The sequence below is a fragment of the Ruminococcus sp. genome, from assembly GCF_016283395.1.
This window is the reverse complement of sequence record NZ_JAEEMU010000032.1, coordinates 1-115343: the sequence shown is the minus strand read 5'-3', so window position 1 is coordinate 115343 and position 115343 is coordinate 1. Positions and strand designations below refer to the sequence as shown.

110 protein-coding genes (1 of these 110 running past the window's edge) are annotated in these 115343 nt (G+C 43.4%); 67 read left to right on the top strand and 43 right to left on the bottom strand.

All coding sequences use genetic code 11. From position 1 onward, the window contains the following. From thrS to QZZ41_RS01125, 3 genes are all read right to left on the bottom strand, one after another. On the bottom strand, positions 1–1400 hold the 5' portion of the coding sequence (gene thrS / locus QZZ41_RS01135) for a threonine--tRNA ligase (protein WP_295066936.1). 547 nt of this gene lie to the left of the window's left edge; 1400 of the gene's 1947 nt are visible here — the first part of the coding sequence; its start codon is at positions 1398–1400; its stop codon lies beyond the left edge, outside the window. A 73-nt stretch (positions 1401–1473) separates the two neighbouring features. Then, the gene (locus QZZ41_RS01130; protein ID WP_295066934.1) at positions 1474–2028 is read right to left on the bottom strand and encodes a transposase; all 555 of its coding nucleotides are present in this window, start codon (positions 2026–2028) and stop codon (positions 1474–1476) included. Position 2029: 1 nt separating this feature from the next. After that, positions 2030–2410, bottom strand: coding sequence for a hypothetical protein (locus QZZ41_RS01125; RefSeq protein WP_295066932.1), 381 nt, complete (start codon positions 2408–2410; stop codon positions 2030–2032). 538 nt (positions 2411–2948) lie between these two features. Here QZZ41_RS01125 and QZZ41_RS01120 point away from each other — a divergent pair. The 9 genes from QZZ41_RS01120 (at position 2949) to QZZ41_RS01080 (ending at position 12933) form a co-directional block, all read left to right on the top strand. Next, positions 2949–3869 (top strand): adenylyl-sulfate kinase, encoded by a 921-nt coding sequence (locus tag QZZ41_RS01120; protein ID WP_295066930.1) that lies wholly within the window; start codon positions 2949–2951, stop codon positions 3867–3869. A 92-nt stretch (positions 3870–3961) separates the two neighbouring features. Beyond that, on the top strand, positions 3962–6151 hold the full coding sequence (gene ppk1 / locus QZZ41_RS01115) for a polyphosphate kinase 1 (protein ID WP_295066928.1): 2190 nt from the start codon (positions 3962–3964) through the stop codon (positions 6149–6151). 251 nt (positions 6152–6402) lie between these two features. Then, positions 6403–7047: a CDP-alcohol phosphatidyltransferase family protein gene (locus QZZ41_RS01110; RefSeq protein ID WP_295066926.1), complete on the top strand. Its 645-nt coding sequence runs from the start codon at positions 6403–6405 to the stop codon at positions 7045–7047. Positions 7048–7160: 113 nt separating this feature from the next. Next, the gene (locus tag QZZ41_RS01105; protein ID WP_295066924.1) at positions 7161–7616 is read left to right on the top strand and encodes a hypothetical protein; all 456 of its coding nucleotides are present in this window, start codon (positions 7161–7163) and stop codon (positions 7614–7616) included. Positions 7617–7629: 13 nt separating this feature from the next. Further along, a complete protein-coding gene (locus QZZ41_RS01100) occupies positions 7630–8112 on the top strand; it encodes a hypothetical protein (protein ID WP_295066922.1) in 483 nt (160 codons plus the stop codon). A 12-nt stretch (positions 8113–8124) separates the two neighbouring features. Continuing rightward, positions 8125–9036 carry a hypothetical protein gene (locus QZZ41_RS01095; protein WP_295066920.1) on the top strand — a complete coding sequence of 304 codons (912 nt, stop codon included), beginning with the start codon at positions 8125–8127 and terminating at the stop codon, positions 9034–9036. A gap of 253 nt (positions 9037–9289) precedes the next feature. Next, positions 9290–11056, top strand: a complete 1767-nt coding sequence (locus tag QZZ41_RS01090) for a PLAT/LH2 domain-containing protein (protein WP_295066918.1) — start codon at positions 9290–9292, stop codon at positions 11054–11056. Positions 11057–11294: 238 nt separating this feature from the next. Then, positions 11295–12377, top strand: coding sequence for a hypothetical protein (locus QZZ41_RS01085; protein WP_295066916.1), 1083 nt, complete (start codon positions 11295–11297; stop codon positions 12375–12377). An 85-nt stretch (positions 12378–12462) separates the two neighbouring features. Next, complete coding sequence (locus QZZ41_RS01080) at positions 12463–12933, top strand: DUF2726 domain-containing protein (protein ID WP_295066914.1); 471 nt, start codon at positions 12463–12465, stop codon at positions 12931–12933. 287 nt (positions 12934–13220) lie between these two features. Here QZZ41_RS01080 and QZZ41_RS01075 read toward each other — a convergent pair whose 3' ends face one another. The 3 genes from QZZ41_RS01075 to QZZ41_RS01065 all read right to left on the bottom strand — a co-directional run bounded on the left by QZZ41_RS01075 (position 13221) and on the right by QZZ41_RS01065 (position 17444). Beyond that, positions 13221–14549 (bottom strand): hypothetical protein, encoded by a 1329-nt coding sequence (locus tag QZZ41_RS01075; RefSeq protein ID WP_295066912.1) that lies wholly within the window; start codon positions 14547–14549, stop codon positions 13221–13223. A 92-nt stretch (positions 14550–14641) separates the two neighbouring features. Then, on the bottom strand, positions 14642–15943 hold the full coding sequence (locus tag QZZ41_RS01070) for a hypothetical protein (RefSeq protein WP_295066910.1): 1302 nt from the start codon (positions 15941–15943) through the stop codon (positions 14642–14644). After that, complete coding sequence (locus QZZ41_RS01065) at positions 15936–17444, bottom strand: hypothetical protein (RefSeq protein WP_295066908.1); 1509 nt, start codon at positions 17442–17444, stop codon at positions 15936–15938. Before QZZ41_RS01065 ends, QZZ41_RS01070 begins: the two co-directional genes overlap by 8 nt. A 345-nt stretch (positions 17445–17789) precedes the next feature. On the opposite strand from QZZ41_RS01065, the gene QZZ41_RS01060 reads away from it, so the two are divergent. From QZZ41_RS01060 to QZZ41_RS01025, 8 genes are all read left to right on the top strand, one after another. Then, the gene (locus QZZ41_RS01060) at positions 17790–20135 is read left to right on the top strand and encodes a glycogen/starch/alpha-glucan phosphorylase (RefSeq protein WP_295066906.1); all 2346 of its coding nucleotides are present in this window, start codon (positions 17790–17792) and stop codon (positions 20133–20135) included. Positions 20136–20171: 36 nt separating this feature from the next. Further along, the gene (locus QZZ41_RS01055; protein ID WP_295066904.1) at positions 20172–21233 is read left to right on the top strand and encodes a histidine kinase; all 1062 of its coding nucleotides are present in this window, start codon (positions 20172–20174) and stop codon (positions 21231–21233) included. Between the two features lie 54 nt (positions 21234–21287). Next, entirely contained in the window at positions 21288–23609 is a 2322-nt protein-coding gene (locus tag QZZ41_RS01050) for a glycoside hydrolase family 95 protein (RefSeq protein ID WP_295066902.1), read from the top strand. 18 nt (positions 23610–23627) lie between these two features. Next, complete coding sequence (locus QZZ41_RS01045; RefSeq protein WP_295066900.1) at positions 23628–25298, top strand: glycosyl hydrolase; 1671 nt, start codon at positions 23628–23630, stop codon at positions 25296–25298. Between the two features lie 13 nt (positions 25299–25311). Continuing rightward, entirely contained in the window at positions 25312–26622 is a 1311-nt protein-coding gene (locus QZZ41_RS01040; protein WP_295066898.1) for a hypothetical protein, read from the top strand. A 189-nt stretch (positions 26623–26811) separates the two neighbouring features. Continuing rightward, positions 26812–27567: a sporulation transcription factor Spo0A gene (gene spo0A / locus QZZ41_RS01035; protein ID WP_295066895.1), complete on the top strand. Its 756-nt coding sequence runs from the start codon at positions 26812–26814 to the stop codon at positions 27565–27567. A gap of 57 nt (positions 27568–27624) precedes the next feature. Next, positions 27625–28134, top strand: a complete 510-nt coding sequence (locus QZZ41_RS01030; RefSeq protein ID WP_295066892.1) for a flavin reductase — start codon at positions 27625–27627, stop codon at positions 28132–28134. Between the two features lie 72 nt (positions 28135–28206). After that, a complete protein-coding gene (locus QZZ41_RS01025; RefSeq protein ID WP_295066890.1) occupies positions 28207–28410 on the top strand; it encodes a hypothetical protein in 204 nt (67 codons plus the stop codon). A gap of 138 nt (positions 28411–28548) precedes the next feature. Here the strand turns inward: QZZ41_RS01025 and rpsT are convergent, their stop codons facing one another. Beyond that, complete coding sequence (gene rpsT, locus QZZ41_RS01020) at positions 28549–28809, bottom strand: 30S ribosomal protein S20 (protein ID WP_072947633.1); 261 nt, start codon at positions 28807–28809, stop codon at positions 28549–28551. On the opposite strand from rpsT, the gene QZZ41_RS01015 reads away from it, so the two are divergent. Continuing rightward, a complete protein-coding gene (locus QZZ41_RS01015) occupies positions 28803–28925 on the top strand; it encodes a hypothetical protein (protein WP_278244606.1) in 123 nt (40 codons plus the stop codon). The two genes, rpsT and QZZ41_RS01015, sit on opposite strands and share 7 nt — an antisense overlap. Positions 28926–29035: 110 nt before the next feature. After that, a complete protein-coding gene (gpr, locus tag QZZ41_RS01010) occupies positions 29036–29884 on the top strand; it encodes a GPR endopeptidase (protein WP_295066886.1) in 849 nt (282 codons plus the stop codon). Positions 29885–30037: 153 nt separating this feature from the next. Here the strand turns inward: gpr and QZZ41_RS01005 are convergent, their stop codons facing one another. Next, on the bottom strand, positions 30038–30790 hold the full coding sequence (locus QZZ41_RS01005; RefSeq protein WP_295066884.1) for a DUF2461 family protein: 753 nt from the start codon (positions 30788–30790) through the stop codon (positions 30038–30040). Positions 30791–31128: 338 nt separating this feature from the next. Between QZZ41_RS01005 and QZZ41_RS01000 the strand changes: the two genes are divergently transcribed. Further along, a complete protein-coding gene (locus QZZ41_RS01000) occupies positions 31129–31494 on the top strand; it encodes a hypothetical protein (protein ID WP_295066882.1) in 366 nt (121 codons plus the stop codon). A 190-nt stretch (positions 31495–31684) separates the two neighbouring features. On the opposite strand, the gene QZZ41_RS00995 is transcribed toward QZZ41_RS01000, so the two are convergent. The 3 genes from QZZ41_RS00995 to QZZ41_RS00985 all read right to left on the bottom strand — a co-directional run bounded on the left by QZZ41_RS00995 (position 31685) and on the right by QZZ41_RS00985 (position 35133). Further along, positions 31685–32980, bottom strand: a complete 1296-nt coding sequence (locus QZZ41_RS00995) for a Sapep family Mn(2+)-dependent dipeptidase (RefSeq protein ID WP_295066880.1) — start codon at positions 32978–32980, stop codon at positions 31685–31687. A gap of 124 nt (positions 32981–33104) precedes the next feature. Beyond that, positions 33105–34235, bottom strand: coding sequence for an ABC transporter ATP-binding protein (locus QZZ41_RS00990; RefSeq protein WP_295066878.1), 1131 nt, complete (start codon positions 34233–34235; stop codon positions 33105–33107). A 112-nt stretch (positions 34236–34347) separates the two neighbouring features. After that, entirely contained in the window at positions 34348–35133 is a 786-nt protein-coding gene (locus tag QZZ41_RS00985; RefSeq protein WP_295066876.1) for a 16S rRNA pseudouridine(516) synthase, read from the bottom strand. A gap of 89 nt (positions 35134–35222) precedes the next feature. Between QZZ41_RS00985 and QZZ41_RS00980 the strand changes: the two genes are divergently transcribed. Then, on the top strand, positions 35223–35630 hold the full coding sequence (locus QZZ41_RS00980) for a DUF4830 domain-containing protein (RefSeq protein WP_295066874.1): 408 nt from the start codon (positions 35223–35225) through the stop codon (positions 35628–35630). Between the two features lies 1 nt (position 35631). Here the strand turns inward: QZZ41_RS00980 and QZZ41_RS00975 are convergent, their stop codons facing one another. The 3 genes from QZZ41_RS00975 to QZZ41_RS00965 are packed head-to-tail and all read right to left on the bottom strand — an operon-like array spanning position 35632 to position 37311. Next, positions 35632–36015, bottom strand: coding sequence for a DUF4870 domain-containing protein (locus QZZ41_RS00975; protein WP_295066872.1), 384 nt, complete (start codon positions 36013–36015; stop codon positions 35632–35634). Positions 36016–36034: 19 nt separating this feature from the next. Then, positions 36035–36511: a transcriptional regulator NrdR gene (gene nrdR, locus QZZ41_RS00970; RefSeq protein ID WP_295066870.1), complete on the bottom strand. Its 477-nt coding sequence runs from the start codon at positions 36509–36511 to the stop codon at positions 36035–36037. Further along, positions 36508–37311, bottom strand: a complete 804-nt coding sequence (locus QZZ41_RS00965; protein ID WP_295066868.1) for a sugar phosphate isomerase/epimerase — start codon at positions 37309–37311, stop codon at positions 36508–36510. The genes nrdR and QZZ41_RS00965 overlap by 4 nt, the downstream gene beginning before the upstream one ends. A gap of 161 nt (positions 37312–37472) precedes the next feature. On the opposite strand from QZZ41_RS00965, the gene QZZ41_RS00960 reads away from it, so the two are divergent. Continuing rightward, positions 37473–38087 (top strand): manganese efflux pump, encoded by a 615-nt coding sequence (locus QZZ41_RS00960; protein WP_295066866.1) that lies wholly within the window; start codon positions 37473–37475, stop codon positions 38085–38087. Between the two features lie 2 nt (positions 38088–38089). Here the strand turns inward: QZZ41_RS00960 and QZZ41_RS00955 are convergent, their stop codons facing one another. The 11 genes from QZZ41_RS00955 to dnaA all read right to left on the bottom strand — a co-directional run bounded on the left by QZZ41_RS00955 (position 38090) and on the right by dnaA (position 49778). After that, complete coding sequence (locus QZZ41_RS00955) at positions 38090–38896, bottom strand: metallophosphoesterase (protein ID WP_295066864.1); 807 nt, start codon at positions 38894–38896, stop codon at positions 38090–38092. After that, entirely contained in the window at positions 38893–39357 is a 465-nt protein-coding gene (locus QZZ41_RS00950; protein ID WP_295066862.1) for a hypothetical protein, read from the bottom strand. The genes QZZ41_RS00955 and QZZ41_RS00950 overlap by 4 nt, the downstream gene beginning before the upstream one ends. Then, on the bottom strand, positions 39347–41977 hold the full coding sequence (gyrA, locus tag QZZ41_RS00945) for a DNA gyrase subunit A (protein WP_295066860.1): 2631 nt from the start codon (positions 41975–41977) through the stop codon (positions 39347–39349). Before gyrA ends, QZZ41_RS00950 begins: the two co-directional genes overlap by 11 nt. Positions 41978–42016: 39 nt before the next feature. Then, a complete protein-coding gene (locus tag QZZ41_RS00940; protein WP_295066858.1) occupies positions 42017–42589 on the bottom strand; it encodes a YcxB family protein in 573 nt (190 codons plus the stop codon). Positions 42590–42600: 11 nt separating this feature from the next. Then, a complete protein-coding gene (gyrB, locus tag QZZ41_RS00935; protein WP_295066856.1) occupies positions 42601–44532 on the bottom strand; it encodes a DNA topoisomerase (ATP-hydrolyzing) subunit B in 1932 nt (643 codons plus the stop codon). A gap of 3 nt (positions 44533–44535) precedes the next feature. Further along, complete coding sequence (locus QZZ41_RS00930; protein WP_295066853.1) at positions 44536–45105, bottom strand: transposase; 570 nt, start codon at positions 45103–45105, stop codon at positions 44536–44538. 1 nt (position 45106) lies between these two features. Further along, positions 45107–45367: an extracellular matrix regulator RemB gene (remB, locus tag QZZ41_RS00925; RefSeq protein ID WP_295066851.1), complete on the bottom strand. Its 261-nt coding sequence runs from the start codon at positions 45365–45367 to the stop codon at positions 45107–45109. Continuing rightward, positions 45345–46493 carry a DNA replication/repair protein RecF gene (locus tag QZZ41_RS00920; RefSeq protein ID WP_295066849.1) on the bottom strand — a complete coding sequence of 383 codons (1149 nt, stop codon included), beginning with the start codon at positions 46491–46493 and terminating at the stop codon, positions 45345–45347. The genes remB and QZZ41_RS00920 overlap by 23 nt, the downstream gene beginning before the upstream one ends. Further along, positions 46490–46702 carry a S4 domain-containing protein YaaA gene (gene yaaA / locus QZZ41_RS00915; protein ID WP_074715216.1) on the bottom strand — a complete coding sequence of 71 codons (213 nt, stop codon included), beginning with the start codon at positions 46700–46702 and terminating at the stop codon, positions 46490–46492. Before yaaA ends, QZZ41_RS00920 begins: the two co-directional genes overlap by 4 nt. Positions 46703–46810: 108 nt before the next feature. Further along, complete coding sequence (gene dnaN / locus QZZ41_RS00910) at positions 46811–47917, bottom strand: DNA polymerase III subunit beta (protein ID WP_295066846.1); 1107 nt, start codon at positions 47915–47917, stop codon at positions 46811–46813. A 490-nt stretch (positions 47918–48407) separates the two neighbouring features. After that, positions 48408–49778: a chromosomal replication initiator protein DnaA gene (dnaA, locus tag QZZ41_RS00905; RefSeq protein WP_295066843.1), complete on the bottom strand. Its 1371-nt coding sequence runs from the start codon at positions 49776–49778 to the stop codon at positions 48408–48410. Between the two features lie 555 nt (positions 49779–50333). Between dnaA and rpmH the strand changes: the two genes are divergently transcribed. The 12 genes from rpmH (at position 50334) to serS (ending at position 61606) form a co-directional block, all read left to right on the top strand. Further along, the gene (gene rpmH, locus QZZ41_RS00900) at positions 50334–50468 is read left to right on the top strand and encodes a 50S ribosomal protein L34 (RefSeq protein WP_028517572.1); all 135 of its coding nucleotides are present in this window, start codon (positions 50334–50336) and stop codon (positions 50466–50468) included. Between the two features lie 68 nt (positions 50469–50536). Next, entirely contained in the window at positions 50537–50905 is a 369-nt protein-coding gene (gene rnpA / locus QZZ41_RS00895; RefSeq protein ID WP_074715207.1) for a ribonuclease P protein component, read from the top strand. Next, complete coding sequence (gene yidD, locus QZZ41_RS00890) at positions 50902–51183, top strand: membrane protein insertion efficiency factor YidD (protein ID WP_028517570.1); 282 nt, start codon at positions 50902–50904, stop codon at positions 51181–51183. The genes rnpA and yidD overlap by 4 nt, the downstream gene beginning before the upstream one ends. Positions 51184–51195: 12 nt before the next feature. Next, positions 51196–52308 (top strand): YidC/Oxa1 family membrane protein insertase, encoded by a 1113-nt coding sequence (locus QZZ41_RS00885; protein ID WP_295066837.1) that lies wholly within the window; start codon positions 51196–51198, stop codon positions 52306–52308. Between the two features lie 19 nt (positions 52309–52327). Beyond that, on the top strand, positions 52328–53410 hold the full coding sequence (jag, locus tag QZZ41_RS00880) for an RNA-binding cell elongation regulator Jag/EloR (protein WP_295066835.1): 1083 nt from the start codon (positions 52328–52330) through the stop codon (positions 53408–53410). A 53-nt stretch (positions 53411–53463) separates the two neighbouring features. Next, positions 53464–54825 carry a tRNA uridine-5-carboxymethylaminomethyl(34) synthesis GTPase MnmE gene (mnmE, locus tag QZZ41_RS00875; RefSeq protein WP_295066833.1) on the top strand — a complete coding sequence of 454 codons (1362 nt, stop codon included), beginning with the start codon at positions 53464–53466 and terminating at the stop codon, positions 54823–54825. Between the two features lie 34 nt (positions 54826–54859). Further along, complete coding sequence (gene mnmG / locus QZZ41_RS00870; RefSeq protein ID WP_295066831.1) at positions 54860–56737, top strand: tRNA uridine-5-carboxymethylaminomethyl(34) synthesis enzyme MnmG; 1878 nt, start codon at positions 54860–54862, stop codon at positions 56735–56737. Between the two features lies 1 nt (position 56738). After that, a complete protein-coding gene (rsmG, locus tag QZZ41_RS00865) occupies positions 56739–57443 on the top strand; it encodes a 16S rRNA (guanine(527)-N(7))-methyltransferase RsmG (RefSeq protein ID WP_295066829.1) in 705 nt (234 codons plus the stop codon). A gap of 115 nt (positions 57444–57558) precedes the next feature. Then, positions 57559–58374, top strand: a complete 816-nt coding sequence (locus QZZ41_RS00860; protein ID WP_295066827.1) for a ParB/RepB/Spo0J family partition protein — start codon at positions 57559–57561, stop codon at positions 58372–58374. Between the two features lie 203 nt (positions 58375–58577). Continuing rightward, on the top strand, positions 58578–59402 hold the full coding sequence (locus QZZ41_RS00855; RefSeq protein ID WP_295066825.1) for a ParA family protein: 825 nt from the start codon (positions 58578–58580) through the stop codon (positions 59400–59402). A gap of 45 nt (positions 59403–59447) precedes the next feature. Continuing rightward, a complete protein-coding gene (locus tag QZZ41_RS00850; RefSeq protein WP_295066823.1) occupies positions 59448–60302 on the top strand; it encodes a ParB/RepB/Spo0J family partition protein in 855 nt (284 codons plus the stop codon). Positions 60303–60313: 11 nt separating this feature from the next. Next, entirely contained in the window at positions 60314–61606 is a 1293-nt protein-coding gene (serS, locus tag QZZ41_RS00845) for a serine--tRNA ligase (RefSeq protein WP_295066820.1), read from the top strand. 138 nt (positions 61607–61744) lie between these two features. Here serS and QZZ41_RS00840 read toward each other — a convergent pair whose 3' ends face one another. Continuing rightward, a complete protein-coding gene (locus tag QZZ41_RS00840; RefSeq protein ID WP_295066818.1) occupies positions 61745–61846 on the bottom strand; it encodes a DUF3789 domain-containing protein in 102 nt (33 codons plus the stop codon). Positions 61847–62065: 219 nt separating this feature from the next. Between QZZ41_RS00840 and QZZ41_RS00835 the strand changes: the two genes are divergently transcribed. From QZZ41_RS00835 to QZZ41_RS00800, 8 genes are all read left to right on the top strand, one after another. Continuing rightward, entirely contained in the window at positions 62066–63223 is a 1158-nt protein-coding gene (locus tag QZZ41_RS00835; protein WP_295066816.1) for an FprA family A-type flavoprotein, read from the top strand. Between the two features lie 22 nt (positions 63224–63245). Further along, on the top strand, positions 63246–63449 hold the full coding sequence (locus QZZ41_RS00830) for a ferredoxin-thioredoxin reductase catalytic domain-containing protein (RefSeq protein ID WP_074715175.1): 204 nt from the start codon (positions 63246–63248) through the stop codon (positions 63447–63449). 3 nt (positions 63450–63452) lie between these two features. After that, positions 63453–63902 (top strand): GNAT family N-acetyltransferase, encoded by a 450-nt coding sequence (locus QZZ41_RS00825; protein WP_295066813.1) that lies wholly within the window; start codon positions 63453–63455, stop codon positions 63900–63902. Between the two features lie 19 nt (positions 63903–63921). Beyond that, complete coding sequence (trxA, locus tag QZZ41_RS00820; RefSeq protein WP_295066810.1) at positions 63922–64242, top strand: thioredoxin; 321 nt, start codon at positions 63922–63924, stop codon at positions 64240–64242. A gap of 135 nt (positions 64243–64377) precedes the next feature. Then, positions 64378–64872 carry an RNA polymerase sigma factor gene (locus tag QZZ41_RS00815; RefSeq protein WP_295066808.1) on the top strand — a complete coding sequence of 165 codons (495 nt, stop codon included), beginning with the start codon at positions 64378–64380 and terminating at the stop codon, positions 64870–64872. Next, positions 64862–67345 carry a hypothetical protein gene (locus QZZ41_RS00810; protein ID WP_295066806.1) on the top strand — a complete coding sequence of 828 codons (2484 nt, stop codon included), beginning with the start codon at positions 64862–64864 and terminating at the stop codon, positions 67343–67345. Before QZZ41_RS00815 ends, QZZ41_RS00810 begins: the two co-directional genes overlap by 11 nt. Before the next feature lie 152 nt (positions 67346–67497). Then, positions 67498–68244, top strand: a complete 747-nt coding sequence (locus QZZ41_RS00805) for an exodeoxyribonuclease III (RefSeq protein ID WP_295066804.1) — start codon at positions 67498–67500, stop codon at positions 68242–68244. Positions 68245–68343: 99 nt separating this feature from the next. Beyond that, positions 68344–69123 (top strand): dockerin type I domain-containing protein, encoded by a 780-nt coding sequence (locus QZZ41_RS00800; protein ID WP_295066802.1) that lies wholly within the window; start codon positions 68344–68346, stop codon positions 69121–69123. Positions 69124–69423: 300 nt separating this feature from the next. Here QZZ41_RS00800 and QZZ41_RS00795 read toward each other — a convergent pair whose 3' ends face one another. Genes QZZ41_RS00795 through QZZ41_RS00785 form a run of 3 tightly spaced genes read right to left on the bottom strand, consistent with a single transcriptional unit; the run spans position 69424 to position 72410 of the window. Continuing rightward, complete coding sequence (locus QZZ41_RS00795; RefSeq protein ID WP_295066800.1) at positions 69424–70218, bottom strand: TIGR02452 family protein; 795 nt, start codon at positions 70216–70218, stop codon at positions 69424–69426. 12 nt (positions 70219–70230) lie between these two features. After that, on the bottom strand, positions 70231–71331 hold the full coding sequence (locus QZZ41_RS00790; protein ID WP_295066797.1) for a metallophosphoesterase: 1101 nt from the start codon (positions 71329–71331) through the stop codon (positions 70231–70233). Continuing rightward, entirely contained in the window at positions 71319–72410 is a 1092-nt protein-coding gene (locus QZZ41_RS00785; protein WP_295066795.1) for an iron-containing alcohol dehydrogenase family protein, read from the bottom strand. The genes QZZ41_RS00790 and QZZ41_RS00785 overlap by 13 nt, the downstream gene beginning before the upstream one ends. Positions 72411–72652: 242 nt before the next feature. Here QZZ41_RS00785 and QZZ41_RS00780 point away from each other — a divergent pair, with 242 nt between their 5' ends. Further along, the gene (locus QZZ41_RS00780) at positions 72653–73840 is read left to right on the top strand and encodes a glycoside hydrolase family 5 protein (RefSeq protein WP_295066792.1); all 1188 of its coding nucleotides are present in this window, start codon (positions 72653–72655) and stop codon (positions 73838–73840) included. Between the two features lie 38 nt (positions 73841–73878). Here the strand turns inward: QZZ41_RS00780 and QZZ41_RS00775 are convergent, their stop codons facing one another. Then, positions 73879–75171, bottom strand: a complete 1293-nt coding sequence (locus QZZ41_RS00775) for a hypothetical protein (protein ID WP_295066790.1) — start codon at positions 75169–75171, stop codon at positions 73879–73881. Positions 75172–75194: 23 nt separating this feature from the next. After that, positions 75195–75773, bottom strand: a complete 579-nt coding sequence (locus QZZ41_RS00770; protein WP_295066788.1) for a sigma-70 family RNA polymerase sigma factor — start codon at positions 75771–75773, stop codon at positions 75195–75197. A 223-nt stretch (positions 75774–75996) separates the two neighbouring features. On the opposite strand from QZZ41_RS00770, the gene QZZ41_RS00765 reads away from it, so the two are divergent. The 7 genes from QZZ41_RS00765 (at position 75997) to QZZ41_RS00735 (ending at position 79811) form a co-directional block, all read left to right on the top strand. Further along, positions 75997–76464, top strand: coding sequence for a DUF2975 domain-containing protein (locus QZZ41_RS00765; RefSeq protein ID WP_074715141.1), 468 nt, complete (start codon positions 75997–75999; stop codon positions 76462–76464). A 13-nt stretch (positions 76465–76477) separates the two neighbouring features. Beyond that, positions 76478–76684: a helix-turn-helix transcriptional regulator gene (locus QZZ41_RS00760; protein WP_295066784.1), complete on the top strand. Its 207-nt coding sequence runs from the start codon at positions 76478–76480 to the stop codon at positions 76682–76684. 10 nt (positions 76685–76694) lie between these two features. Continuing rightward, positions 76695–77069 carry a hypothetical protein gene (locus tag QZZ41_RS00755; protein ID WP_295066782.1) on the top strand — a complete coding sequence of 125 codons (375 nt, stop codon included), beginning with the start codon at positions 76695–76697 and terminating at the stop codon, positions 77067–77069. Positions 77070–77166: 97 nt separating this feature from the next. Then, positions 77167–77466: a hypothetical protein gene (locus QZZ41_RS00750; protein ID WP_295066780.1), complete on the top strand. Its 300-nt coding sequence runs from the start codon at positions 77167–77169 to the stop codon at positions 77464–77466. Between the two features lies 1 nt (position 77467). Then, positions 77468–77794: a hypothetical protein gene (locus QZZ41_RS00745; RefSeq protein ID WP_295066777.1), complete on the top strand. Its 327-nt coding sequence runs from the start codon at positions 77468–77470 to the stop codon at positions 77792–77794. A gap of 129 nt (positions 77795–77923) precedes the next feature. After that, positions 77924–78319 (top strand): hypothetical protein, encoded by a 396-nt coding sequence (locus QZZ41_RS00740; protein ID WP_295066775.1) that lies wholly within the window; start codon positions 77924–77926, stop codon positions 78317–78319. Further along, positions 78309–79811, top strand: coding sequence for a DUF4153 domain-containing protein (locus QZZ41_RS00735; protein WP_295066773.1), 1503 nt, complete (start codon positions 78309–78311; stop codon positions 79809–79811). The genes QZZ41_RS00740 and QZZ41_RS00735 overlap by 11 nt, the downstream gene beginning before the upstream one ends. Before the next feature lie 403 nt (positions 79812–80214). On the opposite strand, the gene QZZ41_RS00730 is transcribed toward QZZ41_RS00735, so the two are convergent. Both QZZ41_RS00730 and QZZ41_RS00725 read right to left on the bottom strand, forming a co-directional pair. Continuing rightward, positions 80215–81489, bottom strand: coding sequence for a sensor histidine kinase (locus QZZ41_RS00730; RefSeq protein WP_295066771.1), 1275 nt, complete (start codon positions 81487–81489; stop codon positions 80215–80217). Position 81490: 1 nt separating this feature from the next. Next, a complete protein-coding gene (locus QZZ41_RS00725) occupies positions 81491–82204 on the bottom strand; it encodes a LytTR family DNA-binding domain-containing protein (protein ID WP_074715121.1) in 714 nt (237 codons plus the stop codon). Between the two features lie 347 nt (positions 82205–82551). On the opposite strand from QZZ41_RS00725, the gene QZZ41_RS00720 reads away from it, so the two are divergent. Further along, positions 82552–83511: a glycosyltransferase gene (locus QZZ41_RS00720; protein WP_295066768.1), complete on the top strand. Its 960-nt coding sequence runs from the start codon at positions 82552–82554 to the stop codon at positions 83509–83511. A 233-nt stretch (positions 83512–83744) separates the two neighbouring features. On the opposite strand, the gene QZZ41_RS00715 is transcribed toward QZZ41_RS00720, so the two are convergent. Together QZZ41_RS00715 and QZZ41_RS00710 are read right to left on the bottom strand one after the other, a co-directional pair. Then, positions 83745–85022, bottom strand: coding sequence for a cell wall metabolism sensor histidine kinase WalK (locus QZZ41_RS00715; RefSeq protein WP_295066766.1), 1278 nt, complete (start codon positions 85020–85022; stop codon positions 83745–83747). 2 nt (positions 85023–85024) lie between these two features. Next, on the bottom strand, positions 85025–85702 hold the full coding sequence (locus tag QZZ41_RS00710; protein WP_295066764.1) for a response regulator transcription factor: 678 nt from the start codon (positions 85700–85702) through the stop codon (positions 85025–85027). Between the two features lie 292 nt (positions 85703–85994). Here QZZ41_RS00710 and QZZ41_RS00705 point away from each other — a divergent pair, with 292 nt between their 5' ends. Genes QZZ41_RS00705 through QZZ41_RS00690 form a run of 4 tightly spaced genes read left to right on the top strand, consistent with a single transcriptional unit; the run spans position 85995 to position 91296 of the window. After that, positions 85995–88187, top strand: coding sequence for an extracellular solute-binding protein (locus QZZ41_RS00705; protein ID WP_295066762.1), 2193 nt, complete (start codon positions 85995–85997; stop codon positions 88185–88187). A gap of 2 nt (positions 88188–88189) precedes the next feature. Continuing rightward, entirely contained in the window at positions 88190–89047 is an 858-nt protein-coding gene (locus QZZ41_RS00700) for a carbohydrate ABC transporter permease (RefSeq protein WP_295066759.1), read from the top strand. After that, positions 89044–89895, top strand: coding sequence for a carbohydrate ABC transporter permease (locus QZZ41_RS00695; RefSeq protein ID WP_295066757.1), 852 nt, complete (start codon positions 89044–89046; stop codon positions 89893–89895). Before QZZ41_RS00700 ends, QZZ41_RS00695 begins: the two co-directional genes overlap by 4 nt. A gap of 3 nt (positions 89896–89898) precedes the next feature. Continuing rightward, entirely contained in the window at positions 89899–91296 is a 1398-nt protein-coding gene (locus tag QZZ41_RS00690) for a biotin/lipoyl-binding protein (protein WP_295066754.1), read from the top strand. A gap of 153 nt (positions 91297–91449) precedes the next feature. Here QZZ41_RS00690 and QZZ41_RS00685 read toward each other — a convergent pair whose 3' ends face one another. The 6 genes from QZZ41_RS00685 to QZZ41_RS00660 form a co-directional block, all read right to left on the bottom strand. Beyond that, positions 91450–91980 carry a hypothetical protein gene (locus QZZ41_RS00685; RefSeq protein ID WP_074715099.1) on the bottom strand — a complete coding sequence of 177 codons (531 nt, stop codon included), beginning with the start codon at positions 91978–91980 and terminating at the stop codon, positions 91450–91452. Positions 91981–92193: 213 nt separating this feature from the next. Beyond that, positions 92194–93348, bottom strand: coding sequence for a hypothetical protein (locus QZZ41_RS00680; protein WP_295066751.1), 1155 nt, complete (start codon positions 93346–93348; stop codon positions 92194–92196). A gap of 60 nt (positions 93349–93408) precedes the next feature. Further along, positions 93409–94314 carry a PP2C family serine/threonine-protein phosphatase gene (locus tag QZZ41_RS00675; RefSeq protein ID WP_295066748.1) on the bottom strand — a complete coding sequence of 302 codons (906 nt, stop codon included), beginning with the start codon at positions 94312–94314 and terminating at the stop codon, positions 93409–93411. Between the two features lie 35 nt (positions 94315–94349). Next, entirely contained in the window at positions 94350–95231 is an 882-nt protein-coding gene (locus tag QZZ41_RS00670) for a VWA domain-containing protein (RefSeq protein ID WP_295066746.1), read from the bottom strand. A gap of 44 nt (positions 95232–95275) precedes the next feature. Further along, entirely contained in the window at positions 95276–96619 is a 1344-nt protein-coding gene (locus QZZ41_RS00665; protein ID WP_074715092.1) for a protein kinase, read from the bottom strand. 20 nt (positions 96620–96639) lie between these two features. Next, positions 96640–97683, bottom strand: coding sequence for a leucine-rich repeat domain-containing protein (locus QZZ41_RS00660; protein WP_295066742.1), 1044 nt, complete (start codon positions 97681–97683; stop codon positions 96640–96642). A 514-nt stretch (positions 97684–98197) separates the two neighbouring features. Between QZZ41_RS00660 and QZZ41_RS00655 the strand changes: the two genes are divergently transcribed. The 8 genes from QZZ41_RS00655 to QZZ41_RS00620 all read left to right on the top strand — a co-directional run bounded on the left by QZZ41_RS00655 (position 98198) and on the right by QZZ41_RS00620 (position 110361). Further along, entirely contained in the window at positions 98198–99325 is a 1128-nt protein-coding gene (locus tag QZZ41_RS00655; RefSeq protein ID WP_295066739.1) for a substrate-binding domain-containing protein, read from the top strand. A gap of 15 nt (positions 99326–99340) precedes the next feature. Beyond that, on the top strand, positions 99341–100546 hold the full coding sequence (locus QZZ41_RS00650) for a GGDEF domain-containing protein (protein ID WP_295066737.1): 1206 nt from the start codon (positions 99341–99343) through the stop codon (positions 100544–100546). A gap of 182 nt (positions 100547–100728) precedes the next feature. Continuing rightward, on the top strand, positions 100729–101286 hold the full coding sequence (locus QZZ41_RS00645; protein ID WP_295066734.1) for a hypothetical protein: 558 nt from the start codon (positions 100729–100731) through the stop codon (positions 101284–101286). A 198-nt stretch (positions 101287–101484) separates the two neighbouring features. Continuing rightward, positions 101485–102576: a plectin gene (locus QZZ41_RS00640; RefSeq protein WP_295066732.1), complete on the top strand. Its 1092-nt coding sequence runs from the start codon at positions 101485–101487 to the stop codon at positions 102574–102576. Positions 102577–102612: 36 nt separating this feature from the next. After that, complete coding sequence (locus QZZ41_RS00635; RefSeq protein WP_295066730.1) at positions 102613–104325, top strand: [Fe-Fe] hydrogenase large subunit C-terminal domain-containing protein; 1713 nt, start codon at positions 102613–102615, stop codon at positions 104323–104325. A 498-nt stretch (positions 104326–104823) separates the two neighbouring features. Further along, entirely contained in the window at positions 104824–106545 is a 1722-nt protein-coding gene (locus QZZ41_RS00630; RefSeq protein ID WP_295066728.1) for a DNA mismatch repair protein, read from the top strand. 178 nt (positions 106546–106723) lie between these two features. Beyond that, the gene (gene metG, locus QZZ41_RS00625; protein ID WP_295067383.1) at positions 106724–108757 is read left to right on the top strand and encodes a methionine--tRNA ligase; all 2034 of its coding nucleotides are present in this window, start codon (positions 106724–106726) and stop codon (positions 108755–108757) included. Between the two features lie 311 nt (positions 108758–109068). After that, positions 109069–110361: an EAL domain-containing protein gene (locus QZZ41_RS00620; RefSeq protein ID WP_295066726.1), complete on the top strand. Its 1293-nt coding sequence runs from the start codon at positions 109069–109071 to the stop codon at positions 110359–110361. A gap of 153 nt (positions 110362–110514) precedes the next feature. On the opposite strand, the gene QZZ41_RS00615 is transcribed toward QZZ41_RS00620, so the two are convergent. After that, the gene (locus QZZ41_RS00615) at positions 110515–110649 is read right to left on the bottom strand and encodes a hypothetical protein (RefSeq protein ID WP_295066724.1); all 135 of its coding nucleotides are present in this window, start codon (positions 110647–110649) and stop codon (positions 110515–110517) included. Between the two features lie 456 nt (positions 110650–111105). Here QZZ41_RS00615 and QZZ41_RS00610 point away from each other — a divergent pair, with 456 nt between their 5' ends. The 4 genes from QZZ41_RS00610 (at position 111106) to QZZ41_RS00595 (ending at position 113293) form a co-directional block, all read left to right on the top strand. Further along, a complete protein-coding gene (locus QZZ41_RS00610; RefSeq protein ID WP_028517493.1) occupies positions 111106–111414 on the top strand; it encodes a helix-turn-helix transcriptional regulator in 309 nt (102 codons plus the stop codon). Between the two features lie 74 nt (positions 111415–111488). After that, complete coding sequence (locus QZZ41_RS00605) at positions 111489–111932, top strand: C-GCAxxG-C-C family protein (RefSeq protein ID WP_295066721.1); 444 nt, start codon at positions 111489–111491, stop codon at positions 111930–111932. Positions 111933–111967: 35 nt separating this feature from the next. Further along, positions 111968–112930, top strand: coding sequence for a permease (locus QZZ41_RS00600; RefSeq protein ID WP_295067380.1), 963 nt, complete (start codon positions 111968–111970; stop codon positions 112928–112930). A gap of 12 nt (positions 112931–112942) precedes the next feature. Beyond that, entirely contained in the window at positions 112943–113293 is a 351-nt protein-coding gene (locus QZZ41_RS00595; protein ID WP_295066719.1) for a thioredoxin family protein, read from the top strand. Between the two features lie 125 nt (positions 113294–113418). Here the strand turns inward: QZZ41_RS00595 and QZZ41_RS00590 are convergent. Further along, positions 113419–115343 (bottom strand): dockerin type I repeat-containing protein (locus tag QZZ41_RS00590; RefSeq protein WP_295066716.1); only part of this gene is annotated, 1925 nt, incomplete at its 5' end.

The window sequence follows — 115343 nt, the reverse complement described above, 5'->3', positions numbered from 1 at the left end:
ATACCGATAGTGTACTTTACTCCGAGGTGGTCGAGTATCTTGCCCATTACTTCCTGAGCTTCGTCCCACTGCTCCTTTGTACCCTCATACTTGTTCTTCGGGTTTGCAGGATCCCACTGTGAGAAACGGAATGTACAGTCCTCAAGGATACCTACTGTGTCAAGCATATACTTAGCAAGCTCAAGACAGCCCTTGAATTCTTCTTCGAGCTGCTCTGGACGAAGTACAAGATGTCCCTCTGAGATAGTGAACTGACGAACACGGATAAGACCGTGCATCTCGCCTGAGTCCTCCTTACGGAACAGAGTCGAAGTCTCGCCCAGACGCATAGGAAGATCACGGTAAGAACGCTGTCTGTTGAGGAATACCTGATACTGGAAAGGACAAGTCATAGGACGGAGAGCAAAACACTCCTTCTCCTCGTCGTATGGATCGCCCATGATGAACATACCGTCAAGGTAGTGATCCCAGTGACCTGATATCTTGAAGAATTCTCTCTTAGCGAAAAGCGGAGTCTTTGTAAGGAGATATCCGCGCTTCTGCTCAACATCTTCTACCCAACGCTGGAGAAGCTGAACTACTCTTGCACCCTTTGGAAGAAGTACAGGAAGTCCCTGACCGATAACGTCAACTGTTGTGAAGTATTCAAGTTCACGTCCAAGCTTGTTGTGGTCGCGGAGCTTAGCCTCTTCACGCTGTTTGAGATCAGCTTCAAGGTCAGCAGCCTTAGGATAAGCTGTAGCGTATACACGGCTGAGCATCTTGTTCTTCTCGCTGCCGCGCCAGTAAGCACCTGTACACGAGATAAGCTTGAATGCCTTTACAGGAGCTGTAGTCATAAGGTGAGGACCTGCACAGAGGTCGATGAATTCGCCCTGCTTGTAGAATGAGATAGGCTCGCCCTTGTCAACGTGTTCCTCGCAGAGCTCAACCTTGTAAGGCTCGTCCATTTCCTTGAGCTTAGCGATAGCGTCAGCAGGTGAGAGCTCAAACTTTTCAAGCTCAATGCCTTCCTTAACGATAGCCTTCATCTCAGCCTCGATCTTTTCAAGCTCCTCGGGAGTGAAAGGCTTTTCGAGGTCGAAATCGTAGTAGAAACCGTTATCGATAGCAGGACCGATAGCAAGCTTTGCAGCAGGGTAAAGTCTCTTTACAGCCTGTGCAAGGATATGTGAAGCTGTGTGCCAGAATGTCTTTTTACCGTCAATGCTGTCAAATGTGCATACCTCGAACTGACAGTCGCTGTCGATAACTGTGCGTAGGTCGCATACCTCGCCGTTTACCTTTACGCAGCAGGCAGCCTTGTAAAGTCCCATGCCGATGCCCTTGATGATTTCTGCGGCTGACTGTGCAGACTCGATCTCGCGAACGCTGCCGTCAGGTAATGATAATTTGATCATGGTGATCTCTCCTTTTTATTGATTCATAATTCATAATGCTTGATGCATAATTATTCGTTTGTGCGATGATCTGTTATTCCATGCAGAATAATTCATCGTTTTCCCAATTTTCGGGATTATTTTCGATGTATTGCCACGCATTTCGGTATTCCCAATCGTTCCGCAATACGCGGTCGTAAAATCTGCCCTGCCAAACATGAAATCCTGATTTTTTTGAAACATAACCCTTGAATTGATTTATTACTGTCGAAATTGTAGGGACGGCCATTGGCCGTCCGCTTAATTCAAAATCAAGCGGTTTATCTACCCTAAAAATAACATGAATGTGATTTGGCATTATAACATATTTATCGACAAAAACCATCGAATGTTTTTTATTTACTAAATTCAACGCCTCTTTTACATATCGACCGTATTTGGATAAATGAATTTTTTTATCATCTTGCGGACGGCCAATGGCCGTCCCTACACCAAGATTTCCGTTTTCAGGTGGAATTGGTTTATATTTATCATTGTTATCCCAGAAAATGCACATTTTATTACGTGTACATATCGTCACAAAATACGCACCGTTACGGGAATAATCGTAATTATGGAGGCGTATATCCTTCCGCTGCGGAATATCCATTTCATGTGACCCAGCCTGTTATCTCGAACAGCTCGCCGAAGAGCTCCACATGGACAAAGCCTTTCATGAAAACGTCGTCAGTACCTGTATCGAAGCAAACGACGATATCCTCGTCGTCGATATCGACGTAAACGTCCTTTATCTTCAGTATTTTTGCAAGAGCGTCCGCAGCACTGCCCTCATAGTAGCCTTCGTCGATAAGCATACCTGCTATGGTACTCTTGCCGCTGTCAAGCTGAGCCAGCTTTTTTGCGATATCCTTGAGGTTGCTGATTATAGTCTCCTCGCTCTCGGTATAAAAGCGGACGGTCATCATCTCGCCCCATATCTTATACGGCAGCTCGTATGCTTCCTCGTGCTCGTTGTACTTGATATTGCTCACATTCTCACCTCCGACCGCGTCAAGATAACAAAAAAGCCCCTTACGCCTATAATTAGGCACAAGGGACGATAATAACCGTGGTTCCACCCTGATTCACACGGAGCTTTCTCCGTATCTCAAGTGCTCTGTAACGGGAGCTCCCGACGCTTATTAGGCGCACTCAGAGGCGGTGTGCTGTGATATCCTGCCCGTGCAGCCTCGCACCAAACGGCTGCTCTCTGAAACGGTCGCGGAAAAGCCTTCCTCATCTACGTTTTACGGAATATTGTAAGTTTATATTAACACAGTTTTTACGGTTTGTCAAGGGGGTAAACATACAAAAAGTTATGTATCACACGCAAAAATAAACAGCCCGTTGAATATAACGTTAAAAATACCAAAATGACGGGTTGAAATAATACAAAAAATGTGATATAATATTATAAATGTACTGATGTGAGTATCACTCAGGACAATAATTTTGACCTTCAAGTGTATCTGACAAAATATTTCCGGCACATTGCTGCCGATGAAAAAAAGTAATAAAGGAGATCCCTTAATGAATATTGAAGTTGCAAGAATAAATCAGGGAATAGAAAAAGACCCTAAAGAATATGTAAGGGCAATAAACGAGGATTACCTCTACAAATTAAAGAAAATAGCGGACGATATCGCCGATAATCATAACGAAAAGCCTGTAATACTCCTTTCGGGACCCTCAGGCTCGGGCAAGACAACTACGGCTATGATGATAGAAAAGCTCCTTGACGATATGGGGCACGAAACACATACACTTTCTATGGACAACTGGTTCTGTCCGCTGACAGAAGCTGAAAAAACACTTGCTGCCGAGGGAAAAATGGATCTTGAGTCACCTCTCCGCGTAGACAGTCAGCTCCTCAATCAGCAGATAGAGGCAATAAGTGCCTGCAAGGAGATAGAGCTGCCGAAGTACAATTTCAAGACATCTACACGCTGCGGCTCGGGAAAGAAATTCAAGAGAAACAAGGGCGAGATAGTTATTTTCGAGGGCATACACGCTCTCAACCCCTCCGTTATCACTGTTCCCGACAGCATGATAAGCAAGATATATGTCAGCGTCCGCACACGTATCTCAGATGACGGCATACTTCTTCACCCGTCAAGGATACGTCTTATGCGCCGAATGATACGCGACAAGAACTTCCGCAAACGCTCTCTCCGTGAAACAATGAATATGTTCCACAACGTTGAGGCAGGCGAGAACAAGTACATAATGCCATATAAATATCGCTCGGACTATGATGTTGATACATTCATGGCTTATGAGCTTTCAGCTTACCGCAACGACCTTCTCGGTCAGCTCGAGGAGCTCATGGACGTTCCCGAAGTCAGGGAGTCAGTGAAAGTCCTCGAAGCTCTTACGCCTATCGACAAAAAGGATATTACTCCCGATTCGCTCATCTGCGAATTCATAGGCAACGGACAGTTCAAATATTGAGCCGTTAGCCTTTAGCCCTTAGCCGTCAGCCATTGACTTATAGGGCTCAAACCGTAATTTATTGCAAACCTCAAAAAAGATTGGAGATAAATATGGATTATCTTGAAAACAGGGAGCTTTCATGGCTCAAATTCAATAAAAGAGTCCTTGAAGAAGCCGTCGATCCCGACACGCCTCTGCTTGAAAGGCTATCTTTTTCAGCGATATATCAGAGCAACCTTGACGAATTCTTCATGGTAAGAGTGGGTTCTCTGACAGAAAAGGCAAACGATAAAAAAGCAAAGCCCGACAAATTCTCAGGTATGACTCCTGCTCAGCAGCTTGACGCTGTATTCACGGCTGTACGCAGACTTCAGCCCTCCGTTGAAGGAGCTCTGCTCACGACTATAAATGAGCTTGCGGAATACGGCTATGAACACGTTTCCTTTGACAAAATGACAAAGGAAGAAATGTCTTTCCTCGAACTTTACTTCAAGCGCGAACTGAAGCCTTTCATCTCGAGCATCGTTATAAATGACGCTCTCCCGTTCCCGTTTTTGCAGAACAAGGAGATATACGCCATAGTGCAGCTCGGTACGAAAAAAGGCATATCTATCGGTCTGATACCTGCAACTATCAACCGTTCCGAGCGTATAATCAACCTCGGAAGAGACGGCAAGCGTTTCATACTCGCCGAGGAAGTTATACTCAAATTCGCTCACCTCATGTTCAAGAATTACAAGGTCATCGACCGCGCACTCATAAGAGTTACCCGAAGCGCAGCTATTACTGCCTCGGGAAGAGGTCCTGAGTTCCGCAGACGCATGGAAGAGCTTGTAGACAAGCGCAAAAAGCTTGCTCCTATGCGCCTTGAGCTTTCGGGAGTTTTCAGCCGTGATGCACTGGATTATCTCTGCAAGAAGCTGAAAATTAAAAATGCCCGTGTTTTCACATCGCGCATACCGCTTGACCTTTCCTACCTGTTCACGTTGCAGGAATACGACAACGACCCGAGACTGCACTATACAGTCCGCACACCACGCAAACCTGCGGCTATTTCCGATACAAGACCTGTATTTGCGCAGGTAAAGGCAAAGGACATACTTCTCAGCTATCCATTTGAGTCCATGAACCTGTCCTTTATACGCCTTTTGCAGGAAAGTGCCAACGATCCGAAGGTAACTTCCATAAAGATAACCCTTTACCGCCTTGCACGAAACAGCAAGGTCATAGACGCACTCTGCACAGCTGCCGAAAACGGCAAGGAAGTCCTTGTAATGATAGAGCTCCGCGCCCGTTTTGACGAGGAAAACAACATCGAATGGTCAAAGCAGCTGCAGGAAGCAGGCGTAAACGTAATATACGGTCCTAAGGAATACAAGGCACATTCAAAGCTTCTGCTCATTACAAGAAAGGCTCAGGGCGGCAACTTCGACTATGTTACACAGATAGGCACAGGCAACTACAACGAAAAGACTGCCGCACTGTATACCGACCTGATGCTTCTCACAGCTGACAGGGACATCGCAGCAGACGCAGAAGCTGTATTCGCAGGGCTTATCAACGGTACTTTCGTGGAAAATACCAAAAAGCTCCTTGTGTCTCCTCTTGCGCTCAGACCTCAGATAATCGAAATGATAGACGAACAGATTGCTGTTGCAAAAAGCGGCGGAAACGGCTATATAGCTGCAAAAGTGAACTCCCTCAACGACTTTGTCATAATAAACAAGCTTGTTGAAGCTTCACAGGCAGGCGTAAAGATAGAGCTTGTTGTCCGCGGACTCTGCTGCCTTATCGCTGGTGTACAGGGCTATACCGAGAATATCACAGTCCGCAGCATAGTGGGAAGATTTCTCGAACACAGCCGTATATTCATATTCGGCAAGGATTCTCCCGAGCAGAAGATATATATCGGTTCTGCTGACTATATGAGCAGGAACACTGTCCGTCGTGTGGAAGTTGCTGCACCTGTGGAAGATGAACGCCTGAGAAGGCGTATCCGCGAGATGTTCCGCATATTTATGAAGGACAACGTAAAGGCTCGCATCATGCTCAGCGACGGTACTTATATACACGAACGCAGAAATCCCGATACTCCTTTCAACTCTCAGGAATATCTTTACGAGGAAGCATACAAGCGTCTTGAAGATAAGTCTGCCCGTCAGGAGCAGATGAAAGTGAACCGTGAAAACGGTGCAAAAAAGAAAGCGACCGCGCAGAAAACAGCCTCAAAAAAACCGACACAGAAAAAGACTGAGAAAAAAACTCCTGCTAAAAGAGGCAGGAAGAAAAACACTCCATAAAATACCTGTATGAGAAAATAAGAAAATATACTTGAAACTTTGTAGATTTTATGTTATAATGTTCGTATTGCGAACATTATAATTTATTCTAATGTCCTTGCAGATACGCAAATCAGAGATTTGCTCCCTGCAATCGGACAATTATATCATAACGCTTCGCTTATATGATATAATGTATGTTTCATTCTTATATATGACATACTCTTACAGAGTTACTTTAATTGCAATTTTTCATTTCTGAGGTTTGGATAATGATTGGATATTATAACTATACGGTTATTCTTACATACATGAGTCTCATATCGTCGGTAGTAGGTATGTTCTTCGCAGCAGGCTACAGTGGTATGAGACCTCACCCCGAATACGCTATAATTTGCCTTATGGTATCGGGACTCTGTGATATGTTTGATGGTAAGGTCGCCCGTACAAAAAAAGACCGTACCGAAAGCGAGAAAAAGTTCGGTATACAGATAGATTCACTTTGTGACGCTATCTGCTTCGGAGTACTTCCCGCAGTTATCGGCTATTCCATAGGCATGAGGGACTGGTGCGACCTGCCCATTCTCGTAATGTTCCCCCTTTGTGCAGTCATAAGACTTGCATACTTCAACGTAGCCGAAGAGGAAAGGCAGAAAAAAACCACTGAAAACCGCAAGGTGTATGAGGGACTTCCCGTTACAAGCGTAGCACTTATACTCCCCTTGCTTTACAGCTTCCACAGAGATATCGGCAGAGACTGGTTCCCTGAGGTATACGGCGGTGCGCTCTTTGTTATCGCACTTGCGTTCATCACACGATTCAAAGTCAAGAAGCCAAGCATGAAAACCATGCTGTGCTTCATCGGTATAGGCGTTCTGGAGCTTATCTGGATGCTTTATAAGACAAAAACGAGATGATCAAAAGGCTTCTATGTAAGTTCGATGCTTATATAGAAGCCTTTTTTTGCAAAAAGTCTTTACATATAACATTTTATAAGGTATAATATCATTATACCGAAGGGAGAAATGATATGAAGAAGATTTTCTGCGGTATCTCTGCCGCAGCCCTGATATTATGCTGTTTTGCTTCGTGCGGAAGCCATACAGTGCCAAACGACGGAGTAAAAGTCTCCGCTGTGTCCGTAAACAACAGGTCCGCTGTTGATATCGCAAAGGAAATAACAGGAAGATGGGAGACTACCTTAGAGCTTCTCGATGAAGAAGAAGTCAAGCCCACTTACAAACGCTATGAATTCCTTGAGGACGGCAGCGGTACTTATTACGAACCTGACGGAAATGCGCAACAGATAAGCTGGTCGGTAACCGCAGACGGCGGAATGAAGCTCATATACGATGATAACGGAGAGATCTCAGAATTATACGAATTTATCGGCTGTGACATGGTAACATCAAAGGATACTCCCGAGAGCAAACGCGAGATACATATCGCAAAAGTCCCCGTATTCACTGTAGATGAAAAGAAATAAAGGAGGATCAGCAATGAAAAAGATCATATTCTTTACCCTGTCGGCATTGATGCTGCTCATATGCGCAGTCAGCTGCGGAGAAAAGTACGATCCGAAATACTGCGGCAAATGGGAAGCCGATTATATGTATTTAGACGGCGAGAAAACGACCACTATGCTTGGTATGCCGCTTTCCGCACTGTTCAGATATGAGATAAAGGACGGCGGCAAGGCAAACTGGGTATCGGCTGTAGACTCTAATGTAATACAGTACGGAGCTAATACCGACATAACATGGCGAGAAAAAGAGACTAACATTATCGAACTCAAAGTTGTAGACCTTGACGGAAAAAATGAAACACAGACCACAGACCTGCATTACCGTGACGGTATGCTGGCTATCGAAGATGACGGCTTTGCTGTTTACCTGAAAAAAGTTGACGAATTCACACCAATCGACACTGACGCACTCAACGCTGCCGCAGGTGCTATACAGAACTTCGGCGTAAATGAGTAATAAGGAGCAGATATGAAAAAGATCATTTGTTTTTGTCTTGCAGCCGCTATGTTTTCAGGCTGTATATGTGGCTGTAGCAATAAAAAGAAGAAAAATACTTCAAACAACGGAACTACAGAAAGCACCACTTCACCCGAAGCTACTACCATTCCGGATAATTCCGCAAAACCGTTCATCGGTAAATGGGAGTCTTACAAAGCAACAGTATTCGGCGAGACCTATGAGACCGAATATGCAGGCTATCCCCTCAGTGCCGTAGCTCAGCTCACTGTATACGACGATCTTACGGCTGATATGGATATATCCCTTAATCCCCGCGGCAAAGCAAGAACTTATAAATACAACTGGGAAGTTACCGAAGACAGCGAACTCTGGCTGAAAAGTCCCGATGACGGCTACTACTGCCGCATAGAACAGGGACAGATGATAATGAGATATGCCGATGACGACGGTACTGAAATATTCCTCATGCCTGTAAGCGAATTCACAAATAATGAAACTCCTACAGAAGCAGGTCTAAGTAATGCCGATTACAAGGACTTCATGGGCAAATGGGAAGCTATAGAGGTAAAGTCGGACGGTGAGACTTACACCGAAAAACTTGGCGCATACCCCATAAACGCAGCCTTCCGCCTTGAGCTTTTCGATGACAATACTTCCGCAATGTCTATCATCGGTGAGCCTATGTCCTACGAATGGTCTCCCGATAAAAAGGGACAGATGTATATGTGGGGCGATTATGAGGGCTTCAGCATAAAAATGGAAGGCGACACCCTTATAGTCGATGACGAGTCAAACCTTAAAGTAAAATTCAAAAAGGTGGATAAATTTGAGGATTTCGACTTCTCATCAGTGGCTGAACAGGTACCCGAAGAGGATATTATCCTCAATCCCGAAGAGGAAGAAGAAACTACAACTGAATAATCCCAAAGACGATGCTCATTACAGCATCGTCTTTTTTTGTATCAATATAGATAAGTTTTATAAAACTATTCAACTTTGTTATATCTAACAAGTGACATTTGTCACTTTCAAAATGACAAATGACATCTTTTCAAGCTCCTGTGAACGTGATATAATCACATCATAACACACACGGAAAACAGTTCAGCGCGCGGAACTAAGACATAACATCGTATTTATTTATTATTTTTTGTTTATTAAGGAGGAATATATTATGGAAAACTATGGACTGGCAATCGTTAATGTATCTGACAAAAAGGAAAACAGCTCATTTAATAACGGCGACAAAACATTTGTCTCATATATTTTCAAAGGCAGAAAGATCACAACCTATGAATTGATAAATCCAACTGAATCCGAGTTTATAAATAAGATAAATACTATCAAATCCAAAACAACTTCCAATAACATAACATATATATATATTTCCTGTCATGGATCGACAACCGATTTATCCATATTAAAATACAAAGATTCTATGTCATTCAGTAAACTCAAAAGCTATCTTGATACTATCAACGGAAAAAAGGTATTGATAATAGACAGTTGTCATTCAGGATCATGCATTACAGACGTAGAAGAAACAGCTGTTATAAATTCTCAATTTTTCAATAAATCAATAAATGAGGGTTATGCTTCCAATATTTCCAGCGTTTTCCGGGATAATAATTATTTTGTACTGACAGCTTGTGCTGCAAATCAAACTACACCCTTCAACTCTGACGGCAGTTATTTTACAACTAAAATGTGTCAGGCTATAAACAACTGTCCAACTCACAGATATGCTACATTAAGCGGAATGGCTAAATACGTAAGAGATAGTGGTATAAACGCCTGCTGTTATCCCGAAGAATCGTATTTCCCTATATTCAGTGATTATCCTCTCAATGCCAACAGTAAATATTACTTAGTTGAAGCAAAAGTCGCAAATGTAAAAGGTGCAGGAACAGATGCTAATATACGTATACGCTTTATCGGACACAGAGGAAGCTCAAGAGGCAGTTATCTGCTCGATCACAATAATGTTAATGATTTTGAGCAAAATAAAGTATACCAGTATATCGTAGAATGTAATGATAGTATCGGTTCTCTGCAAAGTATCGAAATATCAAGTGATAACGCAGGAAAAGACCCGTCATTGATCTTTGAATATATAAAAGTCATAAATACATCAACTAATACAGAGTATAAAACAACAAACGCAAGCTCCTATGTTATAAATGAAAAAAATCCATCACGAACCTTCAACTTGAGAATTACCCATTATAATACATATAATGTAACTATTACTATCGGTAAAGAAGACGGCGCAGGAACAGATGCAAATGTATCCATTCAGTTCGTTGGTACAAACGGAAGCACAATACCTTATCTGCTGGATTCTCCTGTTGATGATTTTGAAAGAGCCTCCTCCAATACATATAAAGTCAAGATCGCCGGTAATATAGGCGAATTGCTCCGTGTCATTATCAGCAGTGATAAAAAAGGAAAGTCTCCTGATTTTCATATTACCCATGTGGCGATCGAAGATATGACAACTCATGTCCGTTATTCAGCATCAAAGTCTGTATATTTCAATTCAAAAGGCCGCACTCATGATTTTACGCTGTGGAAGAACACTAATGTTGAGTATTTTGTAAATATTCAGATCGCAAACACTAACAATGCAGGAACAGATGCTAATATTTATATAAGACTTAGAGGTACTAACAGAGCAACAGATTTCATATTGCTCGATCATCCCGAAAAAGATGATTTTGAGCGCAATACATATAACCTGTTCAAAGTAAATGCCGAAAATTTAGGTACTCTGCAAGATGTAACCATAAGAAATGGTTACGAAGGAAAAGGCGCAGATATGAAGATAAACTATATAGAGATAACAGACAAGAGCATAAACAAAAAATATCGTTTAAAAGGTGACTGTTGGCTGGATTCAAACCACGGTAAAGATAAAGTATTCACAATTCCTAAAAATTAATTCAATATATTTTTATACAGGCAGGTACAAAAATTGTATCTGCCTGCTTTGTTATTTTAGTACATTCGGAGTTTTTCACCGTATAAGTGCATTTTATTCACATATGATATTTGACATTGGATTTACAAAATGTTATAATGATGAAGTGTGTTGATCAAGTGACTGACGGTCACTTACAGGGCGCATAATTTTATGGGTAATGAAGCGACGCCCATGTACGGAATGAGAGATTTGATATATGAAATACCGATTTTTTGCAGCTTTTATGGGCACGCTCGTCATAGCTTCCACGCTTTCAGCCTGCTCAAACAACAATACCTCAGATAATACCCAAAGCTCCTCAGCAAGAGGTATATCTGCTGAAATAACCGATACGAATGCAGAAGAAACAACTGCTCCCGAAGCACAATATGATACAAATGCACCTTCAAGAGAGTGTGCGGCAAATCGTCATCAGATGCTTTTTGTTATGGATAACGGAGACTATATCTACTCCGCGAACAAAGACGGAGATAATGTTCCTGTAGAGGTATATATCCGCGACGACCGCAAGGGCAGGACAGAAGAGCTTGACCTGCCGGAATACAGCGAGCTGCTGTACTCCGCTGAGGATAAGCTGTATTACTATTCGCCTGATGACGGTCTTTGCGTATACGATGACGGAAAATCAACTCCTCTGAACAGTGAAACAAAGTATACTGACGTTATACCCCCCCGCGACACCTTCTTTTTCACAGATGATGCCATATATTTTGCAGTTTCGGGCGATAACGGCACTGAGATAAAGTCTATGGACTATTCGGGAAAACTCTCGGACAAGGTTTATACCTCGGATTTCAGAAATGTCCGCATAGTGGGCTTTTATAAAAACGACCTTATATGCTCATATAACATAGGTACAAACGGTTATATCTGCATATTCAGCAGCGAAAACAGCTCCACAGAGCTTAAAACAGGCGACTCTCCGTATATTATCGGGGATAAGGTCTACTTTATCGACTTCAACAGCCTTTGCTGTATCCCACTTGAGGGCGGCGAAAAGGAAAAGGTCAGCGATGAAAGATGCACCGATTTCTGCTTCTATGAGGATAAGCTGGTATTTACGGACAGTATTTCCGTATTTTCCGCAGAGCCTGACGGCAAAAGCAATGTTCTTCTCGAAGCAAATGACCTTACAAACTGCAACTATATCTCAGGTTTGGGCATAACCGACGGCAAGCTCTATATCTGCGGCGGCTCGGGTTCATTCTGGAAAAGTATTGCCGAAACAGACGAAAACGGCAAGATAGTTGAAGAGATAAGCGCAGGCGTTGACAGATAAGTCCTTTCATAAGTAGTCAGAAAAAACCACTTTTTCAATGGAAAACCATTGAATATACAAATATATTTTTATTTTTTAACTAACGATGAAATTAGATGAAATTCTCGCGCTTATATTTTTACTGCTTATTATTGCCGCGGCAATATGGCTGTACAAAAAGCTTCATAAGCCCGATATCACCAAGCTTTACAACGCAAAGACCATTCTCACAGACAGAGAATACGAGTTCTACAAAAGGCTGAAGCCCCTTGCCGATGAATACGGTCTCAGCGTATACAGCAAGGTAAGGCTTGCAGACCTTATCGAACCCAAACCCAAAGCCGAAAATCCTTACTGGATGGAGTGCTTCAACAAAATAAAAGCTAAGCACATAGACTTCGCTCTTGCAGACGAGGATACTGCTATCGTCGCTCTTATCGAGCTTGACGATACCTCTCACTCACGTCCCGACCGTGTGGAGCGTGATGATTTCGTCAACGCAGTCCTCGAAAATACAGGCTATACCCTGCTACGTACATACGGCGACCTTGACGTTATCGAAGAATACCTACGTTGATCAGTGAGTAGTGAGTAGAAATAAAAAGGACTGCATATGCAGTCCTTTTCCTTATTGTGATAGTATGTAATGACAAATCCTATTTGCACAAATATAGGGAATACCGCGGACTGCCAAATAAGCAGTGCTCCAAATCTTTGATCTGGTCAGCAATGCTATATGCAGAGCTATCCGCCCCTACAGTTTTTATTGCGTAAAGCACGGATGACCAATGGTCGTCCCTACAATGAGGTTATTTAATGTTATTTCGGATATTTGCGGGCGAGCGGAACTTGCCCCTACAATGGTTATTTTACAGTTACGGTGTATGCCTTTTCCATTTTAACCGATCCATAGAATAAACCTCCGCTTTCAAGCTCCTTATCTTCTGTCTCGATCTTCATATTATTGAATAAGACTTTACCGCCATATGATGATATATCAGTACATTCAGATACATCCGCTATGGGATATACGATGCCCATATCAGGTTTTATGCAGTAAACAGGTGATTCATAATCTCTGTATATACTGCAAAGGAACACAAATCCTCCGCTGTATACCGCCTTATCGCCCATGTCCTCTATGTCAAGTATGTAATGCTCCATTTTTTCCAGATCATACATATGAAGAAGGGTAAAATTCTTGACAATAAACATCTTATCGTCACCATAAACGATATCTCCGCCTATATAGGACAGTGACACGCGGTAATAATCACTTACCATATCAAGCTTTTGCGTATCCTCGGGAGCTACAAGATAAAATGGTACTCCATTGAAAACATCATTTGAAAATACCTCGCCGCCAAGATCGCCGGTTTTATTACTGATAAAGCGTTCGGAGTCCGCTTCATAATGCAGTGTCCCAGTAACTTTAAAGTCCATATCATACATGATTATCATAGGATAGCCATTGTCGTCATGTCTTACCATTATGGGGCTGTCAAAACTGCCGATCTCGTAAACGCTTTTTATATCGCCTGAATTAAGATCATAGGAATATATCTTTGAAGTCATATCATTGGTATTATATATCGAATAGAACATTTTTCCGTTCGCAAAAAAAGGTATATCCATTAAAACCTCGTCTATATTCTTTGATGACCAGCTGTATATCTCTTCGTTTTTGCCGCTGCTTTCGTCATATTGGAAAAGAGAAAAATCGAAACTTCTGGCAAAAGCAGCCCGATACTCAACGACTATATAGCATTTGCTGCCATATGTATAGCAGTTCCTTGCAGCACCTTTCTCTGCCCTATCCTTACATAAGGACCAATCGTATTCTAAATCGTCTGGAATACCGTTATCGTTGCTGTAATAGCTCTCAACATTCTCCGCTTTATTGCATATTGGGACTTTACTGCCGAAATCAAGTCCGCTTAGATCCACATAGCTGACCTCTACAGGCGGCTCTCTGTCGGGATATGAAAGGGATACTTCAATAGTCTTGAAATCATCTTCGCTCAATATACGATAAACTGTTGTGTTATCGCTGTTTATCGGTGTATCACCTGTATCTTCATTGACTGCCGTATCCGTTGGCTTGGGCTCTTCCTTTTTCTTTTTATCATCACTGCACGAAAAACAGCTTAATGCAAGCGCGGCAGCTGCAATTATACTTATCATCTTATTCATGCATTACCTCCTTGGTGTTTGTACTAATAGTGTATTTCAAAATCTGAAAAGATGATGTTTTTTTCGGGCGGCGGAACGCCGTCCCTACAATGCTATTTCGCTGTGACAGTATATACTCTTGTCATCTTATCCATATTATATGATATACTGCCGCTCGTTTCGTCTTTATATTCTTTCTTGTAATTACTGCACGAATTGAATGTAACAGTATCGCCAACGGTCTTTAGTCCGCAGTATAAATCATTATCAGTTATGACATATGCAATGCCTAACTCGGGAATAATGCAATATACAGGCATTTTATACTTTTCGTACCAGTTGCCTGTGAACACCATTCCGTTGCAGTATGTACACTCGCTTCCCATGCCTGTTACGTCAAGTATGTAGTGCTCCATTTTTTCAAGGTCGTACATATGGATACTGCCCTCATTTTTTATCAGGAATTTCTTATCATCGGCATAGATTATCGTTCCGCCTGTGTATGACAGCGATACATGGTAATATTGACATATCATGTCAAGCTTGCGCTTATCATGAGGCTTTACAAGATAATAGGGTACTCCGTTGAAGATATTATTTGTGTATACCTTGCCGCTCAGATCTTCATTCTTATCACTGATAAAGCGTTCGGAGTCCACCTCATAATGCAGTGTCTCAGTAACACTGTCTTTTATATTGTACACGACTATTGAAGGATATCCTTTGTCGTCATGACACATAATTGGACTGTTGTTCTCGTAAACGCTTTTTATATCGCCTGAAATAAGATCATAGGCATATACCTTTGAGCTATTATCATTGACATTATATACCGAATAGAACATCTTTCCGTTAGACAAAACAGGTGTTCCTTTGTAACTCTCGTTTATATCCTTTGATGACCAGCTGTATACCTCTTCATTCCTGCCGCTTTTTTCGTCGTAGCAAAACAGTGAGAAATCAAAGTCGCTCGTCAGAAAGCTCTTATATTCCACAACTATATAACACTTTCCGTCATACATACAGCAGCTGCTTGCAATGCCTTCCGCTTCTTCATTTATAAGTTTTTCCCAGTTGTATTCGATTTGACTTAAACTGAACATATCTTCATAATATGTCTTGGCATTTTCTTCGGTATTGCATACGGGCAGCTTTTTGCCGAAATCAAGTCCGCTTATATCCACACAGCTTACCTCTACAGGCAGTTCTCTGTCGGGATATAAAACGGATACATCAATGGTCTTGAACTCATCTTCGCTGTACTCACGGCAAACAGGCTCGGTAACGAGGGTATCTCCCGTATCTTCATTTACAGCGGTATCCTCTGGCTTGGGCTTTTCCTTGTCATCACAGGCTGTCAGCACTGACGATAGTGCAAATACTGCCGCAGCAAAGAGATATATGCGCTTATTCATTATTTTCCTCCTGTGTGAACCAGACTTTCACCTGATCGTAATCGTATTCTATATGTGTAACTCCCGGCTCTTCCATGACTTCATGCTCGCCCTTTTTTATGTTCATATTGAACCAAAGGCTGTTATCATAGCTGTCATAAAGGGACAGCCACATATACGCTTCATATTCCTGACTTGTTGAGCCAAATGAAGCAAGGTCAAAGGTAAGTCCTAATTCGGGCATGATATAATATATCTTGCCTGAACTGCCTGTGGGATATGCAACTATACCGTCCTTTGCATACTTGCAGTTGTCCGCGCCGAGACAGCTGTAGTCGATTATATAATGTGTGGAGCTTTCAAGGTCGAACACATGGACGAATGTAGTTTCTGCACCTGCTACCTGACTGCCCTGTCTTAAAGCAAGCTTTTTATCGCTTGCATAGAGTATATCACAGCCCGTAAGCCCTGTGGAGACCTTGTATTTTTCCGTGTATACGTTGTATTTACGAGAGTTTTCGGGCTTTTCCTTCCACGCGAAAAGCTCACCGTAGATAAACGGACAATCCTTGCTGGCTGAAATTGAACCATATACATTCGGATCATAATCCTCAAATGCGGAATATAGCTCGGTCCATGTCTTGCTCTTGAAATCGTATTCCTTTACTTTGACATCACAGCCTGTTATTATATAATAATTCTCGCCGTCATCTAAATAGGCATACTGCCCGCTGTCGGATTTATAGTCTTTTGGAACGTCCTCTGTATGGTTTATTGTCTCTCTTACCAACAGCCTGCCTGCGGAATTCCCCATAATTTGCGCATTGTACTTCTGGCTTTCCTCAGCCTCAAGAATATTCACAAGCTCTTTCTTTTCCTCGTCAAGATAGTAAAGACCTTTCTCTTTAGTGAGAACGTAAAGTACGCCGTTTATCCTGTAAAGCTGCCAGATAATAAGACTGTTTTCGGGGTCTGAATGGCGGAATATCTCCTCCTTTTCACCTGTAAGTCCGTCAACGCGGAATATGGCAGACTCATGATGACCGAGACAATTATTGTCGTATTCTACATCAATATAAAACGTATTATCGTCAATAAAGCAGTCATGTATAACGCCTTTCTGCGGCTCTGTACAGCTCTTTTCCCATTTCTCTCTGATAAATTTTTGGTATTCCTCATCTTCATAATCGGAATTATCTGTCCTGTACCTGTCACGGTACTTCTCATCTTTGCATGGCGGTATAAGGCTTCCGAAATCTATCTGTGAAAGATTAAGCATATGCGAAGTAAGCGGCGGCTCTTTGTTGGTAATATTAAGGTTTACCTCCACGGTTTTGAAACTGTCCTCCGAAAACTCCTTGTATTCGGTCTTTACAGGCTCGTCAAGGGCAGGCTCGTTTACGCCGTCCTCAATATTTACAGGCTTTTCCTCGGTCTTTTCCTTTTTCTTTTTATCCTCGCTGCACGAAAAACAGCTTAATATCAGCGCGGCTGCGGCAATTATACTGATGATCTTTTTCATATTTATCCCCCCTTAGTGGTTTATATAAATAAGTGTATCCTGTAGTAAGAAAAGGCGATGATTTTTATGTTAAAATAAAAAAATTTATATTCGCTGACAAAAATCTTCCATTTCTATTTTACAGGCAATATCACGCGATGTCAACACTTATTGGTATGTCAAGGTTATTTTTGTCGAACTGTGTCGAGACTTCATCAATTATCCCAAATCACCGCCATTTCACGAGGTCTTATTTATGATTTATCTGGAAATTTACCATTATTTGCTCTTGGATTTGCAATATCGCGTTATTTGTGTTATAATAAAACGATAATATATTTTTGTACATTGAAAGGGGTTTTAAAAATGGATCGAAATGTGTTTATTGAAAAGTTCAGCGGGAAGCTCCCTAAAAATATAAAGTCTGCTTCTCCTCAGCAGCTCCACGACGCTCTCGGCAAGACCGTTATGGAAATGTTCTCGGAACGCTGGAACGAAAGCCGTCAGCAGCACCTCTCAAAACGCCGTGCTGCGTATCTCTCAATGGAATTTCTCGTAGGACGCGCTGTATTCAATAATCTCCTTGTACTCGGCATCTATGACGATGTGGAAAAGGCTTTCGCAGAGCTTGGTCTTGACCTTTCTGCTCTCGAAGATATCGAGGACGCTGCCCTCGGCAACGGCGGTCTCGGCAGACTTGCTGCCTGCTTCCTCGACAGTGCCGCTTCACTCGCTCTTCCCCTTGACGGATACGGTATCCGCTATAAATACGGTCTCTTCAAGCAGTCTATCGTGGACGGCTATCAGAAAGAGGATATCGACGACTGGACTAAGTACGGCGACCCCTGGTCTGTACGCTGCGACGAGGACACTGTCCTTATCGAGTATAACGGTCAGACCGTAAAGGCTGTGCCTTATGATATGCCTGTTTTCGGCTTCGGTACTGAGAATGTGGGGACTCTCAGACTCTGGCAGGCTGAACCTGTAAAGGAATTCGATTTCGAGGTTTTCAATAATCAGGACTATCTTGAAGCTTCAAAGGAAAAGATATACGCTGAGGATATCTCCCGTGTACTCTATCCTAACGATGACACCGACGAAGGCAAGAAGCTCCGCCTTAAACAGCAGTATTTCTTCAGCTGTGCTTCTCTTACAGATATAATCAGGAAGCACAAGGCTCGCTTCGGTACTCTTGATAATCTTGCTGACTATATCTCAGTACAGCTCAATGACACCCACCCTGTTATATCTATCCCCGAGCTTATCCGCCAGCTGGTGGACAACGAGGGCTACACCTTTGAAACTGCCCTTGATATGGCTAAGAGGATATTCAATTATACTAACCATACCGTTATGCAGGAGGCTCTGGAAAAGTGGCGCACCGACCTCGTTGAAGAGCTTCTGCCCCGCATCTACGCTATAATCATTCAGATAAATGAGGCTCTCATTGCGGATATGTACGCCGCAGATGTGCCTAAGGACAAGATAAACCGCATAAAGATTATAAAGGGCAGCCTTATCCATATGGCTGACATGGCTTGCTATGCTTCAAGCCATATAAACGGAGTTGCTGAGATACACACTCAGATACTCAAAGACTCTGTGCTTGCGGATTGGTTCAGCCTTTATCCCGAGCGTTTCCGCAACGAGACAAACGGCATAACTCAGCGTCGCTGGATAGCTCTCTGCAATAAGGAGCTCTCCGCGCTCATTACCGAGCTTATAGGCGATAACAGCTGGATAAACGACCTTGACAAGCTCAAGGAGCTTGCTAAGTACGCTGATGACGAGAATGTGCTCCGCCGCTTCATCGACATTAAGCAGGGCAAGAAAAAACAGCTTGCCGACTTCATAAAGGCTCACGATGATATCGACACTGACCCGAATTTCGTATTCGATATACAGATAAAGCGTCTCCACGAGTATAAGAGACAGCTCCTCAATGCTTTCTCTATCCTGTGGATATACTACGGCATAAAGGACGGCAGCATCACAGACTTTACTCCTACTGCTTTCATATTCGGAGCTAAGTCTGCTCCGGGATACCGCCGTGCAAAGGCTATTATCAAGTTCATCAACGAGGTGGGCAGGATAGTTTCCTCCGATCCAGATACACGCGACCTTATAAAGGTCATCTTCGTACAGAACTACAATGTTTCCTACGCTGAAAAGCTTGTTGCAGGTGCTGATATCTCAGAGCAGATATCCACAGCAGGTACTGAAGCAAGCGGCACGGGCAATATGAAGCTCATGCTCAACGGTGCTGTGACTCTCGGTACTTACGATGGTGCTAACATCGAGATAGTACAGGAGGCAGGCGAGGACAACAACTATATCTTCGGCGCAAGAGTCGAGGATCTGGAAAAGATAGTGCCCGAATACGACAGCAGAAAGATATTCGCTGACGATGCTATGATAAGAAAGGTAGTATCCTCACTAATCGACGGAAGCGTTTCCGACGGCGGCAGCGGCGATTTCCGCGAGCTTTATACCGCACTCCTTGACGGTGCGAGCTGGCACGCTCCCGACCATTACTACCTCCTCGGCGATATGAGGAGCTATGTTGAGACAAAGCTACGCTGCATAAGCGATTACCGCTCTGATCGCCTTGCCTTTGCAAGAAAGCAGTGGCTCAATATGTGCAATGCGGGCAAATTCAGCTCTGACAGAACTATCGCAGATTACGCAGAAAATATCTGGAACATCAAATAATACTTTTATTTCGCTTTCCCGAAGGGCGGTGAACCTTTGAACCGACTTATTGACAAGCTGGCTATAGTCCTTATATGCCTTATGAGCATTGTTATGTCCGACAGCTTTACAGCTCCTGTCATCGTTACACTTGCAACGCTTACCGTATCAGCTGCTGTACAGCTGATGACAGGTTCTGTCCTTGCGGCTGTCCTCATAGCTTCATGCTCGCTGCTGTGCGGAGTTTTTCCGCTTATGCTGTGTTCGCTCCCTTTGCTGCTATATGACGCGCTGTGGGAGAAGAAATGGTGGCTCACAGTTCCTGCCTTGACTGTACTGACAAAGCTTAATATGCTCAGTGCAGAACAGCTCATACTCACAGGTGCTGCCTTTGCGGTAACTATCATAATCTACAAAAGAGTTTCAAATCTTGAAGAAACTGTATCTGTCCTGACGTCTCTCCGCGATGAAGTCGCAGGAAAGAACAGACAGCTTGCGGAACAAAATCTGCGCCTTGCTGCCGCTCAGGACAACGAGATACACCTCGCCACCATGAAAGAGCGAAACCGCATCGCCCGTGAGATACACGACAACGTGGGACATATGCTCACACGTTCACTTCTGCAATCGGGTGCTCTCATAGTAATAAACAAGGACGAACAGCTGAAAGAACCGCTGGAAAGCCTTAAAACTACTCTTGACAGTGCCATGACCAGCATACGCGAAAGCGTTCACGACCTTCACGACGACTCTATAGACCTGAAAAAAGTCTTAGAGGACAGTATAAGCACAGTTGACAGCAGGTTCAAGGTCACACTGGACTGCGATGTAAGCGAAAATATCGCAGGAAATATCAAGCTGTGCATCATCGGCGTGGTAAAGGAAGGACTTTCCAACGCCGTTAAACATTCAAAAGGGGATAGAATAAACATCATTATACGTGAGCACCCTGCCTTCTATCAGCTCATGCTGGAGGACAACGGCTGCTGCACCGAAATAAAAGAAAGCGGCATAGGTCTGAAAAATATGTCCGACCGCGCTGCCGCTCTTAAAGGCACGATATCCTTTACGCCCTCGCAGGAAGGCTTTAAGATATTCATGTCTCTGCCTAAATCCTAATAAACATAATAAACGTCATACCCAGCGATTCATTATCCCATAGGAGATCTTAAAATGAGTACTGAAACTTTAATGAAATACAATTCACCTGCAGAGAGCTTCTCTGAGGCTCTCCCTATCGGAAACGGACGTATAGGCGCAATGATATACGGAACACCTGCCGATGAGAGTATCGTTATCAACGAGGACTCTGTATGGTCAGGCGGTCTGCGTCACAGAATAAACCCTGTGGCAAAGGAAGGCTTCGCAGAAGTGCGTCAGCTCCTTAAAGAGGGCAGGCTCTCCGAAGCAGAAGATACTGCTTTCAGTAAAATGCAGGGCGTTACTCCGAATATGCGCCGCTATATGCCGCTCGGCGAACTGGAGCTGGAGCTCCATCTCGACGGAAAAGCCCGTGAATACTCCCGCAGTCTCGATATCGGAAGCGCAGTCGCTGATGCTTCCTTTACCGTGAACGGCGTAACATATACAAAAGAATACTTTGTATCCGCTCCCGACGAAGTTATGGTAATGCGCATATCCGCGTCAGAGCCTGCTTCTGTCTCTCTTTCGTGCTGCATAGGCGGCCGTGACGACTATTATGACGACAACCGCCCATGCGGTGAGAACATGATACTCTTCAACGGCGGCAGCGGCAGCAAAAACGGCATATTCTTCGCTGCCTGTCTCGGTGCTTCTTCAAAGGGCGGCGAGCTTACAACAGTGGGAAACAGGATATGCGTGAATAATGCCGACGAGGTAATGATAGTTCTCTCGGTAAGAACAAGCTTTTACAGCGAAATGTATGAGGAATCCGCTCAGGTGGATACGGAAATGGCTTTGCAGTGCGAATATGACGAGCTCTACTACCGCCATGTAAACGACTACAGAGAGATATTCGACCGCGTTGAGCTCTCTCTCAACGATAACAGCGAGGAAGAGGACCTTGCTCTCATGAATACAGACGAGCGTATCGACCGACTTAAAGGCGATGAGCTTGACAATACCGAATGTGAAAGACTTATCCATGACAATAAGCTCATCGAGCTTTACTTCAATTTCGGAAGATACCTCATGATATCATGCAGCCGCCCGGGCACTCAGCCTGCCAATTTACACGGCTTGTGGAATGACCAGATGTCATCGCCCTCAGGCAGCCGCTATGAGCTCAATATCAATACGGAAATGAGCTACTGGATAGCCGAAAGCTGCAACCTCTCCGAGTGCCACCTGCCTCTCTTTGACCTTATGGAGCGCATCTGCGGCAACGGAAGAGTCACTGCAAAGGAAATGTACGGCATACACAAGGGCTTCGTATGCCATAATTCTACTGATATATGGGGAGATACCGTGCCTCAGGACGAGTGCAGGACTTCCAGCATATGGCCTATGGGCGGTGCATGGCTGGCTCTCCATATCTACGAACACTATGAATACACCCTCGACAAGGAATTCCTTGAGGAGAAATACCATATTTTAAAGGAAGCTGCCGAGTTCTTTACAGAATATCTCACAGATGACGGAAAGGGCAAGCTGGTAACAGGTCCGTCCGTATCTCCCGAAAACGAATATATCGATGAAAACGGCGTGAAAGCAAGCCTTTGTATGGGACCTGCTATTGATATGCAGATAATCACCGTACTTTTTGCCGATGTCATCAATGCTGCCCATATTCTCGGAAAGGACAGCGAATTTGCGGAAAAACTCAGCAATATGATGCAGAAGCTCCCCCTTCCGCAGGTGGGCAAGTACGGACAGATTATGGAATGGGCAGAGGACTATGACGAGTCTGATATCGGTCACAAGCATATCTCTCAGCTCTTCGCTCTCCACCCTGCCGACCTTATCAATCCCTACAGAACTCCAAAGCTTGCGGACGCTGCAAGAGCTACACTTGTCCGCAGACTTATCAACGGCGGCGGCAAAAAGGGCTGGAGCTGCGCTTGGATAACCAATATGTGGGCAAGACTCTATGACAGCCGTATGGTATACGAAAACCTCAAACGCCTGCTCTCACACTCTACTAACCCTAATATGACAAATTCAGAGCATAATTTCCAGATAGATGCCAATTTCGGCGGTACTGCCGCTATCGCTGAGGCTCTTTTACAGAGCTGCGGCGGCGAGATAGACCTGCTCCCTGCAATTCCCGATGAATGGAAGAGCGGTTACGTTAAGGGTCTCAAAGCAAAGGGCGGATATACCTTTGACATCTACTGGATAGAGAACAAGCTCACTACAGCCGATATATATTCCGAGGCTGACGGAGAGATGCATCTCCGCGCAAACTGCGTTGCAAGCATTACCTGTGACGGTATATCTGTAAATTCACGTATCGAGGACGGCGTTATCATCTTCAATACAGAAAAGGGCAAGAAATATACTGTCAAAGCCTGATACCCTTAGGAGGAATAAATGGATATTCGCAAGATAGCTGCTGTTGCCGTTGCTATAGGAGCAGGTGCTTCTATTTTTGCGGCTTGCAGCAACAGCAAAAAACCTATTACATCCTCTGTGCCTATCATAGAGGAAACTACTGCAAAAAGTACTGCGGAAGCCACTACGACAGAGCCTGTTGAGACATTCCCCGATTATCCCGTTACTTTCCCTGAAATAGAGAAAAAACAGTCGGGCAACCTCTACGAAGCCGAAAAAGCCGAGCTCAAGGGCGGTGCTGCTGTAGATACAAACAAGCCCGAATTCAGCGGTGACGGTTATGTTACCAAATTCGGAAACGAAGGCAAGGCTTCTGTGGCTTTTGAGATAGATGTCCCAAGTAACCAGCACTATGACCTTTCATTCAATATACTGTCCGAAAAGGCTGTAAACTGCCGCTTAAAGCTTGGCGACGAACAGCTTACAGTATTCAAAACTACCGACAATAATCAGTTTACATATATCACCGTATACGGAGTTTTCCTCACAAAAGGCAAGCAGAAGCTTGAAATTACTCCCGAAAACGGCGAAATGTGTCTCGATTATCTGAAAATAGAAAATAATACCTCCCTCAGCGACATAAGCTATGACGCTAAAGGGGAGCTGGTAAACAAAAATGCAGCAAAGTCGGCAAAGGAGCTTATGAGCTTCCTTTCCGAAAACTACGGAAAATACATGATAACAGGTCAGTACGCTTACGGCGGAGATAATTCCGAGCTTGACCTTATCTACCGTACTACAGGTAAATACCCTGTTATACGCTGCTCAAACTTTGAAGTCTCTCACGGTGATCTTGACGAGAGCTTCAGGGAAGTGGATGCTGCTGCCGAGTGGTACTTGAACGGCGGCATCTCCTGCGTAAGCTGGTACTGGAAGTCACCTTCCGACAAGAAAAGTGCTATGACCGCAGATGATACTGACTTTGACCTTTCAAAAGCCGTTACCGAGGAAAAAATCGCAGAGCTCACCGAGGAAGAGCTTCGTGAGCTTTACAGCAAGGGAAATATTTCCAAGGAATGTTACGGGCTCATACTGGATATAGATAATATGGCAGGTCAGCTCACTTCACTGAAAAACAGGGGAGTTCCTGTACTGTGGAGACCGCTGCCAGAGGGCTACGGTGACTGGTACTGGTGGGGCGCAAAAGGTCCTGACGCTTACAAGTGGCTGTGGAACCTGCTCTACGAACGCCTGACCAAGTATTTCGAGCTGGACAACCTTATCTGGATATGGAACGGTCAGAGCGATACTACCCTCGTTGACAGACGTACTTTCGATATCGCTGCCGTTGACCTTTACGTCAAGAACGAAAAGGACTATGGAAACAGATTTTATGAGGAATTCGCCGCTGTTCAGAAATTCGTGGGCAGCGACAAGCTCATCGCTATAAGCGAGTGCGGAAGTATCCCCGATATAGACGCAGCTTTCCGTGATAATGCCGTATGGTCGTTCTTCAGCGTATGGTACGGAAAGTACATACAGAACGAAAAAGGCGAATACAGTGAGGAATTCACTAGCAAGGACGCTATGATAAGAGCGTATAACTCCGATGGTGCTATGACTCTTGATGAATACCGCAAGCTCAGAGGTATTGAGCCTCCCGAAGCTGATAATGATACCGAAGAAGAAACTGCTTCTGCAACCGACTAAAAGGAGGTTTTAAATGGACGGAGAGTTTCATCCAAAAAGACCGCTCTCTGCGGCACAGGACGAGATACTTGTAAAAACGCTCCATGAGGTCGAAAGAAACGACCACAGAGCCATAAGCTTCAAGCTATGGGATACTCTCGTCATTACTCCCTTTTCCAGACCTGAGGATATGTTTCTCTTCATGGAGGAGGATTTCGCGCTGCTGACTACCTCAGACAAGTCCTTTACTCAGCTTCGTATGGAAGCTCAGAAGGCGGCTGAGAAGAAATACGGTGCAAAGGGCAACGTTACTCTTGAAAAGATATACAATATCTTTACTAAAATGAGCGGCATCACTCCCACGGGCAGGGAAAGGCTTATGACAAGGGAGTGTGACCTTATAGAGCATTTCGCTTTTCCGCGAAAAATAGGAAAGCTTCTCTTCGATAAAGCTAAGGACTGCAAAAACAAGATAATCGTTACTTCTGCATCTTATTATCCCCGCGATGTTGTGGTCAAGGTACTCTGCAACTGCGGCTACGGCGGATATGACTCGGTAATAATCCCGTCGGAACAGAATATACCCGATTCGGCAGAAACAGGTTATCTTGATGTTGTTATAAAAAAATCAGGCGTTGAAGCAAGCAATATCCTCCATATCGGCGGAGACTTCTCAAAAGATGTTGAAGCCGCTATAGTCAGAGGTATGAAGGCTGTTATGCTGCAATCAGTTCAGCCCCTTATGATAAAATCGGGACGACTCCGCGGATTTATCGAGGAAAAGCTCATATTCGATATCGACAGCGAAAAATGCATGGCTTTAAGGTCCGCTTTCGCACTTTATGCGGCTTACGGCTTCGATGTTCCGCAGAATAAAAAGCCTACCAGCGACTTCTGCCTCGATGAATACATGATAGGCTTTATGATACTCGGTCCGCTTTCACTCATCGAGGATTTTGAACCAGAGACCGAGATGCAGAAGTCTCTAATAGAGGCAATGGAAAAAAATCAGAAGATAACCGACGGAAGAGACGATTTCAAGGATATGCTGTACTTCCATTTCGGGGATTTTATCGGGAAATACGGCAGCGAAGGCTGTCGGCTGCCGCTGGAATTCCTCGAAAATCACAGCTATATCGGCGACAGGAATATTATTTTCCCGCTTCTTTCGGATAAAGAAAAGAAAAATTGGGGCAAGGCTGCAAGTGAACCGAAACTTGCCACTGTCCGCATGGAAAAAGTCAAGAAAACCCCTCTTCAGAAGCTTGCCGACAAGCTTTTCCCCGAGGGTACTAACGTAAGAGAAATGTCAGAAGCAGTTCTGCACAGAAAAAAGCGGAAGTAATACATCTTTTCACCTTCTTTCCGTCTTTTGTGACAACCTTTTCCGACGGTGTTTTTTACCGTCTCGCTGTTGATACATTTTCCGAACAAATGCTACCAGATCCCTTAAAATAAACCGTTGCAGCTCCTTTTGTGATATGATATCATTAATAAGCGGTCGAAAACCGCTGAACAAGAGGAGGTATAAATCATGAATAACAAGGTAAAAGTACTTATCGGTGACGATTCTGCCGAGACAGGCGTGAGCATAGCAAATAAGCTCCGCGAAAAGGGAATGTATGCGTATACAAGACGTAATGACTGCGGCATCATACTGGAGTCTATCAAAAAAGATCCACCCGATGTTGCTGTAATGGACATATCCTCTCAGAACGGCGATGTTATTACCGTTATGAGAGCTGTTAAGGAAATGGGCATTAAACCCCCTGTATTCATCATAACGTCTGCTTACGACAACGAGTTCATCGAAAGACAGGTGACAGAAAACGGTGCTTCTAAATTTCTGCTGCGTCCGTGCAGTGCAGATGATCTTTGCAGTGCTATAAACTCTTCACTGGGTGACAGAGTCAACAGCTTCAGCGATGACATGGAAGTAGTAGTTACGGACATGATACATCAGCTTGGAGTTCCTGCACATATCAAAGGCTATCACTACCTCAGGACTGCTATACTCTATTCTATCAAGGACAAAACTCTCCTTGACAGCGTTACAAAGCTCCTGTATCCCACTGTGGCAGGTATCTACGATACCACCTCATCACGAGTTGAACGTGCTATCCGCCACGCTATCGAGATTGCATGGGACAGAGGAAATGTTGACACTCTAAACTCTTTTTTCGGCTACACCGTTGATACGGGCAAAGGTAAACCTACTAATTCGGAATTTATCGCGCTTATTACGGATAAGCTGCGTCTGCGATATAAAAGTACGCTGAAAGCTTTCTAATATATCATAAGCCGCGGTGATACCGAATAAAATATATTACAGTAAAGGAGAATCACCATGGCTTTTAAAAAAATCGACATAAGCGAGCTTTCTTTCAATCCTTTTGACAAGATCGGCAAGCAGTGGATGCTTCTGACAGGCGGAAACAAGGAAAGCTTCAACACGATGACTGCTTCATGGGGACAAATAGGCGTTCTCTGGAACAAAAATGTCCTCACCTGCTACATCAGACCTACACGTTATACCTATGGATTTGTTGAGAAAAACGAATGTTATACCGCTTCATTCTTAGGTGAGGAGTTCAGAAAGGCACTTTCCTTCTGCGGCTCTCATTCGGGCAGAGACTGCGATAAGGCTAAGGAAGCAGGTCTTACTCCTGCTGAGATAGACGGCTGTATGACTTTCGAGGAAGCCGAGCTCGTACTCGTCTGCCGTAAGCTTTACAGCTATGACTTACAGGAAAGCGGTTTCCTCACAGATGACGGTATCCCTGAAAAATTCTTTAACGGTGACGCTTATCACCGTGCATATATCTCCGAGATCGTAGGAGTATATGTAAAGGAATGATCACTCTTGATTAGCTATTGCTTTTATCGGTAAGCAATCTAATATTATTATTAAAGAAAAGGGGGATATGCAATGAACGATGATATCCTCAAAAACGTTGCATTAAAACACAGAGTTTCTAAAGATGAAGTAATTGAAGAGATAAACAGATCTATTCTTGAAGCCTGCAAAAATCCCGATGCTCCTATCAATAAAATAGGCGCAGGTGACGTTCCGACAGCCGATGAGGTCATTGCGTACGCCCTTAAAATGCTTTCAGCTTCTAATATGAACTGAAAAAATCCCCTTACAAATACTGTAAGGGGGTTATTTTTTAGATAACTACTCACTATTCACTACTGATAAAAACAGCCCCTTGCAGACCGTGAGTTGTCCGCAAGGGGTTCGATTTCTTATATGATCAAAAAAGACCTATTATTCAGCAGCATTGAGCTTCTTAGCGAGCTGAGACTTCTTTCTTGCAGCCTTATTCTTGTGCATAAGACCCTTTGCGCAAGCCTGATCAACTCTCTTGATAGCAACCTTGATTGCCTCTGCCTTGTCAGCAGCACCTGTTGCTACAGCTGCGTCAGCCTTCTTGAGAACTGTCTTGAGATTTGACTTTCTTGCCTTGTTAGCAGCAGCCTTTGTTGCGTTAACCTTTACTCTCTTCTTAGCAGACTTAATGTTTGGCATTTTGTTACACCTCCTTGAATTATGCAGGCGGAATAATCGTCCGCATTTTACAGATAATAGGAGCAAACACGGGTTCGTTCACTCCCGACAGCTGCAACGCACAGCTGCCATACTGAGACAAATATAATTATAACATTTTTCCACATTGTTTTCAATATCTAAAAGTGAAATAATAGTGATAAATTTTTTCCACAATTAAAGCAAAATGCACAATATGGAGGAATATATGGTTTTTCGCACCGATCTTGCACTGGAAAGCATCTCCTGTGACCAACTACCTGACAGCGTTCACATCTCAACAAGAGGAAAGTCTTTCAGCATTACCGAGATAATCATTGACGATGACAGCTGCCTTTCCACTATCGGCAAGGGCAAGGGACGCTATATCACCCTTGAGGGCGGCAGTCTCAGCCGATTTTCCGACGATTACAAGCTCATGGCTCAGGAGCTTGCTGACGAGCTGTCGAGGCTTCTCCCTGATGGTGATGTGCTCGTTGCCGGGCTTGGAAATAACGATATAACTCCTGATGCTATAGGTCCGCAGACAGCCGCAAAAGTACTTGCTACGCGGCATCTCGGCGGTGAGCTTGATGCAGATGAGGAGATGTTCCTGACCTCGCTGCGCAATGTCAGTACATTCTCTGGCGGTGTCATGGGACAGACAGGCATAGAGACAGCAGAGATAGTACGCGCTGTAGCTGCCGAAATAAAGCCAAAAGCAATAATTGCCGTGGACGCCCTCGCCTGCAATGACATCAGCCGTCTGGGGACTACCATACAGCTTACGGATACGGGGATATCCCCCGGGAGCGGCGTTTCAAATCAGCGTATGGAGCTTTCGGAAAAGCTTTTCGGCATACCCGTTATCGCCGTGGGAGTCCCCACAGTCGTGGATATGCACACTATCGTCCGAAGTCTCACAGGGAAAAGCATAAACAGGGATCTGCCAAATATAATGGTAACTCCCCGTGACATCGACCGCCTTACCGAACGTGCTTCACAACTCCTTGCTTTCGGTATAAACCTCGCTTTGCATCCAACTCTTACCTTTGAGGACGTAAGAGGGCTGTTTTAGATTAGCCTTTAGCCTTTAGCCATTAGCCGTTAGCTTGTAGGGGCTGCCAGCCCTTAAAATGAAAAGTGCCGTAAGCGATGTACGACTGTCGGTCTTAATTGGAGTGAGCGAGCTTGCAAGCGTCAACGTTGTTAGCCAGCGCGGGCTCCGCGCCTACCACATGAATTCTATGTCGGGGGCTTTTACCATGTTTATCTCTGGCTCAGGCTGGGAGAGCTGCTGCTCTTTTTCCTCTTTTAGTATTGCTTTGGCAAGCTCCTCTATTTCAACAATTTCATGGAAGTAATCGTTAAGCGGCTGGACTGCTTTGAACACCTCGGCGGTATGCTCCGCTATTTTACGGCTGAAAAGCTCCTCGGGATCGCTTACCTTCGTGTACACGCTGAGTCCCTTTTTTACAAAATATTCCTCAAGCTCGGGATTAGGACAGGGCTTTTTGCGCTTGTATTCGTCACCGCCTACCGTGAGTCCGTAGTTTTCAACAAGTTCTGATATCATGTTGAGAAATGGCTCTGAGTCCTCTGCAAGCTGACTGCGGAAACGCTCCATAACTGCGGCTTCGGGTTTGGATATGCGGAAGCCGAACTCCGCACCCTCTGGGGAGAGTTCAAAATACAGCGTGGGAGTCTTGTTCCAGTACCACGCATCGTAGCGGACATATATCCACATAGTATCGCGGTAATGTAGATAGGGCGCGAAATTCTCGTCGCGGTATATCCTGCCCACCTTGTACATCATGCCGTCAATATAGGCAAATGGCGCAAAAAGCTCCTCGCCCAGAGCCTTCATGGGCTCGAATATCTTCTCGGTATATATCTTCTTGCGCGGCTCGAACCAGTCCTTATTGTTGTTATGCCTTATGCCAAGGAGGAACTCCAACGCCTCCTGTGAAAATCCTTCAAACATTGTATCACCTTTCAATTTCAGAACTGTTTTTATTTTATCACAAGCTGTGACATAATTCAAGCAGAAACAACTTTTAACCAAAAAATTACAGCAATATAGTCCTAATTATATTTCACACACGGGTGGAAAAGTTTTCAACATGGTGTTGAATTGAGTGTGGAGTCATATGTTCGATTGTTGATAACTCTGTTGAAAAGGTGGAAAACAACGTAAAATACACTTTCTGGAAGTGCGGAAAAGTTGAAAACCCTGTGGATAATCAGGGAAAAAGAGTAAACAATAAAAATAAGTTGTGGAAAACGTCTCCACAACAATACTCTGTAAAGGATATGATTTGTATGAAAAAGCTTTTAGCAATATGCTCCATATTTTTTACCGTTTGTGCAACTCTTACAGGCTGCGGCGATAACAACGACGGCCATTATACAGATGACGGAAACGGCACTGTAATTACTGACGGCACGACTGATAAAACCTATGAAAGCACTACCGACAGGAAAGATGACGACAGTATCCGTGACCGCGTTGACGATGCCGCAGACGGTGTCGGTGACGCAGGCAAGGACATCGTTGACGGCGTGGGAGATGCCGGCAAAGATGTGATAGACGGAGCTCAGAACGCTGTTGATGACGTTATCGACGGTCTCGACGGCGACAAGGAACATGACGAAAAAACTACCACAACTGACAAAAAAGACAGATAAACAAAGGCGGACAATAAGTCCGCCTTTTTAATTCATAATTCATAATGCGTAATTGTAGGAGCGCGCATTGCGTGTCCGCAAATATATAACATAAATTAAGGAACGGACGACCAATGGTCGTCCCTACAATTCGTTTCATGTTATTTGTATCGTAAGGCAAAACGAGCGCACAGTGTGCGCCCGTACATTTTCAACAGCAAAGCTCTGCAATAGATTCTGCCATTATTTCTGCATTCTTCAGCAGGTTAGCCACCGTAATAAACTCATCGGGACTGTGCATATGACCGTCCTCGTTGGGGAACTCCGCACCGAAAGCAACTCCGCCCTCTATCTCGTGGACGTAAGTACCGCCGCCGATAGCGATACAGCGTCCCTTATCACCTGTGACTCTCTCGTAAGTTTTCAACAATGTCTGTACAAATGTTGAATTCTCATCAGTGCAGTGGGGCTCAACTCCCTCGCAGGAGTCAACAGTAAAGCCTGCACTTTCAAGTGCATCGCAGATAATACCGCCTATCTCAGCCTTTTTGCGGTCAAGTGGGAAACGAATGTCGATACCGCCGTAGATCCTGCCGTTTTCAGTGTTCAGCATGGACAGTACACAGGTCATATCACCCGATATTTCGTCACGGAAGCCAAGTCCGCAGTTTTTGCCGTTGAACTCGCCGTGTGGGAAAAGCTCAGCCAGTCCGCAGAGTAGCATATTCTCGCCGCTGTAGCTGTCAAGGAACTGAGTTATAGCGTTCTCGCCCTTTTCGGGAGTGGAAGCATGAGCCGAAACGCCCTCATAAACGGCTTCAACAGGCTCGCCCTCGTCACTGTCCATTGTTACCGTGCAGAACTGCGGAACTGCATTTATGACCGTTCCTGCCTGTATTTCCAGTATTTCCTCATCATCGAAATCCGATGAGAAATACACTCTCAGCATACCCTTTTCCGCGTTGATAAGTGGGTAATCGCCGTCTGGAGTGAACACCATTGGCGGCAATTCGCGCTTTTGGCGGTAGTAAGCAAGGTCCGCAGAACCGTTCTCCTCGTTAGTTCCGAAAATAAGACGTATGCCCTTTTTCAGCGGCAGTCCTAACTCTTTTACAGCTCTTGCAGCGAAAAATGCGGCTACAGCAGGTCCTTTATCGTCAATAGCTCCGCGTCCCACAAGCTTATCCGTATCGGGCTCATAGCGCAGCACGAAGGGATCTGTTGTCCAGCCCGAACCTACGGGAACTACGTCAAGATGTGCAAGTACTGCAAGCTCAGCAGGAAGATCGTTTATATCCGCCGAGCCTGCGTAGTTTTCAACATTATCAACTTTAAAACCTGCCTCCTCACACTTTTTCAGCATGACTTCAAGTGCACGGGCAGGCTCTCTGCCGAAAGGAGCTCCCTCCTCGGCTTTTCCCTGTATACTGGGTATAGCAACGAGCTCTGCCAGCAGGTCTATCATTTCCTGTTTATGGGCTTCAAGGTATTTTCTTATTTCAGTCATTTTTGCCTCCGTAAAACTAAATAATACAAAAAACCGCAGTAAAAATACTGCGGTAATTTGCCTGTACACAACATCTCCCGACGGTGTGTACCAAGAAAGAAAGGATAAATATGAAAAGAATTAATCAGTTAACAATAGCCTTTTCAGTTTCCTTATCGAAGATATGGATTCTGTTAGGATCAATAGCAACCTTGATATCGTCACCAGGTCTTGCTGTTGATCTTGGGCTAACTCGTGCTGTGAGCGGAATACCCTCGCAAAGGAGATAGAGGTATGTCTCAGCACCCATCATTTCTGTAATTTCAACGTTTGCGTCGATAACGCCTGTTGAAGCATTTGAGAGATACATCTCTTCGTCGTGAATAGACTCAGGACGAACACCGAGAGTGATCTCCTTACCTACATAGTTGTTAAGCTCTTCGTTAACCTTTGACTCAGGAACAATGATCTGATATCTGTTTCCTCTGCCGTTTGAAGCACCGAATTCAACGATATACTGACCATACTCTTCCTTGAGCTCTGCGTCGATGAAGTTCATCTGAGGTGAGCCGAGGAAGCCTGCAACGAACTTGTTTACAGGATTCTCATAGAGGTTCTGAGGTGTATCGATCTGCTGAACGAAACCGTCCTTCATACATACGATTCTGTCACCCATTGTCATAGCCTCTGTCTGGTCATGAGTTACGTAGATGAATGTTGTACCGAGCTTCTTGTGGATCTTAGCGATCTCGGTTCTCATCTGAGCACGGAGCTTAGCATCGAGGTTTGAAAGAGGCTCGTCGAGAAGGAATACCTTAGGTGAACGAACGATAGCACGACCGAGAGCAACTCTCTGTCTCTGACCACCTGACATAGCCTTTGGCTTTCTGTCGAGAAGGTGTGTAAGGTCGAGTATCTTAGCAGCTTCATTAACCTTTCTCTCAATCTCAGGTCTTGGAACCTTACGGAGCTTAAGGCCGAATGCCATGTTATCAAATACTGTCATATGTGGATAGAGAGCGTAGTTCTGGAAAACCATTGCAATATCTCTGTCCTTAGGTGCGATATCGTTTACGAGACGATCGCCTATATAAAGTTCACCCTCTGAGATCTCTTCAAGACCAGCGATCATACGAAGAGTTGTTGACTTACCGCAGCCTGACGGTCCAACAAGAACGATGAACTCCTTATCTCTTATCTCTAAATTAACATCTGAAACAGCAACAACGCCGCCCGGATATTTCTTATAAATGCCTTTAAGTGTTAAGCCTGCCATTTAATCCAGTCCTCCAGTTCAAAATATAATGCCGATTATTTTATTCCATTATCAGCTATGATAATATAATATCACATTTTTCATAACATTTCAAGTTGCTAAATCGCCAAACTTACAAAAGGTTGTTTATTAGATTTGCCGAAAAAACAGGCGAATATCGGGCACAAAAAGCCTCAAAATCCTGCTCTCTGAACAAGTTTTCAACATCTTTGTGCAATAATTCCATACACTCTCCTATTGCCAGTTTTTCGGGCAGAACCAATGCTCCGAGAGAAACTCTCATAAGCAGCTCTACATGATTACCCACAGCGGCGAACATTCTTTTGACCTGATGATATTTTCCCTCGTTTAATTCAACAAAAGCCAGTCTATCGGTATTTTCGGCTTTTTTTACCCTTGCGGGGAGACAAGTCTCACCGTCCGCTAAAACTATGCCGTTTTCAAATTTGTTAATATAATTATTCTCAAATGGTCTGGCAAGTTTCACAATATAAATTTTGGGTATATGGTGTTTCGGAGATAACAAATTGTGCGCCAGTTCGCCGTCATCGGTTATGAGCAGAGCACCTATAGAATCCTTGTCGAGCCTTCCTGCAGGGAACATACCCTTTGTGCGAATTTCAGGGGGGAGCAGCTTCAGTACCGTATCGCCGTCCTTGTCGTCAGTCGAGCATACATAGCCCTGGGGCTTGTTGAGGAGTATATACTTATAGCGCGAGCTTCCTATCTTCTGTCCGCATACCGTTACCTCTGCCGACTCGGTATCTATCTTGGTATCAGACTTTTTCACAACGACACCGCCGAGACATATCTTACCCTTAGAGGCAAGCTCCTTTATCTGACTTCTTGTGTATTCAGTTCTTTCGGAAATGAATTTGTCCAGCCTTATCTGTGCCATTGTTCCTCCTGTGGGCATATATGCCTTTATTTATGAATAAGATGTACTGATGCGCCTTACATTCCATAACAGAAACGGAGTTGTCTCACATGAAAAAATTCACTATCATGGTATTTGCCGCAGCCGCTTTTGCTCTTGCATCATGCGGAAAAAAAGAAGATATCCCCACACAGCTTCCTAAAGCCGCAGACGTTTCTCAACGCATAGATTATTTTGCTTCTCACGGCTGGGAAGTGGAAGAGATATCCGAAAAAGATATTCTTATCCCTATTGAGTTTTCGGATATTTACGAGGAATATGCCGAAATGCAGGACAAACAGGGTCTGCCTCTGCGGAAATACTCGGGCAGGAGCGCAAAGCTTTATACCTATGAGGTAAAGAATTACAGCCCTCAGAATATGAAAATGCTTGCAGAATTACTGGTCTGCGATGATACTGCTGTTGCCTCAATGGTCTACAGTGAGGACGGCGGCAGTATAAAAATGCCTGTCAGCTGACTCAGAATACGTTGAAAAGACTTCCAACGAATGGGAGTCTGTATGCCTTGCCCTTTAAGCTTCCGAGAATGAATGCAAAGTCTATGGCAAGTATAGCTATGGGGAAGATTATTCTCCATACGATAAAACCGATCACAGGTATTATTCCGATTATACCGCAGATGATCGAAAGTGCAATAAGAGTTATGAGCCATATAAAGCTCTGATTTGCATGAAATTTGCAGTATGCGGAATTGTTGTCGCTGACATAGGGCATGAAGAAAAGGAAAGGAAGAAGATACGCAAAAATAGCAAATACGCTGTTCTTGTTTATATCCTTGTCATCAAAAGTCCTTTCAGTATCAAGATCATTGAACTGTTCGAGTATGTTTTCAAGCTGGTCCATACACATATACCTCCATTATTTATTTTTCGGGATCGTTTCCCGATCTTTCACCATTATCATTGAATTCACTGATAGCGGCAACAAAGCTGTCGATATCGGTGAAGTCTTTATATACCGATGCAAATCTTATGTAGGATATGGGATCTATATCCCTGAGCCTGTCAAGTACAAGCTCGCCTATCTCGGACGACTTTGCCACCGTCCTCAGTGCGTTTGCGTAATAATTCTCAACATAATTCGCTATCTCAGTGACCTTCTCAGCAGAGACAGGTCTCTTTTTTATTGCGGAAACTATACCGTTTATGAGCTTTGCCTTATCAAACAGCTGTACGCTTCCGTCGCGCTTTTCCACCATTAAAAGCGGAACTTCAACTGCTTCATAGGTAGTAAATCTTTCTCCGCATCTTGTACATTCGCGCCTGCGCCTTGTCTTATCCTCAGCAGGACGTGAATCTATTACTTTAAGGTCTTCAAATCCACAGTAAGGACATTTCATTTTTTCTGCTCCCCGCCGTAAGGCTCGGTCATTTTAGTGAGTATATTGTAACTGGAAATGAGATCGCTTATGCCTGAAAAACCGCTTCTGTAAAGCTCAAGAACTACGCTGCAATCGGGATTATAGCCTGCAAGCTTTTCAAAAAACTGTTTGAAATTAAATCTTCCTCTGCCTATGAGCAGACAGTCGCCCATTTCTCCCGAGTCGCTGATATGCACATGGGATATCTTGTCGCCGACTATATCAAGGAATTTAACGGGACTTTCATTTGAACGTATCGCCTGCTTTGTATCAAGCACAAAGGCAAACTCATTGCCCAGCATATTCTTTATCTCTTTTACAAAGGCTGACGAACCGCTCCTGCACCTTGAGACATTCTCCACAGCTACCGTAACACCGAATTCCTTACCGAGACGATAAAGCTTTGAATACCTTTCACAGTAAAGCTCGGGAGTACATACCGATGAGGGTTTACCGCCGTGAAAAACGAAAATATCTGCTCCCACGATGTTCATAAAGCGGAAGTACAGCTTGTAATATTCAAGTATATCATTCATTCTGCGCTCATATTCCGAAAAGAACATCAGCGGCTCTATCTCACAGGTAAATGGGTGTACTGAAGGACACTTTACATCAAATCTTTTGAGAAGATTTGCCATACCGTGAGCATAGCCTTTTTTCAGCTCGGAATGAGTATTAAGAAATATCTCCACACATGAAACACCGTTGACCGCAAGGTCATAAAGTGCTTCCTCAAGGGGCTTCGGATACAGGCAAGCTGTTGAAACACCTGCTATCAATTCAACCCCTCCCTGCGAAAATTTTATAATTTAATTATACTTGTATTTCCTCTGAAAGTCAATAGACTACAAAAAAATAATATCCTGAAAATAAAAAAAATAACCGCTTTTATTGTCATATTATGACGGTTATGCATATGATAATGCGGAGGTGTAATATTTTGCTAAAAGAATTTTTTCTCGCTTTTATTGTCAGCATTGACATATACCTTGCGGCAGCTGCCTGCTGCAACAGCGGAGTAAAGATACCTTTGAGCTCCGCACTGGTAATAGATATGTTTTCGGCTTCTGTTTTATTTATTTCCATTATGCTTTCCGGTATTATCTCGGGATTTATTACCTCGCATACTATCCACATCATCGGTACGGCAGTGCTTATAACCATAGGCTCGCTGAATATAGCCAAAAGCATACTGCGAAGCGTCATAAGGCATATCTCAGAAAAAGACGGTATTTCCGTAAAAATGGGAGAGCTTTCCGTATTTGTCAAGCTATGTCTCGATGATTCTGCTGTGGATATGGACAGCTCAAAGGTACTGTCCATAGGCGAAGCCGCTGTGCTTGCTCTTGCAGGCTCTTTTGACGCTGCTGCAACGGGACTGAGCTGCGGCGGTAAAGATATATCCGCGCTTGGTGCAGCCGCAGCCGTATTCATCTGCGGAGCTTCCGCGCTTATCCTCGGTTCGCTTACGGGCAGAAAATTATCCTCCCTGAACCGTGATTTCTCATGGACGGGAGGACTGTTTCTCATTTTATTTGCCGTTTTTTCGGCTTAGTATCATATCTCATACACAACTATCTCGGGAGGGTCAAAAAGTCTCAGTTTTCCCAGACCTGCCGATACCAGAAGCTTCATATTGCCATAGGTATAGACTCCCTTTGAGTTTTTAGGGAAGAATTTTCTCTCGGGCGACAGCATTGCGATACCGAAAATACGTACTGCTCCGCCGTGAACATGACCGCTGAAGGTATATTTCGCGCCCCATTCCGCATAGGCTTCTGCAAAAAACGGATTATGCGCCATAAGCAGCACCTCGCCCTCGGGACACTTTCCGAGAAGCTTTTCAAGGTCGGCTGTTTTTATTACATCAAGGTCACGGTAGCCGCCGTTTTTCTTGTAAACTCCGTAATTTTCAAGGAGTCCGTATATTTTCAGGTGTCTGCCGTTGATATTTATCTCGGAGCTTTCATTTCTCAGCAGTATGACCTTTGATCTTTCAAACATTGCTTCCAGCTCTGGACGCATAGTCTCTGAAAAGCTCTGCTCGTGATTGCCGTATATCATATACACAGGAGCTATCTTGCAAAGCATTTTCAGCGTCATTTCCGCACATGAAAGGTCCTGTTCATAGCGTGTTATAAGGTCGCCGCTGAATATTATCAGGTCGGGAGACAGCTCCTTGACCTTTTCGCAGAGTCTTATGTTGTTTCTTCCGAAACGCTTTCTGTGAAGGTCTGAAAGATGTACTATCCTTATGCCATTTCCAAGCTTTTCACGCCTTACCATAAGTAGGAAGAAATTCTCGATAAGGGCATATATCACGAACAGAACAATAACAATAACGATAAGTATAATGTATTTCACTGTGTTTTCCTTTTTTCATCAAGACTTTTCAGTATAAAATGGTCTGCGGATGCAAATATAAGCAGATACAGCGACGTGAAAACAAATCTTCCCGCATATGTGGCTATTGCTTCGCGGACAGTTCCTTTGTACTCGGCTTCGGGCGAAAATACGCTTATCTCAGGTGCTGCAAGCAGCATTATCACTGTCAGTAAAATACCAACAAGAAGCGGTATAATTACAGAAAATATGAAAAAGAACCTCCGTGAAAAGCTGCCCTCACGTCCGCCGTCAAGCTGTACGAAATGATACATTGCACATAGTACGAGGGGCGTCACTAATGTGATGCCCCATGCGTAACCTATTTTTTCGTATGCAAACCAGTTTATGAACTGACAGAAAAGGCTCAGCACCGTTATTATCAGTGCTGTAAAGGCACTTTCTCCGAATCTGAGAAAGCTCCTCTCAGTCTTATTCTTCATTCTCCTCGTCCTCAGGGTCTGCTTCGATTATAACTTCGTTCTGCTCTTCAAGTGCAGCCTCAGCTTCAGCAGCCTTAGCCTGCTCTTCTGTGAGCTGCTCCACCTTTTCGGTCTCGGCATTGTCGTCATGCTCTGCACGGGTGAATGCAACTACATTTGCGCCCTCGCTGACTCTCATTACACGAACGCCCTTTGCGATACGTCCCATTACACGGATATCGCTTGCAAGTATTCTGATAATGATACCGTCGCTTGATACGAGGATTATATCGTCCTCTTCGTCAACTATCTTGATGCCGCAGACGTGTCCGCGGATATCGTCTACCTTGTAGTTTGTAAGTCCGTAGCCGCCGCGGTTCTGTATACGATAGCTGTCGATCTCTGTACGCTTGCCGTAGCCGTTTTCGGTAACTGTAAGGAGAGTTGCTCCCTCGCGGACTCTTGCCATGCTTACTACATAATCACCGTCACGGAGCTTGATAGCTCTTACACCGTGAGCTGAACGTGAAAGTGCTCTCATCTTGCTTTCTTCAAGACGGATTACCATACCGTTATGAGTTGCCACAAAGAGCTGAGCATTGCCGTCAGTCATGCGAACGCCCTCTATCTCGTCGCCTTCGTCAAGTCCTATGGCGATAAGACCGTTCTTGCGGACATTCTTGTAAAGTGAGAGGTTAGTCCTCTTTATCTTGCCGTTCTTTGTGACCATAGTGATGAACTTGTCATCACCGAAGTCAGTAGTCTTTATCATTGCAGCTATCTTCTCATTTTCTGTGAGAGGAAGCAGATTTATGAGGTTAAAGCCTCTTGAAGCCTTTGAACCGTCAGGTATCTCGTAGCATTTCAGCTTGTACATGATACCCTTGTTGGATATGAACAGGATATTGTCATGTGAGCCGCAGATGAACATTTCCTCAACGAAGTCCTCTTCACGCTGCTTCATACCTGTGATGCCGCGTCCGCCGCGATGCTGTGTCTTGTACTCTGTAAGCGGCATACGCTTGATATAGCCGTTGTTTGTGAGAGTTACAACGCAGTCCTCCTCGGGGATAAGGTCCTCGATATCAACCTCTCCGCTGACATTTTCGATGTCTGTACGGCGTTTGTCGCTGAACTTTTTGCGGATAGTATTGAGATCGTCAAGGATTATAGCGTAAACACGGTTAACATCTGCAAGGATATCCTCATAATCGGATATCTTTGTGAGAAGTCCGTAGAGTTCATCGGTTATCTTCTGTCTTTCGAGACCTGTGAGCTGTCCTAAACGCATCTGTACAATAGCCTCAGCCTGTTCCTCGGAAAGACCTGTCTGTGCTTCAACGTGAAGTCCTGTAAGGTCATACTGAGCACGGTCAAGGAGTGCAGCCATGTCAACATCGCTGAAACGCTCCATCATGCGTGTCTTTGCTTCCTGTACAGTTGCACTTGAACGGATTATTGCGATAACTTCGTCGATATAATCAGCAGCAAGCACGAAGCCCTGCAAGATATGAGCTCTTTCGAGAGCCTTTCTCAGGTCGAAGCGAGTTCTTCTCTGGATAACGTCTACCTGGAAGTCGAGGTAGTGCTGGAGCATCTGCTTCAGTGTGAGTATCTTAGGCTCGTTGTTTACGAGAGCAAGCATGATTATGCCCACTGTGTCCTGAAGCTGTGTAAGTGCAAAGAGCTTGTTGAGAACGATATTCGGGATAGCGTCTTTTTTCAGCTCGATAACTACTCTCATACCGTCCTTGTCGGACTCGTCACGGAGGTCGTAAAGTCCCTCTATACGCTTGTCTCTTGCAAGCTGATTGATGCTCTTGAGGAGTCTTTCCTTACGGAGCATATAAGGTATCTCGTCAATGATGATGCAGTTTCTGCCCTTTATCTCCTCGAAGTGAGTACGGCTGCGGAGAGTTATCTTGCCCTTACCTGTAGCATAGGCAGCACGTATGCCTGCTCTGCCCATGATTATGCCGCCTGTCGGGAAATCAGGTCCCTGAATGTGCTCCATGAGTTGTTCAAGAGTACAGTCGGGATCGTCTATAAGGAGCTGTAAAGCGTCTATTACCTCGCCAAGATTGTGGGGAGGTATATTGGTAGCCATACCAACAGCGATACCAACAGAACCGTTTACAAGAAGGTTCGGGAAACGGGAAGGAAGTACGGTAGGCTCTTTAAGACGGTCATCGTAGTTTGATGTGAAATCAACAGTCTCCTTGTTGATATCCGTGAGCATATCAAGTGTGAGCTTAGCCATTTTAGCCTCGGTATAACGGTAAGCCGCAGGGCCGTCACCGTCGATAGAACCGAAGTTTCCGTGACCGTCAACAAGGGGATAGCGCATTGAGAAATCCTGCGCAAGTCTTACAAGTGCGTCATATACCGACGCATCGCCGTGTGGATGATAACGTCCCAGAACCGCACCGACTGTATCGGCGCACTTACGATATGGCTTCTCGGGAGTAAGTCCGTTTTCATGGAGCGTATACAGTATTCTTCTGTGTACGGGCTTCAGACCGTCTCTTACATCGGGAAGTGCTCTGGAAACAATTACCGACATGGCGTAATTGAGCATGGAATTTTCCATTTCGTCAACTATCTCGGTATTTATTACCTTTGAGTTGTCATTGTAAAGCATTTTTTCCTCCTGAGAGAATGTATTTTAATTTATGGTCTTTCAATTCTTTATATCTCTTACGATCTTCAGTTCAGACTCGGAAAAGCCTTCCTTAGGAAGTATGTAGAATGACTCTTTTCCTGAAAGAATCAGGAAAAACTTGTCATACTCCATGAGCTGAAAGCCTTCATCGACTTTAAGTCTTGTCTTTTCCGGCAGAGGATCTTCATTCTGAACGCTTTCCCTGTCTTCCTCCGAAATATCGCTGAGGTCCTCGGCAACTGTTGATATATCAACAAATTTATCGCCTATGCCTATCTTATATACAGGCTCGCCCAGTGCTCTTACGGATTCGGTAAGATTGCGGCGCATTTTTTCGGGAGTATACCACTCCTTGAAAGCAAATGCTGCTGCCATCATAAAAGCGATGTAGGTTACATATTTCTGCTTCTTTGAAGCATCACTCATTACAATTACGCCGAAAATCAGTATGCCCAGTGCCAATGCTGCGAAAATTGCCATATATGCCCTGCTTTTGGGATATATGAACTTTTTCTGGAAAGCACGGTAGGCTTCGCGGAAAGTATCCACGGATAATTTGTATTCTTTTTCAAGTTTGTAATTTTCTTCCATAGATGCTCCGATCATATATCAAGATCCTGTGCGAATTTAGCGTTCTTTTCAATGAAATTACGTCTTGGTTCTACCTTGTCGCCCATGAGTATGCTGAATGTCTCGTCAGCCTTTAAAGCGTCCTCCATGCCTATCTTAACGATAGTACGGTGCTCGGGATCCATAGTAGTTTCCCAGAGCTGTTCGGGGTCCATTTCACCAAGACCTTTGTAACGCTGAACTTCTACGTCCTTGTACTTTCCGTCCTCGGAAAGTTCTGAGATATACTTGTCGCGCTCCTCATCGGAGAATGCATAGTATACCTTTTTCTTGCGTTCAACTCTGAAAAGAGGAGGCTGTGCTATATAAACGTTTCCGTTGGTAATGAGAGGTCTCATATAACGGAAGAAGAATGTGAGCAGAAGTGTTCTGATGTGCATACCGTCAACATCGGCATCGGCCATGATGATAACTTTGCCGTAACGGAGCTTTTCTATATCGAAATCCTCGCCTATGCCTGTACCCAGTGCAGTAACAACAGGCTCAAGCTTGTCGTTGCCGTATATCTTGTCGATACGAGCCTTTTCAACGTTGAGCATCTTGCCCCAGAGTGCAAGGATAGCCTGGAAGCGTCTGTCACGTCCCTGCTTTGCAGAACCGCCCGCAGAATCTCCCTCGACGATGTATATCTCGGTGTAGCGAGCATCTCTCTCGGAGCAGTCCGCAAGCTTTTCTGGCATTGAAGCGTTTCCGAAAGCGTTCTTCTTACGCTCTGCTTCTCTTGCTCGCTTTGCAGCCTCACGGGCTTTAAGTGCGGACAGGCTCTTCTCGAAGATAAGGTTTGCAGTCTCGGGATTTTCCTCAAGGAAATTCATGAGCTTTTCCTGCACCATTTTCTCGATGAACGGACGTACTTCGGGATTTCCGAGACGTCCCTTTGTCTGTCCTTCAAATTCGCACTCGGTAAGCTTTACAGAGATTATGGCTGTAAGACCTTCGCGGACATCTTCGCCTTTCAGCTTGTCCTTAGGGTCTTTTATCTTGCCCATTTTCATTCCGTAATCGTTTATTACCTTGGTAAGTGCGTTCTTGAAGCCTGTTTCGTGAGAACCGCCGTCCTTGGTATGGATATTGTTTGCAAATGAAAGTATAACTTCGTTGTAGCTGTCGTTGTACTGGAGAGCTATCTCGGCGAATGAGTCGCCCTGAGTGCCCGAAATGTAAATAACATCACCGCTGATAGCTTCAAGCTCGCGGGTCTTATGGATATGCTCTACGAACTGACGGATACCACCCTCATAGTGGAGAGTCTCACCGAGGATATTCTCCTTGTCACGCTTATCCGAGAAGATTATCTTTATGCCTGCGTTAAGGAAAGCCTGTTCACGAAGTCTTCTGAGAAGTACCTCATAGCTGTAGACGGTAGTCTCGAATATCTCGTCATCAGCCTTGAACATTACGGAAGTACCTGTTTCTGTGGTATCACCGATAATTTTAAGCTGTTCGTCATAGTGACCGCGCTCGAAACGCTGGAAGTAAACGTGCTCGCCGTCCTTTACGGTAAGCTCCAGCCATGATGAAAGAGCGTTAACTACGGAAGCTCCGACACCGTGGAGACCGCCTGATACCTTATATCCGCCGCCGCCGAACTTACCGCCTGCGTGGAGAATGGTATAAACAACGGTTGCTGCGGAGATGCCCTCCTTCGGGTGGATACCTACAGGTATACCACGTCCGTTATCGGAAACGCGGATAATATCTCCTTCAAGTATCTCGACAGATATCTCTGTACAGTAGCCTGCAAGAGCTTCGTCGATGGAGTTGTCCACTATCTCGTAAACGAGGTGGTGGAGTCCCCCGGGACCTGTCGAGCCGATGTACATACCCGGTCTTTTGCGGACCGCTTCAAGTCCTTCAAGGACTTGTATGTCGTTTTCATCGTAGTTGTTGTTCTGCTGACTCATGATTTACCTCCAATAATTTTGGTTGTATATGTCATTTACCCAGTTTGTGGGGTTATTGTCAATGTAATCGCAAATTTCAAGGAATTCCTTTTCATTGCGGATAATGTGGTCGTGATATGAACGCTGCCAGATATTGAAACCTATCTTTTTATTTACAAACCTTTTCAATGTTGATATCAATGACGGAATGACCGCGTTTGTAGGGGACGGCGTCCTCGACGTCCCGCCAAAAACATTGTCATCATCAAACAAATAAATTATCATGTGCAGATGATCAGGCATTATCACATATTTTATGATCTTTAATTTCTTATAAACTGAATTTATCTCGATTATCTGGTCATTCAGAATTCTGCCATATTCCGTTAATTTAAATTCAGGGACGTCGAGGACGCCGTCCCCTACACCCACATTTTTCAATATCGTCGGAATATCGCCCACGGCGTTCCCTACAGAGGTAACCTTCGACAAATACGGTACCCTGTCTTTGGTGCATATGGTTATGAAATACAGACCGTTACGTGAATAATCATAATTTTCAAGTCTGTTCAATTTTCTGTCAGGTCTGTCCATTTCAGAAGCCGCCGCCATCTTTGAGGCGTTTCCTCAGAGTTGCTGCGGAGAGCTGCGATATATAGACCTTTTCCACGCCGTTTTTTACCGTAACTATAAAGCTTTTCGGCATTTCGTAGGTGGTATAGATACAGTGCTTTTCCTTTTCTGCCCGTTCAAGCAGCTTCTTGGTACACTTTTCAACAGTTGTATTCTCAATGTCGAAAACTCCCACTATATCTCTTACATCAACAGAGTAGTTATTCCCTATGTGCAGATACATTTTCTTCCTCCATAACAGCACTTCCGCCGCTTATATGCAATACTTTTCCCTTTATTTCGGGAAGAAGAGCACTTTCATTCGGAGTCGTGATAAATACCTGCATATCCTTGATTATCTCAAAAACGAACCTCTGACGGCTTTCATCAAGCTCGCCCATAACATCGTCAAGGAATATAACAGGTGCGTCCTTTGACTTCTGCATGAATATCTCTGCCTGTGCAAGCTTCATAACAAGAGCCGCACTCTTTATCTGTCCCTGTGAGCCGTAATCCTTTGCGCTCACACCGTTTATTTTTATTATTATCTCATCGCGGTTAACACCTGCATGAGTGCTTCCCGTTCTGATGTCGTAATCTGCTGTTTCGGCAAGCTTTCTGTAATACTGCTCGTATGCTTCCTCGCCGCAGGGCTTTTCAAAGTCCTCGGGTCTGAAAACGTTTGACTTGTATTCCAGTTCAAGCTCCTCGCTGCCGCCCGAAATAGTGCGGTAAAGTCTGCCGCATATCTCATTGATCTTCTTTATATACTCGCTTCGCATATAGGATATGACAGCTCCCTCACGAGAAGCCTGTCTGTCCCATATCTCGAGGATACTTCGGTCAGTATTTCCCTGCATTATGCCTTTTAGAAGAGCATTTCGCTGATTCATTATGGCATTGTTCTTGTTTATGTGCATGACAAACACGGGATTCAACTGTGAAGCAGCCATATCCACGAAATTACGCCTTTTTTCAGGTGAACCCTTTACAATATCAGTATCATCGGGAATGAAAGCGATACACTTGAAAACATCGAAAAGTGCTCTCGTACCCTTCTGTTTTACGCCGTTTAGTGTGATATTCTTGGGATTTGCCGTGCTTCTGGTCATCTCAAAGGAAATTTTCTGTTCGCGGACACTGTCGAGAATTTTTATCCTTGACTGCATACGCTCTCCGCCGAGGCAGATATAGTCCTTTTCCTTTGAGCCGCGAAAGCTCTTACAGCCCGAAAGTATCCACATCGCTTCAAGAAGATTTGTCTTTCCCTGTGCATTTGATCCTACGATGATATTATACTTTGGATCCGGTGCAAAGGAGATACCTTTCAGATTTTTGAAACCGTCGATGTCAGCATATGTGACTATCACTCTACGATTACCTCTTGACCGTCAAGCTCGACTTTATCGCCCGGACGTATCTTCTTGCCGCGCATGGTGCATACTTCGCCGTTCACAAGGACTTCGCCGTCCTGTATGAGCTGCTTTGCTTCTCCGCCCGAACCCACAAGTGAAGCAAATTTCAGAAGAGCGTCAAGCTTTATGAACTCGGTAGTTATTTTTATTCTGTTTTCAGGCATTTTCTTCACCTCTTATGTTACAGCCTTTAGCCTTTAGGCGTTAGCTGTTAGCAAATGTGTCGCCTTCGGCTAATGGCTCATGGCTAAAGGCTAAAGGCTTAATTGATATCAGCTCTTGAGCTGTATAGGCATTACAAGGAATATGAAGCTTTCGCCCTCCAGCGGAAGTATCTCTATTACCTTCATTGCGCCGTTGAAGCGTAAGCGTACCTTATCTCCCTCTGCGGCTTTGAGAGCTTCGAGGATAAGCTTGTTATTGAAGCCGATAGTAACAGTTTCTCCCGAAATATCGGCGGATATAGCGTCATTTATCTTACCTATTCCTGTTTTGCAGTTTATCTTTATCACGCCGTTTCCGACTTCGCAGCGTATAGGTGACTTGTTCTTATCATCGATAAGGAGAGAACATCTTTCAAGACAGGTGGTGAAATCTCTCTTGCTTACAATAACTTCTGTCTTGCAGCCGCTTGGTATGCTGAGCTTATAGTTATGGAAAACTCCTTCGAGGAGTCGTGATATTACGAAAACATTGCCGATCTCAAAAATGATGTGGCGGTCGTTGGTGCAAATAGTACACATCTTCTCGTCGTCATCGTCTCTGATAAGTGTGGAAACTTCAAGGAGAGCCTTTTTCGGTACTACGAAATGATATTTCTCTGTGCAATCGGTAAGCTCGTTTCTGATAGCCAGTCTGAAGCCGTCTATTGCTACCATATTGAAGCTGCCCTCCTCAATATCAAAGAGTTCGCCTGTGAGAACAGGTTTGCTTTCATTGAGTGAAGCAGCATAGCTTGTCATATTTATCATTGATTTGAGTATGCTCTGCTTTACAGAGAAGCTTCTTGCAGAGTCTACCTTCGGAAGCTCTGGATATTCGTTAGCTGACATTGCAGGGAAGCTGCACTCTGTAGCACTGCATGAAATAGTGATAACGAGGTTTTCATCAATATCGAATTTTATCTCGTCACCTGACATACGTCTTGTAAATTCGCTGAAAAGTCTTGCACTTACTACAAATTCGCCTTCGCCTTCAGTTTCTGCGTTTATAGAAGTGCGGATACCCATTTCAAGATTATAGGCAGTAAGCTCAACGCTTCCTGCCGATATTCTTACTTTTATTCCCTCAAGTGCCGGAATAGTTGATTTCTGTGAAACTGCTCTTGATACATTGCTGATAGCTTCACTGATCTCTGTTTTATTGCAAATGAACTTCATTATATTTTTCCTCCGTGGAAATTCTTAGCCGAAGGATAAGATAAGCTAAGATAAGATAAGTATAATATTATTGTTGTTGTTATTGTGTCGGTGGAAAAGTTAGGATCGGCAGAATTTGAAGATATACGCCGCAAAGCTCGTCCACACAGGGGTGTTGTGAAATTCTTGAAATTGAGGAAAACTTTTCGGGGAGTAATTTTTTATGTTTAATCAGTCGAATATTGTGGAGTTGAAAAGGAAAAAAAGTTGAGAAAAAAGTGGAAAGACGAAATTGGTAATATTTTTTGTCAGAGAATTTCACAGTGATGTTAAGTGTTGAATGTTTCCTGTGTTGAAATGATATCCGACAGTAAAAATATGAATAGACTGAAATGCATTTTTATGTCGGGGAAAATCAGCACTGAAAGTTTTAAAGATAGTTTTAAACACAGTGTTGAAAACTGTGTGGAATAAACTCCATTCAACACTTTAAACGTTCACTTTATGTTTATCAGACCTTGCTCTTGTCTTTGATATTTTTGATGATATCGTTTACAAGGTTCTTGAGATTTGAGTCTTTTTCCATAGACTCTGTAACGCTTGTAACAGAGTAAACTATAGTAGAATGGTCTCTTCCGCCGAATTCGGTACCGATAGATGCAAGAGGCATCTGTGTGATCTCGCGGACTACGTATATAGCTACCTTACGTGCTGTGGAGATCTGTGCGGAACGCTTGCTTGAACGGAGATCATCGGGAGATACGCCGTAAACTGTGGATACCTCAGAAATGATCTTTTCAACAGTTATCGGTATAGGCTGTTCATCTGTGAGCACGTCGCGGATAACGCTCTGAGCCATAGATATAGTGATGGGGCTTCCTGCGAAGTGGTTGAGAGCCTTGAGACGTACAACTGCACCTTCAAGCTGTCTGATGTTTGATTTAAGGCGGTTAGCCATGAATTCAGCAACTTCGCTTGGCATTTTGAGCTCTAAAAGCTCTGACTTTCTGTTGATGATAGCAAGTCTTGTCTCATAGTCAGGAGCTGAGATATCAGCGATAAGACCGCCCTCGAAACGTGTGCGGAGACGCTCTTCAAGTGTGAGCAGCTCCTTTGGAGGCTTATCAGATGTGATAACGATCTGCTTGCCTTCCTGATGCAGCTTGTAGAATGTATGGAAGAATTCTTCCTGCATACGCTCTCTTCCCGAGAAGAACTGGATATCGTCGATGAGGAGTATATCCGCATTTCTGTACTTGTCGTGGAAATCGGATATAGAGCTCTTGTTGAGTGCGCTTACAAGGTCGCTTCCGAAGGTCTCACTTGTAACATAAACGATATTGAAATCAGGATGATTTTTTCTTACCTCATTTGCGATAGCTGTGATAAGGTGAGTTTTTCCCATTCCCGAAGGACCGTAGATAAACAGCGGATTATAGTCCGGAACAGCCTTTGAACCGCAGTTCTTGGCTACTGATTTACTGCAGGCAAGTGCAAATTCGTTTGAACGTCCTTCAATGAATGTATCGAAAGTATAGTCATAGTTTGCAAATTTGTATGACTGTTCAAGCTCTGCGTGTTTCTGTTCAAGCTCTGCATCTGTAGGGACTTTTATAGTCTCGGGCTCGTCTGATTCAACATTGATGACTATATTTACGGGAAGTCCTGCAACGTTGAGAAAAGCTTCCGTCAGAACAGATACGTATGTTTGCATTACAATATTCTTCTGGAAGTCTGTCTGTACGCTGAAAATAGCATCAGTTCCCTCGATCTTTACGGGAACAAGCGGATCTATCCAAGTTTTCATACCGATATCTGGTATTTTACCGTTTTCAAGGCAGTAGCTCTTTACTTTCTCAAAAACCTCGTCAAATGAATTCATAAAAACCTCCGAATATATGTAAGTTTGATTGGGAGAAAAAATAACGATACTCTCCTATATTAATATATAAGACCATTATACCATAAACAATGTTGAAATGCAAGTAAAATTCATGTTAAACAGTTAGAAAATGACTCGTCTTTCCACACACAAATTGACACATTGTTGAAAACTGTGTTGAAATACCTTTAATTCAACACAAAAACACCTGTAAAAACTCTGTTTTTCGCGTGTGAAAATGTTGAAAGAGGTCAGTGAATAAGTTTTTTACCCATTATTTTCAAAAAATTCAACATAATCCCGTCATATGGGCTTATGATGTGAAATTGGACAAAGTATTGAAAATTAAAGGCTTTTAGTTTAAGAGATATTGTTAAAAAAACAGAAAATGCTGATGCGTATAAAAAAATTTCATGATTTGCTTGACATGACAAGCTTTTTAATATATAATGATTTAGTGTAATGCAGGGGAAAGTGTCCCTGCGCCCAAAAATAAAGTTATTCAGAGCTGTTTTTGGCTCTTGTTTACAATCGGAAGAGAGGAGGACACTGAATATGAAGAGAACATATCAGCCTAAGAAGCTCCACAGAAAGAAGGAGCACGGCTTCATGAAGAGAATGTCTACTAAGAACGGCAGAAAGGTTTTAGCTCGTAGAAGATCTAAGGGCAGAGCAAGATTAACTCACTGACGAGGCTGACCACAAAATCTTTATTTTGTGGTCTTTTTTGTTAGGACGGCTATGTGCAAGGTGCAATTATGCTTTATACGGAAATACTGAACGATAACAAGGACTTCCTGACTCTTTATAAAAAGGGCAGGTACGCCGCTTCAAAATATTCGGTCATCTATGTCAGACCAAATGGCAGGCCTTTTAACCGCCTCGGAATTACAGCAGGCAAAAAGGTCGGCAATGCCGTCTGCCGAAACAGAGCAAAAAGACTTATCCGTCTTGCCTACCGCAATGCTGAGGTAGAGCTGCCTGTAGGCATGGATATAGTCATAGTTGCAAGAGCTGCTATATGCAGCATAAAATCACAGGAATACTGCGGCTATATGGACAAGTACGGAGTAAATGACATCAAAAAGATGTTCAAAAGCTTCGATAACAAGAATAAGCGTGTATGAAATATCTGGTTCTGGGTCTTATAAAATTCTACAGGAAATTTATATCCCCGCTTTTTCCCCCTAAATGCAAGTATTACCCTACCTGCAGCACTTACGCCTTGAAAGCAGTTGAGCGTTTCGGCGCAATAAGGGGCTCAGCTCTTGCCGTGTGGAGGATACTCCGCTGCAACCCGTGGTCAATGGGCGGTATAGACTATGTCCCCGAAAAATTCACGTTCAGGGTCAAAAAGTATGATTACATTGATCCTGATTACGATGAAAATGATAAAAAGATCTAAGAGGGATGAATATTGAACGCACTTTATGATATTATCGGTGTGCCTTTTGGCTATCTGATGAGACTTATTTACTCGTTATGCAATAACTATGCCGTAGCTATCATCTTGTTTACGGTAATTACAAAAGTACTGCTGTTCCCTGTCAATTACAAGACACAGAAGGGTTCGGCAAGAATGCAGCTTCTTCAGCCGAAGCTGGAAAAACTAAAGAAAAGCTACGCCAATAACCCACAAAAATTACAGGAGGAACAGCAGAAGCTGTACCAGCAGGAGGGCGTAAACCCTATGGGTTCATGTCTGCCTATGTTTATACAGATGTTCCTTCTCTTCGGCGTTATCGACGTTATTTATAAGCCTATAACCCATATCCTCGATATATCCAAGAATGTTATCAATGAAGCCTGTGCTATCGCAGGTACTGATAAATCAAATCTCAGATGCGAGCTTATTACTATGGAGCACCTGAGAGATAACAGCGATAAGTATGTTTCTCTCAGCGAGAAATTCCTAACAAAGGTGTCCGAGTTTACTGAGAAATTTACTATCTTTGGTGCAAATCTTGGAAAAACACCTACACTTCACCCTGACAGCTGGACCAAGGAAGCTATAGTTCTTTGTTCTATACCATTCCTTGCAGGTCTTTCACAGCTCCTCGTATCTGTATACAGCCAGATACATCAGAAAAAGGTCAATCCTGTTTCACAGCCCGGCGGCGGCTGTATGACATTCATGATGATCTTTTTCCCTCTCCTTTCCATCTGGTTCGCATTCCAGGTACCCGCAGGTGTCGGCTTCTACTGGATATGGTCATCTGTCTTCTCATTCGTCATAACCTTTGCACTTAACTGCTACTTTACTCCCGAGCGCATTAAGGTAATAAATGAGAAGGAAAAAGAAAAAGCAAGAATTTACGCAGAAAAACATCCGAATAAGAAAACTTTCATGCAGAAGATGCTTGAGCAGCAGGCTGCACTTGAACAGCAGAACGGTTCAGGTTCAGGAAAAAACAACGGCATTTCACGTTCAGAGCAGAATAAGCAGAACAGAGACAAGCTCAAGGAAGCAAGAAGACGTATGGCTGAAAAATACGGTGATTCTTATGACGATAACGATGATGAGGAGTAATTCCTCAGGGAGGTAATGTATGACTGAAATATTCACAGCAAGATCTGTTGACGAGGCTAAAGAACTCGCAGCAAAAAAATTCGGAAAGAAAATCAGCGAGATCAAGTTTGAGATCATCGACGAAGGCAAGAAGGGTCTTTTCGGACTCGGTTCAAAAGAGGCTAAAGTAAAGGCTACTGTTATAGAAGGTGCAGCACAGGCAACTGCTCCAAAGGCTGCTGCTCCTGTTGAAGCTTCAAAGGCTCCTGTTACAACTGCTCCTGCACCAAAGGCAGAGCCTGTTGTAAAGACTGTTTCAGAAACAAAGCCTGTTGTTACTACAGAAACAACAGCTGCAAAGACAGAAGAAAAGACAGCAGAGGCTGCTGTTGAAGTTCCAGAAGAATCAGAAGAAGCTTATTCACTCGATAACTTCACACTTATTGAGGACGAGGCTCTCGTAAATCCAAAGGTAAAGCTTGCAAGAGACTATATCACAAGCATTTTACGTGCTATGGATATCGAGGCTGAATACAAGATCTATCAGAACGAAACAGGTGCTGTACTCAATATCGAGAGCAGCAATAACGGTACTATAATCGGCAGACGCGGCGAGACTCTCGACGCTATCCAGTACCTTTGCTCTATCATCGCTAATAAGGGCGACAAGGACTACTACAGAATTACGATTGACTGTCTCGGCTACAGAAGCAAGAGAAAGGAAACTCTTGAACAGCTGGCTGCTAAGGTTGCAAAGTCAGTTCTCAGAACAGGCCGCTCACAGCCGCTCGAGCCAATGAATCCTTACGAAAGAAGAGTTATCCACTCAGCTATCTCAAATATCGAAGGCGTTTCTTCACGTTCAGTTGGTGAAGAGCCTTACAGAAAGATAATCATTTCCTCAAACAACCCAAGAAGAGGCGGCGGCAGACGCGATAACAACAGACGCGACGGCGGCAGAAGAAATGACAGAAGAGGCGGCGAGAGAAGAAATAACCGCGACAGAGAGGTAAGCATGGAGCGCAGAAGCGTTGACCTCTCAACAAGCTTCGAGAAGGATTACAAGAGACCAAAGCCTGAGGACGAGATCCAGGGCGGTCTTTACGGAAAGATCGAGCTTTGATGAAAATATCTTAAACAACGGCGTAATGCCGTTGTTTTTTTAGGAGTGATTAAATGTCGACCATAGCAGCTATTTCAACCCCGAATGCAATAGGCGGTATTTCCGTTATTCGTATCTCGGGCGACGATGCTATAGGAGTTGCGGAAAAGATATTCTCCCCTTACGGCGGTAAAAATGTCTCGGATATGGCAGGCTACACCTGTGCATACGGTATAGCTCACGACGGCGATGAAAGGCTGGATGACTGTATTCTCACAGTGTTCCGCGCACCTCACAGCTATACAGGCGAGGACGTTGTTGAGATATCATGTCACGGCGGCTTGTACGTCACGAGAAAGGTACTTCGTGCGGCTCTCGGGAACGGTGCAGTGAATGCGGAAGCAGGAGAATTTACAAAGAGGGCTTATCTCAACGGAAAGCTTGATCTTACACAGGCGGAAGCGGTAATGGATATTATTTCCGCAAAGGGCGAGCGTGAACTTAAAATGGCTGAAAATCTCCGTGAGGGAGCAGCTTTTAAAAAGGCTGAGAAGTGCTCGAAAAAGCTTATGAAAATTCTCGGTGATCTTGCAGCGTGGGCTGATTATCCCGAGGAGGATATCCCCGAGGTACGTTCTGAGACTCTCACTGAGGAGCTTTCGGAAGTCCGAAATGATTTGAAGTCTCTTGTGCAGAATTACGACAGTGGTCGTATTCTCAGGGAGGGTGTTTCCACAGCTATTATCGGCAGACCGAACGTGGGCAAGTCTACCCTTTTCAACTGCCTCAGCGGCTGCGAGAGAAGTATCGTTACTGAGATAGCAGGTACTACACGCGATATTATTGAGGAGTCTGTCCGCATCGGCGACATCACTCTCAGGCTTTCTGACACTGCGGGTATCCATGAAACAGATGATATCATCGAGGGTATCGGTGTGGATATGGCAGAAAAAATGATTGCTTCTTCGGAACTGATAATTGCTGTCTTTGACGGAAGTTGTCCTCTCACCGCGGATGATCAATATTTAATTAATAAAATTAATAAAGATAAAACCGTTGCTGTAGTGAACAAAAGTGACGTTGGACAGCTCCTTGATATTGCCGAGCTTGAAAAGCAGATTAAACATATCGTATATATTTCGGCGAAAGAAAACACGGGAGTCGAGGAACTCCACAGGCATATTGAAGAGATTTTTAAGCTCAATGAAGCTGATTTTGATACGGTAACTGTAGCAAATGAGCGTCAGAAATACTGTATCGACAAGGCTCTCGAAAGTATTGAAAGTGCTATTTCATCACTTGAAATTGGAGAAATGCTGGATGCTGTAAATATTCTTATAGATGAGGCTGAGCAGTCGCTGCTCATGCTTACAGGTGAAAAAGTTACAGACGCAGTTGTGGACGAGGTATTCTCACGCTTCTGTGTCGGAAAGTGAAATGTTTCATGTGAAACAAAAAGGAGGGATATTTTTGAATTACGAAATGGGTGAATTTGATGTGGCAATCGTCGGCGCAGGTCACGCAGGTGTTGAGGCAGCTCTTGCTTCAGCGCGACTTGGCTGTAAGACTGTCATGTTTACAATATCGCTGGATCAGATTGCAAATATGCCCTGCAATCCGTCTATCGGCGGGACAGCAAAGGGTCATCTTGTGCGTGAAATAGACGCTTTAGGCGGAGAAATGGGCAAAGCTGCGGATAAATGTTTTATTCAGAGCCGTATGCTCAACCGAGGAAAAGGTCCTGCTGTACACAGCCTGAGAGCTCAGGAGGACCGTGTAAAGTATCACGAGTACATGAAAAATGTATGTGAAAAGCAGAAAAATCTGTTTGTAAAACAGGCAGAAGTTGCAGAAATTATTGTCACTGATGGAAAAATTTCAGGTGTGAGAACTTCCCTCGGTGCTGAATATAAAGTCAAAGCTGTTGTAATTGCAACAGGAACATACCTTAAAGGAAAGATTCATATAGGTGAAGTTTCATATGAAAGTGGTCCTGATGCGGCACTTCCAAGCAAATATTTATCAAAAAGTCTTGAAGAAAATGGTGTCGAGCTAAGAAGATTCAAGACGGGAACTCCCTGCCGTGTAAACAAAAGAAGTATTAATTTTGATATAATGGAAAGACAGGACGGCGACGAAAGAATAGTTCCGTTCTCATTTGAAACAGATGCAGAGCCGCTTGAGAATAAAGTGAGCTGTTATGTTACATATACCAACAGTAAAACTCACGAAGTAATACTCGCTAACCTTGACAGATCACCTTTATACTCGGGAAGAATAGAAGGAGTAGGTCCGAGATACTGTCCTTCTATTGAGGACAAGATAGTGAGATTTTCAGATAAACCAAGACATCAGCTCTTTGTAGAGCCCATGGGACTTTCGACAGATGAGTACTATTTGCAGGGAATGTCGTCGTCACTGCCAGAGGACGTGCAGCTTGCATTTCTAAGAACAATAGACGGACTCGAGGACGTTGAGATAATGAGACCTGCATACGCAATAGAATACGACTGCTGCAATCCAAATCAGCTCCTCCCTACCCTTGAATTCAAAAATTTGGAGGGACTTTACGGCGCAGGACAGTTCAACGGTAGCTCGGGCTACGAGGAAGCAGGTGCGCAGGGGCTTGTGGCTGGCATAAATGCTGCTCTCAAAATAAAGGGAAAAGAACCAATGATACTTGACCGTGCAAGTTCATATATCGGTACACTCGTCGATGATCTGGTAACTAAGGGATGCTCTGACCCATACAGAATGATGACCTCTCGAAGTGAGTATCGTCTAATTCTTCGTCAGGACAATGCTGACCAGAGATTAACACCGATAGGTCATAAAATCGGACTTATTTCTTCCGAAAGATACGATAAACTCATGGAAAAAGAGCGTCTTACTGCTGAGGAGATAGAGCGTATCTCAAAGCTTAACGTCTCCCCTTCCGATGATCTTAACGAGTTCCTTGAAGAAAAAGGAACTTCTCCAATGACTACGGGTTGCAAAATGGCTGATCTTATACGTCGTCCACAGATAAATTATAACGATATTGCTTTTATTGACAGTGAACGTCCGGAGCTTCCGTGGGAAGTTTGTGAGCAAGTTGAGTTGCAGATAAAGTATGAGGGATATATTCAGAAGCAGCTCATACAGATCGAGCAGATGCGAAAAATGGAGTCCAAGAAACTGCCAAAGGACTTGGATTATAGCCAGATATACGGACTTCGCCTTGAAGCTATCGAGAAGCTTAACAAGATCAAACCGCTTTCAGTTGGACAGGCTTCAAGAATTTCAGGAGTATCTCCTGCTGATATTTCAATGCTTGCTGTATGGCTCATGCATGAGAAGGGAGAATGAAATGCTTCCGAATTTTGAATTATGTTGCTCTGAGTTTTCTTCATTTGGAATTGAATTAGATGAGGAAAAATATAAGAAACTGGATATATATGCGAATTTTCTTGTGAAATATAATGAAAATGTAAATCTTACTGCGATCACTGAGCCACATGAGGTTCTTCGCAAGCACTTCATCGACTCTGTTTTGTTATCGAAATACGTTGATATTCAACAAGATTCTTCACTTATAGATGTTGGAACGGGTGCTGGATTTCCTTCCGTTCCGCTGAAGATTTTCAGACCTGACATCAAGCTTACTCTTCTGGATAGCCTTAATAAGAGAATTGATTTTCTTAAACAGCTTTGCGATAAGCTTGAAATAGAGGCTGAATTTCTCCATGAAAGAGCCGAAAATGTTTCAAAGAAGCCTGAGTACAGAGAAAAATTTAACTACTCTTGTGCAAGAGCTGTAGCGAATATGTCACTTCTAAGTGAGCTTTGTATACCTTTTGTCAAAGTCGGAGGAAGCTTTCTTGCGATGAAAGGTCCGAGTGAGGATATTTCACTTGGTAAAAACGCGGTTGAAGTTCTCGGCGGTAAAATTGAAAAATCCGTTGATTACGAGCTTTTCGATGAAAGCCGCAGGATAGTTGTTGTGAAGAAAATATCGCAAACTCCGCCAAAATATCCGCGCAATAGCAGTCAGATAAAGAAAAAAAGTCTTTAATAATGTCTTAATTTGTCATATAAACCGCTGTTTGAATGAAAAACAGCGGTTTTTTTGTCTGGAAAATATTTCCCATAGGTGCTAAAATTTAATTATCACTTAAGGAGGTATTTTTATGGCAGGATTTTTGAATTTCACTAAGGAAAAGCTTATAAATAAGGTTGTTGAGGTCAGTATTGATGAGATCATCCCCAATCCTCATCAGCCGCGCAAGGATTTTAATGACGATATTACAGGACTTGCTGAGTCTATCGCGCAGAACGGCATATTACAGCCATTGTCAGTACGAAAAAAAGATGGAAGATACGAACTTATTGCAGGTGAACGCAGGCTTAGAGCAGCAAGAATATGCAGTTTTGAGGTAGTCCCCTGTATTATTCATGAGGTCAGCGACAGACATTCGGCTGTTCTCTCACTTGTTGAGAATATCCAGCGTCAGGATTTATCTTTCTTTGACGAAGCAGCTGCAATTGAGAAGCTTATCACATACTACGGTATGACTCAGGAGGACGCTGCTGTAAAACTTGGACGTGCTCAGAGTACCATTGCAAATAAACTCAGAATTCTTCGATTGACCGAGAGGGAGCGTGAACTTATAATTCACTATGGACTTACTGAGCGTCATGCTCGTTCACTTCTAAGGCTTGGCAGTCCTGATGACAGGCTTTTTATACTTGAAAAGATAATCAAGAATAATCTTAACGTTGAACGCTCAGAGCATCTTATTGATGAATTTATAGGAAGCCAACGCAGTAAGGTAAGTTATAAGAAGCGTTCTGCGGTTTTTCAGAATGTGAAAATGTTCGTAAATACTATAAATAAGGCTGTAGAGACAATGCAGGCATCAGGAATATCAGCGGACTCGTGTAAAATTCAGAATGATGACTATATCGAATATCGTGTGAGAATTCCTGTTCAGAAGAAAATATAATATGAAATTGTTTCACATGAAACATTCTTAGTGATGTTTCATGTGCTTTTTTGTTTCACGTGAAACATTTTGACTGATAAACAGTATAAAAACAACTGAAATTGTTTCATGTGAAACAATTTTTGAAAAAAATTATTGTTTCATATTTACATTGCACTTGAAAAGTGATATAATAATATAAGTAACTTTGAAAGGAAGATAATATGGGCAAGATCATAGCTGTTGCCAATCAGAAAGGCGGCGTAGGAAAGTCAACAACTGTTATAAATATCGCAGCATACTTAGGTTCTCGCGGTTTCAAGGTGCTTTGTATCGACTCTGATCCACAGGGTAATACAACGACCGGCTTCGGAATAAAGAAAAAATCCGTAAATGCTTCGACATATGACGTTATAACAGGCAAGACACGTATTCAGGAAGCTGTAATCGCTACTGAGTTTGAAAATGTATCAATAGTTCCTGCTACAGAAGCTCTTGCAGGCTGCGAGATTGAGCTTGCAGAGTATGATAACAGAGTCAACAGACTTAAAATGCAGATACTTACCTGCAAAGACGACTATGATTATATTTTCATAGACTGTCCTCCTGCACTTGGTACTATTACTATAAATGGTATCGTTGCCTGCGACAGTATCATCGTGCCTATGCTTGCAGAGTTCTACGCTCTTGAGGGACTTTCTCAGCTGGTGAATACGATAAAGATAGTTAAAAATAATTATAATCCGGCACTTGAGATCGATGGTATCCTGTTTACAATGTTTGACGGCAGACTTAATGTTGCAAATGACGTTGTAACTGAGGTGGAGAAATACTTCCCTGATAAGGTATTCCAGACCAAGGTACCGAGAAATGTCCGCATTTCGGAAGCTCCCAGCCACGGAAAGCCTGTTATGTACTATGACAAGTCGTCAAAGGGTGCAGAAGCATATGAGCTTGTTTGCCATGAGCTTCTTGGCGAACCTCTGGAACTGCCGAAAAAAGTGAAGATCTTCTCTTTCAAAAAACATAAGAAAGGAAAACGTTCGTAATTGATTTACTGGTGTAAATCAATAAAGACGAATGAGGTTTGAACTATGGCAAAAGGTGGTTTAGGCGCGGGTCTTGATACACTTTTCAGTGATAATACCAATGATATACAGGTAAAAAAGACTCTCCGCACTTCAGAAATAGAGCCGAACCGCGATCAGCCCCGTAAGGAGTTCAGCGATGAGGCAATAACCGCTCTTGCAGACTCTATCCGTGAGCATGGTATGTTACAGCCTATTCTCGTTCGCCCCATTGGTACAGGCGGCTATCAGATAGTCGCAGGTGAAAGAAGATGGCGAGCAGCAAGAATGGCAGGTCTTGATGAAGTTCCCGTAAATATCCGTGAGCTCTCAGACCTTGAGACTATGCAGATAGCAATTATCGAGAACCTACAGCGTGAAAACCTTAATCCTATCGAAGAAGCCGCAGGCTATAACGAGCTTATAGAAAAGTTCGGAATGACACAGGAAAAGGTAGCAAAAATGGTGGGACGTTCACGCTCTGCTGTTGCAAATGCTGTAAGACTCTTGGAACTTCCCGAAAGAGTGCTCAAAATGGTCAAAAACGGCGAGATATCAGCTGGTCACGCAAGAGCACTGTTAGGCTTTGAAGATGAGGAAATGCTCATTGCAACTGCTCTTAAAGCGGCTGACGGAAGTCTCACTGTAAGACAGGTGGAAAAGGCTGCACAGAAGTCCGCTGAACATGCAGAAGAGTCTGTTGGCGGAAAGTCAAATAAAAAGATTGATAATTACTTTAAGGAAATGGAGCTTTCTCTTAACGAGCGTCTTGGCAGAAAGGTCAAGGTAGACTACGGTAAGAACAAGGGTGCTCTTATACTTGAATTTTATGACAAAAATGACCTTGCGGCACTGGCTGAAAAGCTTGCCAAAGAGGACTAAGGAGAATAAATATGATAGATATCAAACTTATTAGAACCAATCCAGAACTTGTAAAGGAAAACATCAAGAAGAAGTTTCAGGACGACAAGCTTGAACTCGTTGACAAGGTCATCGAGCTTGACAAGCAGTACAGAGAGACTAAGCTGGCTTGCGATAATCTCAGAAACACAAGAAACGTAAAGAGTAAAGAGATCGGCGGTCTCATGAAGAACGGTCAGAAGGACGAAGCTGAAAAGGTAAAGGCTGAGGTTTCTGCTCTCGGCAAGGAGCTCGAAGAAAAGGAGCAGCTTGAAGTTAAGCTTGAAGCTGATATCCGTGAGATAATGCTTGTTATCCCTAATATTATCGACGAGTCTGTTCCGATAGGCAAGGACGATACAGAGAACGTTGAAGTTGAGAAGTTCGGCGAGCCTGCTGTTCCTGCATTTGAAGTACCATACCACGTTGATATCATGGAAAAGGTAAATGGTATCGATATCGACAGCGCACGTAAGACAAGCGGTAACGGTTTCTATTACCTTTGCGGCGACATTGCACAGCTCCAGAGCTGCATACTCTCTTACGCAAGAGATTTCATGATAGACAAGGGCTTTACATATTACATTCCGCCATTCATGATAAGAAGCAACGTTGTTACAGGCGTTATGAGCTTTGCTGAAATGGAAGGCATGATGTACAAGATAGAAGGCGAGGACCTCTACCTTATCGGTACTTCCGAGCATTCTATGATAGGTAAGTTTATTGACACTATCGTTCCTGAAGAAGAGCTTCCAAAGACTCTCACAAGCTATTCACCATGCTTCCGTAAGGAGGTAGGTGCTCACGGTATTGAGGAGCGCGGTGTTTACCGTATCCACCAGTTCGAGAAGCAGGAAATGGTCGTTGTATGTAAGCCTGAGGAGTCTATGGACTGGTTCCACAAGCTCTACAGCTATACAGTTGAGTTCTTCCGCACACTCGATATACCTGTTCGTACACTTGAATGCTGCTCAGGCGATCTTGCAGACCTTAAAGTTAAATCTATTGACGTTGAAGCATGGTCACCTCGTCAGAAGAAGTATTTCGAGGTAGGAAGCTGTTCTAACCTCGGCGACGCACAGGCAAGACGTCTAGGCATCAGAGTTAAGGCTGCTGACGGAAGCAAGTACTTCGCACACACACTGAACAATACAGTTGTTGCACCTCCGAGAATGCTCATCGCATTCCTCGAGAATAATCTCAACGAGGACGGTTCTATCCGTATTCCAAAGGCACTCCAGCCTTATATGCGCAAGGAGCTTATCAAAGTTCCTGAAAAGAAGTAAGAATTGACTTAAAGCGGTACAGTTTGACTGTGCCGCTTTTTTTGATAATAAGGTCGTACATAATAATAAATTTGATTTTTCGGGACGTCGAGGATGCCGTTCCCTACAAGCTAACGGCTAAGGGCTAAAGGCTAATGGCTATTTTAGGTGCTCGTCGCCCCATTTTGCTGCTGTGCAGAGACACATCGTTATAACGCCCATTGTCCCACCAAATAAACTTCCTAAGAGAAAATTAAGCATAAGTTGCTCCTTTACTTTAATTATTTGTGCTGTTATTATTATGTGCAGAATAATCCTTTATAATCATTTCTGTACAGTAATATTATTCGCATTATGCGACATAATAAAAGAAAAAACTTTAAATTTGTTGCAAATGCCACTTTTCAATATATTACAATTATGGTATAATTATTATGTTATACGGTATATCCGTAAATTATTGAAAAGAGGTAATCTCCAATGAATAAAATAACTAATGACATTTACTATATCGGCGTTAACGACCACCAGATCGACCTCTTTGAGGGACAGTACGATGTGCCGAACGGCATGGCTTATAATTCATATATCATAGTTGACGACAAGACTGCTGTATTCGATACAGTTGACGGCAATTTCACTGACCAGTGGCTCGGCAATATCGCTGAGGTACTTGGTGACCGCAAGCCTGATTACCTTATAGTTCAGCACATGGAGCCCGACCACTCCGCAAATATCAAGAACTTCCTTGAAAAGTATCCTGATGCAACTATCGTAGGCAATGCAAAGACATTCGGAATGATAGAGAATTTCTTCGAGGGACTTAATATTACTAACAAGCTTGAAGTCAAGGAAGGGGAGAAGCTCTCTCTCGGCAAGCACGAGCTTTCATTCGTATTTGCTCCTATGGTACACTGGCCTGAGGTAATGTTCACATACGACAGCACAGACAAGGTGCTCTTCTCAGCTGACGCATTCGGCAAGTTTGGTGCGCTTGACGCTGATGAGGACTGGGCTTGTGAAGCTCGCCGTTATTACTTCGGTATCGTCGGCAAGTACGGTATGCAGGTACAGGGCGTACTCAAAAAGGCTGCTGCACTTGATATACAGACGATATGCCCACTTCACGGACCTGTCCTCAAGGAAGATCTCGGCTACTATCTGGGACTTTACAACACATGGTCAAGCTACGGCGTTGAGTCTGAGGGCATATTCATCGCTTATACATCAGTTTACGGCAATACAAAGAAGGCTGCCGAGCTTCTCAAGGAAAAGCTTGAAGCAAAGGGCTGCCCGAAGGTAGCTATTGCAGACCTTGCAAGAGAGGATATGGCAGAGTCAGTTGAGGACGCATTCCGCTATGGAAAGCTTGTTATTGCAACTACTACTTACAATGCTGATATCTTCCCGTTCATGAAGCACTTCATTCTCGACCTTACAGAGAGAAACTACCAGAACCGCACTATCGGTATCATCGAGAACGGAAGTTGGGCACCTCTCGTTGCAAAGACAGTAAAGGCAATGTTTGAGAAGTCAAAGAATATCACATTCACAGATACCACAGTATCTATCAAGTCAGCTGTAAAGGCTGCAAATATCGCTCAGATTGATGCACTTGCAGACGAGCTGATGAAATAAAATATTCAAGGAGGGACTGAATATGAAAATTACACTCAATCCCGACAAGGAAGTTGTTGACAGAATAAAAGAGGGACTTAAAATGAAGGACGGCTATTGTCCGTGCAGATTGGCAAAGACTCCCGAAAACAAGTGTATGTGCAAGGAGTTCCGCGACCAGATAGCAGACCCGAATTTCGAGGGCTTCTGCCACTGTATGCTTTATTATAAGTCGCTGGACGATTGATCAATGGTAACGATAAGCAAAGTCAATAAGGATACAGAGCTTGCAAAGCAGCTCCTGAAATTTGTTGAGGACTGCTCATGGCATGATGTAAAGGAGCATATTGCGAATATGATTAGGTCGTGGGAGTTCACAGACTGGGAGTGTATGTTTGCAGCTGTGGAGGACGGAAAAATAGTGGGTATGGCTTTCATAATGAAAGAGGACTATTATCCGCTGCCTGATATATACCCGTGGATATCCTGTATCTTTGTGACCGAAAGCGCAAGGGGACACCATATAAGCGGTCAGCTCATAGACCATGCCAACAGCTATGCGAAGGAGCTGGGCTTCAAAAGGACGTATATCCCCACAGAATATACGGGACTTTATGAGCATTACGGATACAGATATGTCCGTGATATAGTAAACTACGGTGGCGGCACTGACCGCCTTTACGTAAAAGAAACCGAATAAAAACTACAGGAGGTAAAAAATGTACGAAGTTGTTATCACAAAGGAGAATTTCAACAGAGAAGTGCTTCAATATAAGGATACACCCGTTCTTATTGATTTCTGGGCAATGTGGTGCGGACCATGCATGGCACTGGGTCCTGTTATCGAGCAGATAGCTGACGAATACAAGGGCAAGTTAAAGGTTGGCAAGGTCAATGTTGACGAGCAGCCCGAGCTTGCATCAGCTTTCAGCGTTGAGAGCATACCTATGCTCGCAGTAGTCAAGGACGGAAAATTAGTAAATAAGTCCGTAGGACTTCAGCCAAAGGAAGCTATTTTAGCTCTCGCTGGTCTTGAATAAGTATAAGCTCACTGATGAAAGTCAGTGAGCTTTGCTGTTTATATATTCAAAATTATTTTTGAAATATGCACGGAAAATATTTTCAGAGTTGTATATATTTATGAAGCGACGCTTCTACAGAAAGGAGGAAGTTCTATGAATGACAATTCAGCGTTGTATGCGTTCAATAAATACGGCGATACCGTCCTGCGAATGGCGTTCGCCATTATTGGAAGCTACCATGAAGCAGAGGATATAACGCAGGAAGTTTTCCTGACGCTTCATGCAAAGCCACAGGATTTTGAAAACGAAGAACACATGAAGGCTTGGCTTTTAAGGTCAGCCATAAACCGCTGCAAGAACTATAAAAAAAGCTCACGTATAACGAAAAATTCTCCTCTTGACGAAACTCTTGAAAACACCCTCAGCTGTGAATTTACAGCTCGTGACAACGAGATAAGAGAGAAGATAGAGAAACTTCCCGAGAAATATGCAACTGTGATATTTCTGTACTATTTCGAGGAGTTTAACGTCAGGGAGATAGCAAATATTCTCGGCAAAAACGAAAATACAGTAAGCTCACTATTGCAGCGCGGAAGAAAAAAGCTTAAAACAGAACTGGAAAAGGAGGGTTATATTTATGAGACCTAACGAATACGATGACCTTCTTAAAAAGATAAAGTGCAGCGATGAATTCCGCAGCCGTATGCAGGAAAAGCTCAGCTCTGAGCCTATAGAGATGACGGACTATGAGGAAAGCGTAAGCGGAATAGAAGTAGCTCCAAAGCACAACTGGGGAAGATTTGCGGCTTTAGCTGCTGCATTCGTACTTGTATGCGGAGCTGTAGGCGGCGGAGTATATCATTTCAACAAGATGAAGGATAAGCCTGTTGTGACTGAAGAAGATGACGGTACTTCAATTTTTGATAAGATAAAGGCAAACAAAGATTCATGCGATATGAAAGAGTATGTATGGAATCTTTCAGGCGGACCAAGTACGCTGGTAAAGAAGGCAAATGACAAAAAGGACAGAGTCATTGAATACCTTGAACAAGCAGGTGAGTTCAGAAAGACTGACGATACAAGACTTGCTTACAGAAGTGTGAGATTTGAGTTTGAAAATAAGAAAGATGATACTTACCTTGAAATAGATATTTCTGAAAACGGTATTTCATTCTGGAGCGAGGCAGATAAGCAGGGAAATATAATCAGTGAGGAATACCGCAGTTGTAGCACCCAGGTATTTTATGATATGCTTGATCTTGTACTTGAAGATGCAGACAGCGATATCATGGAATATATGACAAAGGTATCTCAGGATGAAATAAAGATCTTTGTCAGCACTCATCTGGAAAAAAGCAATGATAGGGCTTTATTTTATCCGAGACAGGGCTTAGCTAATGAGATGTTAACACACTTTGTCATTACAGATAAAGAAGCTCTTACAAATGCTTTAATGAACTTTGAATGGGTAAAGGTAAGAGAAGGGGAATTTGATTATAATAACTATTACGAAATGGGTATCAGAATATCCGAAGAAGGATATCTTATGGCAGTAGGTGACGATCCTTATCCTTACGGCTATTTCAAGCTCAAAAATGAGATTGAATGTGAAAAGCTTATCGACGCTGTCAAGTCTGTACTTGGATATGATAATGAATCCCGTGATGCTACAAGTGAAGAGATAAGAGCTCTGTTCGATGGAGCTACAGATAATTGTTCTGTAAGCAGCTGGGACGGAGAAGTAGGTATTGGTCAGAGTGGACCGCATTATGGAAGTATTTATCGTTACTATACGCTGAATGATGCTAAAGGCTTCACAGATGAGATATCTTCAATTGAATGGGTGACCTGTTCTAATGAAGAAGTGAATTCAAATACTAAAAGGGGACTTATAACTACCGGAGCTTTTACTATATCTGATACTTCTATATACAGAAACGGATATATTTCTTGTTACGACAAAAATCTGTATTGCAAACTGAAGAACGAAAGTGATATCGAAAAGCTTGAGCCTATTTTCAATAAATACTTTGTTATGACCGAGGCTTCAAAGCTTGCAGACAAGATGCTTAACGGCATTGATAATTTTAATGATCTTGATGCAGATTTTACTTACAGCAGACAGTATGATTATGAAGGTAATTCAGATAGTCAGAATATCAGTGGTCACATGAGTTTTGATGCAAAGGACAAGAAATTGTATATGTCAGGTGCGGGAACAGAAAATGGTGACGATATCTGTACTACAGTATTAATGATAGGTGATGACAATTCTGCATATTCAACTGTCAATAACACCGATCATGATAAATGTTTAGATTATGTATACTCATATAATACGGTAATGATACCTAAACCGGAGTTCCATTATGTATATTTATCCAAAAAAATAGAACAGGGACTTACTCCTGCCATGCAGCAGAGCGATGATATCAGTATTGAGTCTAAGTATTTAGGCGGTGGAAATACGGAGTATCACTTTACAAGTAATTATTATGGAGCAGGAGAATATACTATCGTTTTGACAGAAAAAGGACAGCTGATCTCCTATGAGGCAAGTATGGCATACAGCAAAATAAAATTTGAGCTCAAAAACTATGTATTTGACTCCGACAGCTTTGAAATGCCATATCTGAATGATACATATGAACAGATAAACTATTCAGAGAACATAAAAACTCACAATATTCCTGTAGTCAATGTGTATCCCGAACTCATAAGCGGTATAGGAGTTGGTTCAATGGCACAGGTCATCACAGACAGTGATAAATATAATATGTACGTAAGTTGTTTGCTTGATATGTTCAGCATACTGGATAAGGAAGGCGGAGACGAGGATTTCTGGCTGCTGCACGGTGATTCATTTAAAACAGGTTCAAAGCATGGCGACAGGCATATGAAAGGATACTACACTATCATAGTTGAAACTGAGAAATATGAATTCGTGATATATATACCTGATTTAAGAGCCACTAAACCCGAATGGGGCGATGATACCGTACTTATCGAAAAGCATTCTGGCACGGCAGATGAAAGCAGCGACAGCTATTACAGGCATTTTTCAGAGAAGGACATTGATAGTCTCAGATCAATAATAAAAAATCAGTATAACAGGTACTAAGCAGTGTGACGCTGCATCATTTTTCAAGTTCAAGATAACGAGAAGGGCAATGTATCGCCGCGACTGTTGATTTATTTGTAATAACATGATATAATAATATAAAGTCTCCGCAGTCGGTATGGCTGCGGAGAAATTTTTTCGGAGGTATAACAATGAAGCTCATATCATGGAACGTAAACGGCTTTCGTGCTTGTCTGCAAAAGGGCTTTGAGGATTTCTTCAAGGCTGCGGACGCTGATATATTCTGCTTGCAGGAAACAAAAATGCAGCCCGATCAGGCTGACTTCAAGCCCGAGGGATACCATATATATTTTCACAGCGCAGTAAAGAAAGGCTATTCGGGTACGGCTGTATTCAGCAAGACCGAGCCTTTGTCCGTTACATACGGCATAAACGGTACTCACATGGACGAGGGCAGAGTCATCACCTGCGAGTACGAGGACTTTTACTTCGTATGCTGCTATGTACCGAACGCACAGGACGGATTGAAGCGTATCGACTACCGTATGGAGTTCGAGGACGATATGAGAGCATATCTCTCCGACCTTGACAAGAAAAAGCCTGTTGTGTACTGCGGCGACCTTAACGTAGCGCATGAAGAGATAGACCTGAAAAATCCCAAGACAAACCGCGGAAACGCTGGATTCTCGGACGAGGAGCGCGGCAAGTTCACGGAGCTTTTAGGAGCAGGCTTTACCGATACATTCAGAAAGCTCTATCCCGATACAGTTACTTATTCGTGGTGGTCTTATCGCTTTAAGGCTCGTGAAAAGAACGCAGGCTGGCGTATAGACTATTTTGTTGTATCCGACAGGTTTATGGAGTGCGTTAAAAACTCCGAGATACTGACGGATATTATGGGCAGCGACCACTGTCCCGTTATGCTGACTACAAAATAATACATCTTTTTATTGACAATCAATATTGATTATTGTATAATATGTTTAATAACACAATGTGTTATAGTTTATATGATATATTTAAAGGGGTTGATTGTCATGAGAAAAAAGTTAATGTCTGTGATAATGTCGTCAGTAATATTTGCATCTATGGCAAGTACGATGATAGCTTCTGCCGAAGTAAAGGAAAGCTATTCCTATGATGATATTTACACGATGACAAAGGACGGTTCTATTGAAGATCTGTTCAGTGAGAAAGGCATAGATGCTGCTGATATCTGGACAGCATCAAGAGTTTCGGAGCTGCTGGAAAAGGGGGCATATCCTGCAATTTACCTCAAACCCGAAAAAACAGTGTACTCATATGAAGTGTTCGGAGATGAGGGAGTTAGTACAGTATATGAGTATTTTTCTAATTGCTTGTATGAAAATTTCGGAGTACCCGATACGGATTTCTGTACAAGAGAAAAGCTCCGCGAAAATGCAGATGAAGGAATTAAGAGCGTTATCACGCCTATTTCGCATTTTTACGGCAGATACACAGAAAGACTTGCTGCTGTACTGAATTATATCCGTCTGAGTCCTGACTTTGCAGGCTTTTACGAAGAGGACATGAACAAGTCATTTTATGAAGAAATAGATGATGAAGAGTATATAAAAGTGCAGTATTATATCCCTGATAAAACAAAAGAAGTCATGGGTGACGTAAATATTGACGGTAGTTTTGATATTGCTGACCTGCTTCTCTTTAAGAAATGGATGATGCGTTCTTCAGATGCTTTTCTCAATAACTGGGAAGCTGCTGATTTCGACTTTGATGATGACGTAGATGTATTTGATCTTATACTTATGAGAAAGGCACTTATCGAAAAATCATAAAACGGTACACATAATCATGGTACTAATATAGAAGTTTATAGTTATTACTCGGGGAAAACCTTTCTGAGGAAAGGTTCTTCCCCGAACCCCTTTCCAAAGACTTTTATCTGATTTTTTCCCAGATAGGGCGCGTACGAAAAATAAAAAGACCTGCAAGTATACAGGTCGCGCCCTATCTGGGAAAAAATAAAAACAGAAGTTTTAGTGAGGGAGTTTGAGGGAGGACCCTTTTTCAAAAGGGTCTCCCTCAATAATAGTTATAAAAGCCTCTGTATCAATACCACGGTTAAGTGTACCGTTTTACTGTTCAAATATATTTTTGAAGATATTGTACTTCTTATCGTTTCCGCCTGAGTAAATGGCGAAGCAGATATTCTCGAAGAGCTTTCCGAAGCCTTCGTCTATGATGACTTTTCGGAAATAGCCTGCAACGTCCTCGGACTTATTGCCAAAAGCTCCGCAGCCCCATGCACCCAGTATAATATTCTTATGACCGTGTTCTGCGGCGACTGCAAGCAGTATCCTTATGCGCCTTGTCATAGTTTCTGCTATCTTCTTATTTGAGGCGAATATAGCTGCACCTCTTCTGTTGGGAGCAGGTACAGTTATGACCGAAGTCATGAACGGCTGCTCCATAGGCTCACATTTGTTATCGCGGAATACACATACATCAGGTGAATAGAGCATATAGTCAGACTCTACAGGACTGATATGCGTATTATTGTAAAGATACATCTTTTTAGCCTCAGCAGAGGTTATGGAAGCATACAGGGTACTGCATCTGCAAAGAGCCTCTTCCTGAGCGTTTGCGCCCAATCTGAAGCCGCCTCCTGCCTTGTGAGCATTGGCGAAATTCATAACAAAGGGGCGTTCAAATCTGCCTGCGGCTGAAAAAGAGTCCTCCTGCGTAACGGTTATGCTGCACATTTCATCACCGCTGATAATGAGCTTTTCAATAAGCTCAGCACCCTTTTGCGGACTTATGACTTCTACTGCACGGGAATCGCCTTTAATGTCTATGTGTTTGCCGTTCAGCTCGTAGAAACCGTTTTCGGTAATTTTTATGGTCTCGTTTGCAATAGTGATATTATTCATAAATACACCTTCTTAATTTGTAACGTCCATGACTACATATTCCGAGATACAGCCTGTTTTGAATGGGATAGCCCAGCCTGATATACCTGAGGTAACGATGAATTTGGTATTGTCGATAGTCTTTGAGCCGTAGACAAAATCATTGGCACCTATGAGAAGTCCGATATATCCTGACGGCCATATATGTCCGCCGTGGGTATGTCCCGAGAACACAAGGTCAGCACCTGCGGCAGCCTCGTTATCGTAGTCGTTAGGCTGATGATCGAGGATAAGCTCGAACTTTGAGTTATCAAGGTCTTTCGTGAGGGTTTTTATATCCTCACGTTCCTTATAGTGTTTATCAAGTCTGCCAACTATGCGGAAAGTGTCGTTAACCTCGACTACATCGTCCTCAAGGAGTGTAACATTGTTCTTTTCGAGTTCGCTGTAGAGGTCCTCGATAGTGAAGTCGCGGTGTCCCGATTCATAATAGCCCTTATCGTGATTGCCGATCGTGAAATAAACGCCGTAGGTGGTTTTCAGCTCGCCTAAGGCCTTGCAGGCTTGCACCATATCCTCGCGGCATGAATCATCGTCAACAAAGTCTCCTGCGACTACTACCACATCGGGCTCTTCGGCTTGTATACGCTTCATTTCCTTTGCGAATTGTTCGCCGTTAAGGGTAATGCCGAGGTGAGAGTCCGCAATGCCCACTATCCTGAGACTTCCGCCTGCTATAGGTTTGTCTGTATGGACTGTATAGGCAGTTCTTTTTACGTCGTGGGCGTTTATCCAGCCAAAAGTGAGATATACAGCCGTAAAGAGTATAGTCAGAACTCCTTCGATATAGAATCGGCGTTCTTTTTTTATTATCTTGCGGACTATCTTTCCCAGAAGGTCTGCGATGAGCCAGAAGGCTGCCAGATGAAAAACTATGATAACTACCGCATAGGTATTTATAATACCGAAACAGCCTATACCGATCAAAGGTACAAGGCAAAGCAGCCATGACAGCTTTTTGTGGTTTTCGGCTATTTTCTGTACAAAGCCGAATTTATGAAATCTTGTGAGAAGATAAAATATACTGCCAAGACTTATAACGCCTGCAAGTGCAAAAAGTATCAGCCAGAACATATGACACCTCCGATAATATCGCGTACAACGTCCGCGTTTACATTATATGGACAGCTTGCAAGCTTTTTCGGGTTGCTGAGCAGATTATCCGCAGCCTTTTCCAGAAGCTCCTGTGACGCATTTACAGGGCTTATATCAGCAATGAACTGCCCCAGCTCGTCTGTATCGGCAAAGCCCGTCACAGACAGAACGTGTTCGCGGTCGGAGAGTTCGGCGTTTCTGAGATATCCCCGCTGGAAAGCTCCAACAGCCGCACCGTGGGGGATACCGCCCTCATAGGTGAGAGTGTAGCTCAGACCGTGAGGAATGGAAGTCCCTGTCTGAGCAATAGCCATTCCACCCAGTGTAGAAGCCGTGAGCAGGTCATTGGCAGTATTGATGTCAAGAGGCATATTTCCTGCAAGGAAGTACTTGCAGCTTTTCCAGAGCTTCATGCCGCTGTCGGCGCACATACGGCTGAGATAAGAAGCAGAGGAGTGGATATAGCTTTCTATCATATGGCTGAGAGCGTCAACAGCAGTATTTGCAATGAGCTGCTTCGGCGCAGTAAGCAGGTATTTACCGTCGCAGAGCGCGAGACTGGGGAATACCTTGTGTACCATAGACATTTTGGTACTCAGGTCGTGCCGCGTGAGTACAGAAACACCCGTTACCTCAGAGCCTGTTCCGCAGGTAGTGGGAACAGCAGCAAGTGGCAGAAAACGGGGAGCAGCAGAATTGTCATACATAAGTTCCCATGAGCTTTCGGGATTTTTCATCATTACCGCTACAGCCTTTGAAGCATCGAGAGCTGAACCGCCGCCTACTCCGATAACGAAGTCAGCACCACAGGAAAGACCCATATCCCGTGCTTTCATAACAGTTTCAACGGAAGGGTTCTCCTCTGTCTCATTGAATACCGTATATTTTACGCCGTGCCTCTCAAGTGCAGTGATAACATCATCGAGAGAGCCGTTTCGCTGTGAAGAATTATGTCCTGTAACTATAAGTGCATGAGTACCGAGAGCTGCTAAGTCTTTACTGTGAGAAACAACGCAGTCAGGTTCATAAATTACCTTTGCAGGCATGAAAAACATCATATTTTTACCTCATTTGATATATAGAATTCTCTTTTATTACTTATACTATTATTGTACCTGTTTTAAGGAGCAGTGTCAATACATGGGTAGAAAAAACGCTTTTTTGTAGCATATAATCTTCTGTTTCAACTGTAGGTTGAAAACAGTGGAAAAGTTATGGTATAATGAATATGTAAATTATAATACAGCACAAATCTGATATTAGGACAGCTTGTTATTCTGCGAAAGGGGATACCGATGTAATGAACAGAAAAGACAATAGGATATTTACAGCTTCATCGGCTGACATTGCAGAAAAAATGGGTGTGGGCTGGAACTGCGGAAATACCCTCGAAGCGAATTTCGGTGGTATACCCAGCGAGACTGTATGGGGCAATCCGAAAACCTCACAGGAGATAATAGACGCAGTTGCCGATGCAGGCTTTAACACTGTAAGGATACCCATAACCTACCTCAGTAAGATAGATGATGAAAACGGCTATATGATAGACCATGAGTGGCTCGAAAGGATAGCAGAGGTAGTTGATTACTGCTACAAAAGAGAAATGTTCGTGATAATCAATATCCACGGCGATGCCTACCACACCATAAAAGGCGGCTGGCTGTTCTGTGATGAAGAAGATCAGGACCGTATAAAGAAGAAATTCAGAGCTGTGTGGAGACAGGTGGCTGAACGCTTTGCAGACCTTGACGAGCACCTCATATTCGAGAGCATGAACGAGGTCTTTGACGGCATATATCACGATCCCGTACCCGAGTATTACGTGAATATCAATGATTACAACCGCATATTCGTTGACACTGTCCGCGAATGTGGCAAGAACAATACCCACCGCTGGCTCATGGTATGCGGCTGGAATACAAATATAGACTATACCTGCGGGGATTACGGCTTCTGCTTCCCCGAGGACAAGGGCAATACCGCCGATGAGGGAAGGCTTATCCTTTCCGTGCATTTTTACGACCCGTGGGACTACTGCGGTGAAGAGGAAAAGGACGTTTTCCTCTGGGGCGAAAAGGGGCAGAGAATATCCGATGAGTACGGACTCTCACCCGACAGCGTTGCCAACTGGGGCGATGAGAACCATATGCGGTTCCAGTTTGAAAAGCTGAAAAAGAAGTATATCGACAAGGGCATACCTGTTGTACTCGGAGAATTCGGCTGTATCGACAAGGGTGTGGCAAATGAGGCTATATCAAATAAAATAGAAGAGAACCGTGCGTATTACAACGGTTTTGTGGCAGGAACTGCCGCAAAGAACGGTATAACGCCCATATACTGGGACAACGGCTTCAACGGACAGTACGGTCTCGCACTATTTGACAGGCGGAAGCTTACACAGACTCAGCCTGCTATTATAGAAGCTATAGTAAAAGGCGTAAAAAACAAAGACCCTATGGCAGGTCTTTGCGTGAGGAAAAAAGCATAACTAAAGAAAAAAGCTCCCGAAAAGGGAGCTTTTTCATGTTATTGTAATTCTGTTACCGAAACATCGGTAAGTTCAATTCCGGAACGATCATTTGCCAGGGCGTATCTGAACCCGTCATTTTTGAATACTACATTCCCTTGGAATTCGAGGAAATCATTGCCATACTTGTCTTTTATGGCGCAGACTACCTTACAGCTGTTATCATCATCGTAGCTGAAAATCTTAACATCTTCTTCCAGGTCGTTGATAAATATATCCTTTGTTATCATCAGGTCTTTAATATCATAATCGTCACAATCGTTTATGAAATAGTCCTTGATAGCATATGCTGCTGCACTTTCCATATTACGTCCTATAATGATATCATTTATCTTCCATTCGCCTTCTTCACAAACAAAGTCGAATTGCAGATTTGTGCCGACCTGTGATTTATCAGTGTTGATAAAAGGCTTGAAATTTGCAAACAGAGTTGCCGAGAAACCGTTTTTCTTTATTTTTACAACATTCGGATAGTTTGAATAGCTGCCGCTGTTAACGGGTGGATTATGGAACGTTGAAACGTAAAATCCGCCCTTATAGGTAATGAAATCAAGTGAATGATAGTTAACATCGGCTAAGTCTATATCCGAATTGTTTTCATAATTACTGAGATCCTTATCGAAATCGCTGTTTGAGAAAAGATAAGTGTACTGAGGCTCGATAATGAGTGTCTCATAGTCTTCGCCTGAGTTTACACTGAAAAGTCTGTCATAGAATTCAACTGTAAGCAGACTTTTTATCTCATTCTTCAGGTCATCACCTGACTGGATGTCCGCATCGGTAACTCTGTAATAGTGTTTTTCGGTTGCTTTCTTTCCCGGTACATCGGAATTATATACATTAAATGAAAGAGTATCATCAATATCTACACTTAATGCATGATTATAATATTTATTTTCGAGCTCCGCAAATCTGTTTGTGAGCTTGTAAGCTATTTCTGCATATTCTGATGCAATATCTTGTTTTCCTTCTTTTTCTGTGGCGATCTCTGAAACAGCTTCTGTAGGTTTTGTCTGGTCGGTAGCGGGATTATTCTTTTTGAATTTTATAAATGCCGTACCGCCCGAAATACCTGCCATGAGTATTACTGCCGCAGCTGCAATGCTTGTTATTCTTGATAATATTGGTCTGTTATACTGTTCAACTCCTCTTACTTCTGACTCATCATCGAAACCCACGTTATCTTTTTCCTGGTTATCCATATTGTACTTTTTTTCGCTCATTGCAAAAATTCTCTCCTTCTCAGCATCTGTGAGAACAGGGAATTCCTCCGAAATTTTGTCAATGATCATGTTATCAATCTCCTTAAATAAACTCAAATCAACCCCTCCTTGCCAATGCCTGCTTCTGCGAGGAGCAGTTTAAGTCTTTGTTTTGCGCGGCTGCTGCGCTTCTGAACGGCAGCAGATGACATAGAGATACTCTCAGCGATCTCTTTAGCTGTCCGGTTGTAATAATACTGCTGGATGATAATAGTTGAGTCGGGCTCTCCCAATTCCTTGATCTTTCCGAGAATGATACGTGATTGTTCCTTTCTTTCCGAATTTTCCATCAATGAGTCGTCAGAACGCAGTTCTTCCATGTTGTTTTCGTCTATAGAGAAATTCCTGTTGTTATGGACGCTGAGTCTGCGAAAAGCGTCTATAGCTGTATTCCTTGATATCGTACCTATGTATCCCTTGAGGTTGCCTGAAAAGTCAGTATTTACGTCAAAACGCTTATAAAGCTTCATGAATATATCACTGACGCAATCCTCGATATCCTCGCGAGTCCCACAATTTCTGAGGATATCTATAACTATCGCGTAGACATAGTTACAGTACAGGTCAAAGACTGCTCTGTGACATTTTGGTACAGACTGAGACATAAGCTCTTTCAGTTCGGCATCTGTCATCAGAAATTCCTCCTTTATTTTGAATGCATTCAATAAAAATAATCGAATGAATGGGCATATTTCAGACACTTTATTATACCATTTTTTCGCAAAAAAAGCAATAATTTTGAAAAACAGAAAAAAATTATTGAAAAACGATAATTTTCTATTGACAAATGATATTTTATGTGCTATACTATAGTCACAGTAAGAAAACTGAAAAAACTAAGAGGAGCGACGATATATGTGGAATAACAACAGATCTCTATTCTTATCCCGTGTACTTACCATAGCGGCAGCAGGTGTGGCTGTATTTGTTGCATTTTTCATACCTACCATAGCCGAATGGTATCAGTACGAAATGACAGTTGAAGCGGCAGGCATACTTGACAGAGAGACTATGTATCTGCCCATGTGCATAACCCTTTATGTATGTGACGCACTTGCACTGGCAGCACTCTGGAATTTACACGTACTTCTCGGCAATATCCGAAAGGACGAGGTGTTCATACCTAAGAACACAAGCTGTCTGCGCAGGATATCGTGGATATGTATGGCAGCAGGAGCTGTATGCATCATATTCGGGCTGTGGAGCTCAATATTCGCCTTTGTAGGAATGGTAGCCATAATGTTCGGGCTTATCATGCGCGTGCTGAAAAACGTGTTTGAGAAGGCTGTAGAGATAAAGTCGGAAAACGACTTTACTATATAAGGAGGTGTTTTCCATGCCGATCATAGTAAATCTTGATGTAATGATGGCGAAGCGGAAGATGTCCTCTCAGGAGCTTGCAGAAAGAGTAGGCATAACAACTGCAAATCTTTCCATACTGAAAACAGGCAAGGCAAAGGCAGTTCGCTTTTCTACTCTTGAAAGGATATGCGAGGAGCTTGAGTGTCAGCCGGGAGATATACTGGAATTCAGACGCGAATAGGGGGAAGGATATGGTAAGGGTGATATGGCGGATATTAAAGCTCATAGTAGCTGTTTTATTCGTGTTCGGACTGGTGGTTGCAGGCTATGAAGCATACAAGATAGCGCATTATATGAGAGAAGAGCCTGTTGTGACCGTAAAGGAACAGCTGATATTTTCACATCACTCAGAGGTGAAGCTGAGTGATGTGGCTGAATTTCAAAACTGCATAGACACAGAGATATCGAGTGCTCAATGGGAAGACGGCGGATACGAAAAGCTTACGATAATGAGCGACAGAAGCTCACTTATAGTAGGCGAGAAAACAGGAAAGCTCAATGTCATGATAGAGGCAAGGGCACACAGGAAAGTTGTTTCTCGGGTGATACAGATAACAATAGAATAATTCAGAAATAATACGGGGTAACGTATTTCCGCACATGGGGGCAAACTCTAAACATAGTATGCAGATATTTATAATAGGTCTTTGAGGAGGGATCGTTATGAAAAAAACAGCAGTTAAAAAGGTACATGAACTGAGACACACTTACGGCATAGACATGGCTCTGTGTGTATTTGATTTCCTTATCTGCTCGGTGCTGTGCGCAGGGGGCAGCGAATACCTGAATATCGCAGGCATAATCGCTCTTATAACAGCTGTCATACCCATAGGTTTCAAACGTCTCTACTTCAAGGACGAATTTATCCCTAAGTCAGTAGCAGCTGTAATGGCTGTCTACAGGGTGTTGCTGGCGGCACTTATGCTGTACGGTATCGACTTTTTTCTCATAGCAGGTGTATGATATGAAGGTAAGCGATGAGCTGAAAAAGGATCTCAGGACTATCGTTATGAGACTGCTGTTAGTTCTGTGTTTGCTGTTTATAGCAGTAACAGCCATTTTAATAAAAGAATACTTTGACGGTCATTTTACTCATTTTAATGCGGAGAGGACAGCAAGGATGGAAGAGATATTCGATATAAGGGTAGATGACAGCGTTAAGCTTATACGGTATGAAAATGACAGTACACTTGCTGCGATATATGAAAGTCTTGAGCTTGAAACAGACGATTATGAGCGGTTTATATCTGAGAATGTCAATGCAGTGACGGAGTTTGATGAAAAGCTGTAACGGCAGGGGATTTCTGTCATATAAGTATAAAGATGAGGATATAAAACTGAAAGTCAAATCGCTGGAGAAAGGAAATTATTTGATAACTTTGATACACTGGGATTAAAAAGATTTTAAGGAGGCATTAAAATGAAAGAGCAATGGAAAAAGGTACGTTACTGGTTTTTTATGTCATTGCTGACAACGCTGTTCATATTTATGCCGCTGATGATGTTTGTGACGGTGTACTGCGTTATAAACTTCCTGTGCAGCCTTGTAACTGCGATAGTCGTGTCATTTGACTGTTTTGCAAGACCTTATGTATGGTACTCGGGTACAGCCGTATTTATAACCTTTCTGCTGACTGCATATCTGGCAAGGGATATAGCAAATGAGGAATATGGCTCTATCATGGCAGCTGCGGAGATCATTGCTGTTATATTTCTTATGCCCATACCGCTGATTACGGGGTTAAGAGTATACAAAAAGGGTAAAAAAGCAGAAGCAGAGATGCTTCAAAACGGAGGAGACTATTATGGAGAATAATATGCTTAGCGGTTTTAATGAGAGCAACGCCTTTGTTGCTCAGCATGATGAAACGGAAAAGCCTGAATACACAAGGGTTGACGCTGTGATCTCGGTATTTGCAATGATAGCGGCGTTTTGTTTCGTGAGATATGTGCTGTTTCACGTAATGGGATTTGTCACTACGGGACTTTTCATTGCTATCATTTCCGCGGCGATAATATACTTGAAGAAAAAGGAGTGCGAGTTTTCGCGCTTCAATAAGCTGCTTGCAGCATTGCTGTATGTTTTCAGTACTGTATTTTCAATCACTGCAAATACTCTTATAAAAGACCTTGATGTTGTATTTCTCATCGGAGCAGGAGCGTATTTCGTTTACTCTGTGGGAGCTTCCAACAGGAATATCGACCGCTTTCTGCCATATGCCATGTGCAAGGCTGTGTTTGAATTCCCTTTCTCACATTTCGGCACACAGGGCAAAATAACCTCGGATATGCTTTCAAATTCAAAAAAGGCTTCAAACGCAAGATACATACTTATAGGACTTCTTATCACAGTACCTCTTACGGCAGTAGTTGCAGCTCTGCTCATGTCGGCTGACGACGGTCTTGAACGAATGTTGAACGGTATATTCGATAAGACTTTCGGCAATGATTTCTGGGAAAATACTCTCCAGCTCATAATAGCTCTGCCATGCTCAATGTACCTTTTCGGACTGTTTTATTCAAACGCTCACCGCAACGCTCTCAATGCACTTGATGAGCAGGCGTGTACACAAAAAATGTACAATATGCGCTTTCTGAGCAACCTTATCGTGTACACAGCAGTAACGCCCATATGTGTGCTTTATGTTCTGTTCTTCATTTCTCAGGCAGGATATTTTCTTTCAGCCTTTACAAATTCGCTCCCCGAGGGCTTTACCTATGCAGACTACGCAAGACGAGGATTTTTCGAGCTTTTTGCTATTGCACTCATCAACCTCGGAGTTACCTGCTTTATGAGCCTTTTCTCAAAGAAGACAGGCAGAGAGAAGCCCTTTGCACTTAAATTTTACAGCGTTATGATGAGCGTTTTCACTCTTATCCTTATAGCTACAGCCATGAGCAAAATGATAATGTACATCAACAGATACGGACTTACAGCACTGAGATTTTACACAAGCTGGTTTATGGTTCTCCTTGCAATAATATTCGTACTTATCATCGTAAAGCAGTTCAGGTTCGAGATGAAGATATCGAGGGATATATCCGCAGTATTCGTGCTTATGTTCGGACTTCTTTGCTTTTCACGTCCCGAGGCGGTCATTGCAAAGTATAATATCGAGATGTATAGATCAGGCTGTCTTGAAGAGCTTGATACGAAAACGCTGCTGAAAATGTCTGATGATGCTGTTCTTACGGCGTATAATGAGGACGTTGTGACAGAGGAAGAGATACTGCGCCACAGGTCATACAAGGACGAGCTGAGGGATTATAACCTCTCATCTGTGATACTCAACGAGAAAATGTCATAAAAACAAAAAAGCTCCCGTACCTCGGGAGTTTTTTGCTATATTATTTCAAGAAGAAAACAAAGATTGTTTTCAGCGTAAGATTGCCTATCACGGAGACTCCATATTCGGTATAGGGGGGAAGTCCGAACGACCAAGTGTCAAGGGTCTCCGCAGGGGACAAAGCCAAATTAAGCGGAGTTCGTACGGCTCAAAGCCGTAAATAGATATCTGCTTACAGACGGAGCAGATATTATCTTATATAATAGCGCATAAAACGGCATAAATCAATACTTTTGCGTGAAATGTACTTTTTTAGCGTGAAATGTGCATTTTTGTTCATTGTTCGTTAACATTTAACGGTTGTCGTGTAATAAATTACCGCCTCAGTAAAACTGAGGCGGTAATGCTATCTTGTATTTCGATATTAATATGCTATCATGATATCGGCTGTGAATATTTCTTTCTCGCATTTGAAAGAGAGGATACCGTCCAGCTGATCGACGGCTTCGCGGATACTGCTCACGCCTATGCCGTGACCGACACCTGTTTTGTTAGTTGTAAGGTTTTCGGTGTCCACCTCGTCAGAGGAATTCATGACGCATATCCTCAGCTTATTATCGTTCTGTACAATGGATATATAGATGAATTTTTCTTCCGAAGATGAACGGAGCACGCCTTCAATGGCATTGTCGAGGAGGTTTGCGATTATTCGGCACAGCGGAAGATCGTCTATATCCATTTTGTCGGTGATAATGACCTTGCACGAGAACTGTATGTTGTTCAGAAGTGCCTTTTTCCACTTCATATTAACGATAGCGTCAACAGACGAGATACCCGTATAGCAGATACGGCTCGCAGCAGAAAGCTTCTGATAGAGCTTGTTAAGATGCGCGATAGCCTCAGGACCTGAGCCCTGCTTGAACATTCTTCTTGCAGCAGCAAGCTGATTACTGATATCGTGCTTGAGCTGACGTATCTCGGTGTATTTCTCCTCAATGAGCCTGTAGTTTTCCTCCTCCGATTTAAGACGCTGTTCCATAAGCTTCAGCTCGATGGAATTGGAATAAGTATCGAAGAAGTCGAAAACGAATATGTTCAGCAGGAATATTCCTGCTACAGACAACAGGTACATCAGTGACCTGCGCGGAGCAAGCTCTGCGGTAATGAAGATACTGTTGAGTATTATAAGGCTCAGCAAAGGTACAAATATCACCAGCAGCCAGTTTCTGAAAGGGATATCTCTTTGCTTTGGTTTGAGGTATTCCGCGATATATATTGCTGCCCAGAAGCAAAATACCTTTCCGATAGCCATGCATATGTATCTTCCGAAGCCTGATGAGGTATTGTGCTCTGTAGCACCTATATTCATTATATCCAGAATAGCGGCAGGAGCGATCTCCGCCACAAGCAGCACAACAGCGAACAGCAGACAGTAGAATATGATACTTCGGACTTTGCTCTCAAACATCACAAATGAGGTAAGCATCATCATTGTAACAGCAATTCCAAGCTTGATCCACGGAGATACATCAGTAAAGGTCAAAGCCACGAAGATGCCGAAAAATCCGACAGCAGGGACGATGAGAAATTTAAGCGGATACCTGCATTCCTTTTTCATTATAAGAAAAAGGTAGAATATGATAAGACCGGCATCGAAAAGACAATTGATAGTTTCTATGATAAATTGGGAAGGTCTCATCTCAGCTCCACCTGCTTCTGCTGTAATCCATAAAACATTGTTTAATGTTTTTGATATGGTTTCTGCTTGCGAAGAGAGTTTCTCCGTTTATCAGAATTATTTCGTTTTTCCGTATGTAATCAATATTTATGATATTCACTATACTGCTTTTATCAAGTCGGGCAAATAGCAGGTCGGCAAATTGCGTTTCTATCTCGGAAAGCGTTCCCTTTGTGAAGAATTTGCCTTTTTTGGCGTGTATAAGCAGTTTATGTGAAAACACTTCTATATATATGATATCATCTGTAGGAAGCTTTTCCTCCTTGGTGCTGCCGTCAGCAGTAGCTATGACGTACCTTGTATTGCGGTAATACTCATGTACAGCATCGCTCAGCTGCTTCATATATATAGAACGGGGCTGATTTTTCAGTATATATCTGAAAGCTCTTACCTCGTAGCCCTGAACAGCGAATTTTTCATAGCTGGTCAGAAAGATGATTATGACCTTTTCGTCGATATCCCTGAGAAAACGGGCAGTTTCAACGCCGTTGAGACCTTTCATCTGGATATCGAGGATAATTACGGCATATTTTCCAGCGGTAAAATCCAGTATCAGCTCTCTGCCTGTTTTGAACTCAAAAAAGGTGAACTCATTCTCATATGACTGGAGAGCAATAAGGTCTTCTTTTACTTTAGTTATATATCTTTGTTCGTCGTCGCAAATTGCGATATTCAAATTTTGATCCCCCTTGACATGACCGTCCTGCTGTTTAAAAAAATGACAAAAACAACGTAAAACGGTTGATTGCACGTTCTGTCATATAACGATTTAATTATACTATGATATTCACACTTTGTCAATGGTTTAGAGGGGGGATTGTGCAAAAAAGTGAATGAACTATGAACAAAAGCGTACATTTCACGCTTAAAAATTACACTTCGCGCATTTTTATTGAAATTTACACCCAATTAACGCTATAATAGGTACAGTTATGGTTGTTATGTATCTGCTTTCAAAGCAGGGGATTACTTAAAAACGGTATGGGGATACCGTACAAAAAGATATTGACAGGAGAATTAACTATGAAATGCAGCATAATAATACCCTATTCTTACTCTACCGACAGAGCTATTAGAGTATTTCATTCACTCGAGAACCAGGACTTCAACCATGAAGAATACGAGCTTATCTTCGTAAACTACGGCGAAGGCAACGAACTTGCGGAGTATATCGCAAATTATGAGCCGAAAGTCAGAGTACGTTGTTTTGCACTTCCCAACGGCAGGATAGGTCAGGCAAAAAATCAGGGAATAAGGAGAGCTTCGGGCGAACTTCTTATATTCCTCAACGGAGATGAGATAGCTTCAAGGAACTTCGTTTCAGGGCACTATGACACATATAAAAAGTGCGGCAGACCGATAATGCAGTTTGGTCTTACAAAGGAAGTCTTTGAGGACGATGACAAGGTATTCTACGAAAACAGAGAGTTATTCAGGAACGGTATCCGTTACTGGCTCACAGAGCCCGAGAAATACGGGCTTGACAAGAAAAAGAGCTATTATTTCATTAAGGATATCCGTCTTAAAATGCTTGAGCCTTACAGCTATGATTTTGATAAGGTCCAGTATAAGATGATATTTACTCAGACATCTAATCTTTCTATCCCTATGGAATGTATCAGAAGATACGGCGGTATTGATGAGAATTTCCGCGAGCAGGAAATAGAGGACTGGGAGTTTGGCTACCGTATGATGAAAAACGGTGTGGATATCATATATAATCCAAAGGTTTCGGTTCTTCACCTTTACGAAAAGGAGAACTACGATGTCAAGCGTTATATCGAATGGAAAGATAACCTTGATACTATGCTGAGGAAGTATAATGACAGTTTCCTCAACGAGCTTGAAGAGTTCAAGAGCTTCTTTGACCCTGTACGCAGGGAGCGGATAAGAAAAAGTGAACCTGGCAAAAACATATGGCTTGAGATATACAAACATCTTGAGCGAAGTGCTTCAAAGCCTGTTTTTGCAAGTGCGAACTGACAATTTCTTTCAGCTGAGCCCTTGACCCTTCCCTGAATCAAGGGTCAGCTTTATTTAAAAATCGGTCTGTGGGTACTCACTCACTCATGGACTTATATACTCCTTCCTAAAGCTCCGTTATGCGGAGCTTTTTTTCTTTTTGCATAAAACATGATATGTGTTTGTTTATTTGCGGACGCGCAATGCGCGTCCCTACATAAATATATAAATCCCCGAATTGCTTCGGGGATTTCTTATTTTTCATTTGGAAGTGATATCGTAAACGAAGTACCGCCGAGGGGACTGTCCTCAACGGATATAGTTCCGTTATGGAGGTCGATAATCTCTTTTGCAATGGACAGCCCGAGACCAAAGTGTGAGCGGTCTGTACGGGAGCGGTCTGCACGGTAAAAGCGTTCAAAGATATGCTGTCGATCCTCTTCGGAGATACCGCAGCCACTGTCGGAAACGCGCACGATATGCTGCGAATTATCAACGCTGTAGGCTATCTCTATTTTTCCGTTTTCGGGAGTATAGCTTACGGCATTGTTGAGGAGTATGGATATTACCTGATTTATCCGCTCTGCATCTATCATAGCTTTCGGAATATTGTCATCAGGCAGCTTTACCGAAAGGCTTATATTTTTTTCCTTTGCAGGTGAAAGGAATGCCTCATAGCAGTCAAGGACAAGGGTATCAAGCTCTGTGGGAGCAGTTTGCGCAGTAAAGCTTCCGTTGTCCGAACGCGCAAGAGTGAGCAGATCCTCGGTGAGCAGAGCAAGTCGTTTGCCCTCTTTTCGGGCGATCTTTGAGAGATACTGCTGCTGCTCGCCCTCACTTGTCTCCATAGCATCAAGAGCGGACATGATAGTATTTACAGGATTTCTTATCTCGTGTGAAGCTGCCGCGATAAAGTGAGCCTGCTGCTGGTGAGCCTGTTTTACAGGCTTAAGGAGCAGCTTCGTAAAGAGGTAGGAAAATACAAAGAATACTATTGCCGCACCGAAAATTATGAGAATAAAGTATATTATGAGCTTTTTCAGCTGTTTTTGCTGGCTGTCGAGAGATTTTACGGCGTAGACCTCCGTTATGCTCTTGTCGCCCGAAATGAAGATCATGCCGACGTAATATCGGTGGTCTTTTGCCGAATAGCTGAATTCATCATGTGCAACAGAGCCTGTGTATCTGAGCCGCTGTATGTCCATGGAGAATTTGGACTTTATATCCTCCAGCAGCGCGGAGTTTTCTTCGCTCATGCCCTGGGAGGTGGACAGCATAGCCTTGCCGTTATCATAAATGTAAAGCTGATAGCTGTAATTCATATTTATATTCATAAGCCAGCTCTGCGAGATAACGTGGTCTTTTGAAAGAGTAGAGCTGAAATTTGCGATATCGGTCTTAAAGCTTATGAAAGAATTTTTTTGTATGTTGTTCCAGCTGAGATAAAGATACAGCAACGACATGACTGCAACAACAAGAGTGCAGACTCCGGTAAACAGCATGGTAAGCCGTATGTGGACTTTCCTGAACATACTCAGCCCTCCGTTGAAAGACGGTAGCCGATGCCGTGAACAGTTTTTACAGATGAGGAGCTCCCCACCTTTTTCAGTCGTCTGCGGACGAAATAGATATAGTTGTCAAGGTTGCCGTCCTCGATCTCGTAATCTGCGCCCCATATCCTTGCAAGTATAGTCTGACGGGAGAGAGTCTGGTTTGGATTACGCATAAACAGCTCAAGGAGCTCGCTCTCCTTATTGGAAAGGGTACAGCTTTCAGCAGGACCTGTCAGCATCTTGCTCTCGGCATTATAGCTTATATCACCTACAGTGAGCTTTTCAAGGCTCTCGATGCCCGTGGGACGGCGCAGCCTGCACCTGATACGCGCCATAAGCTCGCCGAATTCATAGGGCTTTACCATATAGTCGTCAGCACCGCAGTCCAGACCTGTTATCTTATCGCTGAGCTCTCCAAGAGCCGTAAGCATAATAACGGGAGTTTCATTGCCGTTCCTGCGCATTTCCGAAAGTATAGTAAGACCGTCCTTGTGTGGGAGCATACAGTCAAGCAGTACAAGGTCGTAGGCATTGCGGCTGAGGTAGTAGTCAGCGTCCTCGCCGTCAAAGCAAAGGTCAGCGGAAAATCCCTCTTTTTCAAGGCGGAATTGCAGCAGAGTACACTGTTCCTTGTCGTCCTCTATAATAAGTATACGCATAGAAGATTTCCTTTCGTTTTTTGTAAAGCCTTTAGCCCTTAGCCATGAGCCCTTAGCCGAAAGTGTTTGCTTGCGCTCACAATATTTAAATAATTCGCCGAAGGCGACACATTGGCTAATAGCTAACGCCTAAAGGCTAACGGCTAATATAATTATTATAGCACATAATATGCGGCTTGGAAAGTTTTAGAGAAAAATTAGAGATTAATTAGAGGAAAATTAGAGAATTATTAGAGGAGTTTTAGAGATTGATGTGATATTATGGTATCATAAAGACAGGAGGTACACAAAAATGAACTCACTTAAAAAGACTTTAGCTGTTATAATGTCACTTGCAATGCTTGCACCTCTGACATCATGCAGCAGTGAAAAAGAAAAAGCTACAGAAGTAAAGCTACTTTCATCAAAGGGCGGCTATGCCGAATCTAAGGTAGAAGGCAGGCTTTATGATATGCAAAGTGCTTCCGAGTTTGTTACTATCGGCGAAAAGACAGGTGTAATTTCCGCGTGGGCAAGAGAGCTTGTTTACATATCCAAGGACGGCACAAGAGTATTCAGAAGCGAAGTCGATGATCTGATTAAAAATGATGATGACGATATATATGCTGTCTATGCGGCATCTGATAATGGCTTAGTTGTATGTAAGGACGGCGATACCTGTGTCATAAATTCCGAAGGTGAATGTAACAAGGTCACAGGTGCGGATTATATTTACAATTTTGAATTTGCCGATAACGGCAAGCTTTACGGTCTTAATTATGATGCGCTGTATGAAGTGGATATCAATACAGGTGCGGCTAAGAAACTGGCAGATAAAGGAGAACGTATAAACTTCTTTGACATCATAGGAAACAGGATATTCTACGGCGACAGAGACGGCGTACATATTTTCGATATTGAAAAGAACTGCGAGGCAGAAGTTCCCGATGTTCTTGCCGATCTGATGAGCAAGTACAAGGCTGAAAAAAGCGATGCCGAACACGCTCTTGACATATGCGCAGGAAATAATGATGATATATATATCGGCTGTGAGGACGGACTTTATCACTACTCATGGGGCGGAAACTTTGCAGAGCAGATAATCGATGGTCTTATAAGCCGTTTCGGTGATCCCTCCGATCGGTTCGGTACCATATACTGCGCACCTGACGGGACTATATATGCCACATTCAACAGCGGTATGTACAAATACGTCTATGATCCCGAGATTGAAAACGCTGTGACCTCAGAGCTTAAAGTATACAGTCTTGAAAAGAACAGCACCATTTCACAGATAGTCAGCAGCTTTGCTGCGGACAACAGAAATATCAAGGTAGATTATCAGGTGGGCATGAAGGAAGGTCTGACCTACAGTGACGCCATGAAGGAGCTTACCACTCAGATACTGTCTGGAAATGCTCCCGATGTCATAGTCATTGACGGACTTGACAATGATAACCTCATTGAAAAGAATATGCTCACAGACCTTTCCAAATATGAGGATAAATGGCTGCCTGACAGCGATATTCTTGATAATATTGCAAAATGGAACACCGAGGACGGCAAGCTTTACAGTGTTGCCTGCAAATTCCGTATACCTGCCGTAGGTGCGGAGAGGAAAGACCTTGATAAAATAAAGTCCTTTGCAGATGCAGCCGACCTCTGCGAGAAATACCGCAAGGAAAAAGATCCTCATTATACTATCTTAGACTTTTTCGATGAGACCGATCCTATCCGCATGGGACTTATGTATGAGGGAAACAAGCTCCTCAGCGGCACTCCCGATAAAGCAGCCTTTGAAAAGTTTTATGAAAGCTGTGCAAAGCTGTATAATAACGATAAATCGCCAAGCGAAATGGATACCTATGTTATTTCAAGCACCGACAGCGATGAGGCAAGCTCCGAATACTTTTTCGGTACAAGATATATGGCAGAGAAGATGAATAAGAACGTTATTGCTCTGGGTGCATTGAATGGCTTTGAAAATGAACTTAATGTAGTAACTTCATTAATGAAGATAGATAATGATATAGATGCAGCATACAGATACGGCATGGAAAGTGACAAATGCTTTGTACCCAACTGCAATATAGCTGTAAGCGAGTCAAGCAAGAATAAGGAAGATGCATTCAGATTCATAGCCTCCGCACTTGGTGAGGAAGCTCAGGAAATAGAACATTCTGACGGCTTCCCTGTAAATAAGGCTGCGCTTGAAGGCTTTTATGAAATGAACAAAGATGCTGATAATGTCTATTCATTATATGTACCGCCTTTTGACAGCAATGAAGATGGAGAGGGAACTGAGGTGGATATGGAATGGATGACAGATGATGAGGCTAAGGAGTTCGACAGCTATATCAAAACTCTCTCCGAGCCTGTATTCATAAAGTATCCCATAAGAGAGATAATCGAGGACGCAGGAAAGAAGTGCATAGAAGGCACTGTAACTGCGGAGCAGGCTGCCGAGGATACTGTAAAGCAGCTTGAGCTGAAAATGAAAGAATAACTATGACAAATAAAGTATTTTCGCGGAGAAAGCTTGGATATCTGCCCTTCCTGCTGCCGAGCCTTGCAGGAGTGCTTATATTTACGTTCCTGCCCTTTGCGGACTCTCTGCGCAGGTCGTTCTGTACAGCTGTAACGGGTGATTTTGTTGGGGTAAACAATTATAAAGCTGTATTCAGTAACGAAGCATTCAGGCTTGCTGTAAAGAATACTTTAAAATTCGTGGGAGTATGTCTGCCGCTGCTCATATCCGTTTCATTTTTAGCAGCATACGCCCTCAGCAGGCTCAAATACATCAGGCTCATAAAGTCTGTGCTTTTGTTTCCGCTGGCAGTTCCTACCGCAGCCCTTGTGCTGGTGTGGCAGATACTTTTCAGCGACACAGGCTATATAAACAATATCCTTACCTCTCACGGACACAGCGCGGTAAGCTTTCTGAGCTCATCGGCTTCATTCTGGGTGCTGGTGGGAAGCTATATATGGAAAAACCTCGGATACACGGTGCTTCTCTGGCTTACGGGCATAATGAGCGTATCCACAGCTGTAATTGATGCTGCGAAGGTGGACGGTGCAAATGACAGGCAGATACTTTTCCGTATCATACTGCCCGAACTTAAACCTACACTTTATACTATCACAATAATATCATTCCTTAACTCCTTCAAGGTATTCCGCGAGGCATATCTTGTAGCAGGAGCATATCCCGACCAGCACATCTACCTTTTGCAGCATCTTTTCAATAACTGGTTCGTGAATATGGACCTTGACAAAATGGCAGCGGCAGCAGTGATCGTATTCGCTGTCATACTTGGGGCGATAGTGCTGCTCAGAAAGGCATGGGACAAGGAGGAACAGACATGACAAAAAAGCTTCGCATACCCTCAGTGTATGCTGTAATGGCAGTAATATGCATCGTTGTTATGTTTCCGCTGTTTCTTGCAGTTATACTTCCATTGCAGTCCTCAGACGAGCTTTCAAAGACACTTTCACCCCTTATCAACTTCAAGGGAACTTATTCAAAGATAGACTATATCGCTCAGTACCCTACGCTGAATAACTTCAAAGAGCTGCTGTTATACACCCCCGATTTTTACAAGGTATTCTGGAACTCATTCCTGATAACGGGAGCTATACTGCTTTTTCAGACACTTGCAGCTGTACCTGCGGCGTGGGCGTTTGCAAGATTCAAATTCAAAGGACGAAAGCTTCTGTTTGATATATACATAATATTTATGCTCATACCGTTTCAGGTAACGATGCTTTCACAGTATCTTGTCATAGACGGTATGAAGCTCATGAACAATCGTCTTGCAGTCATACTGCCTGCGATATTTTCGACCTTCCCTGTATTTCTCATATATCGCGGCTTTGCGGACATCCCCCGTGATGTGGCGGACTCCGCAAGGATAGACGGTGCAAACGAATGGCAGGTACTCAGGTATATCGGACTTCCTCTCGGGAAGGCAGGTATACTTGCCTGCGTGGTACTTAGTTTTCTCGACCTCTGGAATATGGTGGAGCAGCCGCTGACATTTCTCAAAGACAAGCGGCTGTATCCGCTGTCACTGTATCTGCCCATGCTTGGAGCAGAGAGGGGAGAGATGCTTTTATCTGCGGCAGTAGCCACACTTGTGCCTGCGGTATTCGTGTTCGTTATAGGGCAGGACGAGCTTGAACAGGGAATTATCGCTTCTGCCCTCAAGGAGTAGACAATGAAAGAAAAGATAAAACAGAGAGCAATAAAGTATTTTCTGATATTTCTTGCAGCAATGCTCATACTGACCTTTGCTTCACGAATGTTGTACACAGAGCGTATGCCCCGTGTGAACTGTATGTCCATAAGCAGAAAGAGCATATCTCACGAATTTGAATACAACGGAACAGTTGAAGCATTGAAGAGCCAGCCTGTTTTCATTCCCGAGGGACTGAGAGTAGCGGAGCTGGACGTTGAGTGCGGAGACAGAGTTATAAAGAATCAGACCATTATGAAGCTGGACATGGAGTATCTCCACAAGAAAGCAGCAATGCTGGAAAAGGATATTGCCGAGCAGCTTGAAACTGCCTCCGCTTATTCCAACGACGGCAGTATACCTGTGTTTACGGAAGCAGGACTGCGTACCGCTGAGGTATATGTGAAAGCAGGCGACAGCGTTTCCGCGGGACAGAAGCTCCTGCGTATTGACAGCGAGCATCTCAGCCGCCGCATAGCCGATATACAGAACAGTCTCAACGCGGATATCTCCACCCGTGAGGGCTATTTTGAAAACGAGGATCAGCACTCAGCCGATACCATTACAAACAGTATCGAAGAAAAGCAGCGTGAGCTGGACAGATACACAGAGATATACAACAACGGCTGTATAGTTTACAGCAGCACGGCAGGAGTGGTCACAGGCGTCCTTGTCAGGGCAGGCGATGTGACGAGCGAGTCGGCGGCAGTACTCATAAACAGCGATCCCACAGTTTGCTACGGACTTGCCGAAAAGCAGGAAAGGCTGGAAGCACTGAGGAAGCTTGACGAGACAAACGGTTTCATATACAGTCCCTCAGAGGGCATCATAACCTCGAAAACTGTCTCATTAGGTGAGCTTACTTCTGAAAACGCGGCGTTGATAGTCTCTGATATGTCGGGAGGTATAGTTTTCAGGACAGTTGTAGATGATGACAGCATAGAATATATATCCGTGGGGGATAAATTCAAGCTGAAATTCAGAAACGGCAGGATAAAAAAAGAAAACTGCGAAGTAAAGCGAATTTACAAGGCAGCTGAGGGCAGCGGATATACAGTTGAGCTGGCTATTGAGTCCGATGACGAGCTTAAAGCAGGAGAGATAGGCGTTATGAAAGGAAGTGTTCTTTCCGAGGACACGTATGACTGCATACCGCTCAATGCTATCGAATTCGGAGCAAGCGAGACAAGAGGAGAGATATTCATTGCAGAGGAGAGCGAGGGATTTTTCGGAAAGGAATACACAGCGAAGAAATACAGCGTAAATATAAGAGATAAAAATAATACAGATGCAGGGATAGATGATCTCGGACTTGATCCGAAATCGAAGATCATAATTTCCTCATCGAAGAAACTTTACGACGGACAAAAGGTAAGATAATAATAAAAACACCCCTTAAAGGCAGACAAGTCAAGCTTGTCCGAGCCTTTAAGGGGCGTTGTATTTCTGGTTGATAGACTGTTATAGGTGGGAAGTGCGTAATATTAATATAATTGATGAAGCTCTTTTAACAGTAGCTTGTGCTTGGGGGAGTTATTCAAATACTACGCCCCAGCCCGCGCTGACCTTACGATACAAGCGCATTTTTTCCTTCTTTTTCTGGACTTTAAGCAGTGCAAATGCTGCGATAACGACCACAATGGTGAGGAAAGCACCAATGATTATTCCTACCACGCCCTTCACAACGAAGAGTGAGAGACACCAGATAATGATAGCAGCAACAATAATGATCGGCAGACAGAAAGAAGTAAAGCTTCTGTTCTTGATCTTGATATAGTGCTGGATATCTCTTAAACTGAAGCACTCATAATTACGGGCAATAAAGTTATCAGGCTGTGCCCATTTGCAGAATGCGGCGAGGTTCTCGAACTTTGCCGTATAATCCTGATAATCATGGAATTTCTCGTTATATCTTGTAACGCGGTAGTAAACAATAACTGCTGCGCCCTGCTGTTCAGCGTCCATGACATGGATGATAGTACCCACATCAGCCTGACCTCTCATAGCTTTGGTAACGAGAAATTTACGGTCTATCGCTTCATCGATATTGAGCAAGTAATTCATGGCTATCCCTTTCCTTAACGCGAATTATTAACTGTACATTTACACACAAAATACAGGTATTGACATAATATAGAAATCATATAATGACCTCGTAAAATTCATTATAGCACAAAACTACGAAAAATGCAATACTTTACTTAAATTATTTGTGTGGCTTAATGATAGTTCATTAATTTATTACCAATACAGGTAAAAAACGCGGTAAATGAACTATCAGAGCTTCTTCTTGAAGTTCAGATTTGCTTTTGCGACTTTCTTTCTGTCTTTTGCCTGCTTGAGCATATCTTCCTTTGACATACCGTCGCCTGCACCGCTTTCGCCGCCTGTACTTGTATCATCGTCATCGTCAAGGAAACTGTTGAGTCTCTTTTTGAAAGCATTCTCGCCGTTAGACTTGGAAGTAAGAGTAACACTTACGCTCTGCTGAGGCTGCTGATAGAGACTTCTCATTGTTGAGCTTGCGCCATGAACAGAAGGACCTGTATAACCCTGTCTGTAAGGAGCAGCGTTCATGCCCTGCTGATACATTGAGTTCTGCATATTTCCGCCATAAGGACCCGGCTGAGGATAGCCGCCCTGCTGCGGATAGCCCTGCTGTGGGTAGCCGTGAGGATAGCCGCCCTGCTGTGGGTAGCCGCCCTGTGGGTAACCCTGCTGAGGATAGCCGCCCTGTGGGTAGCCCTGCTGAGGATAGCCGCCCTGTGGGTAGCCCTGCTGAGGATAACCCTGCTGTGGATAACCGGGCTGCTGTGGGTAGCCCTGCTGCTGAGGATAACCCTGCTGCTGACCTACAAGGTTCGGGAAGCCGCTTGCGCCCTGCTGCTGAGCCTCTTCGGGATGCTCATAGAGAGAGTTAGCTGCGCCCTCGTCCTTATTATCTGCATTGAATGGATTAGCAGAATCAACGTTAACGTCGTCTGCAAAATCAGCGGGCGCACCGAGAGATGCCTCATCATAACCGCTGAGGAAATCAGGAGCAGCTGATGCAGGCGCAAGGGTAGCTGCTGCAACTTCTTCGTCAGGTGAAAGTACCACCTTACAGCTGCTGTTATCGACACTCGAATTTACCAGCAGAGACAGAGCCTCGTCTTCAGGCTTGAAATAGCTGAAATCGTCAAGAGAAATAACGATCATCTGCTTAGCGATCGTGTGCTTTTTAGTAATGATAGACATTACTGCTATTCTTTCTGCGGGTACATCTTCTACAGAACCTTCATTGATCGAAACAGTGGAAACTCCCGAAAAGATGTCGCCCGAATCAGCGACTATAAGACATAAACAAGCATCGTATGTTGCGAGCTCAGGTCTTTTTTCTTTTAATGTTTCAGCAAAATTCTTGGCTGTATTGTAGAGAGTGCTAATTTCCATATCAAACACCACTTTTCTTAAATTATTAAACGCTCCTGCGTTAGTTACTTAAAGCTTATGTCAGACTTTCTTATCAAGCATAGCTGCTTTTCTTTGTGCTGCAGCCTTCTTGTTTTCATCGACTCTTTTGTTTATAAGGTCGATCCTGTCTTTCAGAAGATCCTCATTATATATACAAGCAAGGGAAATATCGTCCTCTGTACCGAAATGAGATCTTTTGCTGAGGTTATTGACTATGATGTTTTTGAAGGTCTCAAGGTTAACGAGCTGGCTTGTGATTATGGTATGATAATCAAGGAAGTCATACTCACTGCCGAAGGAAGTATACAATCCGTCGGTAGAACCGTAAAGGGCGATGAGTTTTTTATTCGGTGCGTAAAAGCTGCTGAACAGTGATGCAGCGTTTGAATTACATACCGAAGCAGTTACGTTGGCAGGTGCGGATTCGTTATACTCCATAGGCATAACAGCTCTTCCGTCCTCGAATAAAGCTACGAGACTTCCGTCGCCTATCTGTACGCCGAAGGTATAATTATCTCCTGATATTCCTGCAACGAGGGTAGTGCCGTAATATGACTCGGGCAGGATAGCCTCAAATTCTTCTGGTGTAAAGTTGCTTTTCTCATCATCGGTAACGGGGTTTTCAGCCAGATGCTTTTCAACCTTCACATTCCAGTTTGAGATAATCTGCTTTTCTATATTTTTTATTATGAATTTATGATTAGTCGGAAGATTTGCTTCCAGAGCCTCACGATCCTCATAAAAGCGGTCTATAGCTTCGATAGTAGCTTCAACAGCGAATTTTGAACCGAGGTGGCTCCTGAAATGCTTTTTGCTTCCGTGACCGTCAGCAACTACAGCTATGGCGTAGTGATCGCCGACTTTAAAAGCAGAGCTGTCCTGACAAACCAGATTGGTCTTTTCATGGCTTGCGCCCATGACCGAGTGGTTAAAGCCGTTGAACATATTTTTTCAGTCCTCCTCCCGAAATTATAATGATATTACCAACCTGTATCGAAGGGGACGTCATCTCCATCGGTCTGGGTGCTAACAAGTTCCTGGATCTGCTGACCGAGGAGTTTCTGCTTAGCAGCAAATACATCTTCTTCTCCGAGCTCATGGCTTGTATCATCAGAGAGAGTCATACTCTTACTTCCGATCTGAGAAGAGGTTACAGCGATGATCTTGATCATCTGAGCAAGCTGTCCGCCTGAGTAAGCGTGAACAACTGTATCCTTTGAGCCTGTAAACTCAGCAAGGATATTGTCATTAGCTTCCTGACCGATACCGAGAGCGGCTTTAAGACCGAACTTGTACCAGCTGTTTGTCTGAAGCTCTCTCAGACCTTCCTTATAGTCATCTGACGGATAACCGTCTGTCATAAGGAAGATAACAGGAGCGAATGACAGAGAAGGTGAATTGAGGAAGCTGTTTCTTGACATTCTGTGGTTGAGCTCCTTGAAAGCTGCGCCCATACTTGTAACGCCGCTTGCACGGAGTCTTGCCCATTCAAAATCTTCTATCGGGATAGGATTTGAATACATCCATCTTACCTCGGTAGAGAATGTAAGAACAGCGATCTTTACATCTGTATCAGCCTCGCCGACTCTGCGTATCTCAGGGATAAGCTCTTCCATAACGGTATTGAGCTCGCCCATTTTCTTGCCCTTCATACTTCCTGAAGTATCAATGAGGAAGAATATAACGAGGCTCTTTTTGGAAACGCTTGTCGCACTGAGTGGATCGTCATCAAAATCGAGAATGCTGTCGTCGGATACGGGAGCTGAAGAAGCTGCAGAAGAAACTGTCTCTGCATTATCGAAATCGTCCAGAGGAGAAACGTTTTTGTTCACTTCCGGTTCTGTAACATGTTCATTGCTCATAATTTACATACATCCTTTCAGTAATACTGCTTTGAAACAGCAGGTTAGATCTGTGCTTTCACTTCGCCGAAATCGATCTCAAGCCCCTGCCATACAGGGAAACCTTTTCCTGGAGCGATATCGTAGAATACTCCGTCCGGCATTTTTGCCTTCCACTGTCTGTCCGAACAATTCTTGATACCGAGCACGCCTTGCTTCAGCTTATTCTCAACGAGCTCGCCCGCAACGGCTGTGAAGTCGTCTGATTCGGGAACGATCTCGCACTCATAGAATTTACAGCCGAGATAAAGGGGGGTACGGTAATCGCGGTTGCTGAATCCGATTGTAACGAATTCCATGCCGCATTTCGGGCATTTGAATGTCTTTTCGTTCTGATGTATGAACATCGAACTGAAGTTTGTCCTTCCGCAGCCGCACTGTATGATCTCCGATCTGAGGCGTATGAACAGCTTCTGCCATTCATTCTCGATGATACGCTTTGTTGGATCGCTTATACCTGTAGTGAAGGAGCGGATAAATGCGTCTTTTATATAATCAGGGTAAATTCTCCAGAACTTGATTATATTGTCGTGTATACCTCTTACAGGACGGTTTGAAGCGTCATCGGGGTCATACACGAAAACTGCGTTCTGTCCGTAGTGTTTAAGCTCAGAGGATTCTGTAAGGCAAACGTCTCTTACGACCTTTTCGCCCTCCATAGGATCGCCTCTGAAGAGGAGCTTAAATAAAACTACAGCAAGTGAATATTTATCGGTCTGAACATTTGGCTGTGCGATGCCTCTTACGACCTCGGGAGCCATATATCCCGGCTTACCGCCGATACCGAAGTTGCTTCCGTCAGGTGCGATGTTATCACAGTCGCAGACGAGGACAGCTCCTGTATTTACATTGATGAAGAAGCCTCCGTCGTTAAGGTCCTGATAGCTCTTACCTGCACGGTGAAGCTGTCTGAAAGCGTTAACGATATTGATAACGCAGGTCACCATAGCACTGAGGGTGTTGAATTTTACGGGACGCTTTGCGCCTCTTCCCGTAAGTGGGTCTATCTCAAGCTTATAAGTATTGAGGATGTCAACAAATGAGTCAAAGCCCTCGGGCTTGAGCTCCATGATATAGCCGAAAGTTCCGTCTTCCATCTCTTTGGTGAGATATTTTGGCCAGAGGAACTTATTGCTTGGGGGACCATCGTTTATGTTGTTCTGTAAGTTCTTGCGGAATGCAGCAGGCTTTGCCATCTTATTGATGTCATACCATTTAAGAGCCCATTTCTGTCCGTTGAAGCGTACCAGGTAAACGATACCCTGACCACCGCTTCCGATGACACTGAGCACCTTGGCTTTGCCTCCGAATTCCATCTCGACTTCCTGACCTATTTCAAGCTCTATCATATGATCTCATCCTTTCTTAATTAGTCAAGCTCATATTCTTCAGCCGAGGTCACGAGGACGAACCTTATTCCAGTGGCTAAACAGTATTTATGAACGTATGAATTTTCTATGCAGTAAATAACAAGGTTTGGGCAGTATGAGAAAGCATTTGCGTCGATGAACTTTATGCTTTCGGGAAGGAAGAGCTTTCTAAGCTTGTCACAGCCTGAAAATGCTTCCGCACCGATACTGCTTACACTTGGCGGTATCTCTATAACTTCGAGGCTTGTACAGAAAGAGAACGTACTGTCCTCGATCTCGAGCACGCCGTCAGGTATCTTTACCATTACCAGGTTGGTACACTGGCTGAAAGCACCCTGCTTGATTATCCTTAATCCTTCGGGGAGCTCAAGACCTCTCAGTCGCTTACATGATGAGAAGCAATACTCGCCGATAGCAAGAAGCGTTGACGGGAGCTTGATAGTTCTGAGAGATCCGAATTTATCGAAGCAGAAAGCTTCGAGCTTTGTATATCCGTCGGGAATGGCGATATTGCCGCTGAGTCTGTATCTGAGGGCGTTACGCGGCATGAATACCATTTCGTTGATATCAACAGGTCTCTTTCTGGTCTCTTCTTCCTTCTTATCGTCGCCGTCCTCGCTTTCGGGAAGCACCTTCAGCGGTGACTCATAGGGCCAGCAAAGAAGGTATGTAAAACAAGCGACCACGAATTCCGAAGCATTTTCTGAAAGGAAAAGGTCACCGAGCATATAGCTCTTAGCCTTCATAACAGCTATCTCGTGATTTTTTTCCTCAAGCATCATTTTAAGTATGCCTGTACGATACATATTAATAAGTAAGCGACGCTCCTTATCATAATCGGGGATATGATCGTTGAGAAGACCGATAAATCTATCTCTGTTCGTTACAGCGCGCGGACCGTCGTTTACAACGATAGCTCGCAGCTCATGCTGAAACTCCATAGTATTTTCAAATCCCTCGATGTTTTGCGGAACAGGAGCACCGCATTGAGGGCAGGCAGTAAGCTTAGGGTCAAGTGGTGCGTTGCATTTCTCGCATTGCATGATCTCTCCTCCTGACGTATAAATATAGCAGCGCAATAATTATATATGCGACTTTATATTGTTATCACATTTAGTATAACACTTTTCAATATCAATGTCAAGCGTAAAGAAAATGAACAGGCAAATTTGAATTAACTTTTACAAAAATGACTGCTATACTTTGTGCAATATTAAAGTACCTTTTACCGAGCGTATTATCGAGAAAAAATATTATGAAACGCAAATCGGTTAAGTATATCTGTAATTTATTAAGCTAAATTAACCTGATGTATAAAATTGATTAAAATGCATATAAATTTTTTGATATTTTTGTATATGCCGCGAATAATCAATTTACAAAATAGTGTTGAAATTGCGGAAGAAATGTGATAAAATGAGTTATGGATATCAAGACATAGCCTGACTGGGGGAAAAACCGCAAGCTCATATGTTCCATGATATGAGGATGTGAATGGAATATCAGCAGATATCCTGCGGTGTATCGGGTTTAATTGATTTAAGGAGGTTCAGTATAATGAACAAAAGAAAAAGCATATTCAGAGCAATTGCTTCATGCACTCTTTCTGCTATGATGCTTATTTCAGCCGGATGCGGAAAGTCTCAGAGTGCAGGTGGTCCAGGAGGTCAAGGTGGTCAAGGTGGTCCGCCTCCGAAGATAGCTGTTATTACAAAACAGCAGCTCAGTTTCTGGGATGATGTAAGAAAGGGCGCAGAAGATGCCGGAAATGAGCTTGGTGCTCAGATACTTTATACAGTTGCAACAAGTGATAATGATTACGTTTCACAGGTAGCCGCTATCAAAGAGGCTATAGCAGCTGATGCAAAGGCTATCGTTATTGCACCTAACAGCCAGACAGAGCTGAATTCTGCTTTTGATGAAGCAGTTGCAAAGGGAATCAAGATCGTAAACATCAACTCAAAGGTAAACGATTATGGCAAGATCGACTCTTTCATAAGATCGTCCGATATTGACGGCGGTGCGGTAGCAGCAAGAAATGTTGCCAAGATCCTCGAGAATAAGGGGGTTGATTATGAAAAACTCGGCAAGATAGCTATCGTCGGTCATACCGCTTCTACTGCTGAAGAGCGTATTGAAGGTTTTATCAGCGTACTTACTTCATATGCATCTCAGAAGATAAAGAAACCAACTATAACAGAGACAGATCCCGATAAGATGAGAGAAGCTGAAGAAGCTGCTGAGGCTGAATACAACAGCAAGCTTGAAAAGTTCTCAAAGAGCTTTATACAGGGCAATCGTGTTGCAGAGCGTGACAAGGCTAAGGAAGAAGCTTTCAATCTCCTCAAGGAAGACGGAAACGGTATTTCCATCATGTTTGCAACAAACACAAACACAACCCTTGGCGTTTGTGATGCTGTAAGCGAACTTAAACTTGATGACAAGATCATCGTTGTAGGATTCAACTCTGATGAAGAAGAGCTTAGCTTTATCAGAAAGGGCACCCTTGACGGTACAGTAGTTCAGAATCCATATATGATGGGTTATGTTGGCGTAAGATACGCAAAGAGACTTATCGAAGGAACCAGCGTTACTTGTGACCTTGATATAGGTGCTACCTTTGTTAACGGAAGCAATATGAATGACGAATACATTCAGCTCTTGCTTTATCCCGATAAATTCTGATGGAGGTAAGAAGTAATGGCTAAAGAAAAATCAAAATTTAAAGGTTCAGGTGCTTATATTGCAGCTGCAATCCTTGTTGCTGTCATGTATATTGTAAACGCTATCCTTGTTGACAGAATCTACTGGAACAACTCAAATGTTTCACAGACAACATCGAGAGTTATGAACTCTCTCAACAAGATAAATGGTCAGCTTTCAGAGATCAACAACGATGCAATCGCTATTGCAGCTGGTATTAAGACTGATATGGAATCCATCACAAAGGATACCAATGCACGTTACGGCAACATCATTGATGCCGAGCACGCTTTTGAAGCTACAGAAGGCCTTTCAGATGAGGCTATGAGAAGATATAACTACGCTAAGAATCTCATAACTTCCTATAAGCAGAAGCTTGATGCTATGGGTACAAGTGCAGTAACAACAGGTAACTACCAGGAAATGGGCTATATCCTGAAGCAGGATATCTATCCTGTGCAGGTTACAGCTTCAGAGATGCTTACATCTACTATTGATATCGTTTCTGCTGATACAGGAAAGATCATGAAGAAAAACACTATCCAGTCATATATCCTTATGACAATGATGCTCGTAGTTGCTATTCTCGGTGAAATTGCTGTATGGCTGTTCGCAAGAAAGGCTAAGAAAGCAAGACTCGAGCTCGAAGAGCGTGAAAAGAGCCTCGCAGAGGTCGATGCAAAGCTCAAGACTACACGTCAGAAGGCAAGCGACCTTGCTGTTATCAACGTTCTTACAGGTATGAAGAACCGTTATGCTCTTGATAACGATATCAACGACAGACTCGAATCAGGCAGATTCCAGATTGCTGTATTCGATATGGATAACTTCAGAAGTATCAACGATACTTACGGATATGACTTCGGTGACGAGTACCTCGCAGCAGTTGCTGAGAAGCTCAAGGAAGAATTCAGTGAAGTTGCAGAGATCTACAACATCACAGGTAATGAGTTCTGCTTCGTATTCAACAAGAATATCTCCGAGAGCCAGGCAATGGGTATCGCACAGAATATTCAGCGTGTAATGAGCAGCCCGTACGAAGTACTGAACCTCGCAGTTCAGCTCCCTTGCTCAGGTGCTGTTTACCACTACTTACCGGGTGACTGCCTTAACGTTAACTCACTCCTTGTAAAGCTTGATACAGCTATGAGAAACGCTAAGATGAACGGCGGTAACATGATAAGCACAGTAATGAATATCTGATCTAAATGGATCGCAGAGCGGCTGTCAGTTGTGGCAGCCGCTTTTTTACCCGTATATGTGTGCAATTTATACAAAGATATCGTACTTTCTGGATTTTATTCTATTTGACAGAGAGTAGGAAAAGTGTTAAAATATACCTGTAGCAAAAAATTAACAATAATAATGAAAGGCAGGTGTTTCAGGTGAAAAAATATGCGGTATATAATTCCTCTACGGGAAGCTATTGTTACAGATACGCAGATACCCTCGAAGATCTTGAGGGAACAGGCTTTGAAGATATAATCACCGAGGAACAGCTGCCCGTAGTTTTTGACGGAAGAGGCGGCTATTATCACTTCCGCCCCGACGAATACGGCTTCAACAGGATAATCGAGTCCGATAAGGAGACTCCCCTTGAGCTTGAAGAGATGTATACTCTTAACGATCCCGATTTCAAGCTGGGCTGGATATCTCCCGAGGGCGATACCTATTCTTGCGGCTATACCAACCATAATAAGTGCGCTAAGATGATAGTTCAGAAATTCTATCCCGATTCAAAATTCCCCGAAAAGACTCTCGACAGGAACGGCTGGCTCCAGGTCATAGACTCGTGGGACGGCACACAGCGTCAGCACGGACAGTTCGTGTTTACAGAGCAGGGAAAAATAACTCAGAAACAGGCTGACAGGCTTTTTGATCTGGGACTTTACAATAACGAAGAGGTAAAAAAACTTATCGCAGACAGTGAGAATGACTGGTAATATCTGCATTGCAGAGTAAAAAAATGTACTATTTGGGCGGTTTACATAAAACCGCCCTCTTTTTTGTGCAGTTTTTTCATTGACTATATTTTCAATATGGTGTATAATGATTATATATCAATACTCGATAAATGCGCTTGCTTCTGCATTGCTTTGCAGATCACCATTCGGTCGGGTGAAGCAAGGAGGATATTTTTTATGGCTGAACCAAGATTTATCAAAACTGTCCCATTTGGCGGATATGATAAGGAATCCGTTGTCAGGAGAATTGAGTTTCTCAATACACAGATACATGATCTGAGAAATGAACTCAGGGAAACAAAGCTCCTGCTGGAGGCATATAAAAAAGGTACGGATCAGGAGAAAGCACATGAAACAGTGCTCGCTGAGGAACGCGCCAAGCTTACACAGGTCCAGGTCCAGAATAATACCCTTAATCTGAAACTTAAAGCAACTGATGATGAGAACCGCAAGTACGAGCAGGAATTAAAGGACAAACAGACTGAGATAGACGATCTTAAAGATAAACTGAAAACTGCCGAGACAAAGTGCGCTGCTTTAATGGCACAGGACGAGGCAACTGCTCTTAGCAGTGTATTTATCGAAGCTCAGAAGTCGAGATCTATGCTTGAAAGCGATGCAAGATCAAAGGCTGCTGATATGGAGTATAAAGCTAAGAAGCTTGCTGAGGATATCGTTTCCGAGGCAAATCTGGAAGCAGAGCATATCATATATGAGGCAGAGATGACTGCTGCCGAGAGACTTGCAGAGGCAAAGAACAGAGCCGAGCAAATGGAGGTAGCTTCAAATAACCTCAGAGCTGCCGCGATCGATGATGTACAGGTGCTCAAATCACAGGTCGAGTTCATGGAAGAAGCTTTTGAACAGCTGAGAAATGAAGGTATCGACAGACTGCTTAAGGCAAAGGAGCTTCTCGGAGATACAGAGACAAAGCTCGTAAACGGCGGTATCCCTGTATTCAAAACACCTGAGCACTATAATCCCGAGTATCCTGAAAAGCCTGCAAGCCTTGCTGATAAGATACGTGATAATATGAACAGCGAGGAAGAAAAGCGCAAGAAACAGGAAGAGCTTGATAAGCTCAAACAAATGGCAGAGTCTATCGGAGCTAAAAAAGAAAACACTGATAAAAATACTGAAGAGAAAAAAGATACTGATCCAGAACAGGAAAAGCCCGCTGAAAAGAAGCCCGAGGGCGGAGAGAAAAAAGGCGGTAAAATAGATCTTGCTGCACTTGCGGCAAAGGCAAATGCTTTAAATAAGAAATAAAGAATTTTCCTGAATTATTTAAGGAGTTTATACATTATGAGTGAACTTATCATTGTAAAACCAGAAAAATGTGTTGGCTGTAATGCCTGTGTAAGAGAATGTCCCGCACCGGAAGCCAACATGACCAAACAGCTTGAGGACGGACGTTTTATAACAATGGTCAATCCAAACAAGTGTATTGCCTGCGGAGAATGTGTAAAGAAGTGCAATCACGGTGCAAGAGATTTTATAGATGATACAGATGAGTGTATCGCAAACATCGTAAAGGAAAAGATCATAATCATGGCTTCTCCTGCTTTAAAGACTGCGCTCCCTACAAAGTGGAAGGGCGTTCTTGACTGGTTCAAGAAGCAGGGCTGTACAGTATTTGACGTTTCATACGGTGCTGATATCTGTACATGGGCACATATGAGAACTCTCGAACAGGATAAGATAGGAAATATCATCACACAGCAGTGTCCTGCTGTTGTAAAGTATATCGAGACTTATCAGCCAAAGCTCTTACAGAACCTTTCACCTATCCACAGCCCTATCGCTTGCAGTGCCATATACATAAAGAAGTATCTGAGAAGAAACAATCCTATCGCAGTTATTTCTCCATGTATTGCTGAAAAGTATGAGGCTAAGGATACAGGTCTCATTGACTATACCGTTACTATCAAGAAGCTTTTCGAGTATTTTGACCGTAACGATATCAATATCGACCTTGATACATCTGAGGATTTTGAGTATAAGTTTGACGAAGCACAGGGACAAATGGGTTCTGTTTACTCTCGTCCCGGCGGACTCAGAGATAATATGTGGCTCCATGATCCCGATATGAATATCACAAATTCAGAGGGTGTACACAAGGTATTCGCCGAAATCGATATGTACGGAAGAATGCCTGAGTCAAAGCACCCAAGAATATTCGATGTTCTTTCATGTGAATTCGGCTGTAATATCGGACCTGCATCAGGTACAAAGCAGACTGTATTCGATGCTATGGCAACTATGAGAAGTATCGAGAACGAGGCAAAGACACGCCGTAAGTCCACAGGTATTATGGGACGTGGCGATGACAGGCTCTTCAAGAAGTTTGATGATGAGCTGAGAGTTTCCGACTTCCTCAGAAACTACAAGCCTTCCATGCCGTCACCTATTCCGAGCAATATGCAGCTTGATCCTATTTTCGAGAAAATGGGAATGCATACAGCTGAGGATCGTAAGTATGACTGCCATGCCTGCGGATACAATACCTGCCGTGATATGGCAATAGCTATATACAGAGGTCTCAATACACCTGATAACTGTATCGTTCATGCAAAGTCAGTCCTCCTTGCAAGACACTCTGCACTGAACAGACAGAATGAACAGCTCGAAGAGATCACAGAGGAATGTCTCGCACTTTCAGACAAGCTGAAGGATAATGTTGCAAAGATCAATGATAATATGAAGAGCATAGGCGATTCTACATCGGCTACAAGTGAGAGAGCTGCTGTAGTTAAGGATCTCCTTGAGAACGTTGTTGCTTTCTGTAATGACAACTCTACAATGGATTCCGACAGCGTATCACAGCTCATATCTATCCTTGAAACTACTATTGACGCATTCGGTGCTCTCGATGACAACGTTACCACAACCAACGAAAGCTCTGAGACTATCAATAAGTCTATCAACGATATCATCTCGCTTGTTGGTGAGATAAACGAAGTTCTTGTCAAGACAGGACAGACCGAAAAGGTAGACGTAAGCGATATCCATAAGTAAAAAAATACGGCACAGATATTTCCGAAAGGAGTATCTGTGCTTTTTTGTTACTGCTGCTCTTGATTATTTTTGATATTTATGATATAATATATATTGTAAAATAGAAGCGCAGCCATAGTTGCTGGTTCGACTCCAGCATTCACCACAGTATTCGTATCAAACGCTCTAATAACATTCTTTTCAAGTGCCGCTGGATATGCTTTTCCAAGTATAGTTACGGGCATTTCAAAAAACAAGAATAAAAAAGGAGTGATGTTGAGTATGATAGGTTTATTAATAGTTTCCCTTATTGGAGCGGGAGCGGTGAACAGGGTATGGTAAAGGCTTGCGATACTGCTCCAATAAAAAAACTATGTAAAAAAGCAGCTCTTTGGGGCTGCTTTTTTATATTATATAAGCTTACAACAATTTGACAACATATCAAAGATGTGATATAATACAAAAAAGCAACCATCTGAAAGAGGATTTTTGTGACACAAGAACGAAAGGAGCTGAAATATGAAGTCAAATAATCATTTCAGTATATTATTTCCGTACTATGAGGATACTGTATATAAGCAGCTTTCCGACTCAGCCTGCCATGACCTCGGACTTGATACCCTGTGCCATGAGCTGACCAATGACCCGAAAGAGCAGAACCTTATAATGAGCATAATGTCGAACATGACTGCCGATCCCCGTGTGGCTGCATACAGGCAGAAGGTGTTCGTGGATATACTCAGACTGCCTGAGCTGAGAAAAAATCTGACGGAGCTGTTTGACAGGATAGAATTTCTGAGAAAGTTCAGCGGTTCACGTATGGAAACAGACGAAAAGCTTGGTTTCTGGCACCTCATGCACAGACTTGACGAGCTCGATGACTATATCAAGTGCGTGGAAGCTATGAGAGAATGCCTTTCCGATGCAGAGATAAAGTCCGAGGGACTCATCAATTTCAAGAGCTATATCGACGAGCTTTACAGCGATGCCTGCTTTGCGGAAATGAAAAAGGACATAGCCGAGCTTAAAATAAAGTCACTGAAAATAGAGAGCGTTACCCTCGGAGTCAACGTCAACAGCAGATTTGAAGCCGTAAGTATGGGACTTATCTCCGTTAACGACAAGCCTTTCAAAAAGTCCAATATCGTTACCAATTTTGCCGATGCTATCGCGTCAAAGAACAAGGTGCAGGAGGGCAATGAATGGGACGGCGATATGCACTATCATCAGGTGGATAAGCTCAACGAGCATAAAGTCTCGAAATTCGTTGAGAATGTGGGCGGTTACCTGGCTGTCAGAAATACTCCATTTGTGGACGGCAGGATAAGAGCCACGATAACAAAGACTCCTGACGGCGACGGTTCGGCAAATGCAACGAGTTACCTCGACAAGGTAATGAATAAGATGCTGGACTCTGTGGTGAAGAAGCTTGGCGATACCGTCACTAAGTATGCAGATATCGCTATCGTCAATATATCGCAGATAATCCCCGAATTCATGTATTATATCAAGTTTGCGGAGTTCATAGACAAATGCATGGAAAAGGGCTTTAGGTTCTGTGAAGCACAGGTCATCAACAGCGACGATGTATCTATGGACGCAAAGGAATTATACAACCTCAAGCTTGCCATTAATTTGCAGAGTGTTGAGGAACTGGTGTATAACGACCTTAAATTCGATAAGGAGCATACTATCTATATCCTTACGGGAGCTAACCGCGGCGGCAAGACGACAATTACTCAGGCTGTGGGACTTATGTATGTGCTTGCACAGGGCGGCGTTTATGTGCCTGCATCGTCCTTTGAGTATAAGCCTGTGGACTGTATATATACACATTTCCCTGCCGATGAGGACAAGACTATGGACTTGGGCAGACTGGGCGAGGAGTGCGTAAGATTCAAGGCTATATACTCCGAATGTACAAAGGACAGCCTGCTTCTGCTCAATGAGACTTTCTCCACAACTTCCTTTGAGGAGGGCTTTTATATCGCAAAGGATTCCGTGAGAGCACTTCTTAAAAAGCAGGTAAGGACCATATACAATACCCATATGCATAAGCTTGCCGCAGATACAGAGGAGCTCAACAAGGAGAGCACAGGCGTAAAGGCTTCATCTCTGATAGTGAAGAGCGATAACGGAAAACGCTCCTTTAAGGTGGAGGTAGCATCTCCCGAGGGAATGTCCTATGCAAAGGATATTGCCGAGAAGTACGGCGTTACCTATGATATGCTCATTAATTAGCCCTTAGCCTTTAGCCATGAGCCTTTAGCCGAATGTGTTCGCAGACACTCACAATATTTAAATTATTCGCCGGAGGCGACACCTTGGCTAACAGATAAAGGCTTTTTTTATATAATGTTAATTTATACTCGACAAATCCCGAAAAAAGTGGTATAATAAGATTTGTACCTTTTCTTTCATTCGGAAAAGGAATTTATACACTCAGATTGGAGCGATTTTTATGTCAAAGAAACCCTTTTACATCACGACACCGATTTACTATCCCTCGGGCGATCCTCATATAGGTCACTGCTATACAACAGTTGCCTGCGATTCTATTGCCCGTTACAAGCGAATGCAGGGCTATGACGTAATGTTCCTCACAGGTACTGACGAGCACGGTCTTAAAATAGAGCAGAAGGCTGCTGAACAAGGCGTAACTCCAAAGGAGTACGTTGACGTTATAGTTGATAAATTCAAGAATCTCTGGAAATATATGAATATTTCCTACGACAGATATATCCGTACAACCGATGATTATCACGTTGAAGCCGTACAGAAGATATTCAAGGCTCTCTACGACAAGGGCTATATCTACAAGGGCGAATACTCAGGCAAGTACTGTACACCTTGCGAGAGCTTCTGGACAGAGTCACAGCTTGACGAGCACGGCTGCTGTCCCGAATGTCACAGACCAGTTAAGTTCGCAAAGGAGGAGGCATACTTCTTCAAGATGTCTCCATTTGCAGAGCGTATAGAGAAGCTTCTCCTTGAGACTGATTATCTCCGCCCAAAGACAAGAGCTGTAGAGCTTGTAAACAACTTCATCAAGCCCGGTCTTGAGGACCTCTGCGTATCAAGAACTTCATTCACATGGGGCGTACCCGTAAGCTTTGACGAGAAGCACGTTGTATACGTATGGATAGACGCGCTTTCAAACTATATCACTGCTCTTGGCTATGAGAACTCAGCACACAGCGACTATGAGAAGTACTGGCCTGCTGATGTTCACATGGTAGCAAAGGATATCATGCGTTTCCACGCTATCATCTGGCCTGCAATGCTCATGGCACTTGACCTGCCCCTTCCAAAGCACCTTGCTGTACACGGCTGGATAACAATGGCAGGCAAAAACGGTGAAAGCGAGAAAATGTCCAAATCCCTCGGAAACGTCGTAGATCCGTTCGTACTCGGTGAGAGATACGGTCAGGATTCCATAAGATACCACATTCTCCGCGAAATGGCTCTCGGTGCAGACAGCCTTTTCTCCAACGAGATAATGATAAACCGTATAAACTCTGACCTTGCAAACGGCTTCGGAAACCTCGTTTCACGTACCGTTGCTATGGCTGACAAGTACTTCGGCGGCACACTCCCAACAGAGCGTGAGGCTGAAGCTATAGACGATGATTTCAAGGCTGCCGTAACGGGACTTCGTTCCGTTGTTGACGGTTTTGTTGACGAAACTAAGATAAAGCAGGCACTCGAAGCTGTCTTTGAGGTAGTTTCACGCGCTAATAAGTATATAGACGAGACTGAGCCGTGGAAGCTTGGCAAGGACGAGGCAAAGAAAGCTCGTCTTGCAGCAGTTCTTTACAATCTCCTTGAAGCTATCCGTATCACTTCTGCACTCCTTGCACCTTTCATGCCTACAGTTATGCCAAAGGTATGGGAGCAGATAGGCGCATCAGCTGCTGATGTTGAGTATGACAAGCTTGATAAGTTCGGCGTACTTCCTGAGAACGTAACTGTTCACAAGGGCGAGATACTCTTCCCGAGAATAGACGTTGACAAGGAAATTGAAGAGCTCAACTCTATCCTTATAAAAAATATGGAAGCTGCAAAGGCTAAGCTTTCCGCTGCTGAGAAAGGCGGAGAAGCTTCCGAGCCTGAGAAGATAGAGCTCAAACCCGAGATCACTATAGATGATTTCGCTAAGGTAGAGATAAGAGTAGCTAAGGTAGTGGCTTGTGAAAAGGTCAAGAAGTCGGACAAGCTCCTGTGCTTACAGCTTGATGACGGCATGGGCGGCAGACAGGTAGTATCGGGTATCGCTCAGTACTATACCCCCGAGGACCTTATCGGCAAGAAGCTCCAGCTCATTGCTAACCTCAAACCTGTAAAGCTCAGAGGTGTTGACAGCAACGGCATGATCTGCGCAGCTGATACTCCTGACGGTGTAAAGGTCATCTTCGTTGACGACAGTATCCCTGTTGGTTCAAAGGTAAGATAAACTCATATAAAAGTTCAGCCCCGAGGTACAGCCTCGGGGCTTGTTTATTCTAACACAAATCATGATTTATATTTGTAGGGGACGGCGTACTCGACGTCCCATTGTAGTGGCGGATATTATCCGCCATTTTGTATCAGCACAATAGTTCTATGCGGAAATAGCGTTCCGAGTGGATTTTTTTGAGTTATTGCTAAAATTTGCAGAATATACATTGCAATAGCAGGTAAAATATGATACAATAATTACATAGATATAGTTTTATGAAAAATATAAGGGATATGATAAAGTCAATATGGAAGGGTGGAGCTTCGATGAAATACTCAGTTGAAGATATAAGAAATGCATTGAAAAACAATGAGCTGACTACGTATTATCAGCCTAAGTATGATACGATAAACGGACAGATGAAAAGCGCGGAAGCTCTTGTTCGATGGATAAAGCCCGACGGTAACGTTATTTCGCCGTTTTTCTTTATCCCCGTTGCTGAGGAGTCAGACCTCATTATGGAAATAGACTGGTACGTTACAGAGCTCGTCTGCAAAACTCTTGTAAAACAGGAGAATACACCGAGATTTCCCATATCTGTAAACTTTTCACGCAGACATATCCAGGAGGAGAACTTCGCGGAAAAGCTCTCTGCCCTTGTTGACAGGCATGACCTTCCACATTCTCTGTTGGAAGTGGAAATAACCGAGTCTGCCATGATAGGCAATGAGGAAAAGATACTTGAATGGATCATTTCCATAAGAAATGCAGGCTTTAAAGTGGCTATTGACGATTTCGGCAGCGGACTTTCTTCACTTCAATTCGTTAAGGACGTTCCTGCTGATGTACTTAAAATAGACCGTTCTCTCCTGAGCCATAACTGCGAGGACGAGAAAGAACGTATAGTGCTTGAGAGTATATTCACATTCGCACACAGACTTAATATAAAGACTGTGGCAGAAGGTGTTGAGACAAATGAGCAGCTCGGCTTCCTGCGAAGCTGTGACTGCAACAGGATACAGGGTTATCTGTATGCCCGTCCTATGTCCGAAGAGGAATATCTGAAGCTCTGCTTTGAACACAAGGTCGTGGAGGAAGCAACTGATATACTGCAATCCCAGAGTGCAGCAGGCACGATGAGTCTCCTTATCAATGCTATTTTCCGGAAGTACCCTCTTGTTATATTTACAAATCTGACGAGGAACTCTTTCTATATGATGGCGTATGATAATTTTACAACTACCTCATGCCCGTCCGCAGGTGTGTTCGATGAACTGATAGTTCACGGCACAAGTACTATGCATCCCGATGACAAAGAGATATTCGCAGCTACCTTTGAACGCGAAAAGCTCATCAGGGACTATAAAAACGGGGTACAGATGCTCAGGCTCGTAACACGTCAGCTTGGTGATGACGGCATATACAGACGAGTAGAGACAGTTGACTATTTCGTAAAGAGTAACTATTCCGACGATGTTCTTGCCATAACGTTCTGCGATAATCTGCCTGACGAACAGGAGACGATAGATGCCATTGAGGCTGATATAAAGAATATCACAGATGTTAATGTTGATGAGATAATGGCAGTAATAATAAGACATATTAACGCGAATAATTAATATCTATGTTACGTGAAACGGCTCTCAGATGACTATATTTTGTCATCTGAGAGCCTGGTTGTTTTTATTGGAATGACCTGTCCAAACTATGCGGCAGTTGTAAACAGAGATCACATAAAAACGTGAACAGCTCCGCAAGCCCTTCCCGATACTTTATTCTTCAAATAAATGCCGCAATATCTGCCTGCGGTCATTGATGAACATCTTTGTTATCTGATAACTCTGCGTATCTTCATAGCTTATAGCGGCTATTTTGCGGAGATAGCTCCTGCATTCTATCTTGTCCAATTTTATTTTCAGTCCTTCAGTGCTTGACTTCAAAAAGCCCGATACTGGCAAAGGACAGTTTAAGAACTTATAAAGGACAAATAAAGGACAGAAGCCGTATCAGGGTAAAAAAGAACTCCCAAACAACGATATATCGTCATTTAGGAGCCTTTGTGGAAGTGACCCGTACGGGAATTGAACATACCCAGTGAGTTTTTGAGCTTTTTAAAAACATTCAAAAAACGTAGATATATCGTCATTTAAGGTAATTATTTGCGTTTTGAATTATCGTGTTATTTCATGCTTTTTTGAGATAATAATGAACAAATAAAGAACAAGAAAACGCAGTATACCTTTCCGTTATTATTAATACTTGCGAAAGAAAACAGACATTACTCAGTGAAAAATCGTAAAACATATTGACATTTTTCTATGCGTATGATATAATATAGAAAAGTTTCAATGTGAGGTGAGAACGTGGAGCTATCAAACAAGCAGATCACGGTAATATTCAAAGCCCTGTGTGATGAAAACAGAGTGCAGATATTCAGAATTCTGCAAAACGGCGAACTATGCGCCTGTCATCTCCTTGAGGAGCTTCATTTGAGTCAACCGACACTCTCTCACCATATGAAGGTACTCTGCGACAGCGGACTTGTGGTCGGCAGAAAAGAGGGGAAGTGGATGCACTACTCTATTTCAGCAGAGGGAGCAAAAGTCGCTATGGACTGCCTGAAAGAGATCACGGCAGTAAACGAAAGCGAGTGTAAATGCTGTAATAAATAAGCCGTATGACCATACGGCTTTAAACAGCAACTACAAATCGATATATCTAAATATAACTATCGGAGGAAAAGAAAATGGATAATGTTTCAAAAGCAGTTCAGTATTATGAGAATGGCTATAAGTGTTCGCAGGCGGTATTCGCGGCGTTTGCGGAGCAGTTCGGCATTACCGAAAAACAGGCTCTTCAAATCGGTGCCTGCTTCGGCGGAGGAATGGGCAAGGGCGAGGTCTGCGGTGCTTGTACTGGAGCTCTTATGGTTCTTGGTATGAAGTACGGTCAGTTCGACCTTAGCGACAATGAAAGTCGTGCCAAAAGCGGATCTATGGCAGTTAAGTTTCTTGACGAGTTCGAGAAGCGCAAAGGCTCATATGTCTGTCGTGACATTCTCGGCTGCGACCTCAGAACTGAGGAAGGCAGCAACTATGCACGGTCAAACGGTCTGTTCAGAACGCTGTGTCCCGAAATGGTAAGAACGGCAGCGGAAATTCTGACAGAAATGCTGAGAGGTGATGAATAAACGTGTGGGACTTCATACAGGACGAGATATTCGGCATGAAATGGCTGAACAGGCTTATCGGTTCGCTGCTGAACGCTTGTGGTCTCGACACCGAAAGCAAGCTTGGCGGCAGCCTGCAATTCTTCATCTATGATACGATAAAGATCATGGTGCTTCTGGGCTTCCTGATATTTGTGATAACCTTTATACAGAGCTATTTTCCGCCTGAGAGGACGAAAAAGATACTCGGCAGATTTCACGGTATCGGTGCTAACTGCATAGCAGCATTGCTTGGCACGGTCACGCCTTTCTGTTCTTGCTCGTCCATACCGCTGTTCATGGGCTTCACAAGCGCAGGACTTCCGCTGGGAGTGACGTTTTCATTTCTTATTTCATCGCCAATGGTGGACTTGGGCTCCCTTGTCTTGTTGATGAGCATATTCGGCTGGAAGGTTGCTGTTATCTATGTGATAGTGGGACTCGTTATCGCAGTTGCAGGCGGTACGCTAATCGAAAAGCTGCACCTTGAAGATCAGGTTGAGGAGTTTATACGTAACGGCAAGAGTATTGACAGACCACAGAATGAACTGACGAAGCGCGATAGAATGAAATACGCATGGGAGCAGGTGCTCGGAACGGCAAAAAAGGTCTTGCCATACGTCATAGTCGGCGTAGGTATCGGTGCAGTTATCCACAACTGGATACCACAGGAATGGGTAGTCAAGGTTCTCGGAACGGGAAATCCCTTCGGCGTTATAATCGCTGCGATATGCGGTATACCCATGTATGCAGACATATTCGGCTGTATCCCTATTGCAGAAGCGCTGGTGGCAAAGGGTGCAAAGCTGGGCGTAGTCCTCGCATTTATGATGGGAGTTATCACCCTGTCACTCCCGTCCATGCTAATGCTGAAAAAGGCAATAAAGCCGAAGCTTCTCGGTATTTTCATAGCTATCTGTACGGTCGGAATTATCCTTGTGGGATACTTCTTTAATCTCATTCAGAATTACATTATTTAGGAGGAAACTATCATGGCGTTATTCAGTAAGAAAAAGGAAGAAAAGAACGAGGAAACTCCCTGCTGCTGTTGCGGCGGAGTGCAGACTGCAAGCGAAACAGCTTCGACTTGCTGCGGCGAATCTGTTGACGGTATCTGCTGTATCAAGGTACTCGGTTCGGGCTGCAAAGCCTGTCATCAGCTTTATGACAACACTGTTGAGGCTGTCAAGGGTATGGGCATCGAGGTAGAGTATGTCACCGACTTGCAGAAGATCATGGAGTACGGCGCAATGGCAATGCCTGCACTCGTTGTCAATGAGAAACTCGTTTCCGCTGGTAAAACTCTGAAGCCAGCTGAGATATTGAAGCTTATAGGTAAATGACAAGACTTAAGGCAGCTCCCGTGAGGGAGCTGTTGTTCTAATATTTGAAATGTTGATTATAACACAGATCAATTCAAAATAAAAGCTCCGACTATATTGCAATATAGTCGGAGCTTTTTCTGTTATTAACTCAATGAGTCTACCTTGTTCAAGAGATAAAGCTGTATGCGCTGTGCGTCGCCGACTGTAAGTCCGTCGCCGTCTGTATCTCCGTTTTTCTTGCCATATTCGGTAATGTGAAGCTCTGCTGTACCGTTTTCACCGTACTTATCAGGATTTGCAAGTGCCTGCATGATAAGAACCACATCAGACATATCCACCTGACCGTCACAGTTCGCATCGCCCTTCATATAGTAGAAAGGGGTGAGTGTGATATTTACTTCCTTTTGCTGTAAAACGCTATCATCAAAGCGCACGATAACGGGGCTTGCACCGTTATATATCTCTGCAAAATCAGCAAGCATCACTGCATATGTTGCATTTGGTTCAAGATTTACCTCAATAGTACCTGCCTCAGCAGTTGTTTCTCCTTCGAGGCACTTAACTCCTATATTTTCTATTTCGGATATATCAAGTGCTTCGGCATTTGCCGCATACTCCTCGGGGATACGCATTATCTTGAATTCGGTATACGGAGTTTTTCCTGTTTCTGCGTCAAGCACGGATATCTTCACAAAACAGCCCTCTGTTTCACTAACATGGTAAAGCTTCATAGTAACTTCCTTTTTATCGCCGTCCTTGTCAAATGTTATGAATACAGGAGCAGGATTTATAATAGACATATTGTTTGAATTGGCGATAACAGCATACTTTACATACGGTTCAAGCCCTTTAACGGTAACTGTTCCGCTTTCGGGTATCTCACCATGTGCGTCTCCACCAGGTATCAAGCCGCCGTAGGTAGCTTCAATGCCAAGCTCCTCAGCCTTTTCCTCATTCTCCTCTGTAATGCGAACTACTTTAAACTCTGCGCCATCAAAAGGCTTTCCTGTTACACCGTCAACTACCTTAAGATCAAGTGTACAGTTAGTTTTTGTCTTTCCCCAGATTTCAACGAATACACAAGGCTGACCTACGGTAACGCCGTCCTTTATCTCAAATGATAAAGGTTCATCTTCTTCAGGAAAAACGAAATCTTTTCCGAATATCTTTCGTACCGCTCTTGCCTTATAACCTTGTGCATCAACTTCCATATAATGATTTTTGCCGAAAAATACCTGATAAGTATATTTTCCGTCAGGTAAGTGGATGTCTCTCTCTGTAGCATCAAAGCTACCATATTCATCAGAATATACGCTCAAAGTATACTCGTCCTGATCCATTACCCTATAGCCCTCATAGGTTCCGTCTGCGGGATCTACTACAAGATCTGTCCAGTCATAAACAGTTATGTTTATATTGGGCTTCTTATCCTCTTCGATTGGAACTGCCTTGATGACAAGATTTTTTGTATCACCAAGCCTTGAAAAATTGAATGAAGTTCTCTTATCAATATGATATCCCTCAGGCATATCCACTATCTCAACTGCATACCACTGGAGTTTTCCGAGATTCTTAATATTCTTTATTGGCTCATCTGTTGTATTCCACTCTTCGATCACCTCACCCTTCGAGGAATAGATATCTGTTATGAACCTTACATTTACGCCTTCTACAGGCTCGTTGGTATACATATCAACTATAGAAACATTCGCCTTACAGCCGTCCTTGATATATTCAGCAACCTCAGGCTTCATACGTATGAAGTATGTGATTTCCTTCGTAAGCTTTCCGCCTACTACCTCAATATCCATAAAACCGTCCTTATCGGGAAATACCAGGTAATCTTTTATGAACTCCATATCCATAGCGGTCTTTGCGATATCTAAATCCTCGGTTATCACCTCATAATCGCTGTCACTTGGAACTACTTTTATCTTGTATTTGCCGTCAGGAAGATACATATCATATACGCCCCAGCCCAGTGACTTAGATGTAAAGCGTTTACCGTCCTCATCATATACATATGCATACAGGAAATCATTATACTCCTTTGTCCCCGCCATATATC

Bases quoted from the DNA above. Each gene is read 5' to 3' on its own strand.
- QZZ41_RS01075 (WP_295066912.1), bottom strand. From the start codon at position 14,549: ATGAATAAGATGATAAGTATAATTGCAGCTGCCGCGCTTGCATTAAGC.
- QZZ41_RS00735 (WP_295066773.1), top strand. From the start codon at position 78,309: ATGGAGAATAATATGCTTAGCGGTTTTAATGAGAGCAACGCCTTTGTT.
- QZZ41_RS00795 (WP_295066800.1), bottom strand. From the start codon at position 70,218: ATGAATAATATCACTATTGCAAACGAGACCATAAAAATTACCGAAAAC.
- QZZ41_RS00705 (WP_295066762.1), top strand. From the start codon at position 85,995: ATGAACTCACTTAAAAAGACTTTAGCTGTTATAATGTCACTTGCAATG.
- QZZ41_RS00685 (WP_074715099.1), bottom strand. From the start codon at position 91,980: ATGAATTACTTGCTCAATATCGATGAAGCGATAGACCGTAAATTTCTC.
- QZZ41_RS00985 (WP_295066876.1), bottom strand. From the start codon at position 35,133: ATGGCACAGATAAGGCTGGACAAATTCATTTCCGAAAGAACTGAATAC.
- QZZ41_RS01000 (WP_295066882.1), top strand. From the start codon at position 31,129: ATGAAAAAGCTTTTAGCAATATGCTCCATATTTTTTACCGTTTGTGCA.
- QZZ41_RS00995 (WP_295066880.1), bottom strand. From the start codon at position 32,980: ATGACTGAAATAAGAAAATACCTTGAAGCCCATAAACAGGAAATGATA.
- QZZ41_RS01130 (WP_295066934.1), bottom strand. From the start codon at position 2,028: ATGGATATTCCGCAGCGGAAGGATATACGCCTCCATAATTACGATTAT.
- QZZ41_RS00675 (WP_295066748.1), bottom strand. From the start codon at position 94,314: ATGTTCAACGGCTTTAACCACTCGGTCATGGGCGCAAGCCATGAAAAG.
- QZZ41_RS00975 (WP_295066872.1), bottom strand. From the start codon at position 36,015: ATGGACCAGCTTGAAAACATACTCGAACAGTTCAATGATCTTGATACT.
- QZZ41_RS00670 (WP_295066746.1), bottom strand. From the start codon at position 95,231: ATGAGCAATGAACATGTTACAGAACCGGAAGTGAACAAAAACGTTTCT.
- QZZ41_RS01065 (WP_295066908.1), bottom strand. From the start codon at position 17,444: ATGAAAAAGATCATCAGTATAATTGCCGCAGCCGCGCTGATATTAAGC.
- QZZ41_RS00630 (WP_295066728.1), top strand. From the start codon at position 104,824: ATGAAGTCAAATAATCATTTCAGTATATTATTTCCGTACTATGAGGAT.
- QZZ41_RS01110 (WP_295066926.1), top strand. From the start codon at position 6,403: ATGATTGGATATTATAACTATACGGTTATTCTTACATACATGAGTCTC.
- QZZ41_RS00815 (WP_295066808.1), top strand. From the start codon at position 64,378: ATGAATGACAATTCAGCGTTGTATGCGTTCAATAAATACGGCGATACC.
- QZZ41_RS00840 (WP_295066818.1), bottom strand. From the start codon at position 61,846: ATGCTTAATTTTCTCTTAGGAAGTTTATTTGGTGGGACAATGGGCGTT.
- QZZ41_RS01105 (WP_295066924.1), top strand. From the start codon at position 7,161: ATGAAGAAGATTTTCTGCGGTATCTCTGCCGCAGCCCTGATATTATGC.
- QZZ41_RS00665 (WP_074715092.1), bottom strand. From the start codon at position 96,619: ATGATAGAGCTTGAAATAGGTCAGGAAGTCGAGATGGAATTCGGAGGC.
- QZZ41_RS00950 (WP_295066862.1), bottom strand. From the start codon at position 39,357: ATGAAGAATAAGACTGAGAGGAGCTTTCTCAGATTCGGAGAAAGTGCC.
- QZZ41_RS00790 (WP_295066797.1), bottom strand. From the start codon at position 71,331: ATGTTCTGGCTGATACTTTTTGCACTTGCAGGCGTTATAAGTCTTGGC.
- QZZ41_RS00980 (WP_295066874.1), top strand. From the start codon at position 35,223: ATGAAAAAATTCACTATCATGGTATTTGCCGCAGCCGCTTTTGCTCTT.
- QZZ41_RS00690 (WP_295066754.1), top strand. From the start codon at position 89,899: ATGAAAGAAAAGATAAAACAGAGAGCAATAAAGTATTTTCTGATATTT.
- QZZ41_RS00715 (WP_295066766.1), bottom strand. From the start codon at position 85,022: ATGTTCAGGAAAGTCCACATACGGCTTACCATGCTGTTTACCGGAGTC.
- QZZ41_RS00660 (WP_295066742.1), bottom strand. From the start codon at position 97,683: ATGCAATGCGAGAAATGCAACGCACCACTTGACCCTAAGCTTACTGCC.
- rpsT (WP_072947633.1), bottom strand. From the start codon at position 28,809: ATGCCAAACATTAAGTCTGCTAAGAAGAGAGTAAAGGTTAACGCAACA.
- QZZ41_RS00730 (WP_295066771.1), bottom strand. From the start codon at position 81,489: ATGAGACCTTCCCAATTTATCATAGAAACTATCAATTGTCTTTTCGAT.
- QZZ41_RS00635 (WP_295066730.1), top strand. From the start codon at position 102,613: ATGAGTGAACTTATCATTGTAAAACCAGAAAAATGTGTTGGCTGTAAT.
- dnaA (WP_295066843.1), bottom strand. From the start codon at position 49,778: ATGAATTCATTTGACGAGGTTTTTGAGAAAGTAAAGAGCTACTGCCTT.
- QZZ41_RS01025 (WP_295066890.1), top strand. From the start codon at position 28,207: ATGAACGATGATATCCTCAAAAACGTTGCATTAAAACACAGAGTTTCT.
- QZZ41_RS00740 (WP_295066775.1), top strand. From the start codon at position 77,924: ATGAAAGAGCAATGGAAAAAGGTACGTTACTGGTTTTTTATGTCATTG.
- gyrB (WP_295066856.1), bottom strand. From the start codon at position 44,532: ATGAGTCAGCAGAACAACAACTACGATGAAAACGACATACAAGTCCTT.
- gpr (WP_295066886.1), top strand. From the start codon at position 29,036: ATGGTTTTTCGCACCGATCTTGCACTGGAAAGCATCTCCTGTGACCAA.
- QZZ41_RS00620 (WP_295066726.1), top strand. From the start codon at position 109,069: ATGAAATACTCAGTTGAAGATATAAGAAATGCATTGAAAAACAATGAG.
- QZZ41_RS01095 (WP_295066920.1), top strand. From the start codon at position 8,125: ATGAAAAAGATCATTTGTTTTTGTCTTGCAGCCGCTATGTTTTCAGGC.
- nrdR (WP_295066870.1), bottom strand. From the start codon at position 36,511: ATGAAATGTCCTTACTGTGGATTTGAAGACCTTAAAGTAATAGATTCA.
- QZZ41_RS00745 (WP_295066777.1), top strand. From the start codon at position 77,468: ATGAAGGTAAGCGATGAGCTGAAAAAGGATCTCAGGACTATCGTTATG.
- gyrA (WP_295066860.1), bottom strand. From the start codon at position 41,977: ATGCTTTACAATGACAACTCAAAGGTAATAAATACCGAGATAGTTGAC.
- QZZ41_RS00850 (WP_295066823.1), top strand. From the start codon at position 59,448: ATGGCAAAAGGTGGTTTAGGCGCGGGTCTTGATACACTTTTCAGTGAT.
- QZZ41_RS00860 (WP_295066827.1), top strand. From the start codon at position 57,559: ATGGCAGGATTTTTGAATTTCACTAAGGAAAAGCTTATAAATAAGGTT.
- QZZ41_RS00710 (WP_295066764.1), bottom strand. From the start codon at position 85,702: ATGCGTATACTTATTATAGAGGACGACAAGGAACAGTGTACTCTGCTG.
- QZZ41_RS00755 (WP_295066782.1), top strand. From the start codon at position 76,695: ATGGTAAGGGTGATATGGCGGATATTAAAGCTCATAGTAGCTGTTTTA.
- QZZ41_RS00770 (WP_295066788.1), bottom strand. From the start codon at position 75,773: ATGACAGATGCCGAACTGAAAGAGCTTATGTCTCAGTCTGTACCAAAA.
- mnmE (WP_295066833.1), top strand. From the start codon at position 53,464: ATGTCGACCATAGCAGCTATTTCAACCCCGAATGCAATAGGCGGTATT.
- QZZ41_RS00640 (WP_295066732.1), top strand. From the start codon at position 101,485: ATGGCTGAACCAAGATTTATCAAAACTGTCCCATTTGGCGGATATGAT.
- dnaN (WP_295066846.1), bottom strand. From the start codon at position 47,917: ATGAAGTTCATTTGCAATAAAACAGAGATCAGTGAAGCTATCAGCAAT.
- serS (WP_295066820.1), top strand. From the start codon at position 60,314: ATGATAGATATCAAACTTATTAGAACCAATCCAGAACTTGTAAAGGAA.
- QZZ41_RS01045 (WP_295066900.1), top strand. From the start codon at position 23,628: ATGGATATTCGCAAGATAGCTGCTGTTGCCGTTGCTATAGGAGCAGGT.
- QZZ41_RS00825 (WP_295066813.1), top strand. From the start codon at position 63,453: ATGGTAACGATAAGCAAAGTCAATAAGGATACAGAGCTTGCAAAGCAG.
- QZZ41_RS00780 (WP_295066792.1), top strand. From the start codon at position 72,653: ATGAACAGAAAAGACAATAGGATATTTACAGCTTCATCGGCTGACATT.
- QZZ41_RS00775 (WP_295066790.1), bottom strand. From the start codon at position 75,171: ATGATCATTGACAAAATTTCGGAGGAATTCCCTGTTCTCACAGATGCT.
- QZZ41_RS00700 (WP_295066759.1), top strand. From the start codon at position 88,190: ATGACAAATAAAGTATTTTCGCGGAGAAAGCTTGGATATCTGCCCTTC.
- QZZ41_RS00990 (WP_295066878.1), bottom strand. From the start codon at position 34,235: ATGGCAGGCTTAACACTTAAAGGCATTTATAAGAAATATCCGGGCGGC.
- QZZ41_RS01090 (WP_295066918.1), top strand. From the start codon at position 9,290: ATGGAAAACTATGGACTGGCAATCGTTAATGTATCTGACAAAAAGGAA.
- trxA (WP_295066810.1), top strand. From the start codon at position 63,922: ATGTACGAAGTTGTTATCACAAAGGAGAATTTCAACAGAGAAGTGCTT.
- QZZ41_RS00680 (WP_295066751.1), bottom strand. From the start codon at position 93,348: ATGGAAATTAGCACTCTCTACAATACAGCCAAGAATTTTGCTGAAACA.
- QZZ41_RS01060 (WP_295066906.1), top strand. From the start codon at position 17,790: ATGGATCGAAATGTGTTTATTGAAAAGTTCAGCGGGAAGCTCCCTAAA.
- QZZ41_RS01100 (WP_295066922.1), top strand. From the start codon at position 7,630: ATGAAAAAGATCATATTCTTTACCCTGTCGGCATTGATGCTGCTCATA.
- rnpA (WP_074715207.1), top strand. From the start codon at position 50,537: ATGCTTTATACGGAAATACTGAACGATAACAAGGACTTCCTGACTCTT.
- jag (WP_295066835.1), top strand. From the start codon at position 52,328: ATGACTGAAATATTCACAGCAAGATCTGTTGACGAGGCTAAAGAACTC.
- spo0A (WP_295066895.1), top strand. From the start codon at position 26,812: ATGAATAACAAGGTAAAAGTACTTATCGGTGACGATTCTGCCGAGACA.
- QZZ41_RS01040 (WP_295066898.1), top strand. From the start codon at position 25,312: ATGGACGGAGAGTTTCATCCAAAAAGACCGCTCTCTGCGGCACAGGAC.
- QZZ41_RS00855 (WP_295066825.1), top strand. From the start codon at position 58,578: ATGGGCAAGATCATAGCTGTTGCCAATCAGAAAGGCGGCGTAGGAAAG.
- QZZ41_RS01080 (WP_295066914.1), top strand. From the start codon at position 12,463: ATGAAATTAGATGAAATTCTCGCGCTTATATTTTTACTGCTTATTATT.
- QZZ41_RS01070 (WP_295066910.1), bottom strand. From the start codon at position 15,943: ATGAATAAGCGCATATATCTCTTTGCTGCGGCAGTATTTGCACTATCG.
- QZZ41_RS00595 (WP_295066719.1), top strand. From the start codon at position 112,943: ATGGCGTTATTCAGTAAGAAAAAGGAAGAAAAGAACGAGGAAACTCCC.
- QZZ41_RS01085 (WP_295066916.1), top strand. From the start codon at position 11,295: ATGAAATACCGATTTTTTGCAGCTTTTATGGGCACGCTCGTCATAGCT.
- QZZ41_RS00600 (WP_295067380.1), top strand. From the start codon at position 111,968: ATGAAATGGCTGAACAGGCTTATCGGTTCGCTGCTGAACGCTTGTGGT.
- rpmH (WP_028517572.1), top strand. From the start codon at position 50,334: ATGAAGAGAACATATCAGCCTAAGAAGCTCCACAGAAAGAAGGAGCAC.
- yidD (WP_028517570.1), top strand. From the start codon at position 50,902: ATGAAATATCTGGTTCTGGGTCTTATAAAATTCTACAGGAAATTTATA.
- QZZ41_RS00940 (WP_295066858.1), bottom strand. From the start codon at position 42,589: ATGGAAGAAAATTACAAACTTGAAAAAGAATACAAATTATCCGTGGAT.
- QZZ41_RS00655 (WP_295066739.1), top strand. From the start codon at position 98,198: ATGAACAAAAGAAAAAGCATATTCAGAGCAATTGCTTCATGCACTCTT.
- QZZ41_RS00765 (WP_074715141.1), top strand. From the start codon at position 75,997: ATGTGGAATAACAACAGATCTCTATTCTTATCCCGTGTACTTACCATA.
- QZZ41_RS00930 (WP_295066853.1), bottom strand. From the start codon at position 45,105: ATGGACAGACCTGACAGAAAATTGAACAGACTTGAAAATTATGATTAT.
- QZZ41_RS00720 (WP_295066768.1), top strand. From the start codon at position 82,552: ATGAAATGCAGCATAATAATACCCTATTCTTACTCTACCGACAGAGCT.
- QZZ41_RS00695 (WP_295066757.1), top strand. From the start codon at position 89,044: ATGACAAAAAAGCTTCGCATACCCTCAGTGTATGCTGTAATGGCAGTA.
- QZZ41_RS00805 (WP_295066804.1), top strand. From the start codon at position 67,498: ATGAAGCTCATATCATGGAACGTAAACGGCTTTCGTGCTTGTCTGCAA.
- QZZ41_RS01005 (WP_295066884.1), bottom strand. From the start codon at position 30,790: ATGTTTGAAGGATTTTCACAGGAGGCGTTGGAGTTCCTCCTTGGCATA.
- remB (WP_295066851.1), bottom strand. From the start codon at position 45,367: ATGTATCTGCACATAGGGAATAACTACTCTGTTGATGTAAGAGATATA.
- QZZ41_RS00830 (WP_074715175.1), top strand. From the start codon at position 63,246: ATGAAAATTACACTCAATCCCGACAAGGAAGTTGTTGACAGAATAAAA.
- QZZ41_RS00800 (WP_295066802.1), top strand. From the start codon at position 68,344: ATGAGAAAAAAGTTAATGTCTGTGATAATGTCGTCAGTAATATTTGCA.
- QZZ41_RS00785 (WP_295066795.1), bottom strand. From the start codon at position 72,410: ATGATGTTTTTCATGCCTGCAAAGGTAATTTATGAACCTGACTGCGTT.
- QZZ41_RS01050 (WP_295066902.1), top strand. From the start codon at position 21,288: ATGAGTACTGAAACTTTAATGAAATACAATTCACCTGCAGAGAGCTTC.
- QZZ41_RS00810 (WP_295066806.1), top strand. From the start codon at position 64,862: ATGAGACCTAACGAATACGATGACCTTCTTAAAAAGATAAAGTGCAGC.
- QZZ41_RS00835 (WP_295066816.1), top strand. From the start codon at position 62,066: ATGAATAAAATAACTAATGACATTTACTATATCGGCGTTAACGACCAC.
- QZZ41_RS00650 (WP_295066737.1), top strand. From the start codon at position 99,341: ATGGCTAAAGAAAAATCAAAATTTAAAGGTTCAGGTGCTTATATTGCA.
- QZZ41_RS00760 (WP_295066784.1), top strand. From the start codon at position 76,478: ATGCCGATCATAGTAAATCTTGATGTAATGATGGCGAAGCGGAAGATG.
- ppk1 (WP_295066928.1), top strand. From the start codon at position 3,962: ATGGATTATCTTGAAAACAGGGAGCTTTCATGGCTCAAATTCAATAAA.
- QZZ41_RS00605 (WP_295066721.1), top strand. From the start codon at position 111,489: ATGGATAATGTTTCAAAAGCAGTTCAGTATTATGAGAATGGCTATAAG.
- QZZ41_RS01120 (WP_295066930.1), top strand. From the start codon at position 2,949: ATGAATATTGAAGTTGCAAGAATAAATCAGGGAATAGAAAAAGACCCT.
- rsmG (WP_295066829.1), top strand. From the start codon at position 56,739: ATGCTTCCGAATTTTGAATTATGTTGCTCTGAGTTTTCTTCATTTGGA.
- QZZ41_RS00750 (WP_295066780.1), top strand. From the start codon at position 77,167: ATGAAAAAAACAGCAGTTAAAAAGGTACATGAACTGAGACACACTTAC.
- QZZ41_RS01030 (WP_295066892.1), top strand. From the start codon at position 27,625: ATGGCTTTTAAAAAAATCGACATAAGCGAGCTTTCTTTCAATCCTTTT.
- yaaA (WP_074715216.1), bottom strand. From the start codon at position 46,702: ATGCCTGAAAACAGAATAAAAATAACTACCGAGTTCATAAAGCTTGAC.